This is a genomic window from Tamlana sedimenti (genome assembly GCF_038148895.1).
Lineage (GTDB): Bacteria > Bacteroidota > Bacteroidia > Flavobacteriales > Flavobacteriaceae > Tamlana.
This window is the reverse complement of record NZ_JBBVGQ010000001.1, coordinates 1,210,383-1,325,725: the sequence shown is the minus strand read 5'-3', so window position 1 is coordinate 1,325,725 and position 115,343 is coordinate 1,210,383. Positions and strand designations below refer to the sequence as shown.

The 115,343-nt window shown below is 36.4% G+C and carries 96 protein-coding genes and 2 tRNA genes (2 of these 98 cut by a window edge); 54 read left to right on the top strand and 44 right to left on the bottom strand.

Annotated elements, in window-relative coordinates; genetic code table 11:
• Positions 1-725, bottom strand: partial view of a UDP-glucose 4-epimerase GalE gene (gene galE / locus WJN01_RS05810; RefSeq protein WP_445196189.1) — the 5' portion only. 301 nt of this gene lie to the left of the window's left edge; only the first 725 of its 1,026 coding nucleotides appear in the window; its start codon is at positions 723-725; its stop codon lies off the left edge, out of view.
• Positions 718-1,872: a DegT/DnrJ/EryC1/StrS family aminotransferase gene (locus WJN01_RS05805; protein ID WP_445196188.1), complete on the bottom strand. Its 1,155-nt coding sequence runs from the start codon at positions 1,870-1,872 to the stop codon at positions 718-720. The genes galE and WJN01_RS05805 overlap by 8 nt, the downstream gene beginning before the upstream one ends.
• 146 nt (positions 1,873-2,018) lie before the next feature.
• Here WJN01_RS05805 and WJN01_RS05800 point away from each other — a divergent pair, with 146 nt between their 5' ends.
• The gene (locus WJN01_RS05800; protein WP_445196187.1) at positions 2,019-3,254 is read left to right on the top strand and encodes a 3-deoxy-D-manno-octulosonic acid transferase; all 1,236 of its coding nucleotides are present in this window, start codon (positions 2,019-2,021) and stop codon (positions 3,252-3,254) included.
• A 103-nt stretch (positions 3,255-3,357) separates the two neighbouring features.
• On the top strand, positions 3,358-3,648 hold the full coding sequence (locus WJN01_RS05795) for a hypothetical protein (RefSeq protein WP_445196186.1): 291 nt from the start codon (positions 3,358-3,360) through the stop codon (positions 3,646-3,648).
• A 78-nt stretch (positions 3,649-3,726) separates the two neighbouring features.
• Here WJN01_RS05795 and WJN01_RS05790 read toward each other — a convergent pair whose 3' ends face one another.
• The 4 genes from WJN01_RS05790 to mutS form a co-directional block, all read right to left on the bottom strand.
• Positions 3,727-5,541 (bottom strand): sodium:solute symporter family protein, encoded by a 1,815-nt coding sequence (locus WJN01_RS05790; RefSeq protein WP_445196185.1) that lies wholly within the window; start codon positions 5,539-5,541, stop codon positions 3,727-3,729.
• Between the two features lie 184 nt (positions 5,542-5,725).
• Positions 5,726-5,810: transfer RNA gene (locus WJN01_RS05785), tRNA-Leu, on the bottom strand.
• Positions 5,811-5,839: 29 nt separating this feature from the next.
• Positions 5,840-5,911: transfer RNA gene (locus tag WJN01_RS05780), tRNA-Gly, on the bottom strand.
• A 97-nt stretch (positions 5,912-6,008) separates the two neighbouring features.
• Positions 6,009-8,621, bottom strand: a complete 2,613-nt coding sequence (gene mutS / locus WJN01_RS05775; protein ID WP_445196184.1) for a DNA mismatch repair protein MutS — start codon at positions 8,619-8,621, stop codon at positions 6,009-6,011.
• Between the two features lie 129 nt (positions 8,622-8,750).
• On the opposite strand from mutS, the gene WJN01_RS05770 reads away from it, so the two are divergent.
• From WJN01_RS05770 to WJN01_RS05730, 9 genes are all read left to right on the top strand, one after another.
• Positions 8,751-9,284 (top strand): RNA methyltransferase, encoded by a 534-nt coding sequence (locus WJN01_RS05770; protein WP_445196183.1) that lies wholly within the window; start codon positions 8,751-8,753, stop codon positions 9,282-9,284.
• A 49-nt stretch (positions 9,285-9,333) separates the two neighbouring features.
• Positions 9,334-9,951 (top strand): class I SAM-dependent methyltransferase, encoded by a 618-nt coding sequence (locus WJN01_RS05765; RefSeq protein WP_445196182.1) that lies wholly within the window; start codon positions 9,334-9,336, stop codon positions 9,949-9,951.
• A gap of 178 nt (positions 9,952-10,129) precedes the next feature.
• Entirely contained in the window at positions 10,130-11,668 is a 1,539-nt protein-coding gene (locus tag WJN01_RS05760; RefSeq protein ID WP_445196181.1) for a glycoside hydrolase family 28 protein, read from the top strand.
• 96 nt (positions 11,669-11,764) lie between these two features.
• The gene (locus tag WJN01_RS05755) at positions 11,765-12,757 is read left to right on the top strand and encodes a Tll0287-like domain-containing protein (protein ID WP_445196180.1); all 993 of its coding nucleotides are present in this window, start codon (positions 11,765-11,767) and stop codon (positions 12,755-12,757) included.
• A gap of 134 nt (positions 12,758-12,891) precedes the next feature.
• On the top strand, positions 12,892-13,851 hold the full coding sequence (locus tag WJN01_RS05750; RefSeq protein ID WP_445196179.1) for a c-type cytochrome: 960 nt from the start codon (positions 12,892-12,894) through the stop codon (positions 13,849-13,851).
• An 11-nt stretch (positions 13,852-13,862) separates the two neighbouring features.
• Complete coding sequence (locus tag WJN01_RS05745) at positions 13,863-14,300, top strand: cupin domain-containing protein (protein WP_445196178.1); 438 nt, start codon at positions 13,863-13,865, stop codon at positions 14,298-14,300.
• Between the two features lie 96 nt (positions 14,301-14,396).
• Complete coding sequence (locus tag WJN01_RS05740) at positions 14,397-15,236, top strand: C-GCAxxG-C-C family (seleno)protein (RefSeq protein WP_445196177.1); 840 nt, start codon at positions 14,397-14,399, stop codon at positions 15,234-15,236.
• A 17-nt stretch (positions 15,237-15,253) separates the two neighbouring features.
• On the top strand, positions 15,254-16,417 hold the full coding sequence (locus WJN01_RS05735; protein ID WP_445196176.1) for a serine hydrolase domain-containing protein: 1,164 nt from the start codon (positions 15,254-15,256) through the stop codon (positions 16,415-16,417).
• 33 nt (positions 16,418-16,450) lie between these two features.
• Positions 16,451-16,939 carry a hypothetical protein gene (locus tag WJN01_RS05730; protein ID WP_445196175.1) on the top strand — a complete coding sequence of 163 codons (489 nt, stop codon included), beginning with the start codon at positions 16,451-16,453 and terminating at the stop codon, positions 16,937-16,939.
• Between the two features lie 146 nt (positions 16,940-17,085).
• On the opposite strand, the gene WJN01_RS05725 is transcribed toward WJN01_RS05730, so the two are convergent.
• Together WJN01_RS05725 and folK are read right to left on the bottom strand one after the other, a co-directional pair.
• Positions 17,086-17,925, bottom strand: coding sequence for a hypothetical protein (locus tag WJN01_RS05725; RefSeq protein ID WP_445196174.1), 840 nt, complete (start codon positions 17,923-17,925; stop codon positions 17,086-17,088).
• Positions 17,926-18,012: 87 nt separating this feature from the next.
• On the bottom strand, positions 18,013-19,143 hold the full coding sequence (folK, locus tag WJN01_RS05720; protein WP_445196173.1) for a 2-amino-4-hydroxy-6-hydroxymethyldihydropteridine diphosphokinase: 1,131 nt from the start codon (positions 19,141-19,143) through the stop codon (positions 18,013-18,015).
• A gap of 79 nt (positions 19,144-19,222) precedes the next feature.
• On the opposite strand from folK, the gene WJN01_RS05715 reads away from it, so the two are divergent.
• The 3 genes from WJN01_RS05715 (at position 19,223) to rpsU (ending at position 21,131) form a co-directional block, all read left to right on the top strand.
• Entirely contained in the window at positions 19,223-19,738 is a 516-nt protein-coding gene (locus WJN01_RS05715; RefSeq protein ID WP_445196303.1) for a gamma carbonic anhydrase family protein, read from the top strand.
• Between the two features lie 302 nt (positions 19,739-20,040).
• A complete protein-coding gene (locus WJN01_RS05710) occupies positions 20,041-20,904 on the top strand; it encodes a sigma-70 family RNA polymerase sigma factor (protein ID WP_445196172.1) in 864 nt (287 codons plus the stop codon).
• 32 nt (positions 20,905-20,936) lie between these two features.
• Positions 20,937-21,131 (top strand): 30S ribosomal protein S21, encoded by a 195-nt coding sequence (rpsU, locus tag WJN01_RS05705; RefSeq protein WP_445196171.1) that lies wholly within the window; start codon positions 20,937-20,939, stop codon positions 21,129-21,131.
• A 46-nt stretch (positions 21,132-21,177) separates the two neighbouring features.
• On the opposite strand, the gene WJN01_RS05700 is transcribed toward rpsU, so the two are convergent.
• Complete coding sequence (locus WJN01_RS05700; RefSeq protein ID WP_445196170.1) at positions 21,178-21,405, bottom strand: hypothetical protein; 228 nt, start codon at positions 21,403-21,405, stop codon at positions 21,178-21,180.
• Between the two features lie 65 nt (positions 21,406-21,470).
• The gene (locus WJN01_RS05695) at positions 21,471-22,265 is read right to left on the bottom strand and encodes a DUF2797 domain-containing protein (RefSeq protein ID WP_445196169.1); all 795 of its coding nucleotides are present in this window, start codon (positions 22,263-22,265) and stop codon (positions 21,471-21,473) included.
• A gap of 42 nt (positions 22,266-22,307) precedes the next feature.
• On the opposite strand from WJN01_RS05695, the gene WJN01_RS05690 reads away from it, so the two are divergent.
• Together WJN01_RS05690 and WJN01_RS05685 are read left to right on the top strand one after the other, a co-directional pair.
• Positions 22,308-23,822, top strand: coding sequence for a GH3 auxin-responsive promoter family protein (locus tag WJN01_RS05690; RefSeq protein ID WP_445196168.1), 1,515 nt, complete (start codon positions 22,308-22,310; stop codon positions 23,820-23,822).
• Between the two features lie 127 nt (positions 23,823-23,949).
• The gene (locus WJN01_RS05685) at positions 23,950-25,560 is read left to right on the top strand and encodes an OmpA family protein (RefSeq protein ID WP_445196167.1); all 1,611 of its coding nucleotides are present in this window, start codon (positions 23,950-23,952) and stop codon (positions 25,558-25,560) included.
• 234 nt (positions 25,561-25,794) lie between these two features.
• Here WJN01_RS05685 and clpX read toward each other — a convergent pair whose 3' ends face one another.
• The 6 genes from clpX to WJN01_RS05655 all read right to left on the bottom strand — a co-directional run bounded on the left by clpX (position 25,795) and on the right by WJN01_RS05655 (position 31,245).
• Positions 25,795-27,027: an ATP-dependent Clp protease ATP-binding subunit ClpX gene (gene clpX / locus WJN01_RS05680; RefSeq protein ID WP_370478774.1), complete on the bottom strand. Its 1,233-nt coding sequence runs from the start codon at positions 27,025-27,027 to the stop codon at positions 25,795-25,797.
• A gap of 74 nt (positions 27,028-27,101) precedes the next feature.
• On the bottom strand, positions 27,102-27,776 hold the full coding sequence (gene clpP, locus WJN01_RS05675; protein ID WP_445196166.1) for an ATP-dependent Clp endopeptidase proteolytic subunit ClpP: 675 nt from the start codon (positions 27,774-27,776) through the stop codon (positions 27,102-27,104).
• 142 nt (positions 27,777-27,918) lie between these two features.
• Positions 27,919-29,247 carry a trigger factor gene (gene tig / locus WJN01_RS05670; protein WP_445196165.1) on the bottom strand — a complete coding sequence of 443 codons (1,329 nt, stop codon included), beginning with the start codon at positions 29,245-29,247 and terminating at the stop codon, positions 27,919-27,921.
• An 87-nt stretch (positions 29,248-29,334) separates the two neighbouring features.
• On the bottom strand, positions 29,335-29,694 hold the full coding sequence (locus tag WJN01_RS05665; RefSeq protein WP_445196164.1) for a phage holin family protein: 360 nt from the start codon (positions 29,692-29,694) through the stop codon (positions 29,335-29,337).
• A gap of 35 nt (positions 29,695-29,729) precedes the next feature.
• On the bottom strand, positions 29,730-30,506 hold the full coding sequence (locus tag WJN01_RS05660; RefSeq protein WP_445196163.1) for an alpha/beta fold hydrolase: 777 nt from the start codon (positions 30,504-30,506) through the stop codon (positions 29,730-29,732).
• A gap of 25 nt (positions 30,507-30,531) precedes the next feature.
• On the bottom strand, positions 30,532-31,245 hold the full coding sequence (locus WJN01_RS05655; RefSeq protein WP_445196162.1) for a pyridoxine 5'-phosphate synthase: 714 nt from the start codon (positions 31,243-31,245) through the stop codon (positions 30,532-30,534).
• 89 nt (positions 31,246-31,334) lie between these two features.
• Here WJN01_RS05655 and WJN01_RS05650 point away from each other — a divergent pair, with 89 nt between their 5' ends.
• The 8 genes from WJN01_RS05650 (at position 31,335) to murI (ending at position 39,622) form a co-directional block, all read left to right on the top strand.
• Entirely contained in the window at positions 31,335-31,994 is a 660-nt protein-coding gene (locus WJN01_RS05650; protein ID WP_445196161.1) for a CBS domain-containing protein, read from the top strand.
• A gap of 3 nt (positions 31,995-31,997) precedes the next feature.
• On the top strand, positions 31,998-32,882 hold the full coding sequence (locus tag WJN01_RS05645; RefSeq protein WP_445196160.1) for an NAD kinase: 885 nt from the start codon (positions 31,998-32,000) through the stop codon (positions 32,880-32,882).
• A gap of 123 nt (positions 32,883-33,005) precedes the next feature.
• A complete protein-coding gene (gene porG, locus WJN01_RS05640; protein ID WP_445196159.1) occupies positions 33,006-33,692 on the top strand; it encodes a type IX secretion system protein PorG in 687 nt (228 codons plus the stop codon).
• Between the two features lies 1 nt (position 33,693).
• On the top strand, positions 33,694-34,434 hold the full coding sequence (gene uppS, locus WJN01_RS05635; protein ID WP_445196158.1) for an undecaprenyl pyrophosphate synthase: 741 nt from the start codon (positions 33,694-33,696) through the stop codon (positions 34,432-34,434).
• Complete coding sequence (gene bamA / locus WJN01_RS05630) at positions 34,367-37,021, top strand: outer membrane protein assembly factor BamA (RefSeq protein ID WP_445196157.1); 2,655 nt, start codon at positions 34,367-34,369, stop codon at positions 37,019-37,021. The genes uppS and bamA overlap by 68 nt, the downstream gene beginning before the upstream one ends.
• A 210-nt stretch (positions 37,022-37,231) precedes the next feature.
• On the top strand, positions 37,232-38,233 hold the full coding sequence (locus WJN01_RS05625; RefSeq protein WP_445196156.1) for an OmpH/Skp family outer membrane protein: 1,002 nt from the start codon (positions 37,232-37,234) through the stop codon (positions 38,231-38,233).
• 41 nt (positions 38,234-38,274) lie between these two features.
• The gene (locus tag WJN01_RS05620) at positions 38,275-38,775 is read left to right on the top strand and encodes an OmpH/Skp family outer membrane protein (protein ID WP_370478795.1); all 501 of its coding nucleotides are present in this window, start codon (positions 38,275-38,277) and stop codon (positions 38,773-38,775) included.
• 67 nt (positions 38,776-38,842) lie between these two features.
• Complete coding sequence (gene murI, locus WJN01_RS05615; protein WP_445196155.1) at positions 38,843-39,622, top strand: glutamate racemase; 780 nt, start codon at positions 38,843-38,845, stop codon at positions 39,620-39,622.
• Positions 39,623-39,646: 24 nt separating this feature from the next.
• On the opposite strand, the gene WJN01_RS05610 is transcribed toward murI, so the two are convergent.
• The 4 genes from WJN01_RS05610 to WJN01_RS05595 form a co-directional block, all read right to left on the bottom strand.
• Complete coding sequence (locus tag WJN01_RS05610; protein WP_445196154.1) at positions 39,647-42,322, bottom strand: AsmA family protein; 2,676 nt, start codon at positions 42,320-42,322, stop codon at positions 39,647-39,649.
• A 108-nt stretch (positions 42,323-42,430) separates the two neighbouring features.
• Positions 42,431-43,135, bottom strand: a complete 705-nt coding sequence (locus WJN01_RS05605; protein WP_445196153.1) for a queuosine precursor transporter — start codon at positions 43,133-43,135, stop codon at positions 42,431-42,433.
• Between the two features lie 26 nt (positions 43,136-43,161).
• The gene (locus tag WJN01_RS05600; protein ID WP_445196152.1) at positions 43,162-43,896 is read right to left on the bottom strand and encodes a LytR/AlgR family response regulator transcription factor; all 735 of its coding nucleotides are present in this window, start codon (positions 43,894-43,896) and stop codon (positions 43,162-43,164) included.
• Positions 43,897-46,077, bottom strand: coding sequence for a histidine kinase (locus WJN01_RS05595; protein WP_445196151.1), 2,181 nt, complete (start codon positions 46,075-46,077; stop codon positions 43,897-43,899). It abuts the gene before it with no gap.
• A gap of 247 nt (positions 46,078-46,324) precedes the next feature.
• On the opposite strand from WJN01_RS05595, the gene WJN01_RS05590 reads away from it, so the two are divergent.
• Positions 46,325-47,482, top strand: a complete 1,158-nt coding sequence (locus WJN01_RS05590) for a vWA domain-containing protein (protein ID WP_445196150.1) — start codon at positions 46,325-46,327, stop codon at positions 47,480-47,482.
• A 68-nt stretch (positions 47,483-47,550) separates the two neighbouring features.
• On the opposite strand, the gene fsa is transcribed toward WJN01_RS05590, so the two are convergent.
• The 3 genes from fsa to WJN01_RS05575 all read right to left on the bottom strand — a co-directional run bounded on the left by fsa (position 47,551) and on the right by WJN01_RS05575 (position 53,615).
• Positions 47,551-48,207 carry a fructose-6-phosphate aldolase gene (gene fsa, locus WJN01_RS05585; RefSeq protein WP_445196149.1) on the bottom strand — a complete coding sequence of 219 codons (657 nt, stop codon included), beginning with the start codon at positions 48,205-48,207 and terminating at the stop codon, positions 47,551-47,553.
• 6 nt (positions 48,208-48,213) lie between these two features.
• Positions 48,214-50,253 (bottom strand): transketolase family protein, encoded by a 2,040-nt coding sequence (locus tag WJN01_RS05580; protein ID WP_445196148.1) that lies wholly within the window; start codon positions 50,251-50,253, stop codon positions 48,214-48,216.
• A gap of 500 nt (positions 50,254-50,753) precedes the next feature.
• A complete protein-coding gene (locus WJN01_RS05575) occupies positions 50,754-53,615 on the bottom strand; it encodes a TonB-dependent receptor (protein WP_445196147.1) in 2,862 nt (953 codons plus the stop codon).
• 236 nt (positions 53,616-53,851) lie between these two features.
• Between WJN01_RS05575 and aspS the strand changes: the two genes are divergently transcribed.
• The 6 genes from aspS to WJN01_RS05545 all read left to right on the top strand — a co-directional run bounded on the left by aspS (position 53,852) and on the right by WJN01_RS05545 (position 62,105).
• On the top strand, positions 53,852-55,606 hold the full coding sequence (gene aspS / locus WJN01_RS05570) for an aspartate--tRNA ligase (protein ID WP_445196146.1): 1,755 nt from the start codon (positions 53,852-53,854) through the stop codon (positions 55,604-55,606).
• Between the two features lie 45 nt (positions 55,607-55,651).
• Entirely contained in the window at positions 55,652-56,362 is a 711-nt protein-coding gene (locus WJN01_RS05565; RefSeq protein WP_445196145.1) for a DUF6503 family protein, read from the top strand.
• A gap of 96 nt (positions 56,363-56,458) precedes the next feature.
• On the top strand, positions 56,459-58,225 hold the full coding sequence (locus WJN01_RS05560) for an APC family permease (protein ID WP_445196144.1): 1,767 nt from the start codon (positions 56,459-56,461) through the stop codon (positions 58,223-58,225).
• Positions 58,226-58,227: 2 nt separating this feature from the next.
• On the top strand, positions 58,228-60,021 hold the full coding sequence (locus tag WJN01_RS05555) for a chloride channel protein (protein ID WP_445196143.1): 1,794 nt from the start codon (positions 58,228-58,230) through the stop codon (positions 60,019-60,021).
• A 44-nt stretch (positions 60,022-60,065) separates the two neighbouring features.
• Positions 60,066-61,853 carry a chloride channel protein gene (locus WJN01_RS05550; protein ID WP_445196142.1) on the top strand — a complete coding sequence of 596 codons (1,788 nt, stop codon included), beginning with the start codon at positions 60,066-60,068 and terminating at the stop codon, positions 61,851-61,853.
• Positions 61,854-61,868: 15 nt separating this feature from the next.
• The gene (locus tag WJN01_RS05545; RefSeq protein WP_445196141.1) at positions 61,869-62,105 is read left to right on the top strand and encodes a hypothetical protein; all 237 of its coding nucleotides are present in this window, start codon (positions 61,869-61,871) and stop codon (positions 62,103-62,105) included.
• Between the two features lie 85 nt (positions 62,106-62,190).
• Here WJN01_RS05545 and WJN01_RS05540 read toward each other — a convergent pair whose 3' ends face one another.
• Positions 62,191-62,640 (bottom strand): nucleoside deaminase, encoded by a 450-nt coding sequence (locus WJN01_RS05540; RefSeq protein WP_445196140.1) that lies wholly within the window; start codon positions 62,638-62,640, stop codon positions 62,191-62,193.
• 39 nt (positions 62,641-62,679) lie between these two features.
• On the opposite strand from WJN01_RS05540, the gene dxs reads away from it, so the two are divergent.
• The 7 genes from dxs (at position 62,680) to arsB (ending at position 68,693) form a co-directional block, all read left to right on the top strand.
• Complete coding sequence (gene dxs, locus WJN01_RS05535; protein WP_445196139.1) at positions 62,680-64,437, top strand: 1-deoxy-D-xylulose-5-phosphate synthase; 1,758 nt, start codon at positions 62,680-62,682, stop codon at positions 64,435-64,437.
• 145 nt (positions 64,438-64,582) lie between these two features.
• Entirely contained in the window at positions 64,583-65,113 is a 531-nt protein-coding gene (locus WJN01_RS05530) for an acyl-CoA thioesterase (protein ID WP_445196138.1), read from the top strand.
• A 207-nt stretch (positions 65,114-65,320) separates the two neighbouring features.
• Complete coding sequence (locus WJN01_RS05525; RefSeq protein WP_445196137.1) at positions 65,321-65,662, top strand: ArsR/SmtB family transcription factor; 342 nt, start codon at positions 65,321-65,323, stop codon at positions 65,660-65,662.
• A 48-nt stretch (positions 65,663-65,710) separates the two neighbouring features.
• Positions 65,711-66,016, top strand: coding sequence for a thioredoxin family protein (locus WJN01_RS05520; protein ID WP_445196136.1), 306 nt, complete (start codon positions 65,711-65,713; stop codon positions 66,014-66,016).
• 23 nt (positions 66,017-66,039) lie between these two features.
• On the top strand, positions 66,040-67,017 hold the full coding sequence (locus tag WJN01_RS05515) for a permease (RefSeq protein ID WP_445196135.1): 978 nt from the start codon (positions 66,040-66,042) through the stop codon (positions 67,015-67,017).
• A gap of 23 nt (positions 67,018-67,040) precedes the next feature.
• The gene (locus WJN01_RS05510; protein ID WP_445196134.1) at positions 67,041-67,658 is read left to right on the top strand and encodes a low molecular weight phosphatase family protein; all 618 of its coding nucleotides are present in this window, start codon (positions 67,041-67,043) and stop codon (positions 67,656-67,658) included.
• A 3-nt stretch (positions 67,659-67,661) separates the two neighbouring features.
• On the top strand, positions 67,662-68,693 hold the full coding sequence (gene arsB / locus WJN01_RS05505) for an ACR3 family arsenite efflux transporter (protein ID WP_445196133.1): 1,032 nt from the start codon (positions 67,662-67,664) through the stop codon (positions 68,691-68,693).
• A gap of 59 nt (positions 68,694-68,752) precedes the next feature.
• Here arsB and WJN01_RS05500 read toward each other — a convergent pair whose 3' ends face one another.
• Entirely contained in the window at positions 68,753-70,093 is a 1,341-nt protein-coding gene (locus WJN01_RS05500; protein ID WP_445196132.1) for a deoxyguanosinetriphosphate triphosphohydrolase, read from the bottom strand.
• Between the two features lie 182 nt (positions 70,094-70,275).
• Here WJN01_RS05500 and WJN01_RS05495 point away from each other — a divergent pair, with 182 nt between their 5' ends.
• From WJN01_RS05495 to WJN01_RS05485, 3 genes are all read left to right on the top strand, one after another.
• Positions 70,276-70,659, top strand: a complete 384-nt coding sequence (locus WJN01_RS05495; protein ID WP_445196131.1) for a carboxypeptidase-like regulatory domain-containing protein — start codon at positions 70,276-70,278, stop codon at positions 70,657-70,659.
• Positions 70,660-70,931: 272 nt separating this feature from the next.
• Complete coding sequence (locus WJN01_RS05490; protein ID WP_445196130.1) at positions 70,932-73,673, top strand: TonB-dependent receptor; 2,742 nt, start codon at positions 70,932-70,934, stop codon at positions 73,671-73,673.
• A gap of 236 nt (positions 73,674-73,909) precedes the next feature.
• Positions 73,910-75,949 carry a beta-helix domain-containing protein gene (locus tag WJN01_RS05485; RefSeq protein ID WP_445196129.1) on the top strand — a complete coding sequence of 680 codons (2,040 nt, stop codon included), beginning with the start codon at positions 73,910-73,912 and terminating at the stop codon, positions 75,947-75,949.
• A gap of 78 nt (positions 75,950-76,027) precedes the next feature.
• Here WJN01_RS05485 and WJN01_RS05480 read toward each other — a convergent pair whose 3' ends face one another.
• Positions 76,028-76,378 (bottom strand): toxin-antitoxin system YwqK family antitoxin, encoded by a 351-nt coding sequence (locus tag WJN01_RS05480; RefSeq protein WP_445196128.1) that lies wholly within the window; start codon positions 76,376-76,378, stop codon positions 76,028-76,030.
• 386 nt (positions 76,379-76,764) lie between these two features.
• On the opposite strand from WJN01_RS05480, the gene WJN01_RS05475 reads away from it, so the two are divergent.
• The 3 genes from WJN01_RS05475 (at position 76,765) to WJN01_RS05465 (ending at position 81,391) form a co-directional block, all read left to right on the top strand.
• Positions 76,765-77,964, top strand: coding sequence for a porin (locus WJN01_RS05475; protein ID WP_445196127.1), 1,200 nt, complete (start codon positions 76,765-76,767; stop codon positions 77,962-77,964).
• Between the two features lie 76 nt (positions 77,965-78,040).
• The gene (locus WJN01_RS05470) at positions 78,041-80,368 is read left to right on the top strand and encodes an inorganic phosphate transporter (RefSeq protein WP_445196126.1); all 2,328 of its coding nucleotides are present in this window, start codon (positions 78,041-78,043) and stop codon (positions 80,366-80,368) included.
• 162 nt (positions 80,369-80,530) lie between these two features.
• Positions 80,531-81,391, top strand: coding sequence for an OmpA/MotB family protein (locus tag WJN01_RS05465; RefSeq protein ID WP_445196125.1), 861 nt, complete (start codon positions 80,531-80,533; stop codon positions 81,389-81,391).
• Between the two features lie 59 nt (positions 81,392-81,450).
• Here the strand turns inward: WJN01_RS05465 and WJN01_RS05460 are convergent, their stop codons facing one another.
• From WJN01_RS05460 to WJN01_RS05445, 4 genes are all read right to left on the bottom strand, one after another.
• Positions 81,451-83,217 (bottom strand): Na/Pi cotransporter family protein, encoded by a 1,767-nt coding sequence (locus WJN01_RS05460; protein WP_445196124.1) that lies wholly within the window; start codon positions 83,215-83,217, stop codon positions 81,451-81,453.
• A gap of 138 nt (positions 83,218-83,355) precedes the next feature.
• Positions 83,356-85,851, bottom strand: a complete 2,496-nt coding sequence (locus WJN01_RS05455; RefSeq protein WP_445196123.1) for a ribonucleoside-diphosphate reductase subunit alpha — start codon at positions 85,849-85,851, stop codon at positions 83,356-83,358.
• Positions 85,852-86,041: 190 nt separating this feature from the next.
• Positions 86,042-87,022: a ribonucleotide-diphosphate reductase subunit beta gene (locus WJN01_RS05450; protein WP_445196122.1), complete on the bottom strand. Its 981-nt coding sequence runs from the start codon at positions 87,020-87,022 to the stop codon at positions 86,042-86,044.
• 281 nt (positions 87,023-87,303) lie between these two features.
• Positions 87,304-87,876, bottom strand: coding sequence for a DUF3109 family protein (locus WJN01_RS05445; protein ID WP_445196121.1), 573 nt, complete (start codon positions 87,874-87,876; stop codon positions 87,304-87,306).
• Positions 87,877-87,982: 106 nt separating this feature from the next.
• On the opposite strand from WJN01_RS05445, the gene WJN01_RS05440 reads away from it, so the two are divergent.
• The 3 genes from WJN01_RS05440 (at position 87,983) to WJN01_RS05430 (ending at position 89,475) form a co-directional block, all read left to right on the top strand.
• Entirely contained in the window at positions 87,983-88,570 is a 588-nt protein-coding gene (locus tag WJN01_RS05440) for a MarC family protein (RefSeq protein WP_370478856.1), read from the top strand.
• Between the two features lie 91 nt (positions 88,571-88,661).
• On the top strand, positions 88,662-88,865 hold the full coding sequence (locus WJN01_RS05435) for a hypothetical protein (RefSeq protein WP_445196120.1): 204 nt from the start codon (positions 88,662-88,664) through the stop codon (positions 88,863-88,865).
• A gap of 1 nt (position 88,866) precedes the next feature.
• Complete coding sequence (locus WJN01_RS05430) at positions 88,867-89,475, top strand: FAD-dependent oxidoreductase (protein ID WP_445196119.1); 609 nt, start codon at positions 88,867-88,869, stop codon at positions 89,473-89,475.
• Between the two features lie 36 nt (positions 89,476-89,511).
• Here the strand turns inward: WJN01_RS05430 and WJN01_RS05425 are convergent, their stop codons facing one another.
• From WJN01_RS05425 to WJN01_RS05410, 4 genes are all read right to left on the bottom strand, one after another.
• The gene (locus WJN01_RS05425) at positions 89,512-91,101 is read right to left on the bottom strand and encodes a S41 family peptidase (protein WP_445196118.1); all 1,590 of its coding nucleotides are present in this window, start codon (positions 91,099-91,101) and stop codon (positions 89,512-89,514) included.
• Positions 91,101-91,532, bottom strand: coding sequence for a deoxycytidylate deaminase (locus tag WJN01_RS05420; protein WP_370478860.1), 432 nt, complete (start codon positions 91,530-91,532; stop codon positions 91,101-91,103). Before WJN01_RS05420 ends, WJN01_RS05425 begins: the two co-directional genes overlap by 1 nt.
• A gap of 179 nt (positions 91,533-91,711) precedes the next feature.
• Entirely contained in the window at positions 91,712-92,302 is a 591-nt protein-coding gene (locus WJN01_RS05415) for a HupE/UreJ family protein (protein WP_445196117.1), read from the bottom strand.
• A 33-nt stretch (positions 92,303-92,335) separates the two neighbouring features.
• Positions 92,336-93,307 (bottom strand): NAD-dependent epimerase/dehydratase family protein, encoded by a 972-nt coding sequence (locus WJN01_RS05410; RefSeq protein WP_445196116.1) that lies wholly within the window; start codon positions 93,305-93,307, stop codon positions 92,336-92,338.
• 282 nt (positions 93,308-93,589) lie between these two features.
• Between WJN01_RS05410 and WJN01_RS05405 the strand changes: the two genes are divergently transcribed.
• The gene (locus WJN01_RS05405; protein WP_445196115.1) at positions 93,590-94,108 is read left to right on the top strand and encodes a hypothetical protein; all 519 of its coding nucleotides are present in this window, start codon (positions 93,590-93,592) and stop codon (positions 94,106-94,108) included.
• A 62-nt stretch (positions 94,109-94,170) separates the two neighbouring features.
• On the opposite strand, the gene WJN01_RS05400 is transcribed toward WJN01_RS05405, so the two are convergent.
• Positions 94,171-94,887, bottom strand: a complete 717-nt coding sequence (locus WJN01_RS05400) for a hypothetical protein (RefSeq protein ID WP_445196114.1) — start codon at positions 94,885-94,887, stop codon at positions 94,171-94,173.
• Between the two features lie 192 nt (positions 94,888-95,079).
• On the opposite strand from WJN01_RS05400, the gene WJN01_RS05395 reads away from it, so the two are divergent.
• Positions 95,080-95,547 (top strand): CBS domain-containing protein, encoded by a 468-nt coding sequence (locus WJN01_RS05395; RefSeq protein WP_445196113.1) that lies wholly within the window; start codon positions 95,080-95,082, stop codon positions 95,545-95,547.
• A gap of 44 nt (positions 95,548-95,591) precedes the next feature.
• On the opposite strand, the gene WJN01_RS05390 is transcribed toward WJN01_RS05395, so the two are convergent.
• Positions 95,592-96,308: a hypothetical protein gene (locus WJN01_RS05390; protein WP_445196112.1), complete on the bottom strand. Its 717-nt coding sequence runs from the start codon at positions 96,306-96,308 to the stop codon at positions 95,592-95,594.
• Between the two features lie 44 nt (positions 96,309-96,352).
• Positions 96,353-96,700: a hypothetical protein gene (locus WJN01_RS05385; protein ID WP_445196111.1), complete on the bottom strand. Its 348-nt coding sequence runs from the start codon at positions 96,698-96,700 to the stop codon at positions 96,353-96,355.
• A 168-nt stretch (positions 96,701-96,868) separates the two neighbouring features.
• On the opposite strand from WJN01_RS05385, the gene WJN01_RS05380 reads away from it, so the two are divergent.
• Positions 96,869-97,201, top strand: coding sequence for a single-stranded DNA-binding protein (locus tag WJN01_RS05380; protein WP_445196110.1), 333 nt, complete (start codon positions 96,869-96,871; stop codon positions 97,199-97,201).
• 148 nt (positions 97,202-97,349) lie between these two features.
• Positions 97,350-99,728 (top strand): 7TM diverse intracellular signaling domain-containing protein, encoded by a 2,379-nt coding sequence (locus WJN01_RS05375; RefSeq protein WP_445196109.1) that lies wholly within the window; start codon positions 97,350-97,352, stop codon positions 99,726-99,728.
• Here WJN01_RS05375 and nadB read toward each other — a convergent pair.
• The 3 genes from nadB to WJN01_RS05360 form a co-directional block, all read right to left on the bottom strand.
• A complete protein-coding gene (gene nadB / locus WJN01_RS05370) occupies positions 99,725-101,290 on the bottom strand; it encodes an L-aspartate oxidase (RefSeq protein ID WP_445196108.1) in 1,566 nt (521 codons plus the stop codon). The two genes, WJN01_RS05375 and nadB, sit on opposite strands and share 4 nt — an antisense overlap.
• Positions 101,291-101,295: 5 nt before the next feature.
• Positions 101,296-102,222, bottom strand: a complete 927-nt coding sequence (gene nadA, locus WJN01_RS05365; protein WP_508493501.1) for a quinolinate synthase NadA — start codon at positions 102,220-102,222, stop codon at positions 101,296-101,298.
• Between the two features lie 220 nt (positions 102,223-102,442).
• Positions 102,443-104,251, bottom strand: a complete 1,809-nt coding sequence (locus tag WJN01_RS05360; protein WP_445196107.1) for a hypothetical protein — start codon at positions 104,249-104,251, stop codon at positions 102,443-102,445.
• 271 nt (positions 104,252-104,522) lie between these two features.
• On the opposite strand from WJN01_RS05360, the gene WJN01_RS05355 reads away from it, so the two are divergent.
• Together WJN01_RS05355 and WJN01_RS05350 are read left to right on the top strand one after the other, a co-directional pair.
• A complete protein-coding gene (locus tag WJN01_RS05355) occupies positions 104,523-107,105 on the top strand; it encodes a phosphoenolpyruvate carboxylase (protein WP_445196106.1) in 2,583 nt (860 codons plus the stop codon).
• 69 nt (positions 107,106-107,174) lie between these two features.
• Entirely contained in the window at positions 107,175-108,593 is a 1,419-nt protein-coding gene (locus WJN01_RS05350) for an amidohydrolase family protein (RefSeq protein ID WP_445196105.1), read from the top strand.
• Positions 108,594-108,666: 73 nt separating this feature from the next.
• On the opposite strand, the gene WJN01_RS05345 is transcribed toward WJN01_RS05350, so the two are convergent.
• From WJN01_RS05345 to WJN01_RS05330, 4 genes are all read right to left on the bottom strand, one after another.
• Positions 108,667-109,899 (bottom strand): ammonium transporter, encoded by a 1,233-nt coding sequence (locus tag WJN01_RS05345; protein ID WP_445196104.1) that lies wholly within the window; start codon positions 109,897-109,899, stop codon positions 108,667-108,669.
• Positions 109,900-109,918: 19 nt separating this feature from the next.
• Complete coding sequence (locus WJN01_RS05340; protein ID WP_445196103.1) at positions 109,919-110,257, bottom strand: P-II family nitrogen regulator; 339 nt, start codon at positions 110,255-110,257, stop codon at positions 109,919-109,921.
• 160 nt (positions 110,258-110,417) lie between these two features.
• Entirely contained in the window at positions 110,418-111,707 is a 1,290-nt protein-coding gene (locus WJN01_RS05335; protein ID WP_445196102.1) for an ammonium transporter, read from the bottom strand.
• A gap of 108 nt (positions 111,708-111,815) precedes the next feature.
• On the bottom strand, positions 111,816-112,823 hold the full coding sequence (locus tag WJN01_RS05330) for an outer membrane beta-barrel protein (RefSeq protein WP_445196101.1): 1,008 nt from the start codon (positions 112,821-112,823) through the stop codon (positions 111,816-111,818).
• Between the two features lie 467 nt (positions 112,824-113,290).
• On the opposite strand from WJN01_RS05330, the gene gltB reads away from it, so the two are divergent.
• Positions 113,291-115,343, top strand: the start of a protein-coding gene (gltB, locus tag WJN01_RS05325) for a glutamate synthase large subunit (protein WP_445196100.1). Its footprint extends 2,462 nt past the window's final position; 2,053 of the gene's 4,515 nt are visible here — the first part of the coding sequence; it begins with the start codon at positions 113,291-113,293; its stop codon lies off the right edge, out of view.

Genomic DNA, 115,343 nt, shown 5'->3' with positions numbered 1-115,343 from the left:
GCCAAATCTACCACATGAATATAGTCGCGAATGCAAGTGCCATCTGGCGTTGGATAATCATCTCCGAAAACCGATAATTGTTCGCGTAAACCAATAGCTGTTTGCGTGATGAATGGTACTAAATTTTGAGGCACACCAATGGGCAATTCACCAATTTTAGCTGATTCGTGCGCTCCAACAGGATTAAAATAACGCAAGGCTATAGCCTTTAAACTAGGTGTTACCTTACATGTGTCTTTAATAATTTCCTCGCCGATTTGTTTGGTGTTTCCATAAGGCGACTCCGCTTGTTTTACAGGTGCATTCTCAGTAATTGGCAATTCATCGGCTTGACCATAAACTGTACACGAGGAACTAAAAATAAAACTCGCTTCTGGTAATTTTTTTAATTCTTTAAGGATGTACACCAAAGTACCAATATTGTTTTCATAATACAATAAAGGCTCTTTTACGCTCTCGCCTACTGCTTTACTCGCCGCAAAATGTATAACCCCTTTTATATCGTTATGCTTTGCAAAAAAGGCTTCAACACCAATTTTATCTTTTAAATCCAGTTTTTCAAAGATTGGCTTTTTTCCTGTAATCGCCGTAATGCCATCAAGCACATCAATTGAGGAATTTGACAAGTCATCTATAATGACTACTTCGTAGCCTTCATTCTGTAATTCAACAACGGTGTGTGATCCAATAAATCCTAATCCGCCAGTTACTAATATTTTATCCATTGATAAAGTTTATGATTGTTGATGTTATGTATTCTATTTGTTCGTCGTCCAATTCAGTGTGCATAGGCAACGAAATAACCTCTTTCACCAATTGGTTGGTTACCGTAAAATCTTCTTCCTTATAGCGCTCATCTAAATACGCTTTTTGCTTATGCAAAGGAATGGGGTAATAAACACCACAAGGAATTCCTTTTTCGTTTAAATGCTTCACCAAAGCATCTCTATCTATGCCTTTTAATTTTAAAGTATATTGATGAAACACATGGCAATCGCAGGTATCACAAATACCCTCACAGCCATTTACCGTTTTTGGCGTAATGATATTTTTAAAAGATTTAAAAGCTTCGTTATACTTTTTCGCTGCTTTTTGTCTCGATTTGGTGTATCTATCCAAATGGGGCAACTTTGCATCTAACACCGCTGCCTGTATACTATCCAATCTAGAATTCACGCCCACTACGTCATGATGATAGCGTTCGTACATACCATGGTTCACAATACCTCTAATGGTATGGGCTAAATCGTCATCATTGGTAAAAATTGCCCCTCCATCTCCATAACAACCTAAATTTTTTGATGGGAAAAAGGAGGTTGCTGCAACATTGCCAATAGTTCCTGCTTTTACCTTTCTAGCATCTTTGTAGGTATAATTGGCACCAATGGCCTGGGCATTATCTTCAATAACAAATAAATTATGCGCTTTAGCAATTTCCATAATAGCCTCCATGTCGGCACATTGCCCAAACAAATGAACTGGAACAATGGCTTTCGTTTTTGGTGTAATGGCCTTTTTTATGGCTTCAATATTAATATTGAAATCATCTTCATTAACATCCACTAAAACAGGTGTAAGTTGCAACAAAGCAATCACCTCAACAGTGGCTGCAAAGGTGAAATCGGCTGTAATAACTTCATCTCCAGGTTTCAACCCCAAACCCATCATGGCAATTTGCAATGCATCGGTACCATTGGCACATGGTATAACGTGCTTAACTCCCAAATAGGTTTCTAAGTTTTTCTGAAATTCATGAACCTTTGGCCCATTAATAAATGCTGTGGTTTCAATAACTTCTTGGATGGAAGGGTTAACAACATCTTTTATGTCGTTATATTGACCTTTGAGGTCAACCATTTGGATTTTTTGCATAGAAGAAAAATTATAGCCAACATTTTAAAAGTGACTAATTTTATTGATATTCCTTATGGATTATCGAAATGCAAAATTACAAAAATGATTGTGGCTGACCAATGAATTTATTTTAAAGAAATGTATTTTAGCGGCAAAGAAGTCATTTGAGTTTAATTTACAACATAGGTATTCATTTTTTAACTTTTGCTTTAAAAGTTGCAGCACTTTTTAATGATAAAATTAAAAGTGGCGTTGCAGGAAGGAAGAATAGCTTTAAAACATTATCCTCTAATATTAAAGATTCTGATAAAACACTTTGGTTCCATTGTTCCTCTTTGGGTGAATATGAACAAGGGCTTCCGGTTTTTCAAGCACTCAGAAAACATTACAATTCTCATAAAATCGTTCTTACTTTTTTTTCTCCTTCGGGTTATGAAATCCGTAAAAACAGTCCTATAGCGGATGTTGTGGTTTACCTTCCTCTCGATACCAAAAAGAACGCAAACCAATTTTTAAATATAGTAAACCCTGAACTCACGGTTTTCGTTAAATATGATATTTGGCCGAACTATTTAAAACAAATTAAGAATCGAAAATTAAAGGCTATTCTAATTTCGTCGGCATTTAAAAAAGATCATGTTTACTTTAAGCCTTATGGCAAACCCCTAAGAGATGCACTTTTTGCATTTGACCATATTTTTACACAAAATGAAGCCTCAAAAGACTTGCTTAGGTCCATTAATTACGACCATGTAACTATAAGCGGCGATACCCGTTTTGATCGTGTTTACAGTCAGTTATCTCAAGACAATTCTTTGCCATTTATTGAAACTTTTAAAGACAACAAACTCTGTGTTGTAATTGGAAGCTCATGGCCAGAAGACGAAGCTTTGTTGTTGGAATATATAAACAACGATGCGCCCAAACACGTGAAATTCATTGTTGCACCGCACAATATAAAGCCTGCACAAATAAATGGAATTACCCAAAAGCTGGAAGCGCCTTATGTTCTATTCTCCCAAAAAGACGGTGCCCCATTAAAAGAAGCAACCATTTTTGTAATAGACACTATTGGCATACTCACCAAAATTTACAGTTATGCCGACATCGCTTACGTAGGAGGTGCCATGGGAAATACTGGGCTGCACAATACCTTAGAGCCTGCCGTATTTGGCGTACCCATAATTATTGGTAAAAATCATGAAGAATTTCCTGAAGCTCAAGCTTTAATGGATAACGGCGGATTGTTTTCTATTTCCAACCAAAGTGAACTGAAAACTGTTTTAAATGAGCTCATTCAAAATACTGAAAAACGGTTAAAAATGGGCTCGGCAAACTCAAACTTTGTGAACAGAAACAAAGGCGCTGTAATCCAAATACTTAATTACCTACGTATATAATTGTAAAGTTGAAAAGGATTTTTTGGAAATTCTATTTAGTTTGACTTCTAAATTCTTAAAATCCATGACCAACTTCATTAATTAACACTAAAAACAAAAACCGATGAAAAAATTATTCTTAAGTGCCGTTTTAGTTGCACTAACATTAAGTTTCACATCTTGTAGAGACACCAAAAAAGCTGAATCTGTAGAGGACGCCATCGAAAATGCTGGCGATGCTATGGAAGAAGCTGCTGACGATGCAGCTGAAGCAACAGAAGGGGCCTTAGAGAAAGCTGGCAAAGCCATGGATGAAGCTGTTGATGCTACGGACGAAGCCATTAAGGAAACTGGCGATGCAATGAAAGAGGCAGGTGATGCCATTAAAAATAAAGCCGAAGAACTAGAAAACTAGTACTCGTTGATAGCAAAAAATGAAAGCCGCCTAATAGGCGGTTTTTTTATTTCTAGTATTTAAAATCATTGCTAGATTTTATAAAATGTTTACCTTGATTTTTTTCCAAACCCGAGTTAACAATACTCCAGAAACAATTGCAATAATGGAAATAATAATAGCATTTTTGTAGTTCCCATAAATAAAATGCCCAGTTGCAAACATACAGCTATAAATTAATATGCAGCCCAATAAAATAGCAACAATTCCTGCTGGTACACTCCATGGTTCATCAACTTTTTGCAATATAACGTCATCCGCCTTTGCTTCATCAATAAGCTTTTTCCAACCTGGTCCACCTGGTTGGGTTTTCAGGTAAAAACTTCTTAATATATCTTTACTTTCCGGTTGCGTGATAAAAGTTGCAACGAGCCACATAATGGTGGTTACAAGAACAACAAAAGGATATTCCAAATAACTGTCAAACACACCTGTATCTTTCCCAAACAAATATTTGCCCAATGGTGTTAACTTTAATAGTATTGAAATAATTCCCGATGCAAACATGGCGGCTATCTCACTCCAAGCATTAATGCGCCACCAAAACCAACGTAAAATAAAGATGAGTCCTGTTCCTGCCCCAAATACCAACAACAATTCAAAAAGTTGAAGCGCATTTTGAAGCAACAATGCCAAAATTGCACTGAAAACCATTAAAATCACGGTTGACAACCTTCCAACGGCCACTAATCTTTTTTCTGAAGCTTCTGGGTTTATTTGTTGTTTGTAAAAATCATATACAATATAAGACGAACCCCAATTCAATTGGGTAGATATGGTACTCATGTAAGCCGCTATCAATGACGCCAACACCAAACCAAGTAAGCCCGTTGGCAGTTTGGTAAGCATGGCTGAATATGCCAAATCATGACCCAGCTTGTCATCAGCAACTGCAGGAAAAGCTTCTTGAATACTTGCTAAATCAGGAAATACCACTAACGAGGCCAAAGCAACCAAAATCCATGGCCAGGGCCTTAATGCATAGTGCATGATATTAAAGAAAAAGGTTGCGCCAATAGCATGATTTTCATCTTTGGCAGCCAACATTCTTTGGGCTATATAGCCTCCTCCTCCAGGTTCCGCTCCAGGATACCACGAACTCCACCACTGCACCGCCAAGGGAATGACCAACAAAGTAATTATGGCATTTTTATCATTGAAATCAGGCAAAATAGATAGTTTATTCATTACATTTTCGTTGGCTAAAATGGCTTCTATGCCACCTACTTCGGGTAAGTTCACCAAATAATAAGCCGCACCAATAGCACCAACCATCGCAACAAAAAACAGAATAAAATCTGTATACACAACGCCTTTAAACCCTCCCAAAGCACTAAACACAACCGTTATAAGTCCAGCGCTAATAACCGTTTGCCAAGGCTCCAGCCCTAGCATAATGCCCCCAATTTTAATAGCGGCCAATGTAACTGCCGACATGGTAATCACATTAAAAATCACCCCAAGATAAACCGCCCTAAACTTTCTTAAAAACGCCGCAGGTTTTCCGCCATAGCGCAATTCATAAAATTCTAAATCTGTCTTCACTTCCGATTTACGCCACAGCTTGGCATAAACGAACACCGTGAGCAACCCAGTAATCAAAAAAGCCCACCAAACCCAATTACCCGAAACACCATTTGTTCTAACAATATCGGTTACCAGATTGGGCGTATCTGTTGAAAAGGTAGTCGCCACCATGGAAACCCCCAAAAGCCACCAGGGCATGGTTCTTCCAGATAAAAAATACTCCGATGCATCCTTTCCCGACTTTTTTGAAACAAAAATCCCAATGGATAAAGTAATTGCAAAAAACAGTATAATCAATACGTAATCTAATGTGCCTAAGGATATCATTTTATTCTATTTGGTTGTCTTTTTTGCTAGCAATTTAAATATTCAATAAAGAAACACAATTTATTGATAAGCTTCAACTAAAATCTTGGCAACCTACTTTATTTAGACAAAGTTTTTAAAGGCAAATTGATTGATCAGAAAGCATAAAAAAACCTCCAATGTTTTTAAACAAAGGAGGTTTGAGTACTGAAGGCGGGACTTGAACCCGCACGGCCATAATGGCCATTGGATTTTAAGTCCAACGTGTCTACCAATTCCACCACTTCAGCAACTTAATTGGTATTTTCGAAATTTTCTGAGCGAAAGACGGGATTTGAACCCGCGACCCTCACCTTGGCAAGGTGATGCTCTACCCCTGAGCTACTTTCGCAATATGTATAAGAACCTACAATCTGCCGATTGCGGATGCAAATTTAAAATATTTCTAGGAAATGCAAAGCCTTTTACTAAAATAAATGAAATTTATTTCAGGCCTGTTTTTTCTTGACTAACATGCGCTTAATCTCATTCAATTTCATCAGTGCTTCGACTGGAGTTAACGTGTCTATATCGGTATGAAGTATCTCGTCCTTTATATTTTCCAGTAGAGGATCATCCAAATTAAAAAAGCTTAATTGCAAATCATGGTTTATGGACTTCACCTTATCGGTGAGCTCTTCGCTGGAATGCGACTTCTCTAATTTTTTCAGAATTTTATTGGCACGATGTAAAACCTGCTGCGGCATTCCCGCCATTTTTGCCACGTGAATACCAAAACTATGTTGGCTACCACCTTCAACCAATTTTCTCAAGAAAAGCACATTGTCCTTTAATTCTTTGACAGAAACATTGTAGTTTTTAATACGATCAAACGTTTCGGTCATTTCATTCAGTTCGTGATAATGTGTCGCAAAAAGCGTTTTTGGCTTTGAAGGATGTTCATGCAAATATTCGCTAATGGCCCAAGCTATGGAAATACCATCATAGGTGCTCGTTCCACGACCAATTTCGTCCAACAACACCAAGCTTCTGTTTGAAATATTGTTAAGAATGGATGCCGTTTCATTCATTTCAACCATAAAGGTCGATTCACCCATAGAGATATTATCGCTCGCTCCTACTCTAGTGAAAATCTTATCAACCAAACCAATTCGGGCAGACTCGGCTGGCACAAAACTTCCAATTTGAGCCAACAATACGATTAAAGCCGTTTGACGCAAAATGGCCGATTTACCCGACATATTTGGCCCAGTAATCATGATAATTTGCTGAGTAGTTCTATCTAAAAACACATCATTGGCAATGTAGGCTTCACCTAGGGGTAATTGCTTTTCAATCACCGGGTGGCGACCGTCTTTAATGTCCAAACCGTATGATTCGTCGATTGTTGGATACACATAATTATTGTCTTTTGCCAATTGCGCAAATCCACATAAACAGTCCAATTGCCCTACTAAATAAGCATTTTGCTGTACTGCTTTGATGTACTGGTTCATCCAAGAAACCAAATCGGCAAACAATTGTTGTTCAATCGCTAAAATACGTTCTTCGGCTCCTAAAATTTTTGCTTCATATTCTTTGAGTTCTTCTGTGATGTAACGCTCGGCACTTACCAAAGTTTGCTTGCGAATCCAATCTGCAGGAACTTTATCTTTATGTGTATTTCTAACTTCAATATAATACCCAAAAACGTTGTTTGATGCTATTTTCAGAGAGGTGATTCCTGTACGCTCTGTTTCACGCTCTAGCATATCATCCAGATAGTTTTTTCCTGATTTAGACAAATTTCTAAGTTCATCCAATTCCGAAGAAAAACCAATAGCAATCGTATTACCTTTTAAAACATTAACCGGAGCATCTTCATTTAAGGTCTGTTTTATTTTTTCGCGAAGCACCTCACAACTTTGCAGAGTATCACCGATGATTTTTAACGATTCGTTATCGCAATTGGACGCTAACGATTTTATGGGAACAATGGCCTCCAAAGAATTTTTAAGCTGAATAACCTCGCGCGGATTAACCTTACCCGTTGCGGTTTTTGATATTAATCGCTCTAAATCACCAATATGCTTGATGTGGTTTTGTATTTTCTGAAGTACTGAATTTTCCTTGGTCAAAAAACTCACCACATCATGGCGCTGTTTTATTTTATCAATACTCTTTAAAGGCAATGCCAACCAACGTTTTAACAACCTTCCACCCATAGGCGATATGGTTTTATCGATGATATTTAAAAGTGTTACTGCATTGTTATTTGTGGAGTTATAAAGCTCTAAATTCCTTATCGTGAACTTATCCATCCACACATAATCGTCTTCTGCAATTCTGGAAATGGACGTGATGTGTTGTAGCTTATGGTGTTGGGTTTCTCCTAAATAATGCAGGATGGAGCCAGAGGCAATAATACCTTCATATAAATCTTCAATACCAAAACCCTTAAGTGTCTTAGTATTGAAATGTTTGATTAGGGTTTCATAAGCATAATCGGTTTGATACACCCAATCCTCAATGTAAAATGTGTGGAAATCGTCGCCAAAAGTGTCTTTAAATTGGCTTCGCTTTTGTTTGGAAACCAACACCTCACTTGGGTTGAAATTTTGAAGCAATTTATCTATGTACTCCGCATTGCCTTGGGAGGTTAAAAACTCACCCGTAGAAATATCCAAAAATGAAATGCCAATATATTTTTTATCAAAATACACCGAACATAAAAAGTTGTTCGATTTTGAAACCAACACCTCATCATTTAATGCCACCCCAGGAGTAACCAATTCTGTAACACCACGTTTAACAATGGTCTTGGTTTGTTTAGGATCTTCCAGTTGGTCACAAATGGCAACACGTTCACCCGCTTTCACCAACTTGGGCAAATAGGTATTTAACGAATGGTGTGGAAATCCGGCCAATTCGGTTTCACTTTCACTTCCCGCACCTCGCTTGGTTAAAATAATACCCAAAATACCAGCGGCCCTAACCGCATCCTCACCAAAAGTTTCGTAAAAATCACCCACACGAAACAACAACAAAGCATCAGGATACTTCGCCTTTATAGCGTTGTATTGTTTCATTAACGGCGTTTCTTTTTTTGCTATTTTAGCCAATGGTAAAGTGGTTTTTAAATGTTATTTTTGACAAAATTGTAGCATGCAATGTACTACTAATTTCATGTTTTTTGAAGTTGGCCAACCACAAGTTATCTACAATTAAAACAAGATTTCAACAATAAAACCATGCGAAAATTAAAAAACAGCGAACTGGAGCGATTGAGTGTTGATGATTTTAAAGAAGCTGAAAAAACACCCATAATTATCATTCTTGATAATATCAGAAGTTTGAACAATATCGGTTCAGTCTTTAGAACCAGTGACGCTTTTTTAATTGAAAAAATTTATCTCTGTGGCATAACAGCAACACCACCACATAAAGACATTCATAAAACAGCTTTGGGTAGCACCGATACGGTTGACTGGGAATATGTTGAAAACACGCTCGAACTTGTTGAGAAATTAAAAGCCGAAGGTGTAAAAGTCTGCTCTATAGAGCAAGCAGAAAATGCGGTAATGCTTAATGATTTTAACGTTGAACCTAATACCAAATATGCCTTAGTATTTGGCAACGAGGTAAAAGGCGTGACGCAAAATGTGGTTTCAGCAAGCGATATGGTGATTGAAATTCCCCAATTTGGCACCAAGCATTCCTTAAATATTTCGGTAAGTTGCGGTGTTGTGGTTTGGGATGTTTTTAGTAAGTTAAAATCACTTTAATAAAGCAGTGACCAATAAAACTAAAAAGCCTTGGCCAACCAAAGATGTCATGAATCAAATTTATGAGAAGCGTCTTTGGGGCGGACAAAATTTTGATTTTTACTCTGGAGAAGGTTCTCATAATCCTGAAATTATAAATCCTTTTTTAGAAGCCGTTACCAAATTTTTGAAATCTTTTAAACAGCCTTTGACTGTTTGTGATTTAGGTTGTGGTGATTTTAATATTGGTCAATATCTAGTAAGACATGCCAAAAAATATATCGCTGCAGACATTGTTGAAAAGCTCATCAACCGAAATAAAACTTTATTCAAAGCACATAACTTAGAGTTTCTCTGTTTGGATATTGCCAAAGACCAGCTTCCAAAAGCCGATTGCGTTATTCTGCGCCAGGTGTTGCAACATTTATCCAACACTGAAATACAGGACATCACAAAAAAACTTTCAGATTACAAATACCTCATCCTCACTGAACATATACCATGGGGTGATTTTACGCCCAATAAAGACATTATTTCTGGGCAGGGCAATAGAACAAAGAAAAATAGCGGTGTAAATCTTTCGGAAGAACCTTTCAATTTAAAAGTTAAAGAAGAAAAACATCTTTGTGAGTATATTTTGGACGACAACAAAGGGCGAATAGTTACGACATTATATAAAATGTTTTGATTGTTTTTGTCATTTATGCAAACCCGCCTGCCGGCGGGCAGGGGATGGAATCCTCTTTATAATTTGAATCAAATATTCCGCATCATTCATTCTTACAAAATAAACCGTTGAACAAATCAAATGGTTCTATTTTCAATAAAACCCTATTTTTACGTATAGTAAACTTTTCCTTTTCAAAATGAGACTATTTCTAAGCCTTTTTTCAATTTTATTTGTTTTAAGCTGTCAAGAAAAAACTAAAATCGGCCCCGATTTTAGCCAATTGGAAACCATTCCAACCAAAGAACAAGTGGGTCATTTGGTATTGCCCGATACCATTGCCAAAGTTTCTGCGCCTTTTAACATGCCGGTTTTTGAAAAGCCAAAATTCCCAAAAAGACAAATTAATATTTTAGATGAATTAGGCAGTTCTTCAGAAATGGCCACCGCAGCAATTCAAAACGCCATTGACCAACTTTCAACTGCTGGCGGTGGTACGGTCATTATCCCAAAGGGCGACTGGAAAACGGGGCGCATCATTTTAAAAAGCAACGTAAACTTACATGTTGAAGAGGGGGCGGTTGTGCATTTTAGCACCAATGTAAAAGATTATCAGCCTGCCGTTTTTAATCGCGTGGAAAGTATAGAGGTGATGTCCCTGGGTGCATGTATTTATGCCAACAATCAAGAAAATATTGCCATTACTGGGAAAGGTAAACTTATTGGTCCGTTTGGTGGCGAAATCAAAGAACGGGCGTACACCCAGCCCATTGAAACTTTGGTTGATTTATCAAAAACTGCCGAGGAACGCATTCACAATGGATCACAAGAAGATTGGATTTTTCCTCCAAAATTTATTTCACCCATCAATTGTAAAAATGTGTACATAGAAGGTGTTTCACTGGAAAATACGGCCTTTTGGAACATTGTACCCACCTACTGTGACCATGTGATTATTCGCGGAGTTTATGTGAATTCGTATGGCATTCCACGTGGCGATGGTATTGATGTTGAATCTTCAAAAAATGTATTGATTGAATATTGTACGCTAAACACAGGTGACGATTGTTTCACCATGAAATCGGGTCGTGGCGAAGACGGACTAAAAGTGAACAAATCAACCGAAAATGTGGTAGTGCGTTACTGTCTGGCACAAAAAGGACACGGCGGCATCACCTGCGGAAGCGAAACGGCCGGTACAATCAGGAATTTATATGTGCACGATTGCGTGTTTGAAGGCACTGTGGTTGGTATTCGGTTTAAAACCCGCAGACCCCGTGGTGGTGGTGGCGAACATTTGTATTACGATAGAATAAGAATGAACCTTGAAGCTACCTGCATAAAATGGGACATGCTTGGCACTCCAGCTTATGTTGGCGAATTGGCCGAACGTTTACCTGTTCGAGAGGTTAATGCACTTACGCCTTTTTATCGTGATATTTCCATTAGCAACATCATTGTTGAGAACGGCACACACTTTTTAAAGGTTTATGGTATACCCGAATCGCCATTGACAAATTTAACCATTGATAATGTAAATGCTACATGCTATAACTTGGTAATAATACATGATGCTGAAAACGTGAACATTAAAAACGCCAATATAAAGACACCCGATTCAATTATCGAACTTCTGGGTGCTAAAAATATTTCTTTCAATAAGGTAGTTTTTGATTTAAACAAGGCAGCCCTACAAAAACCTGATGACGTTTTATTTGAGGATTGCAGCTTCAAATAAAAACGGATTATCTATTAGCAAAGCATGTTGAAAGTCACCAATGTTACTTTCAAATTAACTGTTTTACAAGATATTTGTGGTTTAATCTATTTGACCATGAAAAAGCTTCTATTTATTGTTCTAGCCATCTTGTTTATAAGCTGCAATAACAAAGAAAAGTCGGAAAGTAAAACTACGGCTCAAGACAACAGTCAGCTTCAAACGGAACACCACGGAAAAAAACTTATGGAAACCTATTGCAATGTTTGCCATAACGCCCAAGCACCAGAAGGTAATGGAAGAATTGCGCCTCCAATGATTGCCATAAAAGCACGTTATTTAGACTATTATGACAATAAAGAAGATTTTGTTGATGCTGTTACGACATTTACTAACAATCCTTCCAAAGAAAACGCCAAACTTTTTGGTGCCGTAAGAAGGTTTGGAGTCATGCCAAAACAGATGTTTCCGGAAGGTACTGTTGAAAAAATTGCCGAATACTTGTACGATTACCAAATTGAAGAACCTACATGGTTTAAAGACCATATTAAAGGGAAAGGGTTTAAAAATTACAACCAAGGCAAAGTGAGTTTGACGCAAACTGAAACCGAAAAAACTTTGGAAGACATCGGTTTGGAATACGCCCTGTCAACCCAAAAAGAATTGGGCAAAAACTTAATGGGTACCATACAAAATAAAGGAACTCTTGAAGCTCTGGAATTTTGCAATATTAAAGCCATGACCCTGACCGATAGCATGTCTACAGTATATCATGCAATGATTAAACGAGTGTCTGACAAAAACAGAAACCCACACAACAAAGCCAATAGTGAAGAACTGAAATACATTGAGCAATTTAAACTGGAAATGGCTCAAAGCAATGATGTAAAACCTGTTGTAGTTAAAACCGATGGAAAAGTAAATTTCTATTATCCTATTGTTACCAATGCCATGTGCTTACAGTGCCACGGAACTGTAAATGACATTCAACCAGAAGTTGCTGAAAAAATTCTAAAACTTTACCCTAACGATATGGCAAAAGGCTATACCGAAAAACAAGTTCGAGGGATTTGGAATATTGAATTTAATGACCCGAATTCAGTTAATTAACATAAGCTCTAATGAATTAATCCGTTTCATTTTAAATCCACAAACCATCTTCCGTTTGTATTTCAAATTTTAAAAATGTACATTTAGTCACCTCGAAATCCTGCCATGCTATCTTGACCCATAAAACGATTAGCATGAAAAAAATTTTAAAGATTTTAGGCATTGGCATTGCCATTATAGTAGGATTCGTTGGCATTTTTCTCCTTTACATTGGTTTAACAGATATTCCTTCATACGAGGTTAAACAAGTTGATTTTCACGCGGAAAGCACACCCGAATCTATTGAACGGGGAAAGAAATTAGCCATGATGCTCTGTGCCAATTGCCATATGAATACCGAAACACGAAAACTAACGGGCAAAAGAATGCTAGATGCCCCGCCAGAGTTTGGCGAAATATATTCTCAAAACATAACCCAAGACAAACAATATGGTATTGGTGAATGGACAGATGGCGAATTGGTTTACCTGCTACGAACTGGCATTAAAAAAAATGGACAGTACAGTCCGCCATACATGGCAAAATTGCCAACTATGGCCGATGAGGACATCAATGCCATTATCTCATTTTTAAAGTCGGACGACCCTATGGTTACCGCCAGCGCCGTTCCAGATACCCCAACACAACCATCCTTTTTAACCAAACTGCTTTGTCGAGTGGCATTTAAACCTTTCCCGATGCCTGACAAAACAATTGAAATGCCAAACCCAAACAATGCCGTTGAATTGGGCAAATATCTGGCGCATAATCTCGATTGTTTTTCATGTCATTCCGCAGATTTTAAAACCAACAACTACATGGACCCCACATTAAGCGAAGGTTATTTTGGTGGAGGCAACAAACCTTTGGATGAGCAAGGTCGAGTGATGCTGACCCAAAACCTGACGTCCGATAAAGAAACCGGTATTGGAAATTGGGTGAAAGAAGACTTTATCAATGCTGTAAAATATGGGCTAAAAAAAGGCGAAAACGCGCTACGTTACCCTATGGCTCCATATACACAACTTACGGATGAAGAGGCTGGTGCCATCTATGAATACCTTCAAACTATACCTCCAATTAAAAACAACGTGGAGCGCTCTGTTTATAATTAAAATATTTGGTCATGAAAAGTTTCATTTTAAGTCTGATTTTAACTTTTGTACTGTGTTCCACACTTTCGGCTCAAGAAAAGACAACAGCTGAAAATCCTGAAAAAAAGTTCACGATTGAAAATTGTGTTTCAGAATTCTCCATGGATAAAACCATAGAAACCAAAGTAGGCTATCAATTTTGGTTTGCCGACAAGGAATTTCTTGATGGACGTACACTAAAAATGAGTGTTGTGGCACCGCATAAAGCTACCCACCCACCCCATAAACATGTTGAGGATGAGTTCTTTTTTGTGCTGGAAGGCTCGGCCGAATTTTATTTGGATGGCAAAACGAAGACAGCCGGCCCTTACACCAGTTTTTATTGTCCTTCTTGGTCGGAACATGGTATACGCAATGTGGGCGACACCGAATTGAAATATTTGGTAATTAAAAAATATCAATTGAAATAACACCTATTTACACTTACACCCTGTAAGCTGACCAATATCATTGGATTGTTCTTCATTCCTCAATATCTTTTTGGATTCTTTTAAAAGATTGTTCCAATGGCTTCTGGTGTTACCACAAACAAAACGGGCCCAAAAGATGGCAGGAAGGTTTTTCGGAAATTAGGCACATGCTCCCGAACCCTGTTCTTTATGTTGAATAGAGAATTTGGTCATCTGAAGGACCTTGAAGAACGTGCTTCCGATGCTTTAGCAGGAGGCATCATGCAAAAAGGACACCAATGCGGTATGCTTTGGGGAGCTTCGTTGGCTGTTGGCGCTGAAGCTTATCGAAAATGCAAAAATGAAAATGAAGCCATTTATGTTGCTGTTAAGGCCACGCAAAAAATAATGGCATCTTTTTCAAAAAGAGAGCACACGATAAACTGTAGGGACATTACCCGTTGCGACTTTTCCAGCAAATTAAGTATGGCCAAATATTTTTTTTCGGGTCGCTTTTTACACTGTTTTAACTTAGCGCAACAATGGGCACGAGAGGCTGTGCAATCTGCCATTGAAGGACTTTCAAATGATAACCACCCACCAAAAACATGTATAAGTTGTGCCACCGAAGTGGCCAAAAAAATGGAGGCGAGCAACGAAGAAACCATTATGGTAGCAGGGTTTGCTGGTGGCTTGGGTTTAAGTGGTGCCGCCTGTGGGGCATTGGGTGCTGCCATTTGGCTAAAATCGTTAAAGTGGTGTAGAGAAGTTCCCAAAAAAACTTCAATGAGCAACCCGTATTCAAAAAAAACACTGGATGCCTTTTACAAAGCATTTGGCACTAAAGTTTTATGCTCTAAACTTACTGGCACAACATTTAAAACCATGCAAGACCACACCAATTATATACAAAATGGTGGCTGCAATGCACTCATTGAGATTCTTGCTGCCTCATAAAACACAAGACCATTATAATGAAAAAATTAATCCTTTTAATTTCAATATGTTCACTAATAAGCTGCAACAATTGTCCTTCGGTCTATTCGTATCAATCACCTGAATTTGAAAACGACGGGGTAAACGTTGGCACCTTAAATCAGGTTGGGATAGATTCCCTTAAAATAGCAAACTTGGTGGATTGCATTTACGCTGAAAAGTACGGCCAAATTCATTCCGTTTTAATATACAAAGACAGCCTATTGGTGCTTGAAAAATACTTTGAAGGACATGAGTTTAAATGGGACGGCCCCAATTATTATGGCGAATGGGTTAAATGGAACAAAACCACGCCACACCAAATCATGTCGTGCACCAAAAGTTTTGTTTCTGCCTGCATAGGCATTGCCATAGAAAAAGGGTACATTAAGAGTGTTCATCAATCCATTTTTGATTTTCTCCCGGAGCATCAGCAATACCGGTCTGATGGTAGAGAAAACATTACTATTGAACATTTACTTACTATGACATCGGGTTTGCAATGGGATGAATGGCATGCGGCACATGCTACATCAGCTAATGATATTGACCGCCTTTATATTGAATGTTGGGAGAACCCTTTAAACTGTGTTTTTGAACGTCCGTTAGTTGCAAAACCTGGCGAGGAATTCACTTATAATGGTGGTGGTCTGATTGCTTTAGGTGAAATATTAAAAAATGCAACAGGAATGAATTTAATCGAATTTGGCAAAGCACATCTATTCGAACCTATCGGTATAAACAATATGCAATGGGATACTTTTCCAAAAGGCGAAGTTGAAGCTGGTGGAGGGCTGCACTTAACGCCACGCGATATGCTAAAGTTTGGCGTGCTATACCTGAATAATGGGGTGTGGAATGGAGAACAAATAATAAATGCAGATTGGGTTGAAAAAAGTGCAACAGTATATCGCAACAATTCAGGAATTAAAATACCCATAGAAGACTCGGGTAAAAATGGATATGGCTATACTTGGTGGATTAGCGAAGTGGATGACGGAAGCCAAAAAACCCAAATGTATCGCGCAAATGGTTGGGGCGGACAGGTCATCATGGTGCTTCCTAAAAAAAATGCCGTTGTGGTTTTTACAAGTGGCAATTACAGTTCCAAATCGCGATTATTTAAAATGCTAGAACGGTATATTTTACCGGCGATGCATTGAACAAAAGTGTTTAACTCTAATTCCAGATGAACGATGAAAAATTATATCGCTAAAAACCTTCTAAGATTTGCCGTGTTCCTTATGGGTTTTATCATCCTAATTTCCTGCGGGCAAAAAACAATTGATGAACATATTTTGGGTACATGGCATTCTAAAAAGCACCGAATCACGGTGCGGATTAAACCCGATAAATTTAAATTTTACTCCGATTCCACATTTACAACTCTAACAATCAATGACGATAAAACCGTTACTGGACATATTGGTTTGGCTGAAATTAAAAACGGGAAAATTGGCGCAAATTGGTTGTTATCTCCTGAGACTACAGGCGTTGCGTACACCATAAAATGTAAACTCCATGGAAAAATTTTTGAAAACGACCCTTTAGAAACCAAGGATGTTCAATTTTGGATAGGTCCAGACTTCATTGAAAGCGACTGGGAATTAAGATACACCACAAAAGGAGCACAATTCCCCATGGCTTTTATCTTTTTTGACAAAGAGGAATCTGATACAGATTAATCAAATGAAAAAAACAAAGTAATTACTTACAATTTAGTTTGATTCTTAAATTTTAAAATCTAACTTCGTTAATTTGTTCTGAATTTGTTTAAGCATTGTCTAATAGCTGAAATAGAAATAAGGTTGAATCGAGATATAAATATTTATCAGTTTACTCTACTTGCTATTAATTCAGGACAATAAAGAATTTCTTTAATGAATTTGGCTGGAGTTATAGCTGAAATACCTAAACTGCTTCTAACAACATTATTTTTCACACTGTTCTCAATTATTTGACCTTCATTAAAACTCCCCATTACCACCCCTACCAATGCAACTCGCTTCTTATTATCCTTTTGATATAAGCACAAAACTGGCGATCCACTATTACCTCCAAAAGAAGAAGATTCAATTAATAACATTTCCCTTTTAAAATTAACAAATTCAATTTTTTCATCAGGAAATAAACAAAACCTCCCGAATCTAAAAATTGGATTTATTGATTCATTGCCTATATATGGTGTAAATAATCCTGTAAAAAAAACCTCATTTCCTAAATATATATTATTGTTCTCATAATCTTCTTTTTCGATAAGTTGAGAAATTGGTATATGCTTTATATCTAAGTGAGATGGTATTACAACTGGAAAAACAACTAAATCTACCGACTCATCATCATGAACATAAAAACTCTTTTTTGGAGCTTCTTTTAAAACTAAAGTAAACATTTCACTACCACCTTCTTTCTTATTGAATCTAAAATATATTTTTTTCATAAAAACTCCATTTTCATCTTGCACTACATGTTTCGCTGTAACTAAATACACATAATTACCTTCTTCCCTTAATGCTGGTATCGAAACCAGAAAAGCAGTGCCATTAGGCCTGAGCTCATTTTCAAAATGTTTGTAAACAAAACTAACTGTCTTATTAAATTGTGGTACTAAACTTTGAGAAAAAACCAAAAAAGTGTTTAAGACAAATAAAGATAAAAGGATTCTTTTCATATTTTAAAATGTAAACTATTTAATAAGAAATATACAACAAAAGAACAACTTGTATTTAATAAAATTCTTAATATTGAAAAATTGAAATCACTCCCCACAAACCTCACCCAAAACCCATAAATAATCTTCCCGGTTTTCAACAAAATCGCGTTCAGAAACATCAATAATTTTTACATTAAAATCGGTTTGGGTTTTTAAAAACTCCAAATAGCCAGCATTTATTTTTTCTAAGTATTCATCGGCTATATTTTGTTCAAAATGTCGCCCGCGCTTTTTAATGTTTTGTTGTAAACGCTCGGTGTTTTGGTAGAGGTAAACATACAAATCGGGCTTTTTTAAATCTTTGTACATCAGATTAAAAAGCTTTCGGTACAACTGAAACTCATCTTCGGGCAAGGTGATTTTTGAGAAGATTAGCGATTTAAACACATCGTAATCACTTACAATAAAATCCTTAAACAAATCGAGTTGCGCCAAATCATCACTTATTTGCTGGTAACGGTCTGCCAAAAAAGACATTTCCAACGTAAAGGCATAGCGGTTGGCATCTTCGTAAAATTTGGGCAAAAACGGGTTGTCCGCAAAACGCTCCAAAATAAGTTTGGCGTTAAAGTCGTGCGCTATTTGGGTGGCCAAACTAGTTTTTCCTGCACCAATATTTCCTTCAATGGCCATATAATTGTACTGCGAAAAACTATAGGTCTTACTCGGGTTTTTTAGCCAAATATTTATAGGTCCCAAAACGGACTTATCCGTGCAATCTTCCAACAAAGTGGCCACGGTTTTATCCAATTTTGGGTGTTTTATTTTTGAGGCAATATCATTAAGCGGTTGCAAAACAAACTTGCGGTTTTGCATTTCAGGGTGCGGTACTTGCAAGGTTTTGGTATTGATGATTTGGTCTTCGGCAAAAACAATATCCAAATCTATGGTTCGGGCTTCGTAGGTGTTTTTTTTGGTTCGTTTTCGGCCTAAATCAGTTTCAATTTTCAACAAGGCTTTTATCACCTTTTTCGGTTCCAAATGGCTTTCTAAAACCAGACAACAGTTTAAAAAATCGTCACCCTTAAAACCCATGGCAGGCGTTTTATACACTTTTGAAATCAACCTAATATGCCCAATGCGCTTATAAATGGCATCAACGGCATTTTGTAAATTTTTAAACTTATCGCCCTTATTACTCCCTAGTGCGATATAAAAAATTGTAGGTTTCATCATAAAGCAAATTAATAAAAAGTAAATGGTTTCCTTTATATTTACAGGGCGTAATTTATTCACAACATACAACCATTTTGCCATGCCAGTAATAAAACCAGTAAACGGAAAATCACCACAAATACCTGACGATTGTTATATTGCCGAAAACGCTACCATTGTGGGCGATGTAACCATGGGCAACCAATGCAGTATTTGGTTTAGTGCCGTGGTGCGTGGGGATGTTAACTACATTAAAATGGGCAATAAGGTAAATGTGCAGGATGGTGCCGTAATACATTGCACTTACCAAAAGCACGCTACTACCATTGGCAACAATGTATCTATTGGGCACAATGCCTTGGTACATGGTTGCACCATAAAAGACAATGTTTTGGTGGGCATGGGCAGTATTATTATGGATGGCTGTGTGGTAGAAAGCAACAGCATAATTGCCGCCGGGGCGGTGGTTACACAAAACACTCATGTGGAAGCTGGAAGCATTTATGCCGGTGTACCTGCTAAAAAAGTGAAAGATATTAGCCAAGAATTGATATCCGGTGAAATTGACCGTATTGCCAACAATTACATTAAATATTCCAGTTGGTTTAAGGAATAAGGAGAAATTTTAAAGCTTTTTCATTTGGGCGTTACCCGATTGGGTCGGGCTTTCCTTTACAATCTTTTTGTTCATGCTTCACAAAAAGGATTTTCAATACAATCCCTAACGCAATTTTTTCAAAAAAAATCAACAGTTAAAAGTATCAAATTGTTCATTTTTTATTCGAAAACCTTAAAAAATAGTTAATTTTTGAGATTTTTCGGCTATTTTTTGAAGAAAATCACCCATTTATTAGGATTTTAAATATAATCGTTTAAGTTGTACCTAACGTTTAATTTAAAATTTCAGACAAATAATATATGAGGCAACTAAAAATCACGAAACAAGTTACCAACCGCGAATCAAAATCTCTAGACAAATACCTACAAGACATCAGTAAAATACCTTTAATAACCGCCGAAGAGGAGGTTGAATTGGCACAACGCATAAAAAAAGGCGACCAACAGGCTCTAGATAAACTCACAACTGCTAACTTACGTTTTGTTGTTTCAGTCTCAAAACAATATCAAAATCAAGGTTTAAAATTGCCCGATTTAATAAACGAGGGCAATGCTGGCCTGGTAAAAGCCGCAAAGCGCTTTGACGAAACCCGAGGCTTTAAGTTTATTTCTTATGCCGTTTGGTGGATTAGACAAGCCATCTTACAAGCTTTGGCTGAGCAATCTAGAATAGTGAGATTACCCTTGAACAAAATTGGGTCCATTAATAAAATTAACAAAGCCTATTCGCATTTGGAGCAAACGCACGAAAGACCGCCAAGTGCCCACGAAATTGCCAAAAATTTGGATTTTACAGAAAACAATGTAAAGCAATCCTTAAAAATTGCTGGCAGACATGTATCGATGGATGCTCCCTTAAAAGAAGGTGAAGACTTTAGCTTGTATGATGTTGTTAAAACAGATGAAACACCAAGACCCGATGCCGAATTATTAAAAGACTCGTTGAACGTAGAAGTTAACCGTGCTTTGGATTCGCTATCTGAAAAAGAAGCAGAAGTTATTAGGCATTATTACGGCATTAACAAAAAACACCCCATGAGCCTTCAAGAAATTGGGGATGCTTTTGGGTTGACCAGAGAGCGCGTAAGACAAATAAGAGAAAAAGGTATCCGCAGATTGCGGCATACCTCAAAAAGTAAAGTATTAAGAACGTATTTAGGATAGTCCTAAATCATAAACCAATTTAAAAACCATATATGTTAAAAATTATTGTAAAAGATGGCGAAAATATAGAGCGTGCCCTAAAACGCTACAAACGCAAGCACCGAAATATAAAGGTGATGCAAAACTTAAGAGATAATCAGTTCTTCACAAAACCTTCTGTTAAAAGACGTCGCGAAATACAAAAAGCATCTTACATACAGAGTTTAAGGGACCAAGAAGATATTTAAATATGAATAGTCTCGTCTGATTTTCTTTAAAATTCGGACGGGACTATTATTCCTTTTCATAATTGATGGGCCTGTCTTCATAGAAATTCTCAAAGGTTTTGTCTGTGGTATATTTATCTTTTAAAACTTTGTACACCATAACCAAAACAAAAAACTGCCCAATGCACATGGTATAAAACACAAGCCTAAAACTCATATTCATACCAACCATTACGGTGAGCATAACGAGCAAAAATGTGGTAAGCCCTACATAAAATAATACTGGAATTTTCATTTTCTTTTTAAGATAATAAAAATCAATGATTTAAACTTCTTAATCCAGTTAAAAATTACCTGAAATTACAGGATTGCAATTTGAAGAACCAAACCCTCATTAGCACGGACATTAAAAACAGTATCGTCTTCAAAAATAAGGTACTGCCCTTTTATCCCCACCAACTTCCCCGTATACTGTTGCTCTTTTAAAATATTCAAACTTTTAGGTTTTTCAGGGTAATGGTTTACAGGAAACTCCAAATTGGTTTCACTATTGCTTGCTATAAAATAATCCTTGGCTTCATCTGGAATAAATGGCTTCAATTTTTCGCGCCATTCTACCAAATCTTCATCTTTAATGTCATTTTTTAGCATGGTACGCCAATTGGTTTTGTCGCTTACATGGTCTTTTAAAGCAACCTCGGTAACACCTGCCAAATACCTGTTGGGCACCTCAACAATTTCAATAGCCTCGTGGGCACCTTGGTCAATCCAACGCGTAGGCACTTGGCTTTTTCTTGTTACACCAACTTTCACATTACTGGAATTAGCCAAATACACTATATGCGGCTGTAACTGTACTTTTTTTTCATATTCCAAATCACGGTCTTCCTTGCCTAAATGTGCTGTGCTCAATTCAGGACGCATAACCCAATCTGCAGCTTGCGGCACATCATAAAAACAACTTTTACAATACCCTTGCCTGTAAATGGGCTTATCCAATCCACAGTTTAAACATTGATATTTAATGAACTGCAGGCTGATGTTTTTATCCAACAATTGGTTCATGTTTATAAAATCATGTTCAAACACCAAATAGTACTGAATGGGACTTAAAAATTCCGTTTCCATTTTTGTTAAAACACCTTGGTAGGTCATAAAAAAAAATATTATTTTTAAAAACTTAAAGATAGTTGAAAAATGCCAATACCCATAGTAAATTCAATTGCTTCTTGGTTTTTGAAAAAACGGTTCCATCAAATTGAACTGTTTTTAAAATACCCAAACGAAGTACAGAACGAATTGCTTTTGCATCTTATTGACACTGCAAAAAATACCGAGTTTGGCAAAAAATATGACTTTGCTTCAATAAAGAATTATAAAACTTTTGCAGAGCGTATTCCAATCAATAACTATGATGCATGGCAGGACGACATTGAACGAAGCCGAAGGGGAGAAAACAATATTTTCTGGCCTACACCTATAAAATGGTTTGCAAAATCTAGCGGTACAACACGTTCCCGAAGCAAGTTTATACCAGTAAGCGAAGAATCTTTAGAGGATTGCCATTATGCAGCAAGTAAAGATTTGCTTTGCATGTACTTAAATAACAACGAAGACTCCCAACTGTTTACTGGCAAGAGCCTGCGTTTGGGAGGCAGCAAAGAATTGTACAAAGAAAACGGAACAATATTCGGCGACCTTTCAGCCATTTTAATTGATAATATGCCGTTTTGGGCTGAGTTTAGCAGTACACCTAGCAATAAAGTTTCGTTAATGAGCGATTGGGAACATAAAATGCAGGCCATTGTAAACGAAACTATTAACGAAAAGGTTACTAGTCTCGCCGGCGTTCCTTCCTGGATGTTGGTTTTGCTTAATAATGTTTTAGAAACCACTGGAAAAGAACATTTACTCGAGGTTTGGCCTAATCTAGAAGTCTATTTTCATGGCGGAGTTAGTTTCACGCCCTATGTAAACCAATACAAAAAGATACTTCCAAAAAGAGATTTTAAATATTACGAAACATATAATGCTTCAGAAGGTTTTTTTGCCATTCAGGACCAAAACGATTCCAACGAACTTTTGCTAATGTTGGACTATGGCATTTTTTATGAATTCATTCCCATGAATGTTTATGATACGCCTGATGAAAGAGCAATTCCGTTGAGCGAAGTGAAACTTGGGCAAAACTATGCTATGATTATAACCACCAATGCAGGTTTATGGCGCTATAAAATTGGAGACACCATAAGGTTTACTTCATTAAACCCATACCGAATTAAAATTTCTGGACGAACAAAACACCATATTAATGTTTTTGGGGAAGAGCTGATTATTGAAAACGCCGAAAACGCACTTAAAAAAGTATGCAAGCGTACAAAAGCAGAAATAGTTGATTTTACAGCTGCTCCAATTTTCATGAAAGGCAAGGAAAAAGGAGCGCACGAGTGGCTCATAGAGTTTAAAACGCCGCCAAAGGACATTGATTATTTTAACGAGCTGTTTGACAATGCTTTAAAAGCCTTAAATTCAGATTACGAAGCAAAACGCTATAACAATATAACGCTTAATAAACCCAAAATAAATTTAGCCAGAAAAAACCTGTTTTACGACTGGCTGAAAGAAAACAATAAACTAGGAGGACAACATAAAATACCCAGACTGTCTAACTCTAGAAATTACATGGAGGAACTTTTGCGTTTAAATTCTTAAACAAACCTTCCTGAAAACCCTATAAAACAAAGACTTAACGATTTATATTGCGCTTAGTCTAAGAAATTTTTTTACACTTGGGTGCTGGATTATATTTATTGCCTAATTAATCCTAATCCCTTGTAAAATGAAATCCAAGTTATATTTTTTCATTTTGCTTATTACTAATATTGTGGTAAGTCAAGGCCCCTCTAATACCATTGCAGAAAATAATTTCTCTCTCTATCCTACAGAAACTTTCAACTCCAAAGATGCGGTTATAGAAGCAAACGGATTTGATTTTGAACTTTTAGATGCTGGTGTAAATACGCCATTTTCTGAAATTGGTTCTGGTTTTTTCCGTGATAAACTAATTATGGTATCTTCAAAGAAATTAGGTGGATTGGCCAAAATAGATCCTAACACTAATGAGGCATTCAAAGAATTGTTTTGTCTGGACATTGACCGAAATGGCGCATTAAGTTCACCCTACTTGTTTAGCAGAATATTGAACACCAATGCCAGTGAAGATCAATTAACTTTTTCTCCTGACGAAAAAACGGTTTACTATACAAGAAGCAGCAAAGAAAACTCATTGGAGTTTAAGCTTTATAAAGCTAATCTTGAAGAAGGCTCTCACGGCAATTGGATAAACAATGAACTGTTGAGCATCAACAAAGACCATGTTTCTATTGAAACCCCTTTTGTTAACCATGCCGGAGACCAACTATACTTTGCTGCCAATCTTCCAGATGCGATTGGAGGTTATGATATTTATGTGTCCGCAATTAATTCAGATGGCACTTTAGGCAATCCTGAAAACTTGGGTCCAAACATTAATACTTCATATGATGATAAATATCCAGCATTATCGCTTGATGACAAATATTTATATTTTGCTTCAAAAGGTCATGAAAATATTGGAGGCTATGATTTATTTACCAGTAAAATTTCAAAAACTGGGTACAAAATGGCCAGAAATATGGGCAGTAGCATAAATACCGTTTATGATGAAGTTGCTTATTTTTTAGCCGCCAAAGACAAAGGTTATGTGTCTTCAAATAGACCAAATGGCAGAGGTAGTTATGACATTTACACAGCTGTGAACAATGAAATCATTCAATTGTTGAGCGGAAAAGTTGTAGACCAAGAGACCAAAATAAAATTACCAAACACGGAAATCGTTTTGAAGGATGAAGAGGGAGTTGAATTGGCTAGAACATTAACTGGTGAAGATGCTAGCTTCAAATTTAATGTGGTGCCTTTTGAATCTTATACTCTATCAACACATAAAGATGGATTTAAGGATGCCTCAGCCGAATTTTTTGCCAATAGAGGAAACGAAACAACATACAGAAAAGACATTGAATTGTTAACTACCGAACCTGTTATTGCTAAAGTTGATGACGAAATGCGCATTGTTTTAGAAAACATCTATTTTGATTTTAACAAATGGAATGTAAAAGAGGAATCATTTATTTCTCTAAATAAGGTTATAAAAGTGCTTAAAGAGCACCCTGAAATGAAATTAGCCATTAATGCACATACCGATAATAAGGGCAGGGATTCTTATAACTTGAACCTATCAAATAAACGTGCAGCGTCTGCAGTTAAGTACCTAATTAAAAACGGTATTAGCAAAAGTAGATTGCAATCAAAAGGGTTTGGTGAGTCTAAACCTTTGGTTGATTGTAAAAGCAATTGTTCTGATGAAGACTTACAGGCTAACAGGCGTGTAGAGTTTGTAATTTTAGATTAACAAAAATCGATTAAGTGTAAACCCTATAGTTTTTTAACGAGTATTTCGTCTAATAGTCTAAAAGAAATTTAAAAGCTTTGCGAGTTCTACAAATAGGAATACTTTTAACAAAAATTAAAACACAGACACAAAGAATTATAGTGCGAATATCCATTATTAATTAATATCCATAAATAAAAAAACCACGTCGAAAAGCGTGGTTTTTTATTCACTATAATATATTTTATTCCAAAGCTACGATACGGCTTTGAGTTTCTTTAAAGTTGTTTTTGTCAACTTATCTTCAGCATATGCTTTTGTAACGTTTAAGTTTTTCTCGTCACTACTAGGCATCTCGAACATGGCATCAGTTAATATTTCTTCGCATAATGAGCGCAATCCTCTTGCCCCTAACTTATACTCTATGGCCTTATCGACTATAAAACCAAGCGCACCATCTGTAATGGAGAAATCTATTTCATCCATTTCAAACAACTTTTTGTATTGTTTAATAATGGCATTTTTAGGCTCTGTAAGAATAGCTCTTAAGGTTTCGGCATCCAATGGATCCATATAGGTCAACACTGGCAAACGACCAATAATTTCAGGAATTAAACCAAAATCCTTTAAATCCTTCGGAATAATATACTGTAACAAATTATCTTGATCAACGATATCATCAGACATGGAAGCGCTGTAACCAACAGCCTGCATATTTAGTCTTTTTGAAATAACGCGCTCTATGCCATCAAATGCGCCACCAGCAATAAATAATATGTTTTCGGTATTTACCTCAATGAATTTTTGGTCAGGGTGTTTTCGGCCTCCTTTAGGCGGCACGTTTACCACAGTACCTTCCAAAAGTTTTAATAGAGCTTGCTGAACACCTTCTCCAGAAACATCTCGCGTAATAGAAGGGTTATCACTCTTACGGGCAATCTTGTCTATTTCATCTATAAAAACAATACCCTTTTCTGCTTTCTCCAAGTTGTAATCTGCAGCTTGCAGCAAACGTGTTAGAATGCTCTCAACGTCTTCACCCACATATCCAGCCTCTGTTAGTACAGTAGCATCAACAATGGCCAATGGCACATTTAACATTTTTGCAATGGTTTTGGCCATCAAGGTTTTACCGGTACCTGTTTGACCAACCATGATGATATTACTTTTTTGAATATCTATATCGTCTTTTGAAGCTGGTTGAAGCAATCTTTTGTAATGGTTGTAAACGGCTACGGACATAACTTTTTTTGTCATGCTCTGACCGATAATATACTCGTCAAGAAATGCTTTAATTTGCTGTGGTTTTCGAAGTTTTAGCTCTGCAGATAGGTCGCTGCTATCGTTCTGCTTTGATTCCTCAATAACAATACCATGAGCTTGCTCAATACACCTATCGCATATATGGGCATCCAATCCTGCTATTAATAAGTTTGTTTCCGGCTTTTTACGACCACAAAACGAACATTCCAATTCTTCTTTTGCCATTAATCTAATCTATTATCGGGAATTAATTTTAATAATCCCTTCTGTAACAAGTTAATAAAATTACGAATTTTTATTTAATTACGTACCAATATCTCGTCAATCATGCCGTATTCCTTGGCTTTATCGGCTTTCATCCAGTAATCTCTATCACTGTCTTCATAAACTTTATCGTAAGTTTGACCGGAATGCTTACTGATGATTTTATAAAGCTCCTCCTTTAAAATTAAAATTTCCCTGGCTGTAATTTCAATATCGCTGGCCTGTCCTTGTGCACCCCCCAAAGGTTGGTGAATCATAACGCGTGAATGGGTCAATCCGCTACGTTTACCTTTAGCACCCGCACACAATAATACGGCTCCCATAGAAGCAGCCATACCTGTACAAATAGTAGCTACATCAGGTTTTATAAACTGCATAGTATCGTAAATACCTAAACCAGCGTACACACTTCCGCCCGGTGAATTGATGTAAATTTGAATATCCTTAGAAGCATCAGTACTCTCCAAAAACAATAGTTGTGCCTGAACAATATTGGCCACCTGATCGTTAATTCCTGTTCCCAAGAAAATAATCCTATCCATCATTAAACGTGAGAACACATCAAAAACAGCGATGTTCATTTGACGCTCCTCAATAATATTTGGCGTGAGATTGGTAGGGTACATACTACTGATGATTTTATTGTAATATGTGCTGCTAATGCCTTGATCTTTTATCGCGAATTTTTCAAATTCCTTTGCGTAATCCATAGTTTATTTTGTAATTAATCTTTTAAACCCTTGACTTACATCAAGATGGAATAAAAAGCATTTTGAATTAATGATTTATTTTGAATAAAAAGGCGCTTAAATCAACAGATTTAAGCGCCTAAAGATAAGCATTTATTATTACCTATTTGTCACCGTAAACTTCTTTTACAAAGTTTTCGTAGCTCAACTCTTTAACTTTTAAGTTTGCTTTTTCTTTATAAACAGATAGTAATTTTTGACTGATTAACTGTTCTGAAATTCTACGTGCCTCATCTTGGTTTGAAAGCACACGCGCTGCAATATCATCCAATTCTTTATCAGAAGGATTCATTTGTCCGAATTGGGCCATTTGAGCTTTAATCATCTGTCTAGCGTGATTTTTAATATCATCCATAGTTATTTGGATGTTATTGTCTTCAATCAATTTGCCTTCAATTAACTGGTAACGCAAACTTTTTTCAGACTTTTCATATTCTTCTCTGGCTTGGTCTGCATCCATTTCTTTTTCGCCAGCAGTTTGCATCCATTTTGTTAGGAACTCTGCTGGTAAATCAAATTTGGTGTTTTCAACCAAGTATTCAGTTACATCATTCAACAGCTTTTGGTCAGCTTGCTGAACAAATTGTTTTTCAGCATCTTCTTTAATCTTAGCTTTTAATTCGGTTACCGAAGTTACTGTTCCTTTTGGAAAAAGTTTATCGAACAATTCTTGATCTAAATCTGCCAATTCGCGCTTGTTGATTTCCTTAATTTCAAAGGTAACTTCAATGTCCAATCCGTGCACATCATCATGGCCTAATTTTAAGGCATGCATCAATTCGTGCTCGTCATCGTAAAGTCCCTTGGTTTTTAAAGTAACCACATCGCCAACTTTAGCACCGATAAATTGTTTTTCAGTAGATTTCCCTTTGAATTTATCCAAAGTCAAAGTAACCGTATTTTCAATCTCTCTTTCTTCGTTTTTGAATGTTCCTGTTATTTCACTTTCTTTTTCAACAACATCTTGAGAAACCAATTTTCCGTATTGTTTTTGAATACGTTCAACCTGCTCGTCAATCATTTTATTGTCGGCAACAATATTGTATTGAGTAATGGCCTTTTTGCTCTTAAGTTCCACTTCAAATTCTGGAGCCAAGCCCAATTCAAATTCAAAAGAAAATTTATCGGCATCCCAATCAATGTTATCTTGAGGCTTCGGTAATGGTTGCCCCAAAACATCCAACTTTTCTTCAGTTAAATATTTATTTAAGGCATCTTGCAGTAGCTTATTAACCTCGTCAACCAAAACGGCTTTTCCGTATTGTTTCTTAACCATGCCCATGGGCACATGTCCTTTTCTAAACCCAGGAATATTTGCTGTTTTGCGGTAATCTGATAAGATTTTTTCCACTTTATCGCTATAATCTTCTTTCGCGATATCTACTTTAACCACAGCATTTAATGCATCAACGTTTTCTCTTGTAATATTCATTTTAAAAATCGATTCTTTGTATAACCAAAATTGGGATGCAAAAATAGTATATTTTTACATCCCACCAAAGTTTTTAATTACCTGATTTTAAGTTCTTTTTTTGTCTTCTTTTAAAAGCGAATGCAGTATAGATTGCAGCACCGAAAGCAGGATGCTGAATAACACAGCAATCCAAATACTGCTCACCGAAAAACCGTCGATTAATTTATCCGCCAACAAGATAATCAGTGCATTAATAATAAGTAGAAATAGCCCTAGTGTTACTATGGTAATTGGCAAGGTTAAAATAACCAAAATAGGCTTGACAAACAGATTTAAAACGGATAATACCACAGCCACAATTATGGCAGTTACATAGGAATCCAGCATAACGCCATTGTTACGGAGCAAATAGGAAATAATGAACACCGCCAAGGCGTTCAGTAGAAGTTTTATAATGAGTTTCATGATTATTTATCTTTGATGGAAAGATACAAAATTAATCAAGAAACAAACTGCAACACTGCTTCAAAAAAGTCCTCAGGGTTTTCTGCATGTAGCCAGTGTCCAGAATTAGCAATAGTAACAATTTTAGATTTTGGAAAGTGACTTTTTATAATACGCTCGTCGCCAACACCTATATATTCAGAGCGGTCGCCCCGAAGAAACAACGTATCTTTATCAAACGTAGCATGTGATGGCAGAGGCTCTCCAATTTCGGAAACTTCATTTCGTAACACTTCTAAATTGATGCGCAGGCCCAATTTACCTTTTTCAGCCCAATACAAATTTTTGAGCAAAAACTGGCGTATGCCAACTTCAGAAATATATTCGCTCAATACTTTATCTGCTTCACCACGGCTTTTTACTTGGTCAAAATCAATGGCACTCAATCCGTTTAAAATAACATCATGGTGAACGGGATAAAAACGAGGGGAAATATCGGCCACTATCAATTTGGAGACCAGTTCTGGATATTGCGTTGCAAACAACATGGCTGTTTTACCTCCCATGGAATGCCCCAAAAGAATAATATCATTTAGGTTGTAAGCCTCACAATAGTTTTTTAAATCTTCTGCTAGAATTTCGTAACTAAAATCATCATCATGAAAACTCCTCCCATGATTGCGCTGGTCGACCAAATGGACTTGAAACCCTTGCTCACTAAACTGTCCACCTAATGTTTTCCAGTTATCGCCCATGCCTAAAAAGCCATGTAGAATGATAAACGGCTTTCCCTCTCCTAATATATTTGAATGTAAAATATTCTCTCCTTTCACAAATTCACGAATCTCTATTACGCTTTCACTTCAATTTTCCCAAATACATTTGAATAACATTTTCTACACCCAAATACAGACTTTCTGCTATTAGGGCATGCCCAATTGAAACCTCCAATAAACCAGGTATATTTTCCTTAAAAAATTTAATGTTATCCAACGACAAATCATGACCAGCGTTAACACCCAATTCCAATTCATTGGCCAATTTAGCACTTTCCGCATAAGGCCTTACTGCATTTTGATTTCCCAAGGCATATTGATGCGCAAAACCTTCGGTGTAAAGCTCAATTCTGTCAGTTCCCGTTTCTTTGGCACCTTCAATTTGCTTTAAAACAGGATCCACAAAAATGGATGTTCTAATACCATTATTTTGAAATTCCTTAATCACATCAACCAAAAAATCTTTGTGCTTTATGGTATCCCAACCAGCATTGCTGGTTATGGCATCTTCAGCATCTGGCACAAGCGTAACCTGTGTGGGTTTTACCTCCAAAACCAAATCCATAAACGACTTAATCGGGTTGCCTTCAATATTATATTCTGTATAAACAACCGGCTTTAAATTGCGGGCATCTTGGTAACGAATATGGCGCTCATCTGGCCTTGGGTGTATGGTAACCCCCTCGGCTCCAAAACGCTGTACATCTTTGGCAAATTGAACAACACTTGGCACATCACCACCCCTTGAATTTCGTAATGTTGCAATCTTATTAATATTAACGCTTAGCTTGGTCATAAATCCGTTTTATTCAGCAAAAATACAAAGTAGAACAAGCATACATAGCATTTTTTTGATTAATTTGCAGTCCTATTCATAATGATAAGATGCGACTTTCAGAATACATAATTAATGACGTAAAACCGTTAAGCATTAGTAGCAAGGTCAGTGATATGCAACTGCTATTTAACCAGTTAACGTTTTCACACATTCCTGTAAAAGATGCCCATGGTAATTTTTTAGGATGCTTTTCTGAGGCGGATGCCCATTGCTTTGACAGTGCCCAACCAATTAGTGAATTCCTGTATGCTTTGGAAGATTTTTATGTTAGGGATAACACGCCTTGGCTTGATATTCTTGAAGAATTTGCAGTAAACTCTGCTAATGTCATGCCCGTTTTAAATGGTATAAATGAGTATTTGGGCTATTATGAACTTAAAGATGTGATTAGCCTGTTTGGGCATTCACCATTTTTTACGGAAGCTGGAGGCATTTTGGTTGTGGAAAAAGGTATAAATGATTACTCGTTTAGCGAAATAAGCCAAATTGTAGAATCAAATGGAGGAAAGATTTTAGGGGCTTTTATTTCAAAAATGAATTCAGACTTGGTGCAGGTAACACTTAAAATAGGTAATACAGGACTTAACGAAATTATTCAAACGTTTAGAAGATACAGCTACAATATTATTTCTGGGCACGAAGAAGACGGCTATTTGGAAAGCCTAAAAGAACGTTCGGACTATTTAAAGAGATATTTAAATATATAGCGCATGAAGGTTGCCATTTTTGGACGATTTTATAACAAAACCACCTCGGCTTCGGTAATAACACTTTTTAATTATCTGGTAAAAAAGGATGCCGATGCTTATATAGAAACCGAATTTTATAATCTCATAAAAAGCAAGTCGTCCATTATAAAAGATTTTGAATCTTTTAAAACTTTTGACACGCTGGACGCTTCTTTTGACCTGTTGGTAAGTGTTGGTGGCGATGGCACCATTTTAAGGGCCATAACCTTTGTAAAAGATATCGATATCCCCATAATTGGCGTTAACACTGGAAGGCTGGGTTTTTTGGCCACCATTCAAGTTGATGATATTGAAAGGGCTATTCAAAATATTATTGACGGTAAATACAAAATTTCCGAACGCAGCCTTTTATCCGTTGAAACTTCACCCGAAAACAGCGATATCAAATCACTCAATTTTGCGCTGAATGAAATCGCGGTCAGCAGAAAGAACACCACATCTATGATTACAGTTGAAACTTATTTGGATGGAGAGTATCTAACCTCTTATTGGAGTGATGGCTTAATTGTATCGACGCCCACTGGTTCAACGGGATACTCTTTAAGCTGCGGTGGCCCTGTTATAACACCCAGCACCAACAGCTTTGTTTTAACTCCTATTGCGCCGCATAATCTTAGCGCACGACCATTAATCATACCAGACTCAACTGAAATACAGCTTAAAGTTGACGGACGTGAAGAGCAACATCTCGTTTCTTTGGATTCCAGAATTGCTACCTTAAATAACGGCACAACCATCAAAATAAAAAAGGCCGATTTTAAAATTAAAATGATTGACCTTTTAGACGAAAGCTTTTTGGATACTTTGCGCAAAAAACTTCTTTGGGGTGAAGATAAGCGGAATTAAACTCGCTTTCCACCTACGTTAGAAACAATAATTCAAAAGAAATTCTGTTTTACACTAATAGTATTGGGCTCAAATTATTCTAGGCTCATCTTATTTATTATATTTGCAAACTTTTGAATATTTATGAGGCATTTAACCATATTGATATTAAGTATTTTAAGCATTAATTTTAGTCACTCTCAAATCAACGAAATAGGTGTATTTGTCGGCGGAAGTAATTTTATAGGCGATGTGGGCGCTACAGATTATATTTCTCCTAATCAACTGGCCATCGGTGGGATTTATAAATGGAACCGTAGTAAAAGACATTCATACCGGGCTTCAGTTATTTTTACAGAGTTGGAAGGGATTGACAACAACTCTGACGACCTGCGTCGCATCCAAAGGGGTTATGAATTTAATACCAAAATAACTGAAATCTCAGCAGGAATGGAATTCACTTTCATGGATTTCAATTTGCATTCTGGCGAAAAACTATGGACACCTTATCTTTACTCAGGTATTAGTTTGGCTCACCACGACAATTATTATTTTCTAAACGGCGTGCAAACCCCAGAAAACACATCAAGCTGGGCATATGGTATACCAATAACCCTGGGTTTTAAAACCAATTTTTTAGGAAATATTATTTTGGGTATTGAAGTCAGTGCCCGATACACTTTTTCAGATGAAATAGACGGGAGTATACCCGATGACCAATGGAGGCAACAGTACAGTTTTGGGAACATAAATAACAACGACTGGTATGTCTTTTCAGGGATCACTTTAACGTACACCTTTGGCGAAAACCCTTGCTACTGCGTAGAATAAAATGGATTTAAAAAACAGCATACATACTGACAGATTGCCCAAACACATTGCCATAATTATGGATGGCAACGGCAGATGGGCAAAACAAAAAGGTATGGTGCGCGCTTTTGGCCATGAAAATGGAACAAAAGCTGTTAGAGAAACCGTTGAAGCTGCTGCAGAACTAGGCATAAAAAACCTAACACTTTATGCGTTTTCAACTGAAAACTGGAACAGGCCAAAGCTAGAAGTGCAAACACTCATGAAGCTATTAGTGTCTTCTTTAAAAAAGGAAATTAAAACACTCCAAGAAAACAACATCAAACTTAATGCAATAGGCGCACTGAATACACTGCCCAGAAAGGTTTACAACGAACTTTTTGAGGTAATGGAAAGCACTAGCAAGAATACAAGAATGACTTTAACACTGGCTTTAAGCTATGGTTCGCGAGAAGAATTGCTAAACACTGTTAAAGAAATTAGCATTAAAGTTAAAAATAATATAATTTCGCCCGAAAATATCGGTGAATCAATTATTAATGAGCATCTTTACACGCATAATTTACCAGATGTTGATTTGCTCATCAGAACAAGCGGAGAACAACGGATAAGTAACTTTTTACTATGGCAAATAGCTTATGCAGAATTATATTTCACAAATGTTTTATGGCCAGATTTTAAAAAGCAGCATTTGTATGAAGCTATTATTGAATATCAAAAAAGAGAACGAAGATTTGGGAAAACAAGTGAACAACTTAGCTAAGTTGCCTGCATTAACTTATATAAAGCACTTTCTTACTGTAATCATTTTTGCTGGATGTGTTGCAGTTCAAGCACAAGATGTCAATTACGAAAAAGGCAAAAAATACATATTAGGGGAAATTTCGGTTTCTGGAAATTCCTCTTTTGAAGAACAAACCATAATCACATATTCTGGCCTTAGAAAAGGAAAGGAAATAACCATTCCGGGTGAAGACATTGCCAATGCCATTAAAAAACTTTGGAACTCTAAACTTTTTAGCGACATAGAAGTTTATGTCACTAAAATAGAAGGAGATGTTGCCTATTTACAAATTCAGCTTTCAGACCTACCACAACTTAATGAGCTTAAGGTAAATGGAGTAAGGAAAAGCAAGGTTGAAGGAATAATAAATGACAACAAACTGAAAAAAGGTGTAAAAGTTACCGAAAACCTGCTTACTACCACTAAAAATTTCCTGATAAAAAAATATAAAAAAGAAGGCTACTACAACACCAAAGTTCATATCAACACCATAGATGTAAAAGATGATTCGCTCAAAACAGCCCGAGTGAATATGGTTTTAAATATTGACAAGGGTGAAAAAGTCAAGATTTCGGATATCGTATTCAATGGCAATGATGTGCTAAGTGACAAAAGGCTTAGGAAAGCTATGAAAAGCACGAAAAAAATAAACAGACTCAGAATTTTAAAGCGGTCAAAGTTTATTGATTCGGCATATCAAGCGGATTTAGGGCATATTGTAGACGCCTATAAAGAAAATGGGTATCGGGATGCCAGAATATTATCAGACAGTCTTGTGGTAAACAGCGATAAAACCATTTCCCTTTACCTTGATGTTAATGAAGGTGAAAAATACACCTTTGGCGATATTAAATTCATTGGTAACACCGTATATTCCAATGAATTTTTAAACCGTTTGTTACGTATCAACAAAGGGGATACATACAATGGCGTTTTGTTGGAAAAGCGCATTGCAGACCCATCAAAACCTGATGCCTTTGATATTACGAACCAATACCAAAACAATGGTTACTTGTTCTCAAGCATAAACCCCGTTGAAGTTAGTGCTGATCATAATGTTATCGATTTAGAAATACGAATTTCGGAAGGCAAACCAGCTTATTTCAACAGTGTATCGGTAGTAGGAAACGACAAAACTAACGACCATGTTATTTATCGGGAGCTCCGAACGCGCCCAGGGCAGCTTTACAGCAAAGCCAATGTAGTGCGTACTGTGAGGGAGTTGGGGCAATTAGGCTTTTTTGATGCCCAAGAAATATCGCCAAACTTTAACAACCCCAACCCGGTTGAAGGTACCATTGACATGGAATACTCTGTTAAAGAAACAGGATCTAGTCAAATTGAGCTGCAAGGTGGTTACGGCGGTGGTGGCTTTATCGGCACTTTAGGTCTGTCGTTTAATAATTTTGCCATAAAAGACATATTAAAAAAGGAGGCCTATAAACCGATCCCTATGGGTGATGGACAAAGGTTAGCGCTTCGTTTGCAGGCTAGCCGCTTTTTTCAAACTTATAGTTTTTCATTTTCCGAGCCTTGGCTTGGAGGCAAGCGCCCTGTACAGTTTTCAACATCCCTATCGCATACCAAACAATTTTTGTACAATTATTTAACCAGAAATGCCGATAAAAGTAGAAGTTTTAACATAACAGGTATCACTTTTGGTTTAGCAAAACGATTATCGGTACCAGACGATTTCTTTACATTATCGCAAGCCATAAGCTTTCAACGCTATGATTTGAATAACTACAATACAGGCTTATTTACTTTTGGTAACGGTTACTCAAACAACTTATCATACACCGTTGGTTTGAGCAGAAACAATACCAGTGTTGATCCTATCTTCCCTACTGGAGGTTCAAAATTTTCAACTACAGTTAAATTTTCTTTACCATATTCTTTATTTAATGGTGTAGATTATGATCAACTATCTGAAGAGTATAACGATGCGCTTCAAAGAAGAGCCAACGCTTCAAGCACTGCTGATTTAGCCTATATCGAAGCAAACAAGGAAATTACTGATATTGACCAAGAACGCTATAAATGGCTTGAATTTTATAAAATAAACTTCAAGGGTGAGTGGTATACAGAAGTAACAAAAAATTTAGTTTTAAGACCTTTGGTAGAATTTGGGTTTTTGGGGGCATACAACCAAGCTCGTGGTGTCATTCCGTTTGAGCGCTATTTTGTTGGTGGAGACGGTCTGGGTAATTATAGCTTGGACGGCCGTGAAGCTATTCAGTTACGTGGTTACCCTAACCAATCGCTATCAGATCAGGATGGTGGTACTATTTATAACAAGTACTCATTGGAACTTCGTTACCCAGTTACCCTAAAAGCTTCAGCTAAAATCTATGCCCTTGCCTTTTTAGAAGGTGGCGGATCTTATAATAATTTCAGGGATTTCAATCCGTTTAATGTTTACCGTTCGGCAGGATTAGGTATCCGTATCTTTATGCCGGCCTTTGGTTTATTGGGTATTGATTTTGGTCATGGATTTGACCCATTACCAGGCGAAACTGGCAAACATGGTTGGGAAACTCACTTTATAATTGGTCAACAATTTTAAACGAATAAATTATTTTGGCACGATATTTTCTATTAACTCTTCGATGATTTGCACGAGAATAAAATTTTTAAGATTAAAATTCGTTAATTTTGAAGACATGATTCAAAAAGGCAGAAAAAATCATCTGTCGTTTTAGAATTTATAATCCATAAATTATAAAATATTAAACCGATGCGAAATAACGTTCTTTTTTTACTGACATTAGTTTTTATGTTAAGCCTATCTTCTCTCTATGCACAACGTGGTGTTAGGATTGCCTACATAGATACTGAATATATTTTAGAGAATGTTCCAGAATATCAAGATGCTACCCAGCAGCTTAACACAAAAGCACAACAATGGAAAAATGAAATTGAGGAAAAGTTAGCTGCTATTGAGCAAAAACGTATTGATTTGAGCAACGAAAAGGCTCTGTTGACCAATGAACTTATTGAAGAGCGCCAAGAAGATATTGATTTTGAGGAAAACGAAATATTAGACTATCAGCAAAAACGTTTTGGCCCCAATGGTGATTTGTTCATCCAGAAAAAGCAGTTGATGCAGCCCATACAGGATCAAATATTTGCAGCGGTTCAAGATTTGGCTGAAGGAAGAAAATACGATTTTATTTTCGATAAATCATCTGATGCCGTGATGTTGTTCTCGGCAAAACAGTTCGATTTAAGCGAACAGATTTTAAGAAGTATTACAAGATCTGCAAAACGTAAACAAGCGCAATCTAGAGCAGAGATAAAAGCGGCCGAAGAAGAGGAATTGATTCCTGAAATAAATGAAGAATTGGAAGCTAGGGAAAAAGCCCTAGAAGAAAAGAAGGCTGAGAGAGAAAGTGCTGTTGAGAAACGTAGACAAGAAATTTTGGCAGCCAGAGAAGCCAAGAAAAAAGAGGCTGAAGAAAGACGCCAAAAAATATTGGAAGAAAGAGAAAAAGCCAGACAGACTAAATTGGATGCTAGAAGCCAAACAAGTTCTTCAGCTAAAGTAGAGGAAAGCAATGAAACTACAGGAGAAGAAACTGATGAAACAAAAACAGAAGACGAAGCAAAACCAGAAACTGAAACAAAAACCCAAGCTGAACTTATAGAAGAAAATAGACTGAAAAAATTGGCTGAAAGAGAAGCCCGAATAAAAGAACTGGAAGAAAGGAAGCAGAAAATTTTAGAAGAACGCCAAAAAAGAAAAGACAGTATAAATGCTGCAAGAAACAATAATTAGACAAAAATAAATTTATAACACACACTTAATACTATTTAAAAATGAAACAATTAAAAACTCTCTTATTTGCAACTGCACTATGTATTGGAACAGTTAGTTTTACACAAGCCCAAAGCAAAGTTGCACATATAAATACGCAAGATTTAATTGCGGCAATGCCAGAAGCAAAAGCAGCGCAAACAGAGATAGAAACTTTAGGAAAAACCTACCAAACAGATATTCAAGCTTCTATCACAGAATACCAAAATACTGTAAAACAATACGAAGCCGAAGCTGCTACAAAAACAGATGAGGAAAACCAAAAGAGAGGTTTAGAGCTTCAAGAAAAACAACAACGCATCCAACAGTTTAGAGCCGATGCCCAAAAAGATTTAGCCCAAAAAGAAGCTGAATTGTTCAAACCTATTCAAGATAAAGCCATGAAAGCTATCAACGAAGTAGCTAAAGAGCAAGGTTACCAATATGTTTTGGATAGAGCCACTTTGATTGTTGCTGACGGAAAAGATATTTTAGAAGATGTAAAAAAGAAATTAGGCATCTAATAAATTAATCTTTATTAAATATATTTAAGCTGTCTTTATAAGGCAGCTTTTTTATTTTTGTTATACCATGAACGAGCAACCTATCGGCATTTTTGATTCTGGAGTTGGTGGCACTTCTATTTGGAAGGAAATCCACGCGCTTTTACCTCATGAAAACACCATTTATTTAGCCGATAGTGCCAATGCTCCATACGGTCCAAAGGGCAAACAGGCCATTATAGAACTCAGCAAAAAAAACACCGAATATTTATTGAACAAAGGCTGCAAAATTATTGTTATAGCTTGCAACACGGCAACCACCAATGCTATTGATTATTTACGTGCAAATTATAATATTCCTTTTATTGGAATTGAGCCCGCTATAAAACCCGCGGCGCTCCAAACAAAAACAAGTACTGTGGGCATTTTGGCCACCAAAGGTACCTTGAGTAGCGAACTGTTTTCAAAAACATCAAACCTATTTGCAAAAGACATTAAAGTTATTGAACAAATAGGAAATGGCATTGTCGAGCTGATTGAAGGTGGCAAACTATATTCAGAAGAAATGAAAGCGCTTCTAAAAATTTATTTAGAACCTATGATTGAGGCCAATATTGATTATTTGGTTTTGGGTTGCACACATTACCCCTATTTAATTCCAACCCTTATTGAACTTTTACCAAATGATGTAAAAATCATTGATTCTGGCCAAGCAGTTGCAAGACAAACAAAAGCAATTCTAGAAAAGAATCAACTACTAAATACAAATATATTAAAACCTAAAAATGAGTTTTTCACAAATGACAATCCGGAAATACTAAAATCACTTTTATCAGACAAATACAAAGTTGAATATCTGGCTTTTTAATAGTGTATTCCCAATATCCAACTATTATTTCACAGTATCCTTTTTCTTTGCCGTACCAAACAAATTGCCCAATGCAGCTTTAACATTATTTACGGTTGTACCGGATTTGGTGCTATCTGTATCTTTTTTTGTTGTAGTGCCTTTTACAATATCACCCAAAACATCCTTAACAACATCGGCCTGATTTTGTTTAACAGAATCTGTTTTTGTATTGTTGGTTCCAATAACACCACTTATCAAGTCTTTTACTTTGTCCTTGCCTTGGTTAAGCAATTTTTGCTTCTCAATCTCAATAAGTTGTTGGGTTAGGTTTTTTACACCACCCGTCAAATCTGTTTTAACATTTGGAGAGGTAAAGTTCCCTGTAATATTTGCAGTAACAGGTATGGTGATTTTATTTACTTCTGCATCGTTTATTTTACCGATTAACCTATTTACTTCACTTCCCAAATATTTGGCGGGTACATTAAAAACAGCATTATAATCAACCGTTTTGTCAAAACCATGGGAGCCGGAAACAGTTATGCCAATATCTTTATATTTTAAATCGAATGGCTTTACGCTTACCTTTCCATTGGCAAATGAGAGATGGGTTTTTACGTCTTTTAAATCTAGTTCATCAAAATCAACAAAACTTAGGGCTCCTTCAAGTTTACTCAAAATTTGACTTTGGTCGGCACTTATTTTTGTTGTTAATAATTGCGCCAAGGCATCTCCAGAAATACTTTTTAAATCAGGTGAAAACTCATTGTCCAGATTTCCTGAAAGCTTAAGATTTGTATTTATTTTACCTTGGATTAATTTTGCAATTGGCGCAATATTTTGAAGCAACTCCATCTCCTTAAAAGATTTACCAATATCAAATCCGTCAGCACCCAGATTTAAGTTGAACGTAGGCACTTCGTTTTTTGTTGAAACATCTCCTGAAATAGACAAAGCACCATCAAAAATACTGGATGTCATGTTTTCAAGCCATACCTGTTGGTCCTTTATGTACAGTTTCCCGGTTACATCTTTTAAATTTAAATTATCATAAACAACAGTATTGGCACTGGCAGTAATCATGCATTCTAAAAAAGCGGGGATTTTCAAAGATTCCATATCACTGGTGGTTTTATTGTCCGCCGATTTTTCCTTATCCTCAGACATAAAATCGCTAATCTTAAATAAGTTGGATGTTACGTTGAAATTTCCTTTCAAAGTATTATCGCTCAACAAAAAGCCAAATAAATTTTTAATGGTACCTGTGGCGTTCAAATCGCTATCGCCAGTTCTGGCCTTAAAATTATTCAAGGTTACCGTTCCCGGATTAAAGGTCATATCCGCTTGTGAAATATGAATGGGGTTCACAATATCTTCTGATGAAAACACGAAATCGGTAACGCTAATAGCACCATTGTTCTTAATACGCTCGTAAGCGTTGGTTTCAATGGCATTCATGTCAAAAACCGTGTTTAATTTCCCTTTTAAAATACCACTCAATTGATTCTCCAATTCAACAGGATAAACCTTTGTAATATTCGCCAAGTTGATAACCCCATCAAGGTTGGCGCTTACCAGCATATTTTTGGTGATGTTTTTTAAAGTAGCTGAAGATTTAAACACATCATTATCTATCTTAAAATTAAGTGCGTTTATATCTACATAAGTATCATCAACATTCCCAGTTGCATTTTTTATGCTCGTATTAATGGTAATATTTTCAACACGTTTTGGCAAATCGGGGTATTTAAACGAGGCATTATTTGAGGTGATGCTTATGTCTAAAGTCGGGATAGTTTCATCGGTCACCATGCCTTTTATAATGCCCTTTACTTTAAAGTCGCCCGTCGTGTGAACATTCTCGATGTTTTTGGAATAGGTTTTCGGAATAACCGCCAAAAAGCTTTTAAAATGAGATTCTGGGTTTTCAAAAACAATGTCTATGTCTTGTCCGTTTTCAAGGAGTTGCACGTAACCTTGAAACTCTAGAGGCAAATCATTTATAAAGCCTTTATTTTCTTTAAACGTGTATTTGTTGTTGTTTAATTCCATACCAATCAAAGCATCCAATTTCACTGGGTTGTTGGACAAATAATTGGTACTATCCATTGAAAAGCTAACGTTGGCCTCACTTTTTGTATCCAATTCTGAAGCGTCAGCCGAAAATATCCCATGCCCAGAATGGTTCAACTCCGTAATGTAAATGGCCATGTTTGAAGCTTCATCTACATAACTAAATGCACTTTTATTTATGACATAATCTTCAACATCAAAAGCAAAACCACTACTTTCTGTGGCCGAATCTTCACCTCTTTCTTTTACAATATCATAATTTTCATTACCAAACTTGTCTGTTTTTAACGTCAACATGGCTTCATTAACCTTAATGGAATTTACTACAACAGGGCCATCGCTTGCTTTTTTAAAAAGTTCCTTAACAGACATGGTGAAAGAAATATTTTTTACCGTAGCTAAGGTTTCGTCTTTAAACGGCTCGAAATTGGTAATAACCAAATCTGAAACCCCCACATATGCTTGGGGAAAGCTTCTAATAAAGCTTAAACTAACATCGCTGAACTCTACTTGAGCGTTTAAGTTTTGGTTAATGAATCGCTTAACCATTTCCTTTATCTGACCTTGAAATGTAAAGGGTATGGTAAGCAATAGCGCCAAAATAATTAATATGGTTAGTCCTATAATTTTTAATGCTTTCTTCATGGGGTAGCGTTTGTAGAAATATACGTTATAAAAGGGTTTTGGGACGAAGTAAGTAAAAAGTTTAATAAAAATTTAACCAATGTGGTTATTTATTTCTGAACGAACATTTTAAAGCAAATCAATCTCTTCGTTATCCATTAAATTAAATCGTTTTTTGAATAAATATACACCCAAATACATAAAAGGTGTATCGCAAAGGGCAACAAAAACCTTAAACAAAAAGCCGCTGATTAAAAGCCCCTTAAAAAGACTCCACGGTAAAACCTTAAAAAGGCACAGAAGTAGCACAACTGACAACGTATCTACGAACTGGGATAGCCATGTGGAAAAGTTATTGCGCAACCAAAGATGTTTGCCCTTGGTAACCCTTTTCCAGAAATGGTAAATTTGAATATCTACAAACTGGGCACATAAATAAGCCGTCATACTTGCCCCAACAGCCAAAATAGTTCTACCAAAAACACTTGAAAAAAGGGTATCATCTATCGGCGAATCTGGAACTGCCGGAACGATATCGGCCACAAAAACAATTAAAACCGAAAAAAGAGACGCAAAAATACCTGTAACGACAACTTGATTTGCTCGTTTTTTTCCATAAATTTCACTGATTAAATCGGTAATCAAAAACGTGATGGGATAAGGCAAAATACCCACGGAAACAACAAACAGCTTACTTCCAAAAACCTCTACATCAAACGGGTACCAATAAAAAAACTTCTGGAAAATTAAATTTGAAACTACCAACGAGGTTATAAACAACGCACCTAAAAGCATGTAAATACGTTGGGCAGCAAGTTTGTCTTTAATGGACATATTAAAAATTGAGGTTGACTAATTAGTTACTTAAAATACGACAATAAATCCGATTTTTTTGAGGCTGAAACCATAATTTCCTTGCCATTGCTCAGGACGACGCTTCCACCCTTTCCTTTTACGTACTTTACTACTTCGTTAACATTCACCAAATAGGATTTATGTACCCGGGCAAAACTAACATCGCTTAGAGCTTCCTCAAAATATTTGAGGGTTTTGCTGACCAACTTTTTCTTATTGTTATTAAGGTAAATTTCTGTGTAATTATCATCGGCCTTGCAGTATAAAATATCTGCTGTGTTTAAAACTTCAAAACCATCAAGTTGGGGAATAGTGATTTTGCCATTTACGGCATTGGTTTTAGGCACTAGTACTTGACCTTGAAGCACGTTTTCTTTAATCTTGATTTCGGTTACATAATCCACTGCTTTGATGAGCTCATCTATTGAAATGGGTTTCATCAAATAATAGGAGGCATGGGCATTTAGAGCATCTATGGCGTAATGGTTATAGGCGGTAACAAAAATAGTTTCAAAATCAACATCACCAACTTTATCCAACAAGTCAAATGCGTTCCCGTATGGCATTTCTACATCCAGAAAAACCAAGTCTAAATCATTATTCCGTATTAAAACCAGGGCTTCCTCAACATTGGCCGCCTCTCCCAAAACAGTAACATTGGGGCAGTATTTTTTAAGATAGTTTTTTAGAATATCTCTGCTGGTTTCTTCGTCTTCTACTATTATGGAAGTTAGCTTCATTTAATCCTTTTTAAGCGTTACAATGATTTGAGTACCCGTGTCTTCTTCATCTTGAAAATCGTCAATAAACACATTTACTTTATCTTTATACATATCGTTGAGAATGGACACGCGCTTTTTAATATTGCCCATCCCTTTGGAATTTTGTTTTTGCTGATTTTCTGTTTTTAAAGCTTTTGATTTTTCACGCCCGATACCATCATCTGAAATAGTAATTTTTATTTCATCATGTTGAATTTGTTCAATAGAAATTTTTAAAAGACCCTTGGTTTTTTTGTAACGCAACCCATGCCAAACGGCATTTTCTATATAGGGCTGCAATAGCATAGGCGGAATAACGAAATCCTGCAAATTGATGTTTTCATCAACTTCAATGGAATAATCAAATTTATCCTTAAATCTAAAATGCTCCAACTTGGTGTACAATTTTAATAGCTCGATTTCCTTTTCCAACGAAATAAAATCTTCCTCACTGTTCTCCAAAACGGCGCGCATCAATAATGAAAAATCGGTTAAATATTTATTTGCCGTTCGTTCGTCGTTTGAAGCAATAAAACTATTTACTGAATTTAAGGCATTGAAGATGAAATGCGGATTCATTTGGCTTCGCAAACTTTTTAGAGCCAATAGATTGTTTGCCAAACGCTGTTGTTTGATGTATTTAAACATTAAAAATGAGGCAATAAGCAACAATAAAACGCCTCCAATCAATGAATAGATGATTAGTTTTTGACGCTTTGATTGCTCCAAGGAAAGCTCATATTTGCTTTCGGAAAGTTCGCGTTCGCCCTCCAAACTAGATATTCTGTTTTGTTTACTGACTATATCCTTACTAAATCTGGCAGCTTGCGACAATTCTTGCTCCTTAAGCACAACCAGTTCATCAACCAAGTCAACATAATTTTGATAAGCGGTTAAAGCTTTATCAAATTGTCCAGCATCTCTATACACTTCAGACAACTTTCTTGTGGCATCTTTTTGAACAATCAAATCCTTTTTAACATTGGCTTCCTCAATACTTTTTTCAAGATATGAAATGGCATTACCAAAATCGTTTTGCGAGGCGTAGGCATTTCCTATTTTGTAGTTTTGTTGTTGAGGCGTTAAGGCACTTTCATTGCTTAATTCAGATTCACTTTCTATCTCGTTAATGGCGTTTAACGCTTCTTTTCTCAGCTCAATTTCATCTGAAAAATCATTTATTTCTCCCTTAAAATCTGCCACTTTTAGCTTTTCCTCAACAGCCCTTTTTTTGCTTTCGGTATTTGCCAGTTTCATTGATTTATTAAAAAAGGATTCTGCTTTATCAACTTCACCTTTAGCTTTATAAGCTTGAGCAATCTTAGAATTGAAATCGGTAATTTTGGGTGTGATTAAATGTTTTTGCGCCACGGCTAAACCAGCCTCAAAGGCATCTATGGCCTGTTGGTAGGCTTTGGTTAAAAGATGTACATCCCCCAATCCCTCATACAATTCTGTGAGTTGCCAATTGGACAAATTATTTTTATTGATGCCGTTGAAAACTTCAAGACTTTCTTGATAGTTCTTATTGAGTTTGTAAGCATTGGCCAATTTTAGGCTGACCACGTTTGCATTCCTATTTTGAAGGCTTATTCGGTAATTGGAAACAGCCAAATCATACTGCTTCCAATACATATAAATGTCTCCCAAAACCTCATAGGCTTCACCATTTTCTTTGGTAGACGAACTTTCCACCAAAGCATCGGCGACAAACTGAATACTTTTTTTTGCGTCTTTTTTCAAATAGGATCCCGCGGAATCAATCAATGCATTGAAGCTTTCTGTTTTTGAATATCTTGATGTTTTTTTGAATTTTGAGTATTGTTCTTCTTCCCGATTGGGCTGCACTTCAACCCGAATACGCTCATCACTTTTTATGATATAAACCACCGTTTCAAAATCTTTGTGCTTAATGGTCAGTTCGTCCCCAACTCTTGCTTGAATTCTAAAATCACCCAGAAAATCAGTGGTTGTGTACGCCCCTCCGTTCACCTCAATATTTACATGAGGTATTGGTTTTCTTGTATCACTTTCCACCACTGAACCACGTACCGTAAAACTAGGGGCTTCATTGGCGCGCAATAAACCATTCTGCCCGAACAATACAACACTGTAAAACGACAGACACAAAACACATAAATATTTAACAAATCGCTGCATGTGGCCCTTTATAATAGCTAAACATACGCACTTTACTTGATTTATTAAAATGAAGATTTTATAACCCGATAGGTTTTTTGCTCATAAAAATGTGGTTAACGAATTTATTGGGCTTGTTGACTAATTGAAATTGCCATTTCACTCATTCCGCTTTTTTTAAGAACTAAGTTGATATTAATTTTAGGATGTCAATATTTATAAAAATAACAACTGACAAAATTCACATCAATTTAAAAACGCAAAAATCATGAAAACACAAATCAAAACCCTTTTGTTGTGCATCACCTTAATTGGATTTATGTCCTGCAACGCCAATAACAAAAAACAAGACATTGCAAAAAATGAAGTAGCAACCTTGCATCCAGAACCCAGCAAACAGTACATTAAGGTTGCCTTACTTTTGGACACAAGCAATAGCATGGACGGACTGATAGACCAAGCAAAGGCGCAGCTATGGGATATTGTAAACGAGCTTTCATACGCCAAATGTGGAAACCAAAAACCAAATTTACAAATAGCTTTATATGAATACGGAAATGATAATTTGAGTAGTCGTGAAGGTTACATCAGACAAGTTTTAGCATTTAGCGATGATTTGGATGACATCTCTAAAGAGTTATTTTCATTGACAACCAATGGGGGTGAAGAATACTGCGGACAGGTGATTCAAACATCATTAAACCAATTGGACTGGGGCAAAAACCCAGATGACCTAAAACTCATTTTTATTGCAGGAAACGAACCTTTCACCCAAGGAAAAACAAACTATAAAGATGCTTCTGCAAACGCAAATGAAAAAGATGTTACCATCAATACCATTTTTTGTGGCGACTATAACCAAGGGGTTTCAACATATTGGAAAGACGGTGCCCGATTAACAAATGGCAATTATATGGCCATAAACCAAAATCGCGCAACTGTTCATATCGCATCACCTTATGACGATGAAATCTTGATCTTAAACAAAAAATTAAACAAAACATATGTTGCCTATGGTCAAAAAGGAAAAGAGAAAATGGAAATGCAAGCAGAACAAGATATGAACGCAGGTACTTACAGTAAAGCCAATGCCGTAAAGAGAACGGTGAGCAAGAGTTCGCACCTCTATAAAAACAAAACTTGGGACTTAGTCGATGCTGTAGAAGAAAAAGAAGTGATAATTGAGGATATTGATGAAGAAGCCCTTCCCTCAGAATTAAAGGGGAAAACAAAAGAGGAAATTAAAAGCTATGTTGGTGAAAAAAGTAAAGAACGCGAAGCCATTCAAAAGCAAATAAATGAATTAAACGCCAAGCGCAAAGAGTATGTTTTAAAACAACAAAAAGAAAATACTAACGGACTTGAAAATGCCATGATTAAAGCCATAAAAGAACAGGCCAAGAATAAAAAATATAGTTTTCAGTAATGGTTGATAACAAAAAAAGCTTCTCAGAAACTGAGAAGCTTTTTTATTGCTTTTATACCAAAAGGTTATTATTGATTCCCTTTTTTATAGTCTTCCAAAAACTTAGCTAAACCAATATCAGTTAAAGGATGTTTCAACAATCCTGTAATTGATGATAATGGTCCTGTCATAACATCACTACCAATTTTTGCACAATCAATAACGTGCATGGTGTGACGGATAGAAGCTGCTAAAATTTGTGTTTGGTAACCATAGTTATCATAAATCTGTCTGATTTCTGCAATAAGGTTTAAACCATCGGTACAGATATCATCCAATCTTCCCAAAAATGGCGAAACATAAGTTGCACCTGCTTTGGCCGCCAATAAAGCTTGACCAGGAGAGAATACCAAAGTTACATTGGTTCTAATACCTTTATCTGTAAAGTATTTACATGCTTTAATGCCATCGGCAATCAATGGCAATTTAACCACAATTTGTGGGTGAAGGGCAGCTAATTCTGTACCTTCCTTTACCATACCCTCAAAATCTGTTGCAATTACCTCTGCACTAACGTCTCCTTCAACAATGTCGCAGATTTTTTTGTAGTGTGCCAAAATATTTGCAGCACCTGTAATACCTTCTTTAGCCATTAATGATGGGTTGGTTGTAACACCATCTAATACACCTAATGCTTGTGCTTCTGCAATCTCGTTTAGGTTGGCCGTGTCAATAAAAAATTTCATAATATCTTAGTTTTGTTGTGTTTTTAAATATGCTAATACTTCTTTGCTTACTTTTTCACCAGTAAAGCCAAATTTCTCGTCTAATACATTTGCAGGAGCCGAGTAACCAAAATGGTCTAAGCCAAATACTTTTCCGTTATCGCCAACCAAACCTTCTAAATTTACTGGCAATCCAGCGGTTAAACCGAACAATGGCTTATTTTTCGGAACAACGCTATCTTGATAGCTTTTAGGTTGAAGTCTGAACAAACCTTCAGAAATCACTGAAGCAATACTCACTTTCAATCCGTTTTCTGCTTCCAAAATTTCAGCAGCTGCTACCAAAGTTGAAACTTCAGATCCATTGGCAATTAAAACCACATCTGGATTTTCAACTTCTTTAACCAAATAACCTCCATTTTCAGAAGCCAGTGCTTCATTATATCTAGAACCCTTAGCAGGAATATCTTTTATGTTTTGTCTTGAAAGAATTAAACCACTTGGTGTTGATTTATTTTCTAAAGCCATCTTCCAAGCAACAGTTGTTTCGGCTGAATCTGCTGGGCGCAGGGCTAAGAAACTTGATTTGCCACTATGGTTTTTAAGTTTTTCCAACAAACGCAATTGTGCTTCTTGCTCAATTGGCTGATGTGTTGGTCCGTCTTCACCCACACGGAATGCATCGTGCGTCCATACATATTTTACTGGTAATTCTTGGATACAGCTTAAACGTATAGCAGGTTTCATGTAATCAGAAAACACGAAGAATGTAGCCACAACAGGAATAACACCACCGTGCAAGGCCAATCCGTTGGCAATGGCTGCCATAGTTAACTCGGCAACACCTGCTTGCAAGAAGGAACCACTAAAATCACCTTTTTGAAGTGAATGCGTCTTTTTCAAGAATCCATCGGTTTTATCACTATTGGATAAATCTGCAGAAGACACAATCATGTTTTCTACGTTTTCAGCCAAATAAGCCAAAACTCCAGAAGATGCAGCTCTAGATGCCAATCCTGCTTTATGCTCGATAGAAGCAAAATCCAAATTTGGCAATTTTCCTGAAAGGAAGAAATCTAATTTATCTGAAAGCGCTTTGTTCGCGGATTTCCAAGCTGCTATCTCAGCTTTTTTCTCAGCTGCTTTTGCCTCTTTTTTCTTTAATAAATCTGAGTAAAACGCTTGAACATCATCAAAAATATCAAAAGGACTCTCAGGATTTGCACCTAAGTTTTCCAATGTTTTTGCATAATCAGCACCAGTGTGTCCAATTGGCTGTCCATGCAGTTCGCAATGTCCCTCAAACATACTACCATCAGCAGCAACGGCACCTTTACCCATGATGGTTTTACCAATAATTAAGGTTGGTTTCTCAGTTTCATTGTTGGCATCGGTCAATGCTTTTCTGATTTCATCATGGTTATGACCATCAATGGTTACTACTTTCCATCCCCATGCTTTGTATTTCATAGCGGTATCTTCCGTAGTTACTTCATCAGTAGAAGTTGATAATTGAATATCGTTAGAATCAAAAAACATGATAAAGTTGCTCAAACCTAAATGGCCTGCAATTCTACCCGCACCTTGTGAAATTTCCTCTTGAACACCACCGTCAGAAATGAAACCATAAATTTTGTGGTTCATCCAATCTCCAAATCTAGCCTGTAAAAACTTAGCTGCAATAGCTGCACCAATACCCATGGTGTGACCTTGTCCCAATGGTCCTGAAGTATTCTCAACACCGCGTTTTACATCAACTTCTGGATGGCCTGGCGTAATAGAACCCCATTGCCTAAAGTTTGCAACATCATCTTTTTTGTAATTACCCAACAAGTAATACTGGGCATACATCAAGGTTGACAAATGGCCTGCGTCCATAAAAAATCGGTCTCTAAATGGCCACTCCATATCTGATGGGTCATAATTAAAGAACTCAGAATATAAAATATGCATGAAATCTGCACCGCCCATAGGGCCACCTGGATGCCCCGAATTTGCTTTTTCTACCATGGCCACAGCTAATGCTCTAATATTATCTGCTGCTTGTTGATCTACTTTTTTGTTCATTTTTTAGTTACGATTAGTCTATGTTAACTTGTAATTTTTTACCTCTTTGTGATACCTAAAATTGGTCGATTTGCAAAACTAAAACATTTTATCCAAACCCTTTTCTTTATTATAGATTATATCACCTCAAACCACTACAACTCATAATTGTTGGCAAATATACAATAATTTTTTACAAGTGTAAAAAAAACACTTGTTATTTGTAATGCAACTATTGTCAATTGCGAAATTCTTAGAAATTAAGCTTTTACAATATTATTTTGAAATGAATTTGCCTATCTATTGAAAAAATTATGGTTACTTCATATTTGGATATTGCATTTGATTGATGTTTTGAAATGAAATCTAATTTTTTGCAACTGAAACTTGCCTTTTTTATACCGTTATCCATAACATCAAATCCCAAACGAAAAAGGTTGCAACGGCATTATTTTATACTGTTGCAACCTATTGGTTAATTTTAAAAACTGATTTAAAATCAGTTAATTTTTGAATCTATCTTACTTTAATTTAAAGCTTAATCTGGCGAACAAGAAACGGCCGCCAATACCAAATTGTTGTGAGCGTCTTGACCAATCAAAACGTCCATCACTTCTATTAGCTTGTATGGCACGGTCTGGAAACACATCCAATAAGTTATTGGCACCAACAGTCAAGGTTAAGCTTTCTGACATATTATAACCAAGTGACAAATCAGTAACCAGTTTCGAGCCGTATACTTGTTGATTAGCAACATTGGTAGTCGCTTCAGAAACTTCACCAAACCATACATTTCTCAAGAACACATTAAAATTGCCCGATGTTAAACTATTGGTTAAATTAACCTTTGTTCTAGGAACGGCCTCTTCCAAATATATTCTGCTATCTTCGGGGAAATATGTTCCAACCAAACCAGCATCCTCCAATACTTTTGAAGCTTTAATATCTCCAACTCGTTTGGTTTTGGAAAATGTTCCTGATAAATCAGATTTTAATTGTGCGTTTGTTCCAATATTTGTTCTATGAGTTAACACTACATCCAAACCTTTTGACTCTGTATCTATGGCATTTGCGAAGAACGATGCAGCAGATGCATTGGCTTGGGAAAGCAAATTATCCAATTCTGTACCTGTTCCTGGACCAGCAAATTGGCCAGTATATACCACTCTATCATCTATAGCAACAAAGTAACCATCAACAGTAACTGTTAAATTTGCATCGGGAACTTTTGCGGTAAAACCTAAACTTACACTTCTAGACGTCTCCTCTTTCAACTGAGGAATCCCCAACAGTTTGGCTGCTCGGCTATCGTTTGAAAACGTTCCAACCTCAACAGGGATACCATCTTGAAATATTGTTGAAGTAGAATTAAAATTTAACTGGTGTAAAGAAGGTGCCCTAAATCCAGTATTAAATGCCGCCCTAATATTTAAATCTTCGCTTGCCTTTAAACGAGTTGCCAATTTAAAATTAATTGTAGAACCAAAATCGGAGTAATTTTCAAAACGCGTTGCAAAACTTGCCAAGAATGTTTCGGAGAAATCTGCTTCCAAATCAAAATACCCAGCGACACTTGATCTATCTCTAGATAATTCATTGGCAGGACTAAAACCAGGGAATACCTGAGAGCCACCTGGCCTTCCAGCTCCAAAGAAATCTACTGATGGGCTTTGTGTTGGTAAAGTAATTAACTCACCTGCTTGGGTGTACTGCCCATAAGAAGGTTCTTCTCCCGCTACTATTTCATAGTTTTCAAGTCTATACTCAGCACCAAAAGCTACGTTAAGACCATTTAAAATATCATCGAAAAACTGGTTAATATCTAGGTTAACCGTATTTTGCATAAAGCTAAAACCTCCAGCATCAAAAGTAGTTGGTGATGCCTTTTGCATTGATGCGTTAAAGGTATTGCCAATGGTATATAAAAATTCGTTTTTTCCCCAGGTATTACTAAAGTCAACATTCCATCCATTTACTTCACCTCTAATACCTGCACCAATAGATTTATCGGTAATGGTAGAGTTTATTTCAGGAAGAAACCCATTAATGTATGCGGGAGTATAAGTTCTACTTTGATTTGGCAACCTGTAGAAACCAGCAGAATTTCCTTTTCTAGAACTGGCACCAGCAAAAGAATACAGTTCCGTACCATCTTCGTCTAGAGGTAAGGCCATATTGGCGAAAAAGCGACCACCACGAACTTCAGATTGCCCAACACGCATATTGAAATCACTTCTTGTCAATCCTCTGGCAGCCAATTCAGCAGTTGTATTATCTGCATTTAAAATATTTTGCAAATCTGCTTTAGTAGCATTGGGATCTAAACTTAATCCTGCAGCGTTACCGTATTGGATAACATCAGCTACATCATCATCTAACAAATTGGATAAATTGTAACCATCGTTGTTAGCAAAACGTTCAACGGTATTATAGAGGTTAAAAATAGTACCTTCCCATTCTTTCATACGGCTGTAGTAATCTCTGTAATCAAAGTCTCCAGTAAAATTAATAAAGCCACCTTTATCACCTAAAGCCAACCCATAATTGGCACTCACATTAACCGTTTCCCCATCAACACCACCAGTTTGGTCATTGGCATTTTCGCTAAAATGGGCTCCAGATGTAACATTTAAAGTCAGTTCGTCTACATTATCATTCAATACAATATTGATGACACCAGCAATAGCATCAGAACCATATTGCGCAGCTGCACCATCCCTCAATACCTCAAGCCTTTTAATGGCTCCTGAAGGAATGGAGTTTAAATCGGTACCAACGCTTCCTCGACCAAAAGTACCATTAACATTAACTAAAGAGGAATTATGCCTACGTTTACCATTGATAAGTACCAAAACCTGATCTGGCCCTAAACCTCTTAATGAAGCAGGATCTATATGGTCTGTACCATCAGAAATGGTTTGGGTATTTGAGGTGAACGACGGTGCTGTGAAATTCAAAATCTGATTCAAATTTACTTGTGGGCCAGCCGTTGTTAGTTCAGCAACGTCAATAACATCAACCGGAACTGGTGTATCAATGGCCGTTCTACTTGGATTTCTAGATCCAACCAGCACAACAGTTTCTAGAGCAACCCCAGACTTCAAGGTAACATTCAATGTTCGTCCCGATACCGTAATGGACTGCGTATCGAATCCAACGTAAGAGAAAATCAAAATATCACCATTGTTTGCTTCAATGGAATAATTACCATCAAAATCAGTAGTAGTTCCTTTGGTGGTACCTTTAAGCACAACGGTAACACCTGGCAAAGGCTCCGAATTATCGTCTTTTACTGTACCAGACACCTCTTGTGCCAAAACAAAATTTGATGCTCCAAAAAACATCAAAAGCATAATAACCTTAACTGTTAAATGTTTAATCATAATACAAATATTTAGAGTTAGTATTACAATATATGCATATAAATTAGCTTTTTACCAAAATTCACTGACTTTTTAACAATAAAATTGAAAATTCCACAGTTTTAAAAATTAAGATTTCTTAAGAATAATTAAAAGAAGTTGTACGCAAAACACCAGTAAAAAAAGACAGTAAAAAAAGACAGTAAAAAATTTAATCTCAATTGTAAATCCTTAAATTTGCACATCAAAATTTGAATATGTACCGAAGTCATAATTGTGGCGAATTAAGAGCGTCACATATAAAAACAGAAGTTACTTTAGCAGGTTGGGTTCAAAAATCAAGAGATAAAGGTTTTATTGTTTGGGTAGATTTACGCGACCGTTACGGTATTACACAATTGGTTTTTGATGAAGAGCGCACTTCTAAAAGTTTAATTGAACAGGCCCAAAACTTAGGGCGCGAATATGTCATTCAAGTAACAGGAATGGTTATAGAACGCGCTTCCAAAAATCCAAATATTCCTACCGGAGATATTGAAATATTAGTTTCAGAATTAAATATTTTAAACGAAGCTAAATTGCCGCCCTTTACCATTGAGGACAAAACGGACGGCGGTGAAGATATCCGAATGAAATATCGTTATTTGGATATTCGCCGTAACCCTGTGAAAAATAATTTGATTTTTAGGCATAAGGTAACCCAAGAGGTTAGAAATTATCTTTCCAAAGAAGGGTTTATAGAAGTTGAAACCCCTTATTTAATCAAATCCACTCCAGAAGGTGCGCGCGATTTTGTCGTACCATCAAGAATGAACGAAGGTCAATTTTATGCTCTTCCGCAATCACCGCAAACCTTTAAACAGCTTTTGATGGTTGGTGGCATGGACAAATATTTTCAAATTGTAAAGTGCTTCAGGGATGAAGATTTACGTGCCGACAGACAACCAGAATTCACTCAGATAGACTGCGAAATGTCCTTTATTGAACAAGAGGACATTTTAAATGCCTTTGAAGGCTTAACACGCCATTTGTTGAAAGAAATTAATGGTGTGGAAATTGAGAAATTCCCAAGGATGCTTTATGACGATGCCATGAGATTATACGGAAACGACAAGCCCGATATTCGTTTTGGTATGCAGTTTGGCGAGCTAAATGAAGTGGCCCAACATAAAGATTTTGCCATTTTTAATTCAGCTGAATTGGTAGTTGGCATTGCGGTTCCTGGCGGAAATGCATATACCAGAAAAGATATAGATAAATTAATTGATTGGGTTAAACGCCCTCAAATTGGGGCATTGGGCATGGTTTATTGCCGCTGCAATGAGGATGGCTCATATAAATCATCTGTTGACAAGTTTTATGATGAAGCCGATTTGGCCAAATGGGCAGAAGTTACTGGGGCTAAAGCAGGCGATTTAATATGTGTTCTTTCAGGCGACACCAACAAAGTGCGCACGCAACTTAGCGCCCTTAGAATGGAAATGGCAGAACGTTTAGGTTTGCGCAAACCCGATGAATTCGCTCCATTATGGGTTATGGATTTCCCACTTCTGGAATGGGATGAAGAAACTGAGCGCTATCACGCCATGCACCACCCATTCACCTCGCCCAAACCAGAGCAATTGGAATTATTAAAAACCAATCCTGGTGCCGTAAAGGCCAATGCATACGATTTGGTATTGAATGGAAATGAAATTGGCGGTGGTTCCATAAGAATACACGATAAGGAAACCCAATCGTTAATGTTCGATTATTTAGGGTTTACACCCGAAGAAGCTAAAGCACAGTTCGGATTTTTAATGGATGCTTTTCAATATGGCGCACCACCTCATGGCGGGCTGGCTTTTGGGCTAGACCGATTGGTTGCTATTTTGGGCGGACAAGAAACCATTCGTGATTTTATTGCATTCCCAAAAAACAATGCAGGTCGTGATGTAATGATTGATGCACCAGCACCAATAGATGATGAACAATTGGAAGAGCTAAGTTTAAAACTCAACTTAAAACCATAGAACTTTAAATCCCGCATTGGCGGGATTTTTTAGTACTTTTAGTTAATGAAAAAAAATCTTCTTTTAATATTTATTCTGTATACCCCTCTATTATTTAGCCAAGAGCTTACAGGAACTCAATTATTAAAAAAAGCTATACAATATCACGACCCAAATGGGAATTGGAAAACTTTTGACGGACAATTGTTCATTACTATGGAAATTCCTAAAAAGCCCAATCGAGACAGCCGCATCATTATAAACTTACCCAAACAACAGTTTTCAATAAAATCAACTGTTGGTGAAAAAGTTACGCAATACATCATTGAAAAGGATAGTGTGTCTATTATTTTTAATGGGAACAGTAAACCTTCAAAGGAAATTTTGGAAGAAAATCGTTTAAGTAAATCTCGAGCAAAACTACTGAAAAACTATTACACCTACCTCTATGGCTTACCTATGAAATTAAATGACCCTGGCACCATTATACACGAAAAAGTTGAAAGTAAAACGTTTAAGGGTAAAAACTATTGGGTCTTGAAGGCTTCATATAAAAAAGAAGTCGGCAATGATACTTGGCATTTCTATTTCAACAAGGATAATTACGCCATGGAAATGTACCAGTTTTATCATGATGAATCTAAAAATGATGGGGAATATATTTTGCTATCTGGTGAAGAATTGGTTAATGATATCAAAATGCCAAAAATTAGGGCATGGTATAAAAATGGCGACAATACTTATTTGGGCACCGATATTTTAAAATCATTAGAATAAGAATTAAATGGCTTTTGAAATTTACACTCTCAGCATCTTGGTGGATTTTTTTACAAGATTAAACTCTAGCCTAACCTACTTAAAAACTGTAACGATTTGGAAACTAAAATTCATAAAAAACTAAATGAACTAGAATCCACGGCTATTTGCGGTAACGATATTAGCTCATCCGTTCTTTACGTATCTGCATTGGCCATAGCATACGCCGGTCAATACGCCTGGATAACATTGCTCATTGTTTCTGGGGTGTTGTTTTTATTTAGAAGAATTTATGGTGAAGTAGTTGGTGCATTACCTCTTAATGGAGGGGCTTATAATGCATTGCTCAACACAACAAGCAAATTCATGGCGTCAATCGCAGCAACACTTACCATTTTATCTTACATGGCAACCGCTGTTATTTCGGCAAATGAAGCCATCCATTATCTGCACCACCTCTTTCCTGCCATGCCAATCATTATAGCAACTATTTGCCTTTTAAGCGTTTTTGCTATACTGACCATAGCTGGTATAACCGAGTCTGCAAGAGTAGCCATTGGCATCTTTTTATTTCATTTAATTTCTTTATTGATTTTGAGTGGTTTTATCATTTTCACTCTGTTGAATAATGGTGTGGACATTTTTTTCAGCAATTGGAATTTACCCACTAAAGAAGGCGGTATTATGATTGCTATTTTTTTAGGTTTTTCGGCATCTATGCTTGGTGTTTCTGGTTTTGAGAGTTCGGCAAACTTTGTTGAAGAACAACAACGAGGAGTTTTTCCAAAAACGTTGAGAAATATGTGGGCCATTGTAAGTGTTATCAATCCATTAATGGCTGTGTTTGCCTTGGCTTTGTTTGCTCTTCCCGTTTTACAAAGTGATGCCTACCAAAACACCCTTTTGATTGAAATGGCATCTTATGTTGGAGGAAATTGGGTCGCCATACTTATTTCAATTGATGCATTTTTAGTGCTAAGCGGTGCTGTATTAACGAGCTTTGTTGGTGTTTCTGGGTTACTGGAACGCATGACATTAGATAGAATTATGCCACAATTCTTTTTGAAAAAGAACAAAAGAGGAAGTTCTTACCGCATCATCATCATGTTTTTTATCCTATCGGTTTCGGTACTGCTCATAACCCAAGGCGAAGTGATTCTGTTGGCTGGCGTTTACACTATTTCTTTCCTATCGGTTATGGCGCTTTTTGGCATTGGCAATATTTTACTTAAAGTAAAACGAGGCACTTTGCCGCGGCCTGAACGAGCCCGATGGATATCTGTTTTTATTGCAATTACAGGGGTCATAATTGCCTTATTGGGCAACATTACCATGGAACCCAAAGATGGGCAACCCAGTAACTTAACAGTATTTTTGGATTACTTTATTCCGTTCTTGCTCTTTATTATTTTTATGCTGAACCGTACCGCTGTTCTAAAACTTTTATTGCGGTTCATTCATTACGTATTTGACCCTCTGAGAAAACTTGTTTTAAACTTCGACAGAAAAGTCATTTCACTAATCAATGAAATTAACGCCCAAGAATTTGTTTACTTCACTAAAGGAGATAACATTGCGGCTTTAAATAAGGTTATGCTTTATGTAAAAAAGAATGAGCATACCAAAAGAATAAAAATTGTCCATATTCATGAGAAGGGAAAAGAGGTGCCAAAAAACCTAGAAACCGAGGTGGATTTTTTAGACCGGGAATACCCCGAAATTAAATTGGAACTCATAATTCAGGAAGGTGAATTTAATCCTGAACTGATTAGAACCTTGTCGGAAAAATGGAGAATCCCAATTAACTTTATGTTTATCGGTTCGCCTGGAGACAAATTCAGCTATAAAGTTGAGGAGCTAGGCGGCGTAAGGCTTGTTATTTAAATATGAATTCCAGACCACTTTTAAAAAAATTCCTGATTTGGCGTGCGAAGCACATTTCCAACAGGCAATTTGTTTATATACTAAGTATTGTCATTGGTTTTACCTCGGGTATCGGTGCTGTAGTATTAAAAAACCTCACACACTTTATTCAGCATTTACTGGAAAACAAACTCATTACCTATTATCACCATGCCTTTTATTTTTTATTTCCAATTTTAGGATTGACCATTGTTTATCTCATTATGAAATATGTGATAAAACAGAAAGTTAGCCATGGTATTCCTTCAACGCTCTATGCCATTTCCAAGCGAAAAGGCATTATGAAACGGTTTCAAATGTATGGCTCCATCTTAACAGCGCCTATTACTGTTGGGTTTGGTGGTTCAGTAGGATTGGAAGGGCCTACCGTTGCAACAGGAGCGGCATTGGGATCTAACATTTCCAGAATGTTCCATATGAACCAAACCAATCGCAACCTGCTTATTGGTTGTGCCGCTGCTGGAGCTATGAGTTCCATTTTTAAAGCACCAATTGCAGCCTTGATTTTTGCCATTGAGGTGTTTAGTTTGGATTTAACGGTTGCATCATTGCTGCCATTATTATTTGCCTCATTATCTGCTATATTGACTTCTTATTTTTTCTTCGGGGATGACATTATTCTGCCTTTTAGAATAGAAGACAAATTCTACATCAATGACGCCCCTTTTTATATTTTATTGGGTGTTGTTGCAGCATTTGTTTCCATTTATTTCACCGAAGTTTATGATAGAATCCATACCTTTTTTGATAAAATTAAATCCCCAATAAAAAAGTTAATTGTTGGCGGTATTGGCATAGGCATTTTGGTATTTTTTGTGCCACCTCTTTATGGTGAAGGGTTTGATGTAATAAATAATTTGATTGTTGGCAATCCAGAAGTTGCGCTAAAAAACAATCTGTTTCATTTAGATTTAAATAACGTTTGGATAGTGATTTTACTTCTGGCAGGACTCATGTTTTTTAAAATAATTGCCAGTTGCCTAACCTTTGGTGCCGGAGGTGTTGGCGGTATTTTTGCTCCTGTGCTTTTTATGGGAAGCATTATGGGCAATTGTTTGTCTAAAATCATCAACAACTGTGGTTTGTTTGGCTCTCCTATTTCCGAAAGCAATTTCACACTTGTGGGCATGGCAGGACTGTTGGCAGGCGTTCTGCATGCTCCGTTAACAGCAATTTTCCTCATTGCAGAACTTACTGGTGGATACGAACTTTTTATCCCGTTAATGCTTACTGCGACCATTTCATTCTCCATTACCAAATACTATAAAAAACACTCGGTTTATAACATGGAATTAGGAAGAAAAGGCGAACTTATAACCCATGATAAAGACCATGCCGTTTTAACTTTGATGGATATTGATAAGGTTATTGAGACCAATTTTATTTCCATTACTCCAGAAATGAACTTGGAAGAAATTGTTCAAAAGGCGGTTATACGGTCAAAGCGAAATATTTTTCCCGTTGTAAAAAAGGAAACTAAAAAATTAGTTGGCATTATTCTGTTGGACGATTTACGCCCTATTATGTTTGACCAATCTTTGTACCATAAGGTAGATGCCACGGAAGTGATGCAAAAACCACCTGCCATTATAGATTTGGATACGGATAAAATGACCGATATCATGCGCAAGTTCCAAGACAGCGGTGCATGGAATTTACCAGTTACCAAAAATGGGATTTATCATGGATTTATTTCAAAATCTAAATTATTGACCTCCTACCGTCGTCAATTAATTACACTTCAGGTTAATTCCTGAAATTAAACGCTATTTTAGAAGTAACTATTTAGTATTTTTATCACATGCCTTTCAACTCCAAGAATCTGTTGCGCAAATTTTTAATCTGGAAATACAAACATCTTTCAGAGCGCCAATTCATTTATATCTTGAGTGTCCTGGTTGGTGTTTTGGCAGGCATGGGTACGGTGGTCCTAAAAAACTTAACACATTTCATTCGCTCATTACTTGAGTTAAATCTGTTTAAAAACTACCAAAACACTTTGTATTTTGTTTTTCCAATTATTGGGTTGCTGTTGGTATATATCATAAAACAAACCTGGTTAAAAAAACATATTGGCCACGGAATTTCCACAACTCTTTACGGCCTATCAAAACTTAACGGAATTCTACCACGATATAATATTTATGCCGCACTAATAACGGCACCTCTCACCGCTGGTTTTGGTGGTTCTGTGGGATTACAAGGCCCCGCCGTAAGTGTTGGTTCTGCATTGGGCTCTAACACGGCCCAACTATTTCATATGAACACCAAAGTGCGTTTGCTTTTAATTGGCTGTGCTTCTGCTGGTGCCATGGCATCTATGTTCAAGGCACCTATTGCCGCCATAGTATTCGCGGTAGAAATTTTTAGTTTGGATATTGCCTTTACCTCATTGGTCCCTTTATTATTGGCATCGGTATCTGCGGTAATCACATCATATTTATTTCTTGGCACCGATGTTTTGCTTCACGTTAATTTGGATGATAATTTTAAATTTAACGAAATACCATTGTACATACTTTTGGGTATCATTACCGCGATAGCTTCTGTATATTTTTCAAAAGTATTTTTTGCCATCACCAATTTTTTCAAACAATTTGAAAGTCGTGCAAAGCGCTTGTTAATTGGTGGTTTAGCGATTGGTACGATGCTATATTTTATCCCTCCGCTTTATGGTGAGGGTTACAACCTTATGAACAACCTTTTAAAAGGCGACCATCTTGCCGCCATTGGCAAAACACCCTTTAATCTAGACTTAACAAACATCTGGATTGTTATTGGTTTGTTGCTTGGCATAGCAGTTTTTAAGGCTATTGCCATGACCACTACTTTTGGTGCAGGGGGTGTTGGTGGTATTTTTATCCCGACATTAATTATGGGTAGTGTTTTGGGCAATGCCTTTGCCAAAATTGTGAACAACATCGGTTTGAACTTTTCAGTTCCAGAAGCCAATTTTACGCTTTTGGGCATGACAGGCCTAATGGCTGGGGTACTTCACGCCCCTCTAACCGCCATATTCTTGATTGCCGAAATTACTAGTGGGCATCAGCTTTTTGTTCCCCTAATGATCGTTGCCGCCATATCCTTCGCCATGACTAAATATTATGTATCCCATTCTATTTATACCATGAAACTAGCCGAGCGAGGTGAACTTATGACGCACGATAAAGACCAAAATGCCCTAATGGTTTTGAACATAGATAAGGTTATAGAAACCAATTTCATCATTCTAAAACCAGACATGAAGTTGGGCTATATTTTAAACGAAGCCGTTGCAAAATCTTCAAGAAACCATTTTCCCGTGGTGAATGATGACAATGAGTTTTTAGGTGTTATTAGGCTTGATGACATCAGGCATATGATGTTTAAATCCGATTTATACGATAAAGTAAGTGTGGCCGATTTGATGCATGCCGATGCGGGAATTATTGATTATACTGAAGATTCCATGAACGATATTATGGAAAAATTTAAAACAACTGGTGCATGGAATTTACCTGTAATAAAACATGGTAAATATTATGGCTATATTTCAAAATCCAAATTACTTACGGCGTATAGGCGACAACTCATTAAATTCACGAAATAGCCATTTTAGAAACAGATGAAATACCTTATTTCCATATTAACTATTGCGGCAATAACAAGTATAATTTTAGGTTTTAGTTTAGACGTTGATTATTCTGAAAAACTGATTGGTTTTGGTGTAGCTGGTTTATTTTTTGTTGTGTTCCCTTTATTTTCCTATCACCGTTGGAAAGGCAAAAGCGCCAAAGATTATATGCTTACTAAAGAAAACATGGATAAAATGCGTAAAAATCAACGCGAAAAAAAGTATTAATCCTAGTGTCACCTTGAGCGCAGTCCAAAGGTTATTTTGAGGAAAGAATTTATAAGACCCTGAAACGAGTTCAGGATGACAAATGTCAATTCAAATTCCGTTTTTCAATAAAAAACCGCTTTAAAAGTGTAGAAGTTTCTTCTTCCAAAACACCACCTTTAATTTTTGTTTTCGGGTGCAGTTTTGTGCCCAGATTAATGCATCCCCGTTCTGAATCCCTAGCACCATAAACAATATTAGAAATCTGGCTCCAATACAATGCACCAGCGCACATTTGGCATGGCTCTAAGGTGACAAAAAGGGTGCAGTTTTGAAGATATTTTCCACCCAAAAAATTGGCTGCGGCTGTGATGGCTTGCATTTCTGCATGCGCCGTAACATCGTTAAGGGTCTCTGTTAAATTATGGCCACGAGCAATAATTCTATTATCAATCACTACAACAGCACCGACGGGAATTTCGCCTTTTTCAAAAGCAAGTTCAGCTTCCTGAAGTGCTTTTTTCATAAAATAAGTGTCATCAAAAGGTTCTATCATAATAGCAAAAATACGAATTCATTCCCGTACTTTTGCTCTGTGCAAAATTCAATTTTAAACAAGATAAATTCACCCAAAGAGCTTCGTCTTTTAAGCCCAAAAGACTTACCGCAACTTGCCCAGGAATTGCGTGAATTCATCATTAACATTGTGGCTACAAAAGAAGGGCATTTGGGCGCCAGTTTAGGTGTTGTAGAACTGACTATTGCCCTGCATTATGTGTTTAACACGCCAAACGACCAACTTATTTGGGACGTTGGCCACCAAGCATACGGCCATAAAATTCTAACCGGAAGAAAAGACCAGTTCCACACCAATCGGCAGTTGGGGGGCATTAGCGGTTTTCCAAAACGTAGCGAAAGTGAATTTGATGCTTTTGGGGTTGGGCATGCCTCTACTTCTATTTCAGCCGCTTTGGGCATGGCCATTGCATCCAAATTAAAGGGCGATTTTGAAAAACAACACATTGCGGTAATTGGCGATGCCAGTATTGCTGGAGGTATGGCTTTTGAAGGCTTAAACCATGCTGGGGTTACCGATGCCAATCTTTTGGTTGTTTTAAACGACAATGCCATTGGCATAGACCCAAGTGTTGGGGCACTAAAACAATATTTAACCAACGTTAAAAAAGGCACACAAAGGCGAAACAACATTATTGAAGCGTTGAACTTTGATTATTCAGGACCTATTGACGGCCATGATTTAGATGCCATAATTACCCAATTAAAAAGGTTAAAAAACATAAAAGGCCCCAAGTTTTTACATGTTATCACCACTAAAGGCAAAGGTTTAAAGCAAGCCGAAACCGATCAAGTAAAATATCATGCCCCGGGAAAGTTTGACGCTAAAACAGGTGAAATATTTGCTAAATCTGCCTTGAGGCAGCCTCCAAAATATCAAGATGTTTTCGGGCATACCATTGTTGAACTTGCCAAAAAGAACAAAAACATTGTGGGTATTACCCCCGCCATGCCAACAGGTAGTTCGTTAAAATATATGATGGCCGAAATATCCGAATGTGCTTTTGATGTGGGCATTGCCGAACAGCATGCCGTAACATTGGCAGCAGGAATGGCTACCCAAGGTCTTATTCCTTTTTGCAACATTTACTCCACATTTTTGCAACGTGCCTACGATCAAATCATCCATGACGTTGCACTTCAAAAACTACCCGTTATTTTTTGCTTGGACAGAGCAGGATTGGTAGGCCAAGATGGAGCCACTCACCACGGTGTGTTCGATTTAAGTTATTTAAGATGCATTCCCAATCTCATTATTTTTGCACCCAGAAACGAGGTTGAACTGCGCAACATCATGTACACCGCCCAATTGGGCTTGGGGCAACCTATTGCCATTCGTTATCCTCGTGGAAGGGGTGTTACTTTAGATTGGGAACAACCTTTTTCTAAAATTGAAATCGGAAAAGGCACTCAGCTAAAAAAAGGCAAAAATTTGGCTGTTTTAAGTATTGGAAGTATTGCCAAAAACGTAACCGAAGCCATTGAAAACATAGATGTTTCGCATTATGATATGCGTTTTGCCAAACCTTTGGACGACACTTTGCTCCATCAAATATTTAAAAAATATAGCACTGTTGTTACTGTTGAAGACAATGCCATAAAAGGCGGCTTTGGCACAGCTGTTTTAGAATTTGCTTCACAAAACAATTACCAAAACATCATCAAAACTCTAGGGATTCCTGATGAATTCATTGAGCATGGCGGTGTTGAGGAACTTCAAAAACAAGTTGGATTGGATGTTAAAAACTTGACCAAATATTTTAAAGAGAATGTCTAATTTCAATTTGACTTTATCAAAAATAAACGATAATTTCGTCTATCCAAGTCGACCCTATTTCCGCACATAAACGTAACTTAGCTCTAAGTCGCACATAATTTTATTCCCAGATATTTAAGTAACCTGCAAAACTAAATCCAACAAAATGATTTATTATTGGTTACACATGATTTACATCTACATTGGATCAAGACTATTTTGGAAGAAAATCAAACTATCCTCTGATTTAACACGGACTAGAAGAGTAAATGTACTAGATTGCGAATCCTTTCGATTTATGGCCAATTCAAAATATTTTTACTACATGGATCTAATAAGATACGAAGTGGTTTTTCGGTCAGATTTATATAGCAATACGATAAAAAAGGGCATGTTTGGGGTTTTGGCATCCCAAAAAATCATTTATAAAAAACCTCTAAAAATGTTTAAACCCTTCGACATTACTTTAAGGTTAGAAGGTTCAGATGACAAATGGGTATACCATCGGCAAATTTTTGAGCAAAATGGTCAAATATGCGCGATAGGCTTCACAAAAGCTGGATTTTGGAAAAACAAAAAGGCTCAAAACATGGAAGAAATACTGAATAATAGTGACCCCGAATATAAAACTAGAACGCCTTCAATTGAAGTTCTAAGCATGTTTGAAAATGATTATGAAACTCTAAAAAGTCAGTAATCGTAAGTTAGGCAATCATGCTACATCATGTAATTACAATTGACTTTGTCAGAAAAAAAAATAACTTCGTTTAATGTCTGATATAAGTCATTAAAACGACAAATATCTCCAATACAGAATACATCTATTGAAAGATATCCATAAGAACTATTCTTTCTTCCAAAATATTGCAGATTAAAAAACTAATCGTAAATTTGCGATGAACTTATGGATAGAAAATTAGAACATATAGATTATAGTGAACAATCTTTGCTTTTGGCAAGTATTGCAAAGGCTTTATCACATCCCATTCGAATTGAAATATTGAATTATCTAGAGAATCAATCTTGTTGTTTCACGGGCGATTTGGTTGAAATTTTCCCTCTAGCACAATCCACAATTTCTCAACATTTAAAAGAACTGAAAAATGCAGATTTAATAAAAGGTGAGCTCAAACCACCTAAAATAAAATATTGTATCAATCAAGAGAAATGGAATTTGGCAAGGGAAATTTTCTCTGAATTCTTCAAAGAAAACAATAATAACCAAAGTTTGAATTGCAACATTTAAAAAATTTATAAATCCTATCGCTTATTTGCGATAAGCTAATAAAATATTATGACCCAAACAATTAAAATTCTCGGAACAGGTTGTCCAAAATGCCAATTACTGACCAAAGCAACACAAGAAGTTGTTACTGAAAACAACCTAAACGCCAACATTGAAAAAGTAGAAGACATTATGAAAATAATGGAATACAACGTCATGGCAACACCCGCTTTGGTTGTAAATGAAAAAGTGGTTTCTAAAGGACGAATCCCTTCCAAACAAGAAATCTTGGAATTTATTACTGATGAATCCAAAGAAGATACTTCAAGCAATAAATCTTTTAGTTGTTGTTGCAGCTCAGACGATTGTTGTTAAACTTATTAGAATTTGTTTTTAATATGTTTAACTGGGTTCAAAATCTAGCAGATTGGTTGGTGTATTCTGTCTTTGGATTGCAACACGGTGCACATCTGTCTGATGCTCTAAATTTCTTTATTTACGACAGCATCAAAATTCTAATTTTATTGTTTGTCGTTATCTTTTTTATGGGCATTGTAAACAGTTACTTTCCCATAGACAAGGTTAGGAATTTCTTGTCGAAAAATAAATTCTATGGCCTGGAATACTTAATGGCAAGCTTGTTTGGCGTGGCAACACCATTCTGCTCCTGCTCTTCTGTCCCACTTTTCATTGGCTTTGTTCGGGGTGGAATTCCGTTGGGCGTAACCTTCGCTTTCTTAATAACATCGCCTTTGGTCAATGAAGTTGCGATTGGCCTTTTTGTTGGCTTATTTGGTATAAAAACGACCATTATTTATATAGTGAGTGGCGTTATTTTAGGAATGGTATCGGGCATTATTTTACAACAATTGAAATTGGAACAATTTCTCACTCCCTGGGTTAAAGAAGTTCTGGCAAACGCTCAAAGGGAACAAGATGCTTTTATTGCCGAAAAACAAACCTTAAAACAACGTTTACCCATTATTTGGACAGAAGTCATTAAAATTTTAAAAGGTGTTGTTCCTTATGTATTGTTGGGCATTGCCATTGGCGGATTGATGCATGGCTTTATTCCAGAAGGATTTTTTGAAAAATATATGAGCAAGGACAGCCCCTTTGCCGTACCAATAGCTACAATTTTGGCGGCACCCATGTATATGAACGCTTCGGGTGTATTGCCTGTGGTTCAGGTATTGGTCTCCAAAGGAATTCCAATTGGAACGGCTATTGCATTTATGATGGGCGTGGTTGGTTTATCACTACCCGAAGCTATGTTACTCAAAAAAGTAATGACCTTAAAACTCATTGGGATTTTCTTCGGCTTGGTTACGCTTTGTATCATCATATCTGGTTATTTATTCAACCTTATTTTATAATAATAGAAAACTACCTATCCTTTATGAAAACATTTACAAACCTAGAGAACCTTATTTCTTCCATTGACACAAACTCAATTTCGGAAGACAGAAAACAGACTTTACGACCTTTACTCGATTTCATTCAAGAAAAGAAAAGCAACAACCAAGAAATTCGATTGAATTTTATTTGTACGCACAATTCCAGAAGAAGCCATTTGGCACAGATTTGGGCACAAACAATGGCTTTTCATTTTGGAATTGAAAAAGTATTCTGTTATTCGGGTGGAACGGAAGCTACGGCTTTGTTCTCTATGGTTGCTAAAACTTTGAAAAACACAGGTTTTGACGTGCAAACACTTTCCGAAGGAAATAATCCGGTTTATAGTATCAAATACTCTGAAAACGAACATCCGGTTATTGGATTTTCCAAAAAATTAGATGATGATTTTAATCCAAAATCAGAATTCTGTGCCATAATGACTTGTGATTCTGCAAACGAAGCATGCCCATTTGTACCAGGTGCAACAAAACGGGTTCCTATTACTTTTGAAGACCCCAAAGCATTTGACAACACACCCCAACAAGCCCAAAAATACCAAGAAAGAAGTTTGCAAATTGCCACCGAAATGCTTTTTGTATTCTCTAAAATCCAATCATAAATTATGGCGACAAAAAAATTAAGCTTTTTAGATAAAAACCTAACCTTGTGGATTTTCATCGCAATGGCACTAGGTGTTGGAATTGGATACTTCATTCCAAAATTTCCTGATTTTATCAATTCATTTAACAAAGGAACAACTAATATTCCCATAGCCATCGGATTGATTTTAATGATGTATCCGCCATTGGCAAAAGTAAAATATTCCTTGCTGCCTAAAGTTTTTAGAAACACGAAAATACTTTCTATTTCATTGATTTTAAATTGGATTATCGGTCCTGTTTTAATGTTTGTTTTGGCAATAACCTTCTTGCGTGACTATCCCGAATATATGGTCGGACTGATTTTAATCGGCTTGGCCCGTTGCATTGCTATGGTTTTAGTTTGGAACGACCTTGCCGAAGGCAGTAGCGAATACGGTGCTGGTTTGGTCGCCTTAAATAGCATTTTTCAAGTATTTGCGTATAGTTTTTATGCTTGGCTGTTTATTACAAAATTGCCCCCGCTTTTCGGTTTTGAAGGTGCGATTGTCGATATTTCAATCGGAACGATTGCCGAAAGTGTCGCTATTTATCTTGGTATTCCGTTTTTAATGGGAATTTTTAGCCGACTAATATTAGTGAAACTAAAAGGCGAAGATTGGTACACCACCAAATTTATTCCGACCATTTCACCAACGACATTGATTGCTTTGTTGTTTACCATTATTGTCATGTTTTCTCTTAAAGGCGAACTCATTGTGGAAATCCCTATTGACGTTTTAATTATTGCGACACCGCTTTTCGTTTACTTCGCTTTAATGTTCATTATCGGATTTTTTGTTACCAAAGCAATGGGCGCGGAATATGACAAAACCGCATCGGTTGCATTTACGGCAGCGGGAAACAATTTTGAATTGGCTATAGCGGTTGCCATTGCCGTTTTCGGACTAAATTCAGGACAAGCATTTGCGGGAGTAATCGGGCCTTTGGTAGAAGTTCCAGCTCTGATTTTGCTGGTTAGAGTTTCATTTTGGCTGAAAAAGAAATATTTCTGAAAAGCCAAGGCTAAACTAAAGCTTTATACAACGGAAAAAATAAATAAAGACCAACAATGTTAAAAAGTAACCCCTTCAATCTTCTTAAAATTCTGAATGGCCTTACTGTCCGATAACAGTGATACATAATGGCAAACAGCCAATAGGCGCTGGTACAAATCGTCACTTTTAAAATTGATGGTTTTTGGCAAACGGTTAAGTATCAATTTATCGTAATTTGATGTGGTGCCATTATACGAATTGTTTACCGCAGCTGAATAAACCCCCAACAATTTGTTGATGATTTGATAGCCCGCAATTTCTTTATCAACCACCTCTTCAGATTGGTAAATATTTTCAATGCTAATTTTAATGATGTCTTTTATTTGTGCATCGTATTTACTTTTATCAAGCAACGCGCAATCAAATACATCATTTAAAATAGCCTCTTCGTTTTTCATGAAAATATCAACCGCATCATTAATTAAAGCACCTATAGCCAAGGCTCGTAAATAACCCACGCGATCCTCTTTGTTGGTTAATGCATAGTAGTTTTCAGGAATGATGTTATCGCGAATAACTTTAGATAGATATTCCAACGCAAATTCTTCCTGAATAAGCCCAAGGTTGATGCCGTCTTCAAAATCTATAATGGTGTAACAAATATCATCGGCCGCTTCCACCAAATAAGCCAATGGATGGCGCGAAAAACTTAAATGCTCCTTACTTCGTTTTATTAAACCCAATTCATTGGCTATATCTGCAAAAGCTTCCTTTTCACTTTGGAAAAAACCATATTTTTTATCGGCAATATGTTTTGTTGGCTTTTTAGGCAACGATTCCTTTGGATATTTGGTAAATGCCCCAAGGGTAGCGTAGCTTAATCTCAACCCACCTTGGCGACCATCTCGATTTTGGGTCAATATTTTAAACCCATTGGCATTACCTTCAAAATCACATAAATCTTGATACTGTTTTGGCGTTAATTCATTTTTATAGGTTTTGCCCGACCCATTTTTAAAAAACTCACCTATGGCCTTTTCACCAGAATGCCCAAAAGGCGGGTTACCAATATCGTGCGCCAAAGCGGCAGTGGCTACTATAGCGCCAAAATCGTTAACCTGATACCCATGAACATTTTGTAAATGAGGATGCTTTTCCAAAAGCTTTTGGCCAACTTTCCTGCCCAACGAACGTCCAACAACACTAACCTCCAAACTATGGGTCAATCGGGTATGCACAAAATCGGTTTGTGATAATGGAATAACCTGCGTTTTATCTTGTAGGCTTCTAAACTCGGACGAAAAAATAATACGGTCGTAATCTACTTCAAAGCCCAAACGAGTTTCGTCCTGTTCTTTTCTAATGCGTTTGTTGGTGTCGCCAAAGCGTTTTAAGGATAATAATTGTTCCCAGTTCATGGTTTATTTTTAATGCCAAGCAAGATAAAAAACATCTTCATAAAGCATCCAGTAAATTATATTTTTTTAACGGGTGGTTTGTTAACATTAAGGTAACATTTTAATGACGGTTGTTTAATAATTCAATAACATTCAGTTATTCTAATAAGGCTTTATTTGCAGTGGTATTTATAGCCATTTTTATGAAACATTTATTTTACATCGCTGCAATACTTTTTACAACCATCTCATTTGGCCAAAGTACTGGCTTGATCGTTGGTAAAATCATGGACAATGAAGTAAAAGATGCGCCTTTGGTTTTAGCTGATGTTTCAATAAAAAATTCTGAAATTAAAGCTAGCACAGACAAAACTGGTTTATTTATTCTTGAAAACCTGGAAGCTGGTGATTATACCCTAGTGTGCAGTTTTGTAGGTTACGAAACCAAGGAAGTTGATGTTCATGTTGATGCTTTTGAGCCAGCTGAACTTAAACTATCTCTAGCAGCAAGCACCATTTCTTTAGATGATTTTGCTTTACTGATGGCAACAGCCAATACAGAAGACAAAGCTACTTCCGAGCAATAAGATTTACTTTTTTTGCCCTTTTTTCTTTACTTTTTTTAGAATCTCTGCTGGATTTATTTCAACATTTATTGCAGATTTAAACCGTTATTTTGCTTTGAGCACTTTTCTGGTTTAGCCTCTATTTAAATCCATTGAATTAATGTTAACTCAATGTAAATTTTTAGCAAAACGGGTAACGTTTACATAACCCTAGTGTTACTATTGTTTAACGTATTCATAACATCCTATTCATTTAGTGTAACGTTCTTTGCACCAATAAAATTTGACACTAAATGAGAAAATTATTTTTATTGTTTACGCTTGTTTCAGCAACAATTTTACACGGCCAAACTACTGGCTCTGTGGTTGGTAAGCTAACAGACAAAGAATACAATAATGAACCATTGGCCTTTGCCAATGTTTTAATAAAAGGAACAACAAAAGGAACAACTTCCGATTTTGATGGTCTTTATGCGCTTGAAAATTTAGAAGCAGGTGATTACACCTTAATATTTAGTTTCGTGGGATACGAAACACAAGAAATCCCTGTAATAGTAGTTGCGGGAAAAGTAACAGAGGTAAATGTGCCTATGGGTGCCAGTGCCGCTTCGTTGGACGAAGTTGTTATTACAACAACTACCAAACGTGAAAGTGAAACTGCTTTATTGCTTGAGCAAAAGAAAGCGGTTGTTATTAAAGAAAGTATTGGCGCAGAACGTCTATCTAAAATTGGCGTTTCGGATGCTGCCAATGCAACTGCTAAAATTTCGGGTGTAACCCGAAGTGAAGGTTCAGGAGACATTTATATTAGAGGTTTGGGTGATAGATACCTATCTACAACCATGAATGGGTTGCCAATTCCTTCAGATGACGTTAGCAACAAAAACATAAACCTAAATCTATTTTCAACCAATGTAATTGAAAATGTGGGCATCAGCAAAACTTACGCAACGAGTAGCTATGCCGATCAAGGCTCAGGAAATGTGGACATAACTTCAAAATCATACTCTAAAAAAGAATTGTCCATTAGCCTGTCTTCGGGTTATAACACCAATGTTTTAGGCTTAAATAACTTTAAAAGCAGTCTTGTTTCTGAAGATGTAACATTCGGATTCCACAAAAAGCAATATGCCCTTGTAGATTTAATTACCAGACAAGGTTGGGACCCTGTTGAACAAAAAAACATTGGCAACTACGGTTTGACCCTTTATGGTGGAACTAAATTTGATGTTTTTGGCAAACAAGTAAATGTATTTGTTGCCGGTTCACACTCTAAATCTTACGAATACAGAGAAGGAATCTTTAGGAGTTACCGATCTAACATTTTAGACAATGAGTTTACAGATGTAGAAAACTTCATCAGCAGAACAAACTCTACGGGCTACGTAAATCTAGATTTAAAATTAGATGCCGACCATAACATTAAAATTAGTAGCTTATCCGTTAACACAAGCAACGATAATGTTTATGAGCAAGGTAGAAATGGCGAAGGTTATGTATTTGACCAAGACCCACAAGAAGATGGTGCTTTTGTAAGGGATCAAAACTTTAAGCAAACCATTTTATTGGTTAACCAAATTGAGGGCACCCATAATTTTGGAGAAAAGAACGAATTAAACTGGGCCGCTGGTTACAACTATGTGTTGGCGCAAGAACCAAACCGTATTCGTAACGAAGCCAATATTTTGGACGCGAATACCGTACAATACGCGCACGTTGGTGATTTTCAACAACGTAAATCAAACCAAAAAATTGAAGACATAGAATACAACGCTTACATAGAGGATGCTATTGATTTAGGCACGTTTGATGACGATGCCAATACCTATCCATTCAAATTACACGTTGGCGCTAATTTCCGTCAAAAAGACCGTGTATTCAGCTCACTATTTATTGGTGTAAGAGCCCGTGACTTTCAAGTACCTTCTGTTGATGAATTCTCGTTAACTTTTACCCCAAATAACTTCGATAACGGATTGGTATTACGTGAAAGAGACCCAGACCGCTATGATGCCGATTTAAATATTATGGCTGGTTATGCCAACCTAGATTTTGGTTTAAACAAAAAACTATCAGGTAATGCTGGTATACGTTTTGAAAGAGATGAAATAAATGTACTTTGGGATGTTGCCAACTTTGTTGGCCGTGTTGGAACGGTAAATAAAGAGTACACAGAAATTTACCCAAGTGTAAACTTAAAGTATGAATTAAACGAAAAACAATTTTTACGTTTGGCTTCAAGTTTAACACAAACCCTTCCTGAGTTTAAGGAGGTTGCACCTTTTGAATATGTTTCACCAACAGGTCGTGTTACAAGAGGTAATCCAAACCTTGAGAAATCTGATGTAACCAATATCGATTTAAAATACGAGTTCTTCCCAAGCAATGGCGAATTGGTTTCTGCCACTGGTTTTTACAAAAACATTAAAAATCCTATTAACTTAGCACAAACCAGAGGATCTGCAGGAATTTTTGAATATGCCAATACTGGTAACGAAGCCAATGTATACGGTTTAGAGGTTGAAGGCCGTTTCGATTTAATTTCAAATGAAGAAGATGAAAGCCTTTTAAACTTCAACACTAATATTACAAAAATGTGGTTTAGCCAAGATTTATTGGAGAACTACCAATTTAAAAACCTAACAGAAACTGATTTACAAGGTGCTTCAGATTTGATTATCAACAGTTCATTAAGCTACAACAGCCAAACGGATAAAGAGTTTAACGCTACGTTAACCGGAAACTATTCATCTGATAAAATATTTGCTTTGGGATCTCCAGAGGATTTTGCCAATAGCGCCATACTGTATAACGATGCCATTATAGAAAAAGGTTTTGTAACCTTAGATTTGGTGTTGAGCAAAGAACTTACTGATGACCTTCAATTAAAATTTGTGGGTAGAAATATATTAAACCCAGAAATCAGACAAACCCAATTGATACGAAATATCAATACTGGTGTTGAAACTGATGAAACTGTGCTTTCATACAAAAAAGGAAGTTTATTAAGTCTCAGCTTAAAATACACCTTTTAAAAAGCAAATGATAACCCCTAATAAAAAGCCCAAAGCTATTTGCTTTGGGCTTTTTATTTAAGAGGTAAAAACAAAGAAACCTTCGCTTAACGTTAGCATAACAAATACATGGGTTTTGAGCAATAAAGGTAACCCACGTTTAATATTGAATTAAAGCTAATAAAACACTTTGCCCCTTTCTTTGCACTACAAAATATGTTTAATATAACTAACGATTAAAATTAATAAAAATTAACATGAAAAATTTCTTTCAAAACTTATTTAGAGTAGTTGCAGTATGCGCTGCCATAACCTTAACAAACTGTGATTCAGAGGATCCAGCCCCAATAGGATCTTCTTCTTCTGATGTGATAAAGAATCTTGATGCAGGCACTTTAAATGGTACGTTAAAAGAATCATATACTTTAGATGCTTCTGTAATTTACAACTTAACAGGCCAATTTATTATTGATGCAGGTGCAACTTTGAACATTCCTGCCGGAACAAAAATTCTTGCTGACAATGGCGGAACAGATGTTTACATTGCTGTATTAAAAGGCGGTGAAATAAACATTAATGGTAACGCTGGTAATCCTGTTGTAATGTCTTCTGCTGATGGTAATCCTGGTGATTGGGGTGGATTAACCCTTTGTGGTGAAGCTACAACAACTGCCGGTATTGATGCTGTTGCCGAAGTTGGTGGTTTCGTTTATGGTGGAACTAATGATTTGGATAGCTCTGGTATTATCAGATATTTACAAATTGTTGGTACTGGTGCGCAAATCAACTCAGAGTCTCAATACAACGGTGTATCATTTTACGCTGTAGGTTCTGGTACTTTGGTTGACAATTTAGCGGTAATCAATGGTGATGATGACGGTGTTGAGTTTTTCGGTGGAACTGTTTCTGTTTCAAACTTATATTTAGAAAACAACAGTGATGATGCTATCGATTGGACTGAAGGATGGAGCGGAGCTGTTGACAACGCTTTCATTTCCCACACCGTTGCAGGTTTCTCTACTGCCTTTGAAGGCGATAAAGACAATGCAAACCCTAAATTCAACAACATTACCGCTGTTTCAACTGTTGGTGGTATAGCTTTACAGTTCAAAAAACAATCTGGTGGAACCATCACAAACTTATCTTTAATTGGTTACGATGTAGATTTAGATATGAAAGATGGTGGGGCAACTTCAAACGTTATTTTTAACGACGGTTACACCCCTATAGCCCTTGCTACAGAGGAAGAAATGGCTGCTTCTGGCGATTACTTCTATGCTTTAAACACAACTGTTGTTCCTAGCGTAAGCCTTTCAAGCTTTGCTTGGGTAGAGTCAAATCTTTCTTTTGAAAGCAGTGTTTTACAAGGTGCGGTTACTGGCACCGTAACTTTAGATGCCTCTGTAAACTATACATTAAACTCTTCGTATATCGTTCAATCTGGTGCTAAATTAATCATCCCTGCAGGAACTAAAATTACAGCTCGTAATGGTGGTACAGGTGTTTATATTGCTGTATTGCAAGGTGGACAAATAGATATTCAAGGAACACCTGCTAATCCAGTTGTTATGTCTTCTGCTAATGCTGAGCCAGGTGATTGGGGAGGATTGACCATTTGCGGTAATGCTACAACTACGGCTGGTGTTAATGCAACTGCTGAGATTGGAGGTTTCATTTACGGCGGAACTAATGATACCGATAATTCTGGTTCTATAAAAAACTTAGTAATTAAAGGTACTGGAGCTCAAATTAACTCAGAATCTCAATACAATGGTGTTTCGCTTTACGCTGTAGGTTCAGCTACAGTTTTAGAGAACATTGCCGTAATTAATGGTGATGATGACGGTATTGAATTCTTTGGAGGCACCGCTTCTGTTACTAACATTTATTTAGAAAACAATAGTGATGATGCTATCGACTGGACTGAAGGATGGAGCGGAAGTGTTACAAATGCTTATATTTACCATACTGTTGATGGTTTTTCTACTGCTTTTGAAGGAGACAAAGACAACGCTAATCCTACTTTTACAAATATAACATCCATTTCTACTGTTGGTGGAATTGCTTTACAGTTTAAAAAGCAATCTGGTGGAACTATTACAGGATTACATTTATCTGGTTATGATGTAGATTTAGATATGAAAGATGGCGGTGCTTTATCAAACGTTCAAATTGAAGGTGCTGATCCTGATGCTACCGTAATTACTGGAGAGCCTACATTCTATACTTTAAATTCTGGTAAAGATGCTACTGCACTAGATATTTCAGCATGGACTTGGAAAAATGCTAGCTTATAATAAGTAGTCGTTTCGGTTAAAAATAAAAAAAGCATCACGCTCAGAGCGTGATGCTTTTTTATTGGCCATTTTTTAAGTTTAAATACCTTCTTTTACCTCGGTTTCTTTTAAACTTGCAATAACGTTTTCATTGTAATCTACTTCTTTTACGGTTTCATTTGTATAATAAAACCATTTGCCGACTTTTTTACCATTATCATAATTACCAGAAACCGTTTTTTCGCCTTCTGTGTTAAAACTTAACCATTCACCTTGGAGCTTACCATCTGTAGTGTAAAAACCTGTTTGGCTTACAACTCCATTGTCATGAAAGTAAGTGACTTCAATTAAATTGGTGTCTTTGTTAAATTTTAATTCTCTCTTTTGGTCTTTTTGAGCAAAAGAAACCACAGTAATTAGAAAGGCAAATAATAATACTAACTTCTTCATAATTATGGGGTTTTTATACATTATTTATCAAAATTACACATTAGGTAACACTAAAACAACACTTACGTAACATTAAATTAACATTAAATACACAAGATATTGTTTATCAATCATTTATATGTAAATATTTATTATTGGAAAATTAATATTAAGTTAATATTGAGGTTACACTAACATTACCTTAAACCTCGATATTTGCAACGTTTCGAAACATTTTAATTAGTACGTCATGTAATCTATTAGTTTTTGTCGACTACATTATCATGATTCCTAATGGGACTGCCTTTGGCCAAGGCAGTCTTTTTTTTGTCCTTAAATTAATCTTTTGTTTACATTAAGTTAACATTGGAGTTGGTTCTTTGCAGCGACAAAAACTAATAATTACAATGAAACTTAAAATTACCTTTGCGTTGTTAATCAGCGCATTCCTCTCTGTACAAGCACAAGAAATCAGCGACACATCCTTTGGTAAAGGAATGATAAACTTTGTTGCAAAAGATAGCTCTTTTAGCGTAGCGTTCGCACCACGTTTTCAGGTACGATCAATCTCTTCTTGGGATTACAATGGAAACAACTATGGAAGCCCGGAACACAATTTTATAGTGAGACGTGCGCGTTTAAAATTTGATGGTTTTGCTTATAGCCCTAAACTTAAGTATAAAATAGAATTGGGGCTTTCAAATAGAGATATTTCTGGTGCAAATCAGTTTAACAGAAATACTCCTCGATATATCCTAGATGCGGTAATTATGTGGAATTTTGCCAAAAACTTTGAGCTTTGGGCAGGGCAAACTAAATTACCTGGAAACGTTGAGCGCGTAATTTCTTCTGCTAACCTTCAATTAATCGACCGTTCGTTATTAAACAGTCGCTTTAATATCGATCGTGATTTAGGCATTCAATTACGCCATAAATCAAATCTTGGCGGTAACTTTTTAATGCGTGAAAAATTAGCCATATCGCAGGGCGAAGGCCGAAATGTAAGCGAAGGAAACGAAGGAGGCCTACAATATACTGCCCGTTTGGAACTTTTACCTTTTGGAACCTTTCAATCTAAAGGAGATTATACTGGCTCTGATTTAAAACGTGAAGCAAAACCAAAGTTAATGCTGGGAGTTACCTACGATTTAAACCAAGATGCGGTTAAAGAACGTAGTGTATTGGGAGATTACATGTTCAAAAGCGACGGATCACTTTACGAAACAGACATTACTACAATTTTTGTAGATGCCATGTTTAAATACAACGGATTCTCATTTATGGGCGAGTATGCAAAACGAACTGCCGACAACCCGATAGCAATCGATACTGACGGCTCACCAACTGGCGATATTGTTCTAACAGGAAATGCGCTGAACCTGCAAGCGGGCTATTTATTTAAATCCGATTATGAGTTAGTAGGGCGTTTTACAACCCTAGAATATGAAACTGTTACCAGCGCATTGCCAACAAAACAATACACATTTGGTGTAAACAAATTTATTGTTGGGCATAAATTAAAAGTGCAAAGTGATATAAACTACACAACTGTTGATGGAAACAAAGACAACATTACCTTCGAACTAGGTTTTGAAGTTCATTTTTAGTCCATAAAATAACAATTACATAACATAATAATCATATATTGTCATGATATTTGCAGACCTTTTACAATTACGACCAATGGATAACATTTATTTGTACATGATCATTGCCCTAGCCATTTTAGCTATTGCTGATTTAGTGGTGGGTGTAAGTAACGACGCTGTGAACTTTTTAAACTCAGCAATAGGCTCTAAAGCTATTCCATTTAAAACTATAATGATAGTTGCTAGTTTAGGTATTGCCATTGGAGCGGTATTTTCTAGTGGAATGATGGAAGTTGCTAGAAAAGGTATTTTCAATCCTGGAGAATTTATGTTCAATGAAATCATGATTATTTTCATGGCAGTAATGATTACAGATATTCTCTTGTTGGACTTTTTCAACTCTGTTGGAATGCCAACTTCCACAACAGTTTCTATTGTTTTTGAATTACTTGGCGCTTCTGTTGCCATGGCGTTAATTAAGATTGGACATGATGGTGGCGATTTTAGTGATTTGCTTAATTACATAAACACCTCCAAAGCCTCTCAAATTATTTTTGGAATTCTCCTCTCGGTCATTGTCGCTTTTACCATTGGTGCCATTGTCCAGTGGGTTTCTAGATTATTGCTATCATATAAGTTTGAACAGAAAGCAAACTGGGTTGGTGCATTATTTGGTGGTATTGCCATAACCTCTATTACCTACTTCATATTCATGAAAGGTATTGGGGGAACAAATTATGCCAAACAAAGTTTTGATATCACTGGAGGTGAAACAATTCAAGCATTTTTAGAGCATAAAGTTTATTTAATTGTTGGCATTAGTTTCGCGTTTTGGTCGATTTTATCTTACGCTTTAATAAGTTTTACTAAAACCAATATTTATAAACTGACCATCATAGTTGGTACTTTTGCACTTGCCTTGGCATTTGCCGGCAACGATTTGGTAAACTTTATTGGTCCATCAACCGGAGCGTACCAAGCTTATCAAGATTTCATAAATCCAGCGATTAATGTTGATGGATTATCTGCTGCTGAGTTTTCAATGAAAAGTTTAAGTGGTAAAGCACCAACACCAACAATATTGCTTTTAGTTGCAGGGTTGGTTATGGTTTTAACTTTATGGTTCTCCACCAAGGCTAAAAGTGTTGTAAAAACATCATTGGATTTATCAAGCCAAAGCGAAACCAAAGAGCGTTTTCAACCAAACTTTTTATCTCGTGGCTTTGTAAGATCGGCTATGTTGATGTCTCAAATGTCTTCATACATCTTACCAGAATCATGGCAGAAAAAAATAGACAAACAATTTGAGGCTCCTGTAATTACTGTTTCAAAAGACAAAAAAATAGAACTTCCAGCTTTCGATTTAGTTCGTGCAGCGGTAAACTTAATGGTCGCAGCAGTTTTAATTTCTATTGCAACATCATATAAATTACCATTATCTACTACCTATGTAACATTTATGGTAGCAATGGGTTCGTCATTAGCTGATAGAGCTTGGGGAGCAGAAAGTGCTGTTTATCGTGTTGCCGGAGTATTAAACGTCATTGGTGGATGGTTTTTTACAGCATTCAGTGCGTTTGTTGCTGCGGCATTAGTAGCATATCTCTTAAACTTGAATCTTCCTGTAGTGTTCCCTATATTATTGGTGGTAGCATTTGCTTTATTAATAAGAAGTTCTATAGCACATAATAAAAAAGCCAAAGAAGCAAAAGCTGAAGACAGTCTTGAAAAAGCTGAAAGCAGCTCTATTCAAGGTGTTATTATCGAAAGTGCTAAAAACATAGCCAACGTTGTAAAACGTGGAAACAAAATTTACACAAATGCTATAAACGGTCTGGCAAAACAAGATTTAATCTTACTAAAAAAGAATAAAAGACAAATTGTAAAACTATCTAGTGAGGTTGATGAACTAAGAGACAATATCTTTTATTTTATTAAAAATCTTGACGATTCTAGTGTCGGGGCAAGTAATTTTTATATTCATATTCTTGGGTATTTACAAGACATGACCCAATCTTTGGAATACATAACAAAAGTTAGCCATAAACACGTTAACAACAATCATAAGAAATTAAAGTTCAATCAAATTAAAGAGCTAAAGGAAGTTGACGAACGTTTTGAAATACTGTTCAACAATACTAAAAATGCCTTTGAAACTCAATCATTTGAAGAAATTGGTTTGATTTTGGGCAGAAAAGAAGAAATCATTTCTTTAGTAACCAATAAAATTCAGAAACAAGTAGAACGTACTCGCAATGAAGAATCTAGTCCTAAAAACACGACTTTATACTTTAGTATACTGTTAGAGACTAAAGATTTGCTCAACGCAACAATGAACCTTCTTGAAGAATACTATACAGCTCACGACTCATCAGTGAAACCTGCTAAAATTTCATCAGCATCAGTTGTTGAAGAAGAATAGACAAAATTTTTAACCAAATGTTTTAAAAGCATCACGCCATGGCATGATGCTTTTTTTGTCTATGAGTTAGATTGTTCATTATAAATTTCAATAAAAAACATTTTTTAACGTCTAGATTGCATTTCGGTACGTAAATACCTTAAACTAATATTTATAACGATTATGAAGAAAATTTCCATCCTACTTTTAGTAACCATTTTTACCGTTTCATGTGTTTCAAAGAAAAAATACTTGGCCCTTCAGCAAGAAAATGGTGAGATAAAAAGTGAATTGCAAAAAACAAGAGTTGAAAAAGAAGACCTAGAAGCTAAATTTGCAAAAATTGAAGCTAGAGTTGAGGCGTACAACAACAAAATCATGTCTCTTAAAGAAGAAAACGATTCTAAATTAGAGGTAGTTGAAGGTGTTGCTGTAATGTCTAACGACACCAAAGCAAAAATGCGCGAAACCTTAAAGCATGTTGATGCTGAAAAACTTAGCCAAGCCAAAACTTTAAAGGATTCCATGAATTTGGCTGTTGCTTACAACCTTGAAAAAACAATCAGCGAAAGTAACATGAATGAGGATGAAGATTTTGCCGTTAATATTAACGAAACAGTGGTTATGATTTCTATTGCAGACAATATGTTATTCAACACGGCCAGCTACAGATTAAGCTCTAAAGCCGATACTGTTTTGAAAAAACTTGCTGACGTTATAAACTCTGAGCCTAGCTTAGATGTTATGGTTGAAGGCCACACAGATGCTAGAACCATAAGCACCGAAAAAATTGCAGACAACTGGGATTTAAGTGTGCTTAGAGCAACATCTGTTATACGTAAACTTCAAGAAGAATATAACGTAGCACCAGAAAAATTAATCGCTTCTGGTAGAAGTTGCTATTTGCCAGTTGCAGATAACGATACTGCCGAAAATAGAGGAAAAAACAGAAGAACAAGAATCATTATTCTTCCAAACATCGATAAGTTTTTTGCTTTAATGGCCGATAACGACCAAGCAATCTCTGAAAATATATTAGACTAAATATATTATTTGATTAATCCATTGAATCAAAAAGCATCACGCTATGGCGTGATGCTTTTTTAGTTTATATCGGTATCCTCAAATAACGAATCTGTTTTACCATAAAGCAATTCGGCTACGTCAATCAATTTTTTAACCATGTCGTTTACATTGGTGTAATCATTAAATAACGACGAAGCTATTTCTGCTGTAATTAAGTTTTTCCTGATTAATTTATCAATGGATTTATTGCTCTGCCTTGCATGGCTCTTCGCTTCCGCTTTAAGCTCCTTTAACTGATTGGCATATTTTTTTTCGTCACCCGTTTTCCTGAACCGGTATATGGTTCGCAATACTTTAGTGAGCTTTTTTCGATAACTATCATATTCACTTTGCAAATGCTTGTTGTCCATATCCAAAACACGGGTAATATTCTTATTCAACTCCCGGGCATCTTTAATGATTTCAACCATTTTTCTGTTGGCTATTTTTATTTCCGTTACTGCCTTATTCTGTTTGCTGTTAAGACTTAACGTGCTCTGTGCGGTTGAGGCATATTTAATGATTTCGCCATATATGGTCTTAATCTTTTTATAGTACAGATCCTCTACATCTGTTTTAAAATCGGTTTTTGATTTCTTTACAATAGCTTTAATGTTTTTAGAAGATTTAATGTCATCTCTATGGATATTCAACGCATGCGCCACAATTTCAAAAACACTGTTCTTAAATAAATATTTTGATTCTTGAACCAATGCTGAAATAGCCGAACCTGAAAACTCCAATACTGCCGGATTGAGAAACTTTGGTTCGTCAATATCCTTGTTTGGATTTTCTTTAAAGAACCTCATCAAAAATCGCTCTAAAACCTTAAGGAATGGCAACATTAACAATACACCCAAAACATTGAATAAGGTATGGAATAAAGCCAGTTTTAGCGTATAATTTGTTGAAGCTATTTGGAGTAAACCCGATAAGTTATTTACCAATCGTGCCAACGGAAATATTAACGCTATGGCCACTAAACCCGTACCAACGTTAAAAATAAAGTGTGCCAATGCCAATCTTTTCCCCGCACTGTTCGAGCTTACTGCTCCCAAAACTGCTGTAATGGTTGTTCCAATATTTGCCCCTATGGCCAAAGCCAAGGCATTTTCATATTCTATTTGCCCAACCGATAAGGCCGTTAATATCAATGCCAAAGTAGCACTACTTGATTGTAGAATAGTAGTAATTACAATACCTAGCCCAGTATAAACAAGAACACCCAAATAGCCTGAAATGGCGTATTCCGATAAATCAATGTGCTCTTTAAACACATCAAAACCTTCCTTCATGTAATGAATACCCAAAAAGAAAAACCCAAGCCCAGCCAAAACATTCCCTACACCTTTTAATGACCCCTTTTTTTGAAAGGAAAAAACAATGCCAAAAACAAGCATGGGCATGGCGAGCGCCGAAATGTTTATTTTAAGGCCAAAACCAGCTACCAGCCAAGCCGTGGCCGTTGTACCAATGTTGGCGCCAAATACTAAGCCCAGGCCTTCACCCAACGAAATTAATCCCGCACTTATAAATGAAATGGTAATGACCGATACCAACGAACTGGATTGTATTAAAGCCGTTACCACTGCCCCAGCAGTAATCCCTTTGTAAAGCTTACTTGTTGCTCTTTTTAAAATATTTTGAAGTGGCCCTTTGGTAAATACCTTAAAGCCTTCCTCCAGCATAATCATACCAAAAAGCAAAATAGCAACCCCTGCCGAAATGGTCTTAAAGTTCGGGTTGAAGTACAGACCGAAACCCAAAACAATTAGGAGCGTTATAAAAATTGATTTTTTAAGCATTCGTATTATTTAACCAAGACAATAAATTTAAATCTTCTTATCGACATACACGAACAAAAAAAGCATCACGCTAGGCATGATGCTCTTTTTAAATTTGGGGTCCCCCCTTTCGGGGGAACACCCAATCCCTAAACTTTATTAAGACCCGCACATGAGGCAGTCATCGCCTTCGCTAGCTTTTGCTTGGGCGATTAAAGCTTTCATTTCTTCTGGAGTCATTGGTTTTACATCTTCTTCATTCTGTTTTGCAAATTTTGCCGCGTTTTGTGCCGCCAATTTCTTTTTCTTTGCTTCAGCCTGTTCTGCAGCAGCAGTATCAACTACCTCAACAACCTCTGCCACTTCTGCAGCAGGCTCTTCTTTTTTAGTGGTTTGAAGGGTGAATTTAATGGCATCAACCGCACTTTTGGTTCTCAAGTAATACATACCAGTTTTTAGGCCGCTCTTCCAAGCATAAAAATGCATGGAGGTTAATTTTGCCATGGTAGCACCTTCCAAGAACAGGTTAAGCGATTGCGACTGGTCTATAAAATAACCACGTTGACGCGACATGTCTATAATGTCTTTCATGCTCAATTCCCAAACCGTTTTGTAAAGTTCTTTGATGTCTTGTGGAATCACATCAATATCTTGAATAGAACCGTTGGCACGCATAATATCTTGCTTCAAGTTTTCGTTCCATAAGCCCAATTCTACCAAGTCTTCCAATAAATGTTTGTTTACTACAATAAATTCACCAGAAAGCACGCGGCGTGTGTAAATATTGGACGTATAAGGCTCAAAACACTCATTGTTTCCAAGAATTTGTGATGTTGATGCTGTTGGCATTGGCGCTACTAATAAGGAGTTACGAACACCATTTTTCAGCACTTGTTTGCGCAGTTTATCCCAATCCCAATTGCCACTTAATTCTTCATCTTTTAAGCCCCAAAGGTTGTGCTGAAATTCTCCTTTACTGATTGGAGAACCCCCATAAGTTTCATAAGGCCCTTCTTCTTTGGCCTCTTCCATACTGGCCGTTACAGCAGCATAGTAAAGGGTTTCAAAAATATCTTGGTTCAATTGTTTTGCCTCGTCACTAGTAAATGGCATACGCAGTTGAATAAAGGTATCTGCCAAACCTTGTACACCCAAACCAATTGGTCTGTGGCGCATATTAGAGTTTCTTGCCTCTGGCACCGGATAGAAATTTCTATCTATTACGCGGTTTAAGTTCTTGGTAACGCGTTTTGTGATACGGAACAATTCCTTGTGGTCAAACTCACCATTTTTAATGAACATGGGGAGGGCGATGGATGCCAAATTACAAACGGCTACTTCATCTGGGGAAGTGTATTCCAAAATCTCAGTACATAGGTTTGAAGAACGAATGGTACCAAGATTTTTTTGGTTGGATTTACGGTTCGCAGAATCCTTGTACAGCATGTAAGGTGTACCGGTTTCAATTTGCGATTCCAATATTTTTTCCCAAAGGTCGCGAGCTTTAATGGTTTTTCTACCTCTTCCTTCGGCCTCATATTTAGTATACAAAGCTTCAAATTCCTCACTATGTGTTTCAGGTAATCCTGGGCATTCGTTAGGGCACATCAACGTCCAATCTCCATTTTCTTGAACGCGCTTCATGAACAAATCTGAAATCCACATCGCATAGAACAAATCACGTGCGCGCATTTCTTCTTTACCATGGTTTTTCTTCAATTCCAAGAAATCAAAAATATCGGCATGCCACGTTTCCAAATAAATAGCAAAACTTCCTTTACGCTTTCCGCCACCTTGATCTACATAACGAGCTGTGTCGTTAAAAACACGCAGCATAGGCACAATACCGTTACTCGTCCCATTTGTTCCGGCAATGTAACTTCCTGTGGCGCGTACATTATGCATAGCCAAACCAATACCGCCAGCAGACTGCGATATTTTAGCTGTTTGTTTTAACGTGTCGTAAATACCATCTATACTGTCTTCTTTCATAGTTAAAAGAAAACACGATGACATTTGAGGTTTTGGTGTACCAGAATTAAACAATGTTGGTGTAGCGTGTGTAAAATATTTTTTAGACATAAGCTCATAGGTTTCTATGGCTGCCTCTAAATCATTCAAATGAATACCCACTGAAACGCGCATAAGCATATGCTGTGGGCGCTCTGCAATTTGTCCGTTTAATTTTAAAAGGTATGAGCGCTCTAAAGTCTTAAATCCAAAATAATCATACCCGAAATCGCGATTATAGATTATGGTAGAATCCAAGCGGTCCTTATTTTCCATAATCACGTTGTAAACCTCATCAGAAAGTAAAGGCGCATCTTTGCCCGTTCTTGGGTTTACGTAGGTGTACAAATCATGCATCACCTCACTAAATGTTTTTTTGGTGTTTTTGTGTAAGTTAGAAACCGAAATACGTGCTGCCAATCGAGCATAATCAGGGTGGGCCGTGGTCATTGTTGCTGCAATTTCAGCCGCAAGATTGTCTAGCTCGCTGGTGGTTACCCCATCATACAAACCTTCAATAACGCGCATCGCCACTTTTAACGGATCAACCAATTCGTTTAATCCATAACATAATTTTCTCACTCTGGCAGTGATTTTGTCGAACATTACCTGTTCTTTTCTTCCGTCTCTTTTTACTACATACATTGTTTTTACACTTTTTTTAATTTCTGATACACCTTCAGAAATGGGTTAGTTAGTTTGCCTAAATTTGGTACAAAGGTTTTCAGCCAAAGTTTAGTTGGTTTAATTAATTAATAAATGGTTTTATAGTTTTCCTAAATTGGAAATGCTGTTTTCAGCAGCTTTTTAAGGGCGATTACTTGAGGGAATACCCTTAAAAATCTGCATCAAAACTGAATTTGTCTTTTTCTTCCTCTTTATTGAGCACACCAGCTTTTTGGTATTCAGATACACGTTTTTCAAAGAAATTGGTTTTTCCTTGCAACGAAATCATGTCCATAAAATCAAAAGGATTGGTCGTGTTATATACTTTTTCGCAACCCAATTCATTAAGCAATCTGTCGGTAACAAACTCCAAATACTGGGTCATTAATTTGGCATTCATACCTATTAAGCTAACAGGCAATGATTCTGTGATAAACTCACGCTCAATATTTAAGGCATCAACTAAAATTTCAGTAATGCGCGTTTTAGAAACTTTGTTCACTAAATGGTTGTTGTGCAGGTGTACCGCAAAGTCGCAATGCACACCTTCATCACGAGAGATTAACTCATTAGAAAATGTTAATCCAGGCATAACCCCTCTTTTCTTTAACCAGAAAATTGAGCAAAATGCGCCAGAAAAGAAAATACCCTCAACGGCCGCAAAGGCAATCAATCGTTCAGCAAAACTTGGAGATTCTATCCATTTTAAAGCCCATTCAGCTTTCTTTTTAATGGCAGGGAAATTCTCTATGGCTTTGAACAATATGTCCTTTTCTTTTTCGTCCTTTACATAAGTGTCGATTAGAAGCGAATAGGTTTCACTGTGGATGTTCTCCATCATAATTTGAAACCCGTAGAAGAATTTTGCTTCACTGTATTGTACTTCATTGACGAAGTTCTCTGCTAAATTTTCATTTACAATACCATCACTGGCGGCAAAAAACGCTAGAATATGTTTTATAAAATAACGCTCATCGTCATTTAATTTATTTGCCCAATCTGTTAAGTCTTGGTGCAAATCAATTTCTTCCGCAGTCCAAAAACTTGCCTCAGATTTTTTATACCACTCCCAAATATCATGATGTTGAATAGGAAAAATTACAAAACGATCTTTGTTTTCTTGAAGAATGGGTTCTACTAATTGAGACATTTTTTTAATGGGTTTTTAGAAAATTAAACGAAATTTAGACTTGATTTTAGGTTAACAAAGATTGCAAAATGATTGATACATTTTTAAAAAAAATGTGAAACCTTTTCAACAAGTTTTTAACAAAGAAATATTGTTGGAAAATTGAGAAGTTTACAAGAAAAATAACCTATAACACTGTTTATTAGTATTTTAACTTTTTATGAAATCAAAAAAGTTAACAAAAAGTTTATAGGTTTATTGCTGTTAATCCCTTTATTTTAAGGTGTTTTAGGAAGCTTCTTTTAGGATTGTTGAAAAGTTTGGGCAACCTTTTCCAACTCCGAATACCAATCTTCCCCAAACTTTCTTATCAACGCCTCTTTTACGAATTTATAGATAGGAACCTGCAATTCCTTACCTAGTGAGCAAGCGTCATCACAAATTTGCCATTTATGATAATTCACGGCCGAAAACTCTGTGTAATGTTGTACCCGGACAGGATAAAGATGACATGAAACGGGTTTTTTCCAAGAAATTTCACCTTGATTATAAGCTTCTTCGATGGCACAAAGCGCTACTTTTTTCTCATCAAAAATAACGTAGGCGCAATCGGCTCCATTTATAAGCGGTGTTTCTAAATCGCCATCTTCTGTTTTTATTGAAGTTCCATCAGATTCAACCACCCGAATACCCTCCTTTCGCATAAACGGCTTTACTTTTGGATAAATCTCGTCCAAAATAGCAACTTCCTCAGCATCAAGTGGAGCGCCCGCATCGCCATCAATGCAACAAGCTCCTTTGCAAGCAGACAGATTGCACAGAAAATCCTTTTCTATTATATCTTCTGAAACTATGGTTTTTCCTAATTGAAACATAAAAATGGTTATCTTGGAACTTGCAAAAATAACTAAACTTTAGCGTTTAGCCGTATTGATATTTACTTTAATGCTATACTTTTGCACAAAATTTAAAAGCATTGTTATGCAACTCAATTTTAAAGAAATATTTACAGCGTTTATGGTGTTATTTGCCGTAATAGATATTGTTGGCAACATTCCCATTGTTATTGACTTAAGAAAAAAGGCCGGGCATATTCAAAGCGAAAAAGCGTCTATAGTTGCCGGTGTAATTTTGATTGTATTTCTGTTTTTGGGAAATAGCATTTTGAAGCTGATTGGCATTGACGTTAATTCATTTGCTGTTGCAGGTGCTTTCATCCTATTTTTCATCGCATTAGAAATGATTTTGGGCATCACCCTTTACAAGCAAGAAGAACAAAACTCTAAAACCACCGCCGTGTTCCCTTTGGCTTTTCCGCTCATTGCAGGGCCTGGCAGTTTAACCACTTTGCTTTCATTAAGGGCCGAATTTAGAACGGAGAACATAATCGTTGCTGTTATAATCAATGTTATTATTATTTTTATTGTTTTGAAAACATCGTCTAAAATCGAGCGAATTATTGGCCAAAACGGCATAAACATTATCAGAAAAGTGTTCGGTGTAGTTTTGCTGGCCATTGCCGTAAAGCTTTTTACGCACAACATTAAGGCGCTATTTGAGTTTGCCTAAGCCCATAATGGGCATTTGGCAATAAAGCAAGCGACATCGTCAAAAAAGCGAACCAACTCAAAGAAACAAAATACTATTAAATCCAAAATAGATGAAAATATTATCAATTATCTTAAGTGTAATCGCATTAGGCCTCATTATTTTTAATTTTACCAAAGTAGATTTTAATGCCCCTTTTAAGGGAGAGAGCATGATTGCCGTCATTACCATTGTGGCCTCATTATGTGTTATTTTAATGATGGCCATTTTAAGGATTTCCAAACGCATTGAACAAAAAGTGAAGGAGCGCCAATAATATGTATGATGTTTTAATAATAGGTGGTGGTGCCGCAGGTATGTCGTGCGCTTTGGTTTTAGGTTCTGCAAAAGGTAAGGCTTACGCCGAAAATAAAACCATTGGTATTATTGCCCACCAAAAAACATCACATTTACAAACCGCATTATTCAATAATGTTTTAGGTTTAAAACCAGGAACTACCGGAACATCCATTTTGGAAAGTGGCATAAATCAACTCAAAACACTTTACCCACATGTGGAGCAAATTGATAAAGAAAAAGTGCTTGAAATTTCCAAAGCCAACAATCTTTTTAGAATAAAAACCAACAAAAATAGTTACGAATCTAAAATTGTGGTGATTGCCGTTGGGTACACCAATTTAATGACCATAAAAGGTTTAGATAAATACATTGAACCGCACCCAAGAGCGGCTATTGAAAAAGACCGCATTTGGTTAAAAAACACCGACCATTTAATTGAAGCAAACCTATATGTTGCAGGCACACTTGCTGGATGGCGAAGCCAATTTGCCATTGCATCGGGCAGCGGCGCCCATGTGGCTACAGATATCTTAACCCTTTGGAATGGAGGAAAACATGCTAAAGTGCACGATAAAATTGAGGTTTAGCTTAAGGGATGCTCAACCAAGTTCGGCATGACAAAATCATTCCCCCTCACTCAACTTAACAACCTCCTCAATCATGATGTCACGCTGATTGTAAACCTCCTCAAAAGCACCGTTCCCAAAAAGTTGATCGGCCAAAGTGGCTTTGATGTATTGCTTTACTTCGTCGTGATAGGCCACAAACGTAACTTTTGAATCGCTTCTTATGTTTAAATAATCCTGGAAAGCAAACACCAAATCATCGCCCAATTCAAAGTTATCTATAAACTCTTGTCGTGAAATACCGTCATATTTGTGTCGGTCTTGTTCTAATTCCTCGAAAACAAAATTTCCAAAAAAACCACGACGTTGCAAAAAGGAAAGCGTTTCGTTTTGCATACTCGTATCAATGGGAACAAACACATCGGGAATGATGCCACCGCCACCATAAACGATTTTTCCACCCGGTGTGGTGAATTTTAGTGAATCATCAACCTGAATTTTTTCCGCATCTAGAAGTTCCCCTCTATCCAAACGCTCAAAATACTCATCATAATAATCTTTATTGCCATGGTCGTATGGTCGCTGAATTGACCGCCCTGTTGGTGTGTAATATCGCGAAACTGTTAAACGTACTGCACTACCATCCCCTAAATCCATTTCGCGCTGAACCAAGCCCTTTCCATAAGAACGCCTTCCAACAATGGTACCTTTATCATTATCCTGCAAAGCCCCAGCCACAATCTCGCTGGCGGAAGCAGAATTTTCATCTATCAACACATATACTTTACCGTCTTCGAAGTCTCCTTCGCTCGTGGCAAAACTTTTTTCGATATCCCCTCGCTTATTTTTTGTGAACAAAATGAGTTTATCATCTTCTAAAAACTCATCGGCTATTTGTTCGGCAATGTGTTTTAACCCACCTGGGTTATTTCTTAAATCCAAAGCCATTTCGGTAGCGCCCAAGGCCTGTAATTTTTCAAGACCTGCCTTAAACTCTTTATAGGTGGATTCAGCAAAACGGTTTATTTTGACGTAACCAAGTTTATCCGTAAGCATGTAAGTGGCGTCAACACTTTTAATGGGTATGTTGCTTCGCTTCACAGTAAAATCCAGAAGTTTTGGCTCTCCCCTTCTGTAGACTTTCAATTTAACTTTAGAGTTTATCTCACCTTTTAATTTTTGGAGAATTTCTTCATCCTTTAGCTTGTCTCCAAAAAGTGAATCACCATCAGCCATTATTATTCTGTCCCCACCTTTAATGCCAGCTTTTGCACTGGGCCCGTTTTCAACAGCCCTGATAACAGCAATAGTATCTTTATAGGTATAAAAGCTCACACCAATGCCTACAAAATCACCTTTCATTTCTTCGGCAACGCGTTCCATATCTTCTTTTCGAATGTAAACGGAGTGCGGATCGAGATGGTCTAAAATGCCGTTTACGGTAACATCAACTATACTATCGGTATTAATATCGTCAACATAATCGTACTCAATATAATCAATGAGCCTGTTGATTTTGTCCTTTTTACTGTTGGTGGAAAATAGTTTATCGCGAGAATCAGTGAAGTCCAGCTTTCCGCCAATAAAAATGCCTGTTGCTATCGCAACTCCCAAAAATAACGGTATGTATTTTTTTTGAAATGACATTACACGGCTAAATCTTCAATTAATTTTAATTTAATTCCGGCCTTTTCTAAAAACTTCAACCCGGAATCATCTTTATAGGCTTTATTGTAAACCACTTTTACAATACCCGCTTGATGAATGAGCTTGCTACATTCTTTACAAGGTGATAGGGTTATATACAGGGTGGCTCCTTTACACGATTGGGTTGATGCCGCCACCTTTAAAATGGCATTTGCTTCGGCGTGCAAAACATACCATTTTGTATAGCCTTCTTCATCTTCGCAAAAATTTTCAAACCCCGATGGTGTTCCATTGTAACCGTCTGAAATTATCATCCTATCCTTTACTATAATGGCTCCAACCTGTTTGCGGTTGCAATACGACAATTTTCCCCACTCTTGCGCAATTCTCAAATAAGCCTTGTCGTACTTAAGCTGTTTATCTTTTGGCATTAATCTATTTTATAATTACTAGTAATTGAGATTTAAACACTCCGAAAACTTATTATGTATCATCTCAATTACAACTCATTTAGGACACTGCTTCAATCCCTTTAGCCTAAACCATATAACGAATATACTCGCTTCCTATTTTAATTGCAACGCCTGTGCGTTAAAGTTTTACGAAAATTTTATGCTAAAAAGTCACTGTTTAAAATCATGGGGATTACCAAACCGACCACTATGGCCGATATTACCATAATCCAATCGCGTTTGGAGAACCTAAAAATGGTTTGCACGATGTAGCCTAAAAACAGCACCATGAACACGATGATAACTTGTGCTATTTCAATACCAAGGGCAAACTCAAGCAGCAAGACTATTTTATTATCGCTATCACCCAATAACATTCTAAATTCGCGAGCAAAACCCAAACCATGAATTAGACCAAAAAACAATGTTGACAAAAACAATACGCCAACTTTTTCGCGCTGTGCCCCTTTTCCAGAAGTAAATACATTAAACAGGGCCACAATCATTATAGTAATAGGGATTAAAAATTCTACCACGGCTGCGTTAACGCTTATAACACTATAGGACGCCAAAACCAAAGACAAGGTATGGCCAAGGGTAAACATGGAAACCAGCAAAAGCACACGTTTCCAATCCTTGAAAACATAAGGCACCGTTAAAACAATAAGAAATAAAACATGATCGTAAGCATTAATATCAAGAACGTGATTAATGCCATAATTTATGTTAAACCAAATATTTTCGAGCATATCAATTAAGATTTAGGGTAGCCAAATATACAACTAATTAGATTTGTTTAACACTCCACCATATTTCTTTCTAAGTTGGAAGAGCATTTCATCGGTTATATCCTCTAAAGAAAAAGCATGTTTCCATTTCCAATCTTGCCGAGCATAAGAGTCATTGATATTTTTTGGCCAACTGTTGGCTATTTCTTGCCTATAATCTGGCTTGTAGCTTATTTCAAATTCGGGTATATGGTTTTTTATAGAGTTTGCAATTTCCTTAGGGGTAAAACTAATGGCTGCCAAGTTGTACGACGATCTAATTTTAACATCTTCCGACTTTGCTTTCATGATATCCACAGTCGCTTTTATGGCATCGTCCATGTACATCATTGGGAGTTCAGTGTCTTCTTTTATAAAGCATTCATAATACCCATCTATTATGGCTTTATGGTAAATTTCAACGGCATAGTCCGTTGTACCACCACCAGGCATTGTTTTCCAACTTATAATTCCTGGGTAGCGCAAACTCCTAACATCCACTCCGTATTTATTATGATAATACTCACACCAACGTTCGCCCACTTGTTTTGTAATACCATAAACGGTGGAGGGCTCCATAATGGTATATTGCGGTGTATAATCAACCGGTGTGGTTGGGCCAAAAACGGCAATGCTGGATGGCCAAAATACTTTTTTGATGAACTTATCACGAGCCAAATTCAACACATTAAACAAGGAAGTCATGTTTAAATCCCAAGCTCTCATCGGAAACTTTTCGCCTTTAGCACTTAACAAAGCTGCCATTAGATAAATGGTATCGATATTGAATTTTTCAACACATGTTTTAAGGCTCGCATAATTTATGGCATCAACAATTTCAAAAATTCCTGAGTTAACAATATCTAAATTGCCATAACTTATATCGCTGGCAATAACGTTTTCACTACCATAAATATCCCTTAAGGCAAATGTTAATTCAGAACCAATTTGCCCACATGCGCCAATAATCAATACTCTAGAAGCCATTTAAACTCTTTTAATTAAGGATATTTCAAAAATAATAATATTTTATTGACAATATTGCATTTAAAATATTGACTATTTATAATTTGTTGTTAAATTAAACAAATAAAAAAGAAACTATTGCTCTGTATTTCTTCTGTAAAAACTAAATTTTACTTTAATAAAATTGCAAAAATTTAGCCTTACATCAATAATCACTTCGTTAGTCCATGATTTTTTTCATTCACTTTTTGTGAATTTCTGGATGAAAAAATTCATGTACTTTTGTGTTGAAAATTATTGACTATGCGTACCTACACTTTAAGTTTATTTAGTATTCTCGTTTTTATTACTTCCTGCGGAAAAGCACAAAAGGCAGAAACTGTTGAGGAAGTTGAGCAAAATACAAGTAAGGAAGTAACCAAACAGGATATTGCCAAAATTAAATACACAGACTACATTTTGGATGAAAACGTTGAAAAACTTTTGGTGAATTCGGGTGAATATGTGCAAGTACGGGATATTGTTGAAAACCTTAAAAAAGGTGACCTAAGTTTTTTTGAAACCAGTAAGGAAAATGCCAAAGAACTCTTTAAAAACCTGAGGCAAACCATGCCCACCGAATTAAATACAGAATCTGTTTTGGCAAGGGTTTTAGTTTTGGAAACCAAGTTTAAAAAACTGGAAAGCTTGTCTAACCTTTCTACCACGAGTAAAGAGGAACTCATCAAAACCATTAAAGAATTTTTTGTAGCCTTTTCGAACCTCAACTTACAAATGAACAAGAAAGTTGAGTTTGATAACCGGGACATTGAAAAACCTTAAAAACAAAAAAAGGTCTGTTCAATTTTTTTGAACAGACCTTTTAAATATAATTTCAATAAGCTTTAATTCTGTGGCTGTGCCGCTTGACTTTGCAACACTTGCTTTTGTCTTAAAAGTTCATTTTTGGTAATTTGTATTAAATTAAAATTTGGTGAAGCCTTTAAAGCTGCATCCAAAATATCTACGGCAGCATCAATATTTCCCTTGGTATCCTTATTATACATCGATAGAGCATTTAAGTACATAAATGCCGATTTTAAAGACACTTCATAAGGATTTTGCGATTCGTAAAATGCTCTCTTCATTTCAGGTTTTGAATTTGCCAAACCATAAGCAATATGTTTATCGGCTTCTTCAATCTTTTTCAATTGTAAATTCAACTCAGCCAATTCGTAAGCCACCAAAGCATTTGGCTCTCTTTTAAAGACTTCTTCAAAATGACCAATGGCCATTTCCGGTTGTTTTACCGCTTTTAAAGAGACTGCTTTAACTTCTAAGGCAATATCGGAATCTGACGCATTTTTTTCAATACCAATGGTATTTAAGGCCTGCATATACTTGCCTTCACTCATGTATATATATGCCAAAGTGTCCATTCTGGCTTGTGATGGCGCCAAAACGTTAAGGTGAGTAAGTCCGTTAATAATACCTTGAACATCTCCCTGCGCCTGCATTTGCTTGTAATAAGCCTCAAAGTGTTTTGTTAATTCTGAGTTAGTTTGTGCACCCGCCATAATACTACCCAGCAATAAAACCAATCCAAATAATTTTTTCATCATTGTTTTTAGTGTGTTTAATCTAATTTATTTAAGCGAGCTAAAACTATAAAAAATTAGCATTTAAACTCTTAAAAGAATGCTAATTATTTCAATTTTTTATTGAAAAATCAGTATTTAATTGACCTAATCAAAAATTGGTTTAGGTTTTATTAAAATAAATAAGTATATTTAAGATTACTAAATTTTTTAAATATGGGAATAAAAAGTTTTCAAGGGGCAAGGAGACAGCAGTCAAACACTGATGATTCGCCGTCATTGACGGTTAGCGATTACATGACTACAGACTTAATTACGTTTAGACCAGACCAAACCATAGAAAGTGTAATGCAGGCAATAATTAAGCACAGAATTTCGGGTGGACCGGTGGTTAATGATAAACATGAATTGGTTGGCGTTATTTCCGAAGGCGATTGCATTAAACAAATTAGCGAGAGCCGCTATTACAATATGCCCATGCAGGATCAGACCATTGAAAAACACATGGCCAAAAATGTTGAAACCATTGATGGCAACATGAATATTTTTGATGCAGCCAACAAGTTTTTAAATGCTAAAAGACGACGTTTCCCGATTGTTGAAAACGGTAAATTGGTTGGACAAATAAGTCAAAAAGATGTGCTTAAAGCCGCTATGCAGTTAAAAGGACATAACTGGAGATGAAATAATTTATCATTTTAAACTAAGTGAAGCTTTTGATCTTTAAATCAAAAGCTTTTTCTTTTTTGTTTGGCGTCTGGATGGTCTGTAATTATAAGTTTTTGCTCTGAACTACTTTCCAAAGCTGCTATTTTAGAATAGTTATATCCTTCAATGGGCTCTTTTAAGGTTTTCCATTTTGCTATACCGCCAACGGTAATGGTTTCACCTACCTCAATAATTCTTTCGGTATATTTTAGGGTTTTGTTAAACCCAAACCAGTTTTCGCTTGCTATTCCAAAATCATTTAAAACATTTTTAAACTCTGGTGTTGGGTTATTAAAGGTTCCTGAAGTAATACGCTTATCTTCCACCATGTAACTTCGATAATTACTGGATGCCATAGAAGGTTTCACCATTACTAATTCTCCGTTAAGCTCTAAAAAAAAACTTTGAATATTTTCGTGTTTAACAAGCGTTTTCCAATGCGAATTTTTACCCGAACTTACTTTCTGCTTCACTTGAAAAATGTAGGCAACACATTGCCTCTTACTAAAAGGAGCAATAAAAGGCTCTTCGACTTGTAAAACCTTCCCGGTTACTTTAGTCAATTCATTGCTTCTAAATTGGCCTATATGCCTAAATTGAAATTTGGACAATTCCCTTAAAACAATATTCTTTCTACTGAAATAAATTAACAAAAAGATAACCAGCCCTACTACTAGAATTATCAAAAAGGGGATAAAGAAATTGGAATTTTGAGACATTAAACTTAATGGAATCATTTAGCTATTGGTAAATGGAATCTACAAAATGTTACACAAAAATTTTATTCCCGCTTAACCAGAGCATAATAATCACCATCCAGCGGCAAGTACCCTTGGTCGTATATAAAGTAATATACCGTGCCCGCCTTGGTTGTATAAATACTTGTAAAATAATTAAAGTCGAAACCCGCCTCTATTAATTTTGCTCTTGAGGTTTTTGTTTTTTGGTCCGGATTAAGGTCTTCCAAAATCCTATAGTTTTTCCGAAGCCTGTTGTTTGTATTTCGAATAAGGTTTTTGCTGTCTTTATTTACCCGATTGTTATAAGCATTTCTGCAACCGTCGCTACAGAATTTTTTATCTATTCTGCCCACAATCTTTTCGCCACATTCTAAACATTGTTTTTTCATGTCTGCAATGTAGAGAAAAATATTTATCCATTTACAAACGACTACAAACATTTACAAACGAAATTAAACAAGTAAGTACCGAATAAGTTTTTAAAGCCGTTACATCTTTGCATCGTCGAAACATAAGAACTCGATAGTATTAACTGTTTAACATTAAAAATTTAAATTATGAGCACGCTAAAAAACAAAGTACAGTTGATTGGTAACTTGGGCAACGATCCTGAAATCATCAATCTTGAATCAGGAAAAACATTGGCAAAATTTAATATTGCAACCAATGAAAGCTACACCAACAATAAAGGTGAAAAAGTTATAGACACCCAATGGCACAATATTGTTGCTTGGGGGAAAACGGCCCAGATCATTGAAAAATACGTAACAAAAGGCAAAGAGGTGGCTATTGAGGGCAAACTAACCTCGCGAAGCTATGACGATAAAGATGGAAACAAGCGTTACATTACCGAAATAGTGTGTAATGAGCTACTTATGTTAGGGAAGTAAATCTTATTTTTAAAGGGCGAACGTTGTGTTCGCCCTTTACTTTTTTAGTAAAAAACCATCATTTCATCGAAATTATTCCGTTTTCATCTGAAAAACAACAATCCGTAGAAAATAAACAATATGTTTGGAACTGTTAAATGCCCCAAACATGAAACAAATTTTACTACTTACCTACTTAGTAGGGTTAAACCTATTCTGTCAAAATCAGACTTTTGACGTCCTTAAAAACGAAGGAGAACTATTCGAATTTGCGGAATTTACGAATGTTGGAAAATTAGACCTCAGCATTTCAGAAATTACCCAAAACGCACAGCTAGACTATCAAACCTTAGAATCAGGAAACCACAGTGTTGGCTTTACGTCAGACAATTATTGGGTAAGGTTTAAACTCATTAATAGCAGTGATACGCCTCAAACTTACTATTTAGAAACGGCAAGACCGATAACTGATGCTGCCAACATGTTTCAAATTAGTAAAAGTGGCATTCAGCATTTTAAAAGTGGCGATGAGATTCCATTTTACAATAAGCAGGTTAAACATAGGTCGACCATTTTCAAATTAACGTTGCCCCCTCATGAGCCTCAACAAATGTATTTACATTTAAAAAGTGATGGGGAAACCATCAATTTGCCATTGCAACTTTACTCTGAGACTGGCTTTTTAATGGCCAATTACAAACAACAATTATTTCTTGGCCTTTTTTACGGTTTGCTCTTTTTGGCAGGAATTATTTACCTGTTTTTCTATTCAAGTTTAAAAGAAAAATCTTTTTTATACTATAGCCTTTATGTGTTTTCAATTGCATTTATGCAGGCTGCTCTTGATGGGTTTATTCATGAATATATCTTTCCTGAAGGCGGATACTTAAACAGTAGGGCCGTTTTAATTACAGCGTTACTATCAAATATCTTTCTTTTAAAATATTGCGAACAATTCCTAAATATAAATGACCAACTAAAAGGGTTCGCTAAAGGTTTCAAAGTGGCCTACGGAATTATAGGGTTTATGTTTTTAATGCTTTTTATCAATGCAAAAACATTAGAAATTGCTTACCCAATAAGTAATGTAAATGGTCTTTTTAGCCTGTTGCTCATTTTGGCAACCATTTTCACTATGCGTTTTAAACGTATTAAAATTGACCCGTATTTCTCCTTCGGAATATTATTCTTGGTTATCGGGCTTTTAGGTTTTGTAATGAACAACTTAAGCTTATTGCCCAACAATTTCTTGACACTTAACAGTGCCAAATTTGGATCGGGTTTTGAGGTGATTTTCCTATCGCTATCCATGACAAACCTGATTAGAAAATTGAGATTGGAAAAGGAAAAATCGCAAGAGGAAGCCTTAAAAAAATCTGAAGAAATAAGTCAGTTAAAAACCTATTTCATGTCCAATATGAGCCATGAATTGCGAACACCCATCAATACCATTATGGGAATTGCTGAAAATGAGCTTGAAACTTTAACCAATAACAAGAGCAGAAAGCCTTACGAAATCATCAAAAACGCATCGTTGAGTTTGCTGAGTAATGTTAACGATATTATTGACTTTGAAAAAATTGAGAACAACCAGCTTGAACTGAGATCTGCTCAATTCAACCCTTCCATCAAATTAAATCAAATCAGTAATAGTTGGAAGACTGAAGCTATTAAAAAAGGACTTGATTACACCTTTGAAATGGATTCTGAAATACCTTCAAGTGTTTATGCTGATCCGGACCGTTTTGTTCAAATCATCAATAATGTTTTAAGCAACGCGGTAAAATTTACTGAAAAAGGAAGTATTTATTTTAAGCTAACATGCTTAAAACAACCTCACGATATGTGTCGCTTTTCTTTCGAAATTTCAGATACAGGTATAGGCATAGACCCAGAGGCCAAAGACAATGTTTTCGATAGTTTCAACCAAATGAAACTAAACCATAAAAGACAGTTTGGCGGTATTGGTTTAGGTTTAACTATTGTAAAACATATTGTTGAACTATTTAAAGGCACTATAAAAATAGATAGCGAGCCCAATAAAGGTACTACAGTTTTTATTGATTTAAACCTAAAAAGTCTAGTTCAAGTCGAAACAGTTTCCAAAGAAAATAATAATGATACGAACCTTCACATCCTTGTGGTTGAAGACAATAAAATGAACCAGATGGTGATGCGTAAAATTTTAAGCGGTTCGCCAAACATCACGTTTGCTATTGCAAATAACGGCCAAGAAGCCCTAGATGCCTTGAAAAAAGATGTTTACGATTTGGTGTTGATGGATTTGCAAATGCCCGTAATGGATGGCTATGAGGCCACTGAAATCATAAGAAGCGGTAATTTAGGAAATGTTGCGAACAACATACCAATTATAGCCGTAACAGCAGATGCCATGCAAGAAACTAAAAAACGGGTTTTGGCTTTGGGTATGAATGATTACATGACCAAGCCAATCAATAAAGACTTACTATTCGAAAAAATTTATGCATTTAATTTTATTCGAAATGAAGAGGAAGACAATAACTTAGGAAATTTAAGAATAGCTTAATCAGCTTTTTTCTTGACGTTATCAATATTAAAGTAGCCTCCCTTATTTTCAGTTCTGTCTAAAGATTGACTTATAATTAGATGGGAGACGTTAATCATGTTTCGCAATTCACAAAGCGAGGTTGTAATTTTAGATTCCCTATACAAATCTTCAACTTCAGTATAAATCAAATCCAAGTGCTTAATAGCACGTTTTAAACGTTTATTGCTTCTAACAATCCCAACATAATCACGCATTAGGGCCTGTAATTGTTTTAAATTATGCTGAATCAGAACATGTTCTTCTGGTATAGTTGTGCCCTCATCGTTCCAATCGGGAATACTAACGACGATATTTTCATAATCAAGCTCAGCGTGATATCTAAAAATATTGTGCGCATAAACCAAAGCTTCCAAAAGCGAATTTGATGCCAGTCTGTTGGCCCCATGCAAACCAGTTCTGGAACACTCACCACAAGCGAACAAATTACTGATTGTTGTTTTTCCATCTTTATCAACTTGAATGCCTCCGCACAAGTAATGGGATGCCGGAATTACAGGAATCCAATCTTTTTTAATGTCAATATGATGCTCTAAACATTTGTTGTAAATATTTGGGAAGTGATTTTTAAAAGCGTCCAAATCCAAATGGGTACAGTCCAAATAAACATGGGCATCTCCAGATTTTTTTAGCTCGCTGTCAATACTTTGCGAAACAATATCTCTGGATGCCAGTTCGGCACGCTCATCGTAATCGGGCATAAACCTATATCCCTTTCTATTCCGAAGATAAGCCCCGAAACCTCGAACCGCTTCTGAAATTAAAAAAGACGACTCTCCCTTTGCTTCATAAAGCGCCGTTGGATGAAACTGAACAAACTCCATATCCTTTATACGCGCTTTAGCTCTATAGGCCATAGCGATGCCATCGCCTGTTGCAATAACAGGATTTGTGGTATGCCCATAAACACAACCTATTCCGCCAGAAGCAAGTAAGGTGCTGTTAGCTTTAATTGTAAAAATTTGTCCTGATTTTTGATCCAGTACATAAGCACCATAACAGGTCAATTTTTCGAAAGATGCATTTTTAATATGGTGATTGGTCACTAAATCGATAGCAAAATGATGGGGTAAAATTGAAATATTTTTCAATTGATGCGCCCTACCTAGTAAAGCTCTTTCTATTTCGTAACCCGTAATATCTTTATGGTGTACAATGCGGTATTCTGAATGTCCTCCTTCTTTCCCCAAATCGAATTTACCGGCATCGTTCACATCAAAGTTTGCCCCCCAAAGCAAAAGCTCTTCTAGCCGTTGTGGACCTTCCTCAACCACCATCTCAACAACGTCCTTATCACAAAGGCCATCTCCGGCGATTAGGGTGTCTTCAATATGTTTTTTAAACGAATCTTCCTCTTTGTTCAAAACAATCGCAACTCCGCCTTGGGCATATTTAGTATTGGATTCGTCTTCGCTAGCTTTTGTAACAATTACAATATTACGCTTGGGAAATTTTTCCGCTATTTTTACTGAAAAGGTTAAACCTGCAACTCCTGAACCAATGACTAAATAATCTGCCGTCATATTGTTTATTTTGACAGCTCTAGCATGCGTTCAATGGGCAATAAAGCACGGTCTATTATGGAAGGGTCAACATCTATTTGTGGTGACTCATTTAGCAAACAATCGTATAATTTTTGAAGGGTGTTCATTTTCATGAAATGGCACTCACTACAAGCGCAAGTATTATCCTCTTTTGCTGGTGCCGGCACTAATTCTGTATTGGGCATTTCTTGTTGCATTTTATGTAAAATACCCGCCTCAGTAGCCACAATAAATTTTTGGTCTTGATGCTCCTTTACATAATTAATCATTCCGGAAGTAGACCCAATATAGGTGGCTGTATTAAGAATATGTGTTTCGGATTCTGGATGCGCTATAATTTTATAATCAGGATATTTTTTGTGCAATGCAATCAATTTATCCATCGAAAACGCTTCATGAACAATGCAGCTTCCGTCCCACAACAACATATCCCTTCCAGTTTCATTGATGATATATCGTCCAAGATTTTTATCGGGCGCAAAAATAATTGGTGTATCCTTTGGAACAGAATTCACAATTTTCAATGCATTTGAGGACGTGCAAACAATATCGCTTAATGCCTTGATTTCAGCCGAACAATTTACATAAGTAATCACCACATGGTCTGGGTGTGCCTTGGTGAACTTTTCAAAGGCATCTGGCGGACAAGAATCAGCCAACGAACAACCCGCTTTTAAATCAGGCAGAACAACTGTTTTGCTCGGGTTTAAAATTTTTGCAGTTTCGGCCATAAAATGCACTCCTGCAAATACAATAATATCAGCATCTGTCTCCGCTGCTTTTTGCGAAAGACCTAAACTATCTCCCACATAATCAGCTATATCCTGTATTTCGCCCACCTGATAATAGTGCGCTAAAATAACTGCATTTTTCTCCTTTTTTAACCGCTTTATTTCTTTTACTAAATCCATTTTAATTGCAAAAGCATGATTATAAAACTAGATTGGTTTAGCCAAACTAAATGCTTCAATGCAAATATCCTAATTAATATTTTTAATGAATTGTGATTCCGATAAAAAATATTTTCCAATAAAATACCTGCAACGATTTTACAAAATTTTTAAATAATTGCTAATCAAAAGGTTTTATATTTCAGAAAACAAAAAGAGGTTGTTTTCTCAAAAAAGTAAGTTAAGCCTCTATTGGCTGAAGCTCAATATCTGACAAAATAGTACTCAAAACCTGATTTGCCTTTTCCAATTCTGCCAAAACAAATGCTTTAACCGTGGCAAAAGAACCATTTAAACCCTTAAATACGCCTTCATAATAGGCTACACCTTCCTTGAGATTTTCGGCAAAAGTGTTTAAATATTTTTGCTCTTTTAAGTTGAAAGTGCTTTGGGACGATGCTATTTTTTCATTCAGATAGTCTATGTAAATATGCAGCTCTTTTATGAACAAGTTAGGTCTGTCGGCTCTATCAATCACATTGGCACGCCCGTAAATATGGTCGGTAATATTGCCCAAACCCATTACTTTGGAGAAATATGCCATATTGGGGCCTGGACAAACAGATACTCCTTTGCCTTCGGTTTTAGTATCTAAATTATACGCCAAAAGCGCCGATGTTCCCAAGCCTACACAAGTACAGGATTTCTCTATTATTTTATTGTAATGCTCTTGATATTGGTTTTCGGATAGACCGAGAGTATCCAACTCTTTTATTTTTAAATATTGATATTCGCGTGAGGCTGTACAAATTCCTGTTTCCTTGAATTCCTTATTTAAAGCCACAAACTTTTTTGGACACGAACTACCTGGCCGGTCTTTATCGATTAAGGACTGTTTTTCTTCATCTTTTGTATTGCCTTTTAAATTGTTAAAGGGTATCCCCAACGGTGAAATGTCACTTAAATACAAATCACTCTCATTGGCGATTGCGAGTTTTTTAAGTGTTTCAGAATCTACTGTTGTGGCTTCCGGAACAAGCAAAAAAGGGCTTCCCCAACCTACAGAATCTAAGCTATAATGTTCGATTAAAAATTCGTGCTCCTCATGGGTTCCAACACCACCTTGGGCCGTCACCTTAAACGATAGTTTTTCTTTGGGCACTATTCGGTTTTGTCTTTCCAATTCTTGGCATAAAACACCAAATATAGTATCGTGCAACGCTTTTCTATTTTGCTTGAATTCTTGAAGTACTGGCCCCAATAGATAGCCATCTGTGGCAAATGCATGTCCGCCACAATTAAGCCCAGACTCTATTCTGAATTCTGAAACCCACAACCCTTTTTTAGCCAAAAACCTACCTTGTATTAAGGCCGATCTATAATCGCTCACTTTTAAAATAATGCCTTTTTTAAATTGGCCATTTTCATCTGGGTAAAAATCGTCAAACTCTACCATATATCCATAAAGCCTTGGGTTCATGCCAGCCGAAAGCACCACAGAGCTATTTAATTTACTCTTGGCAAACCCTCGCAATGCTGCATGCGCATCGTTGTATTTATCCGAAAGCTTCTCGTTACCCCTAAAATTTTCTTTATCAACCTTGGTCATAATGTTAACATCAATGGCTCCTTTTACAAGATTTTTTGATGCCCACATTTTTATTTCTGCAGCATTGCCCCCAATTGATATCAACTTGTTGAAGTCTTTTTTAAGCTTAGAAGCATTAGGCAACATGCTTATATAGGACAACAAAATCTTGTTGGAATTTGATGCCGTTTCTTTTAATTCTTGGAATTTTTCATCCACCAAATCGTGCATCAGGTTTAGGTACGACGTAATTCTTTTTGCTCTAAAATCCTCTTCTTTTCCATCAATTTCAACATAAGGCAAACCTCTTTTGTCGCTATACATTTTCCTTAATTTTTCCAATAAAATGTCATCAACTAAAGAAATTACAGAATCTATGCCGTATTGGGCTACTTTTAGTGGTGTGTCTACCGTAAAACCAATGCCCATTACGGGAATATGAAATGTGTGTGCCTTTGCCATACTTTTTGTTTTAATCGGCAAAGGTATAATGTGAAGCATGGGCAAAACATGACAAATGTCATCCCAAAATCTATTCGTTTAATTTAAACGCCAAAAAACCATTATTTTTCAATAAAATCGATTAGAAACATGAAGCTATACCTGTCTTTTTTTTTAATTATTCTTAAATAGAATTCCACAAAGTGCAAAATTTGATAAAACTTCAACAAGTCCTCGTTGTTTAATGTTAGCTTTAGTATTTTTATGGTCCATTTAAATAGAAATAAACTATATGTCTGTAGAGCCAAAATTAACAAGATTCAAACAAAGCGTTTTGTCAAAATACCAAATATACAATAGTATATTCATGACCTTACCCTTTGATGCTGTTACAAAAACAGGTGTTTTACTTCCTTTATTTCATGAAACTTGTGAAAAAGGATTTAAGCAAGGTGATGACCCTACAACTATTGTCGATACATTTTTTAAGAAATACCAAGCACGAAGAACCAAAGAAAGCCAAATAAACTTGCTTTTTAGATTTATTCAGTATATAGAAAGACAAGTTGTATTATTTGACGCCATTGAAGACGCCGCTTTCCCTGTGGTTAACAATATGGAAGGCATAGGAACCTTACGAAACCTCAAAGGATCGGCTATTTCTGATGATAAATTGGAAGAGTTAAAAGATTATCTAGAAGAATTTAAGGTTCGTATCGTGTTAACGGCTCACCCTACACAGTTTTACCCTGGCTCTGTTTTAGGGATTATTACTGATTTAACAGAAGCAATTAAAGAAAACAACCTTTCTGAAATTAATAATTTATTTGGCCAATTGGGGAAAACGCCTTTTTTCAAACACAAAAAACCAACCCCTTACGATGAAGCCATAAGTTTAATTTGGTATCTGGAAAATGTATTTTACCAATCTTTTGGGGAAATCTACAACTACATACAGCAAAATATTTATACCGATGGGAAAAAGCACAATGAAATTATAAACATTGGTTTTTGGCCGGGAGGTGATAGAGATGGAAATCCCTTCGTAAAACCAGACACCACTTTAAAGGTTGCCCAAAAACTAAAGCAATCAATACTTAAAAAATATTACGAAGACCTTAAAAAACTGAGGAGAAAACTAACTTTTAGAGGTGTAGAAGATCGCATTGTTAAACTAGAAACTTTGTTTTACAACTACAGTATTAACCTTAACACTAAAAATACCATAAGCTCAAAAGAGCTTATTAAAGAGCTGCTAAGCATCAGGGACTTGATTATTGAGGAGCACCAATCGTTGTACGTTAACGAAATCAACAACTTAATAAACAGAATACATTTATTTGGTTACAGTTTTGCCACTTTGGATATAAGACAGGACAGTCGAATACATCATTCCGTTTTTACTACCGTAATAGACCATTTAATCAAAACTGGCACCTCTTCTTTCCCAGACAACTATCATGATTTATCTGAAAAAGAACAGATTGAAATCTTATCGAAAGCTAATGATACCATTAAAAATCTAGATGTTTTTGAAGACGAAATGGTGTACAACACATTAAAAACCATTTCTGTTATTAAAGAAATACAAGAAAGCAATGGTGAGCGCGGTGCCAATAGATATATTATTAGCAACAACCAAACAGCTTTAAATATGATGCAATTGTTTGCCATGCTAAAAATTGTGGCGTTTAAAGACGAATTGACTGTTGATGTGGTTCCGTTATTTGAAACCATTACCGACTTAGAAAATGCCCCAAGTGTTATGGAGCAGTTATATACCAACCCAGAATATATGGAACATTTAAAGTCAAGGGACATGAAACAAACCATCATGTTAGGTTTCTCTGACGGTACAAAAGATGGAGGGTATTTAATGGCCAACTGGGGTATTTACAAGGCCAAGGAACTGCTTACCGAAATGTCTAGAAAATATGATATAACCGCCATATTTTTTGATGGTCGTGGTGGACCACCAGCACGTGGTGGTGGTAAAACCCATCAGTTTTATGCGTCCTTGGGTCCAACCATTGAAGACAAAGAAGTACAACTTACCATTCAAGGTCAAACCATTAGTTCTAATTTTGGAACCAGAGATTCTGCTCAATACAACTTGGAGCAGTTGATAAGTTCCGGTATCATGAATAGACTAAGGGAAAAGAATAAAATGTCTGACGAAGACCGATTCGTTATGAACGATTTGGCAGAAACCAGTTATCAAACCTATAAAGATTTTAAGAGTCACCCAATGTTTATTCATTATTTGGAACGCATGAGTACGCTTAAATACTATGCCAAAACCAATATTGGAAGTAGACCTTCAAAACGGGGCACTTCAGACAAGCTTATTTTTTCTGATTTAAGAGCTATTCCGTTTGTGGGTTCATGGAGTCAATTAAAACAGAATGTTCCTGGTTTCTTTGGTGTGGGCACGGCATTGAAGCAATATGAAGATAGAGGGGAATTTTATAAAGTGGAGCAGCTTTATAATAACTCGAAATTCTTCAAAACGCTATTGGAAAATAGTATGATGTCCTTAACGAAATCATTTTTTGATTTGACCAAGTATATGGCCAAAGATGATGAATTTGGTGATTTCTGGAACATAATTTACAATGAGTATTTAACGACCAAAGAACTGTTGCTGAAACTAACTGGCTACAAAGAATTAATGGAAAACGAACCTTCTGGAAAAGCCTCCATCGAAGTTCGGGAATCCATAGTTTTGCCTTTGCTTACCATTCAACAATATGCGCTTAAAAAGATTCAAGATTTTGAAAAAGCGGGCATTGATAATGAAGAAAAGCAAATTTTCGAGAAAATAGTTACCCGCTCATTATTTGGTAATATCAACGCGAGCAGAAACTCGGCTTAAATTTTATATTAGGTTTTTCATATAATTATTCTTTATCTTCATAGAGCATAATTAACCATTAGAAGTTATATGAAAAACCTTTTTTTTATTTCAATACTTATAAGTTTATCTCTTTCCTCCTACGGGCAAACTTCTTTGTCAAAGGAAACAGAAGCCTATGTATCATACCCTAGAGGCCTATATATTTTTCAAAATTTAACTATAGTTGATGGTACGGGCAATGCTTCCAAAACCAATCAAGACATTGTTGTTAATGGCGAAATAATTGAACGCATCGGTCCTGATTTAGCCATTCCTGAAAACGCCAATGTAGTTAATTTGGAAGGCAAAAGTGCTATACCAGGAATGGTGATGTTGCATGAACACCTTTTTTATCCAAAAGCTACTCCGGGTAATAATTTTGGAGTCAACCAGATGAGCTATTCCTTTCCCAAGCTATATTTGGCCAGTGGAATTACCACCATGAGAACTGCGGGAAGCATCATGCCACATGCCGACCTTAACATTAAAAATAAAATATTGAATGGTGAGATTCCTGGGCCAAAGATGGATGTAACCAGTCCACACTTAGATAGGGAAGGCACCGGATTAATTGAGTTAGGGCCTTTTAGTTCTACAGAACAGGTAGTTGACATGGTTAATCTATATGCTGATTTGGGAGTTACTTCTTTTAAAGTATATAATTATTTAACAAAATCCGATTTAAAGGCGATAGTTGAAACAGCTCATTCAAAAAACTTAAAAGTTACAGGGCACTTGTGCTCAATTACCTATAGAGAAGCAGCAGACCTAGGCATTGACAATTTAGAACACGGCTTTTATGCCAGTAGTGACTTTATAAAGGACAAACAACCTGATGAATGCGAACCATTCAACCAAAGAAAATCATTACTTCAACTTCCTGTTGATTCTGAAGCCATGACAAATCTTATTCAACATCTAGTAGAAAAAAAAGTGGCATTAACATCAACAATCAATGTTTTTGAGCCCTATACCAATAGAGAAGTTGTTCCCGGTGGAGGATTAGATGCATTATACACTGGAGCCAAAGAAAAAGTGTTTAAAAGATGGGCAAGCAAACAAGGAAGAGACTCGTTGGATTATGTCCTTTTCAACAAAGCAAAAGTATGGGAAAAAGCATTCCATGATGCTGGCGGACTATTGGTTGCAGGAACAGACCCAACCTACGATGGTAGAATTGTTGCCGGTTACGCAAACATGAGATTAGTTGAGTTGTTCGTTGAAATGGGCTTTACCATTCCAGAAACCATTAAAATATGCACGTTGAATGGCGCAAAATATTTGGAGCAAGATGACACAATTGGAACTTTAGAAAAAGGCAAAATTGCCGATTTCATCATTCTGAATGATGATATAAGTAAAAACATTAAAGCCATTAGATCTACTGAAACAGTATTTAAAAATGGCATTGGATACAATTCTGAAAAACTATTTAAGGCAGCTGACGGACTTGTGGGCATTAGATAAAAACTCTAAACAAAAAGGATGACCTGCATCAAAGCAAGCCATCCTTTATTAACACTAAAAATGTTTTTATATACTAATGCTCGTTCAACCTGAAGTCTGGATAAGCATCCATACCATGTTCGTGAGCATCCAATCCTTCCAATTCTTCCTTTTCAGGAACTCTAATTCCAACTGTTTTCTTCAATACAAAGAAAATTAAGAAAGAAGAAACAACACATATAGCTGCATAACAAGCTACACCTGTTAACTGAGCCAAGAAAGTGTGTTCTGGGTTTGTTGAGAAAATACCAACGGCCAAAGTTCCCCACATGCCACATACCAAATGTACTGCTATAGCTCCAACTGGATCATCCAATCTTATGGCATCAATAAAGCTAACAGCAAAAACAATAAGGGCTCCAGCAATTGCACCAATTAAGATGGCGCTTTCTGGTGTCATAACATCAGCACCAGCGGTAATACCAACCAAACCTCCTAGTATACCATTTAAGAACATGGTTAAATCAAGATTCTTAAATTTTAAAAATGACACAAAAGCAGCTACAACACCACCAGCGGCGGCGGCCAAACAAGTTGTCACTAAAGTTAATGAGGTCAATTCCGGATCGGCAGAAAGTACAGAACCTCCATTAAATCCGAACCATCCTAACCATAAAATCAATACACCGGCAGTTGCCATTGGGATGCTATGACCAGGAATAGCTTGTGCTTTACCATTTTTGTCAAACTTACCGATTCTAGCACCAAGCAACCAAACGGCTACCAATGCTGCCCATCCACCAACTGAATGAACTAAAGTAGAACCTGCGAAATCATAAAATCCTAGTTGATCCAAAAATCCACCACCCCATTTCCATGATCCTGCAATAGGGTAAACCAATCCTACATATAATACGGTAAAAATCATGAATGGGCCAATTTTTATACGTTCAGCAACCGCTCCAGAAACTATTGTTGCAGCTGTTGCGGCAAACATGCCTTGAAAAAGGAAGTCTGTCCACCACGTATATCCTCCATCAGCGTATTCAGGTGTCATACCATTTTCTGGTGGTGCAATACCAAAACCTGCAAAGTCAAAAATTCCCGCTGAATCCTCAGCAAAGCCAGGATACATTAAGTTGAATCCAACCAAATAGTATAACAATAGCCCTACCGTTATGATAAAAATATTTTTAAATAAAATATTGATTGTATTTTTTTGTCTTGTTAAACCAATTTCTAAAAATGCAAAACCAGTGTGCATAAAGAAAACCAGTGCCGTACAGATCATCATCCATACGTTATTTGCTGTAAATAATCCTTCCATTATAATTTGTTTAATTGTTTTATTTTAAAGTTTCTCCTCCTTTTTCTCCAGTTCTTATCCTGTAAGATTGCTCCACATCTGAAACGAAAATTTTACCATCACCAACTTCACCTGTTCCTGCTGAATTTATAATAGCCTGAATAGTTCTTTCAGCAAAATCGTCATTAACCACTATAGATAGATATCTACGTTGAATATCACTTGTGCTATAGGAAATACCCCTATAAACATGACCTTCCTTTTCGTTTCCAAGACCGGTTACATCCCAGTATGAAAAGAAGTTCACGCCAACTTCATGTAACGCTTCTTTAACAACACGATACTTTGATTTTCTGATAATTGCTTCAATTTTTTTCATAATTCATTGTCTTAATTGATTTAGTATGTTAAAATAGGAAATTATTTATTTACCCTAAAACCTAACTATTTATACCTCTCCTCTGTAAAAGTTTAAAAGATGCCTCATTTTTTGAGGCATCTTTTAACTTAGTATTAATAATATTAATTTAAACTTAAGATTACTCTTCAATTTCTCTTTGTCTCTTACCTGGATAAGCGATTTCTCCATGCTCAGAAATATCAAGACCAGCAATTTCTTCTTTTTCAGAAACTCTTAATCCGCCAAATGCTTTCTTAATGATGAACAAGAAAATAAATGACATTGCTATGGCCCAGACAGCGTATGCCACAACTCCAATAGCTTGGGCACCTAATTGAGCGGCACCTCCACCATTAAACAGACCAATACCAGCGTCGCCATCGATACCCCAAAGTCCAATTACCAAAGTACCCCATGCACCAGCTACACCGTGTACAGAAATAGCACCTACAGCATCGTCAACTTTTAATGTTTTTTCAACGAATCCGATAGATAACACTACCAATAGCCCACCTAAAAGACCCGCTAACACAGCACCACCTTCAGACATATTACCACAACCTGCAGTAATACTAACAAGACCAGCTAGGGCACCGTTTAATGTCATACCAAGGTTTGGTTTTCCGTTTTTAATCCATGTGAACATCAATCCGCCTAAAGCACCTGCAGCAGCAGCCAAGTTTGTAACAAGTACTACTTGAGAAGCAGCAGTAGCGTCATCTCCACCCCAAGCTAATTGAGAACCACCGTTAAAACCGAACCATCCTAACCAAAGGATAAACACACCTAAAGTAGCGTACATTTGGTTGTGACCATGCATAACGTTTGGTTGACCATTTAAGAACTTACCAATTCTAGGACCTACCATCCAAGCAGCAACAAGTGCAGCCCATCCACCAACAGAGTGAACAATAGAAGAACCTGCGAAATCGATAAACTCAGCAGGCATAATACCATCGGTGTTGTTTAACCATCCACCGTTCCATTCCCATCCACCAGCTATTGGGTAAATGAAAGCTGTTAATACAATACTGAAGATTGCATAAGTTGTATATTTTGTTCTTCCAGCAATTGCTCCAGAAACGATTGTTGCAGCAGTTGCGGCAAATACAGTTTGGAAGAATAAATCAGCAGCTCCTTGTGAGAACACTAGCCCTCCCCAGTGGAAAAACCCACCACCTTGGTCTGCTCCATACATTAAAGAATATCCAATAAACCAGAAAGCCAATGAACCAACTGCTATATCCAAGAAGTTTTTCATGGCAATGTTTACCGCGTTTTTAGAATCTGTCATACCAGATTCCACTAAGAAGAATCCTGCTTGCATGAAGAATACCAAGATACCAGAAATCAGCATCCACATCATTCCCATGTCGCCTTCAATCGCGGCGGTGTCTTGCATAATAAGAGGGATATTTAATATTGACATAATAAATAATTTTAGGGTTAGTAATATTGTAAATAAAGCAGGTTCTCTATTTATTGAATAATGAACCTGCCTTTATTCATTTTTGTTTTATTGTTTTTCAAACATTCCTTAGAATGTCAAAATTGCAGCTAAAGTGAATGCAGCTAAGCTAGAAGCAGGAGCACCATCATTGTCGATATATGCACTATCCCAGTTAGACCAAGAATCCAATCTAACCTCTGGCTTAATAATTAAGTTATCTTCAACAGTATAACTACCTGTTAATGTAGTAGCGAATACACTTGGCAAGTCGCTCGCATCTCCATGGTAACCGAAGTACTCACCTCTTAAACCTATTGAGAAAGTTTCACAAGTCGCTACCTGAGGATATAAAGCAGCTCCGTAGAACCCTTCACCATCATTATCGTTATAAGCAGCATTGATTCCTAAGAAGAAACTATCTGATAAATCAAAACCACCTGTATAATCGATTTCAAAACCTAAACCACCGTTTTCACCACTATCATAGTATAGGTTAAGGTATTGACCGTAAGCCCCTAATTGTGCTCCAAGAGCGTATTCACCTGTCATGGAGGTATTGTTAGTATCCCAAGGGTTTGTAACAGCCAACATTAAGCTAATATCATCAGATAAAGCAAAATCTGCTTTTAAACCAACATGTGAGAAAGGTCCGTTTGAGAATAAATAAGAACAGCTGTAGTTGAAGTTAGCTGCTGGAGCAATAACCTCATAGCCTAAGAAAGTATTCCATCTACCGAATGTTAACGTAGTGCTTTCAGAAACATTCCAGTAAACATAAGCCTGATTTACAATACCATCAACAATGTCAGTGTTAAATGTAGCACCAGCACCTCTTGGTCCAGTAACTAAATCCACAACACCACCAACTTTTTCGCCTTCGTAGCTAAAAATAACATTACCCATACCGATAGCAAAACCTGATTGATCTGCAAAAGCAGTACCGAAAGCTATACCAGAATCATCAGGAGCTGTTAAATAGGTTTGACCATAAGCATCAACACTACCACTAACGGTAAATTTTGGAGCCGGAGCTTCTTCCTGTGCAAATAAGCTACATGCTAAAAAGAACATTGAAAGTGTAATAAGTTTTTTCATAATTGTTTTCATTTAAGTTATTAATTCTTTTAGTTAATTTTTCCTTAAGAACGGCGTAAAACTATGTCAAAAACTTTTAACCCCCATAAAAAATAGGGGTAATTAGTTTACTTTTATTGATATTCTAATTTTAACCCTATTTTTTTGAGGGTATTCATCAAATTATTTATTTTTTTGTTATTTCAACAACATTGATATTTGAATTATTGTCAGTATTTTCTATTTTTTGATGCTGTTTTTTTTGTTAATTCAGCTATTTGTTAGCATTAATTAACATATCTGTATTTAACACTGAAAATAAGTGGTTTGAATATTTATTAAAAAACCCGTTTAATATTGATAGATAATTATTTTTATAATGGTATAGCTCCTAAAATCGAAATAATGAAATTCTCGCTATTGTAATTCGAAAACTAGTGCATATCTTTACACTTCAACTCAAGATTTTAAACCTATAATTGTTGATTATGCTGACGAAACAAGGACTTTATTTACCAGAATTCGAACACGAAAATTGTGGTGCTGGTTTTATCTGTAACCTTAAGGGTGAAAAGACAAACCAAATCATACATGATGCCTTGGAAATTCTGGTAAAATTGGAACACCGTGGTGGGGTAAGTGCCGATGGAAAAACTGGAGACGGTGCCGGTTTATTAATTGATATCCCTCATGATTATTTTAAGCGTGTTTGCGACTTTGAAATTCCAGAGCCAAAAGAGTATGCTGTGGGTATGGTTTTCTTGCCAAAAAACAAAAACCAATATAAGTTTTGCAAAACCGTTTTTGAGAAAGAAATAAAAGCACAAGGCCTATCTGTTTTAGGCTGGAGAAAAGTGCCTGTAGATTCTACCCAGCTGGGAGAAATTGCCAAGGCTTCAGAGCCAACAATTGAGCAAATATTTATTGGCAAAACTGAAGATATCAAAGATGCTATTTTTAATGCCAAATTATATGCGGCGCGTAAAATAACCGAGCACGAAATATTAAATTCAAAAATATCTGAAAGTTCGTATTTCTATTTACCAAGTTTATCAACAACTACGTTGATTTACAAAGGCATCATCATGCCTGAGGACATCGGCCCGTATTACACAGATTTACAGCAAATAGACTTGGTTACACGTCTTGCTTTGGTACACCAACGTTTCTCTACCAACACCATGCCTACATGGGAACTCGCTCAACCATTCCGTTATATGTGCCAAAATGGTGAGATAAACACTTTGCGTGGCAACGTAAGTAGAATGCGTGTGCGCGAAGAGATTATGAAGAGTGAGGTTTTTGGGCCACAAATTGAAAAATTGTTCCCAATAATATTGCCCGGAAAATCAGATTCTGCTTCTATGGACATGGTTGTAGAATTGCTAACTCATACAGGACGTTCGTTACCTGAAATCATGATGATGATGATTCCTGAAGCTTGGGAAAAGCACAAAACCATGAGTGAGGACAAAAAGGCATTTTATGAGTACAATGCTTGCATCATGGAACCATGGGATGGCCCAGCTTCTGTACCTTTTACAGACGGAAATTATATTGGAGCCTTATTAGACAGAAATGGCTTAAGACCATCGAGATATACCGTTACCAAGAGTGGTAAATTAATCATGTCTTCCGAAATTGGGGTGGTAAACATTCCGCCTTCAGACATTGAAAGCCATGGTAGATTGGAGCCAGGAAAAATGTTCTTGGTAGACATGAACGAAGGTCGAATTATTGAAGATGAAGAAATTAAAAGTAAAATCGTTTCCGAAAGACCTTATAAAAAATGGTTGGATAAAACACGCTTACATTTAAGAAACGTACCTTACACCAATGAAACTTGTCCGATTGAAACGATTGACATCAAAACAAGACAGCGTTTATTCAATTACACTTTTGAGGATATCCAAGAAATCATTACACCAATGGCCGAATCAGGCAAAGAAGCCCTTGGCTCAATGGGTATTGATACTCCTTTGGCTGTTTTGTCGGACAGACCTCAACTTATATCAAATTACTTCAAACAATTATTCGCCCAAGTTACAAATCCACCATTAGATGGTATTCGCGAAGAAATCGTAACCGATATTGCCTTAAACTTAGGTAAAGACAGAAATATTTTCAGCATTACAGAAAGACAGTGTAGAAAACTTAGAATACAAAACCCTGTTGTTTCCAATGCCGATTTAGAAAAAATTAGAACTATTTCAATTGATGGTTTTAAAGCTGAAACCATCCAAATGCTTTACCCAAAAGCCCAAGGATTGAATGGTCTGGAAGATGCTTTAGATGATATTATAATTCAAGTTGAAAAAGCTCTAGATAGAGGAACAAACATAATTATTCTTTCAGACAGAGGCGTGAATAAAGAATTCGCACCTATTCCAGCACTTTTGGCGTGTTCCTATGTAAATCATCAAATGAACCGTTTGCGTAAGCGTTCTTATTTCGACATCATTATTGAATCCGCAGAACCACGTGAACCACACCATTTTGCTGTTCTTTTCGGTTATGGCGCAAGTGCCATCAACCCATATA

Coding starts and splice junctions, on each gene's coding strand:
- WJN01_RS05805 (WP_445196188.1), bottom strand. CDS start 1,872: ATGCAAAAAATCCAAATGGTTGACCTCAAAGGTCAATATAACGACATA.
- WJN01_RS05795 (WP_445196186.1), top strand. CDS start 3,358: ATGAAAAAATTATTCTTAAGTGCCGTTTTAGTTGCACTAACATTAAGT.
- WJN01_RS05790 (WP_445196185.1), bottom strand. CDS start 5,541: ATGATATCCTTAGGCACATTAGATTACGTATTGATTATACTGTTTTTT.
- WJN01_RS05770 (WP_445196183.1), top strand. CDS start 8,751: ATGCGAAAATTAAAAAACAGCGAACTGGAGCGATTGAGTGTTGATGAT.
- WJN01_RS05765 (WP_445196182.1), top strand. CDS start 9,334: ATGAATCAAATTTATGAGAAGCGTCTTTGGGGCGGACAAAATTTTGAT.
- WJN01_RS05760 (WP_445196181.1), top strand. CDS start 10,130: ATGAGACTATTTCTAAGCCTTTTTTCAATTTTATTTGTTTTAAGCTGT.
- WJN01_RS05755 (WP_445196180.1), top strand. CDS start 11,765: ATGAAAAAGCTTCTATTTATTGTTCTAGCCATCTTGTTTATAAGCTGC.
- WJN01_RS05750 (WP_445196179.1), top strand. CDS start 12,892: ATGAAAAAAATTTTAAAGATTTTAGGCATTGGCATTGCCATTATAGTA.
- WJN01_RS05745 (WP_445196178.1), top strand. CDS start 13,863: ATGAAAAGTTTCATTTTAAGTCTGATTTTAACTTTTGTACTGTGTTCC.
- WJN01_RS05740 (WP_445196177.1), top strand. CDS start 14,397: ATGGCTTCTGGTGTTACCACAAACAAAACGGGCCCAAAAGATGGCAGG.
- WJN01_RS05735 (WP_445196176.1), top strand. CDS start 15,254: ATGAAAAAATTAATCCTTTTAATTTCAATATGTTCACTAATAAGCTGC.
- WJN01_RS05730 (WP_445196175.1), top strand. CDS start 16,451: ATGAAAAATTATATCGCTAAAAACCTTCTAAGATTTGCCGTGTTCCTT.
- WJN01_RS05725 (WP_445196174.1), bottom strand. CDS start 17,925: ATGAAAAGAATCCTTTTATCTTTATTTGTCTTAAACACTTTTTTGGTT.
- folK (WP_445196173.1), bottom strand. CDS start 19,143: ATGATGAAACCTACAATTTTTTATATCGCACTAGGGAGTAATAAGGGC.
- WJN01_RS05715 (WP_445196303.1), top strand. CDS start 19,223: ATGCCAGTAATAAAACCAGTAAACGGAAAATCACCACAAATACCTGAC.
- WJN01_RS05710 (WP_445196172.1), top strand. CDS start 20,041: ATGAGGCAACTAAAAATCACGAAACAAGTTACCAACCGCGAATCAAAA.
- rpsU (WP_445196171.1), top strand. CDS start 20,937: ATGTTAAAAATTATTGTAAAAGATGGCGAAAATATAGAGCGTGCCCTA.
- WJN01_RS05700 (WP_445196170.1), bottom strand. CDS start 21,405: ATGAAAATTCCAGTATTATTTTATGTAGGGCTTACCACATTTTTGCTC.
- WJN01_RS05695 (WP_445196169.1), bottom strand. CDS start 22,265: ATGACCTACCAAGGTGTTTTAACAAAAATGGAAACGGAATTTTTAAGT.
- WJN01_RS05690 (WP_445196168.1), top strand. CDS start 22,308: ATGCCAATACCCATAGTAAATTCAATTGCTTCTTGGTTTTTGAAAAAA.
- WJN01_RS05685 (WP_445196167.1), top strand. CDS start 23,950: ATGAAATCCAAGTTATATTTTTTCATTTTGCTTATTACTAATATTGTG.
- clpX (WP_370478774.1), bottom strand. CDS start 27,027: ATGGCAAAAGAAGAATTGGAATGTTCGTTTTGTGGTCGTAAAAAGCCG.
- clpP (WP_445196166.1), bottom strand. CDS start 27,776: ATGGATTACGCAAAGGAATTTGAAAAATTCGCGATAAAAGATCAAGGC.
- tig (WP_445196165.1), bottom strand. CDS start 29,247: ATGAATATTACAAGAGAAAACGTTGATGCATTAAATGCTGTGGTTAAA.
- WJN01_RS05665 (WP_445196164.1), bottom strand. CDS start 29,694: ATGAAACTCATTATAAAACTTCTACTGAACGCCTTGGCGGTGTTCATT.
- WJN01_RS05655 (WP_445196162.1), bottom strand. CDS start 31,245: ATGACCAAGCTAAGCGTTAATATTAATAAGATTGCAACATTACGAAAT.
- WJN01_RS05650 (WP_445196161.1), top strand. CDS start 31,335: ATGCGACTTTCAGAATACATAATTAATGACGTAAAACCGTTAAGCATT.
- WJN01_RS05645 (WP_445196160.1), top strand. CDS start 31,998: ATGAAGGTTGCCATTTTTGGACGATTTTATAACAAAACCACCTCGGCT.
- porG (WP_445196159.1), top strand. CDS start 33,006: ATGAGGCATTTAACCATATTGATATTAAGTATTTTAAGCATTAATTTT.
- uppS (WP_445196158.1), top strand. CDS start 33,694: ATGGATTTAAAAAACAGCATACATACTGACAGATTGCCCAAACACATT.
- bamA (WP_445196157.1), top strand. CDS start 34,367: ATGAAGCTATTATTGAATATCAAAAAAGAGAACGAAGATTTGGGAAAA.
- WJN01_RS05625 (WP_445196156.1), top strand. CDS start 37,232: ATGTTAAGCCTATCTTCTCTCTATGCACAACGTGGTGTTAGGATTGCC.
- WJN01_RS05620 (WP_370478795.1), top strand. CDS start 38,275: ATGAAACAATTAAAAACTCTCTTATTTGCAACTGCACTATGTATTGGA.
- murI (WP_445196155.1), top strand. CDS start 38,843: ATGAACGAGCAACCTATCGGCATTTTTGATTCTGGAGTTGGTGGCACT.
- WJN01_RS05610 (WP_445196154.1), bottom strand. CDS start 42,322: ATGAAGAAAGCATTAAAAATTATAGGACTAACCATATTAATTATTTTG.
- WJN01_RS05605 (WP_445196153.1), bottom strand. CDS start 43,135: ATGTCCATTAAAGACAAACTTGCTGCCCAACGTATTTACATGCTTTTA.
- WJN01_RS05600 (WP_445196152.1), bottom strand. CDS start 43,896: ATGAAGCTAACTTCCATAATAGTAGAAGACGAAGAAACCAGCAGAGAT.
- WJN01_RS05595 (WP_445196151.1), bottom strand. CDS start 46,077: ATGCAGCGATTTGTTAAATATTTATGTGTTTTGTGTCTGTCGTTTTAC.
- WJN01_RS05590 (WP_445196150.1), top strand. CDS start 46,325: ATGAAAACACAAATCAAAACCCTTTTGTTGTGCATCACCTTAATTGGA.
- fsa (WP_445196149.1), bottom strand. CDS start 48,207: ATGAAATTTTTTATTGACACGGCCAACCTAAACGAGATTGCAGAAGCA.
- WJN01_RS05580 (WP_445196148.1), bottom strand. CDS start 50,253: ATGAACAAAAAAGTAGATCAACAAGCAGCAGATAATATTAGAGCATTA.
- WJN01_RS05575 (WP_445196147.1), bottom strand. CDS start 53,615: ATGATTAAACATTTAACAGTTAAGGTTATTATGCTTTTGATGTTTTTT.
- aspS (WP_445196146.1), top strand. CDS start 53,852: ATGTACCGAAGTCATAATTGTGGCGAATTAAGAGCGTCACATATAAAA.
- WJN01_RS05565 (WP_445196145.1), top strand. CDS start 55,652: ATGAAAAAAAATCTTCTTTTAATATTTATTCTGTATACCCCTCTATTA.
- WJN01_RS05555 (WP_445196143.1), top strand. CDS start 58,228: ATGAATTCCAGACCACTTTTAAAAAAATTCCTGATTTGGCGTGCGAAG.
- WJN01_RS05550 (WP_445196142.1), top strand. CDS start 60,066: ATGCCTTTCAACTCCAAGAATCTGTTGCGCAAATTTTTAATCTGGAAA.
- WJN01_RS05545 (WP_445196141.1), top strand. CDS start 61,869: ATGAAATACCTTATTTCCATATTAACTATTGCGGCAATAACAAGTATA.
- WJN01_RS05540 (WP_445196140.1), bottom strand. CDS start 62,640: ATGATAGAACCTTTTGATGACACTTATTTTATGAAAAAAGCACTTCAG.
- WJN01_RS05530 (WP_445196138.1), top strand. CDS start 64,583: ATGATTTATTATTGGTTACACATGATTTACATCTACATTGGATCAAGA.
- WJN01_RS05525 (WP_445196137.1), top strand. CDS start 65,321: ATGGATAGAAAATTAGAACATATAGATTATAGTGAACAATCTTTGCTT.
- WJN01_RS05520 (WP_445196136.1), top strand. CDS start 65,711: ATGACCCAAACAATTAAAATTCTCGGAACAGGTTGTCCAAAATGCCAA.
- WJN01_RS05515 (WP_445196135.1), top strand. CDS start 66,040: ATGTTTAACTGGGTTCAAAATCTAGCAGATTGGTTGGTGTATTCTGTC.
- WJN01_RS05510 (WP_445196134.1), top strand. CDS start 67,041: ATGAAAACATTTACAAACCTAGAGAACCTTATTTCTTCCATTGACACA.
- arsB (WP_445196133.1), top strand. CDS start 67,662: ATGGCGACAAAAAAATTAAGCTTTTTAGATAAAAACCTAACCTTGTGG.
- WJN01_RS05500 (WP_445196132.1), bottom strand. CDS start 70,093: ATGAACTGGGAACAATTATTATCCTTAAAACGCTTTGGCGACACCAAC.
- WJN01_RS05495 (WP_445196131.1), top strand. CDS start 70,276: ATGAAACATTTATTTTACATCGCTGCAATACTTTTTACAACCATCTCA.
- WJN01_RS05490 (WP_445196130.1), top strand. CDS start 70,932: ATGAGAAAATTATTTTTATTGTTTACGCTTGTTTCAGCAACAATTTTA.
- WJN01_RS05485 (WP_445196129.1), top strand. CDS start 73,910: ATGAAAAATTTCTTTCAAAACTTATTTAGAGTAGTTGCAGTATGCGCT.
- WJN01_RS05480 (WP_445196128.1), bottom strand. CDS start 76,378: ATGAAGAAGTTAGTATTATTATTTGCCTTTCTAATTACTGTGGTTTCT.
- WJN01_RS05475 (WP_445196127.1), top strand. CDS start 76,765: ATGAAACTTAAAATTACCTTTGCGTTGTTAATCAGCGCATTCCTCTCT.
- WJN01_RS05470 (WP_445196126.1), top strand. CDS start 78,041: ATGGATAACATTTATTTGTACATGATCATTGCCCTAGCCATTTTAGCT.
- WJN01_RS05465 (WP_445196125.1), top strand. CDS start 80,531: ATGAAGAAAATTTCCATCCTACTTTTAGTAACCATTTTTACCGTTTCA.
- WJN01_RS05460 (WP_445196124.1), bottom strand. CDS start 83,217: ATGCTTAAAAAATCAATTTTTATAACGCTCCTAATTGTTTTGGGTTTC.
- WJN01_RS05455 (WP_445196123.1), bottom strand. CDS start 85,851: ATGTATGTAGTAAAAAGAGACGGAAGAAAAGAACAGGTAATGTTCGAC.
- WJN01_RS05450 (WP_445196122.1), bottom strand. CDS start 87,022: ATGTCTCAATTAGTAGAACCCATTCTTCAAGAAAACAAAGATCGTTTT.
- WJN01_RS05445 (WP_445196121.1), bottom strand. CDS start 87,876: ATGTTTCAATTAGGAAAAACCATAGTTTCAGAAGATATAATAGAAAAG.
- WJN01_RS05440 (WP_370478856.1), top strand. CDS start 87,983: ATGCAACTCAATTTTAAAGAAATATTTACAGCGTTTATGGTGTTATTT.
- WJN01_RS05435 (WP_445196120.1), top strand. CDS start 88,662: ATGAAAATATTATCAATTATCTTAAGTGTAATCGCATTAGGCCTCATT.
- WJN01_RS05430 (WP_445196119.1), top strand. CDS start 88,867: ATGTATGATGTTTTAATAATAGGTGGTGGTGCCGCAGGTATGTCGTGC.
- WJN01_RS05425 (WP_445196118.1), bottom strand. CDS start 91,101: ATGTCATTTCAAAAAAAATACATACCGTTATTTTTGGGAGTTGCGATA.
- WJN01_RS05420 (WP_370478860.1), bottom strand. CDS start 91,532: ATGCCAAAAGATAAACAGCTTAAGTACGACAAGGCTTATTTGAGAATT.
- WJN01_RS05415 (WP_445196117.1), bottom strand. CDS start 92,302: ATGCTCGAAAATATTTGGTTTAACATAAATTATGGCATTAATCACGTT.
- WJN01_RS05410 (WP_445196116.1), bottom strand. CDS start 93,307: ATGGCTTCTAGAGTATTGATTATTGGCGCATGTGGGCAAATTGGTTCT.
- WJN01_RS05405 (WP_445196115.1), top strand. CDS start 93,590: ATGCGTACCTACACTTTAAGTTTATTTAGTATTCTCGTTTTTATTACT.
- WJN01_RS05400 (WP_445196114.1), bottom strand. CDS start 94,887: ATGATGAAAAAATTATTTGGATTGGTTTTATTGCTGGGTAGTATTATG.
- WJN01_RS05395 (WP_445196113.1), top strand. CDS start 95,080: ATGGGAATAAAAAGTTTTCAAGGGGCAAGGAGACAGCAGTCAAACACT.
- WJN01_RS05390 (WP_445196112.1), bottom strand. CDS start 96,308: ATGATTCCATTAAGTTTAATGTCTCAAAATTCCAATTTCTTTATCCCC.
- WJN01_RS05385 (WP_445196111.1), bottom strand. CDS start 96,700: ATGAAAAAACAATGTTTAGAATGTGGCGAAAAGATTGTGGGCAGAATA.
- WJN01_RS05380 (WP_445196110.1), top strand. CDS start 96,869: ATGAGCACGCTAAAAAACAAAGTACAGTTGATTGGTAACTTGGGCAAC.
- WJN01_RS05375 (WP_445196109.1), top strand. CDS start 97,350: ATGAAACAAATTTTACTACTTACCTACTTAGTAGGGTTAAACCTATTC.
- nadB (WP_445196108.1), bottom strand. CDS start 101,290: ATGACGGCAGATTATTTAGTCATTGGTTCAGGAGTTGCAGGTTTAACC.
- nadA (WP_508493501.1), bottom strand. CDS start 102,222: ATGGATTTAGTAAAAGAAATAAAGCGGTTAAAAAAGGAGAAAAATGCA.
- WJN01_RS05360 (WP_445196107.1), bottom strand. CDS start 104,251: ATGGCAAAGGCACACACATTTCATATTCCCGTAATGGGCATTGGTTTT.
- WJN01_RS05355 (WP_445196106.1), top strand. CDS start 104,523: ATGTCTGTAGAGCCAAAATTAACAAGATTCAAACAAAGCGTTTTGTCA.
- WJN01_RS05350 (WP_445196105.1), top strand. CDS start 107,175: ATGAAAAACCTTTTTTTTATTTCAATACTTATAAGTTTATCTCTTTCC.
- WJN01_RS05345 (WP_445196104.1), bottom strand. CDS start 109,899: ATGGAAGGATTATTTACAGCAAATAACGTATGGATGATGATCTGTACG.
- WJN01_RS05340 (WP_445196103.1), bottom strand. CDS start 110,257: ATGAAAAAAATTGAAGCAATTATCAGAAAATCAAAGTATCGTGTTGTT.
- WJN01_RS05335 (WP_445196102.1), bottom strand. CDS start 111,707: ATGTCAATATTAAATATCCCTCTTATTATGCAAGACACCGCCGCGATT.
- WJN01_RS05330 (WP_445196101.1), bottom strand. CDS start 112,823: ATGAAAAAACTTATTACACTTTCAATGTTCTTTTTAGCATGTAGCTTA.